Below are 113,473 nucleotides of genomic sequence, written 5' to 3'. Positions count from 1 at the left end.
GTCCCCCGCCCACGCCGGCCGCCGAGGCCGGTCCGAACGAAGCGGCGGGTTGAGAAGGTTCAGGCGACGCGGACGCCGTCCTCGCACAGGGCGGTCACGTCCTGGTGGGCGGCCTCGACCGCCGCGGCGAGGCGGTTGGCCAGTAGCGGCTTCACCTTTGCCCTGGCCTGTCCGATCGTGTGGAAGCCGGCCGAAAGGATCTCTCCGTCGGCGAAGACCAAGTTTGGCAAGTCGGCCTCTTCCAAGTGGCCGCCGTCGAAGATGAACACGACGCCCTCGGGTCTGCCGTCCTGTGGCCGGACGTAGTCGACCACCAGCAACCGGCCCGCCGGCCGGTCCAAGCCCAACTCCTCAGCCAGTTCCCGTGACGCAGCCACCCACGGCGACTCGTCGGCGTCCACCGCGCCGCCTGGGATCTCCCAAGTCGGCTTGTACGATGGCTCGACGAGTAGCACTCGGTCCTCGTGGTCGCGAAACAGCACCCCCGCGGCCATCCGCTTGCGCGCCAGGGTGGCGACATACTGCTCAATCGGCAGAACTTCGACTTTCCGGGGCGATTCGGTCACCGATGCACCGTAGCCATCGGCCTGCTTGAGTAGTTCTGCGCTGCCGCCCTGGGTCGCGCAATCGCCAGACTGTCGGGCATGGACGACCTTGAGCGATCGCCCCGCAGGCCCGGTGTCGCGTTCGCCGCGTTCCTGGTTCCCTTTTCGCTGATGTTCGCCGTGGTGTACTTCGAGTTCAACAACACCTTCGCGGGCACCGGATGGCAAAGCGGGGAGTCCGCAGGCGCCTTCGTCCTGGTGTGGGTCGCCGCGTTCATCGTGGGTGTCGTGCTGCGTTTCGTTCCGGGGCGGCAACCGTGGGACTCGGTCGCGTCCGGCCTCCTCGCCGCGGCGACGCTGGGCGTGGTCATCTCCACCATCGCCTTGATCCTTGTCTGGGTTCTGTTCGCGCAGTGGGCAGGCAGTGGCGTCTGATTCCCGGGGTGAAACAGCTAGCGCGATGGGGTGGATTGGCCCGCGAAGTGGCGCGCGGGCACGGGTGGTTTCCCTAGCGTGTGCCCAATGGGAGCGAGGAACCGGGCGGGCGCGCGCGAGCTGGGCGATCTTCTGCGGAGCTATCGGGAGGCCACGGGCCTGACCTTGCGCGAACTCGGTCCGAAGCTCGGATTCTCCGCAGCCTGTCTGCACCGGCTGGAGACCGGGTATCGAGGAACGACAACCGAGACGGAAGTCGTGCACTACATGGCGGCCTGCGGCGCCCACTACGAAGATGTGCAGCGGCTGATCAAAGCCTGCAAAGACACCAACGATGACCGGGGCTACTGGCTATGTCCCCACGGCGAGTGGATGCTCGATTCCTTGCGATCACTGATATTCCACGAGAGCCAGGCAAGTCACTCGGTGAGCTATGAACCCGAATCGATCCCAGGGCTGTTGCAGACAGAGCCATACGCTCGCGCGTTGTTCCTGGGCACGGACATGCCTGCTGACCGGCTCGAAGCGCAAGTGCAGGCGCGGATGGAGCGGCAGCGGATCCTGTTCCGCAACAACCCCGCCAAGTTCACGTTCTTCATCCATGAGCGGGCGCTGCGGATGGAGGTGGGCGACTACCGGATCATGGCCGAACAGTTGCTCGCGATGGTGTTCTTCGCCGATCAAAGCAACATCTCGATCCGCGTGGTGCCGGCGGCCGCGCGCGACCGAGCGCTGTTCGGAGGTGCCTTCCGACTGCTCGGGTTCGCCAAGTACCCAGCGATCGCCTACATGGACGGGCCGGTTGGTGGCCTGTTTCTGGAGGACACCGAGTACGTCGCCGGGTACCGCTCCCTCAACCGGCGGCTAGCCGCTCTCGCACTCGATGCGGGAGAATCCCGGGCGCTACTCGCCACGTTGGCGGACGAGTACGACCGGTCGGAAGGCAGCTGGGATGACACGTGGCAGGTGGCGAAAGAGCACCTTTAGCGGCGGCGGGGACAGCACGGACTGCGTGGAAGTCTCGCTCACCCTTGATCGCGCAGGCATCCGGGATTCCAAGAACGCCACCGGTCCCACCGTCACTGTGACCGCTCAGACCTGGTCCGTCTTCGTCACTCACATCTCCCAGACGTGAGTGTGGGCGAGCCGAGCAGGGTTGGCGGCTCGCCCACGGGCGCCCTCACGTCCTCGCCAGTGGCGATAACGTGACGGTATTGCGCGCTCACTCCTGGTAATAGGTCCGTTTGGCGGCACCCTTGACCCAGTAATTCACATTCACGGACCAGGCACACTGGAGCCGTGAACCTCGTGACCATCGACGACATCCGCGCCGCCGCGACCCGGATCTCCGGCGCTGCCACGCGCACACCCCTGCTGACCTGCCTCTGGTCCGACCCGGACCGCCCGCTGTGGCTCAAGCCGGAGAACCTCCAGCCCATCGGCGCCTTCAAGATCCGGGGCGCCTACAACGCCATCGCGAACCTCACCGACGAGCAGCGGGCCAAGGGCGTCGTTGCCTACTCCAGCGGAAATCACGCCCAGGCCGTGGCGTACGCGGCCAAGATGTTCGGGATCCAGGCGTGGATCGTCGTGCCCAAGGACACGCCCCAGGTCAAGGTCGACGCGACCCGGGCGCACGGCGCTGAGGTCGTCCTGTCCGAGGTGGGGCAGCGGGAGGTGGTGGCGGACGAGATCGTCGCCGAGCGGGGGGCCGCGCTGATCCCGCCGTTCGACCACCCGGATGTCATCGCCGGCCAGGGCACGATCGGCCTGGAGATCGTCGCCGACCTACCGCACGTCGACCTCGTTCTCGTCCCGGTGAGCGGCGGCGGACTGATCTCCGGTGTCGCGACCGCGATCAAGGCGTTGCGGCCCAAGACGCAGGTCTGGGCTGTCGAGCCGGAACTGGCGGCGGACACAGCCGCCAGTCTCAAGGCCGGTGAGCTGGTGTCCTGGTCGGTGGACGACCGCAACCGCACCATCGCCGACGGACTGCGCTCGCAGCCTTCCCCGCTGACCTTCGCCCACCAGCAGGCTTTCGTGGACGGTATCGTCACCGTCTCCGAAGACGAGATCCGCGAGACCGTCGCCCTTCTCGCGCACAAGGCGAATCTGGTCGCCGAGCCCAGCGGCGCCGTCGCCACGGCCGGCTACCTGTATCGCGCGAGCGAGTTGCCCAAGGGCCGCACGGTCGCCGTGGTCTCCGGTGGCAACATCGACACCGACGTGCTCGCCCACCTGCTCAGGCACCCATGATCTTCGACCGGCGCGTCGTGCGGTTTCCGTTGTGCCGCAGGGCGATTGATGTCCGACAGTTCGGGCAGCGCACGGTGAGGCCCTCCGACGCGTCGGTCAGGATCAGGTGTTCGGCCCGGCGAAGGTGCGGGCCCGGTTCGAGGCCGAGTTCCCGCGCGAGCAGCGTCCGGCCCTCCCGGTACACCGCCAGCGCCTCCGCCCGCCGCCCGCAGCGGTGCAGCGCGATCATCAGCTGAGCGCGCAACCGCTCACGCAGCGGGTTGGCCGCCACCGTGGCCATGAGTTCCGCGACAAGGTCGCCATGGTGGCCCAGCGCCAGTTCGGCCTCCACGCGGTCCTCGCTCACCTGCTGCCGCAGCGCCTCCAGCCGCGCGGCTTCCTCGCGAACCATCGGCAGGCTCTCCTGACCGTCGAACGCAGGCCCGCGCCACAGGTACAGCGCGCGTCGGAACAGGTGGACGGCTCGGTCGTGGTCGTGTTCGGCCATGGCCGTGTAGCCCTGCGCGGAGAAGTCCTCGAACCGCGCGGCGTCCACCTCCTTGTGCTCGGCCAACACGTATCCGCCGCCGCGGTGCTCGATCTGTAGTCGCCCGCCGAGCGCCCGGCGTAAGTGGTGCACGTAGATCTGCGTGGTCTTCGGCGCCGATCTGGGCGGCTCCGATCCCCACAGCGCCTCGGCGATACGGCTTACCGACACCGGCTCCCCCGCCCGGCTCAGCAACACCGCCAGCAAGTCACGCAACCGCGGCGACAGCTCCACGACGCCAGTCCCGTCGTGTGCCTCCAGCGCGCCAAGGACTCGGTACTCCATTCGGCCTCCCCCTGCTCCAACCGTTCCGCAACCGCCCCCGGGAAACCTTCGACGGACAAACCACCGATGCGGTTTCCGCAATAAGCCCCGCACCGGTATTCGTAATAAGGAGGTCAGATGGGACGGGTACTCAAGCGGCTCACCCGGCTCTTGGCGGCGGCGGTGATCGTCGCGCCGGTCATCGCGGTGGCATCAGCAGGCAACGCCTCGGCCGACACGTGGCCGTTCAACAGCAATTTCCGGCCGGACACCGGCTACCACAACTACTGCTACTCGGTGATCGAACCATCGGCCGCGGTGAAGACCCAGATGTACAACGCGATGGTCTACATGACCGACGCGACCGCCGCCAACCGCCAGTACCACGCCGACTGCGACCTCAGCGGCGCCGGACAGACCGACGTCGTGTGGCGCGAGGAGGGCACCACGAGCGACTCGTGGATCGGCTCCGCGCAGTGCGTCGTGTTCTGGTCGGGCAGCTCCCCCGCCCGCTGCGACCGGTACTTGGTGAAGATCAACGGCGCCCTCGTGCGCTCGCACTACTCGAGCTCGACCTACGAGGCGAACCAGTGGCGCAAGACCGCCTGCCACGAGCTCGGCCACACCCTCGGCCTGAACCACTACCCGTCGCCGTATGACGACAGCTGCCAGCGCTCGGGCTGGACGGGCACGTCGTCGGCCGCGTGGACCCGGACGTGGACCGCGCACCACCGCGACCACATCAACGCCTGGTTCTGATCGCCGATGCCTACCACGACCACCAAGGGAGCCGAAGTGAAGAAGAGGTTGATCGGGCCGGTGATCCTGCTGGCCGCCGCGCTCGGAAGCGCGGCATGCGGCGCGTCCACCACCAACAGCGCGCCTGAGGCGAAACCGGCCGCCGCCGTGCAGCAGGCCGGTCTCGACGTGAGCGTCCTGCGCGGCGCGGACATGGACGTCGAGCCAGCCGCCACCCCCGAGGCGCTGGTGAAGTCCAACAGACACGACGCGATCGTCGCGGGCACGGTCGACGGGATCGAGCAGGGTCGCGAGACCTTCGACACCGAGGCCGACCCGTACGCGCTGCAGCACGTCGTGCTGCGCGTGAAGGTCACCGACAAGCTCAAGGCGAAGCACGCCAACCAGGTCAAGGACGGCTTCGTCTACGTCGAGCTGTGGCAGGGAGGCCGCTACAACGACGCCACGGGCACGCCGGTCAACTCGCTGGACAAGTGGCGCAAGTCGATCCCGGCGGGCACGCCGGTGATGCTCTTCCTGCGTGAGGACGACGGGAAGGCGAAGTCGAGGAACGCGGGCAAGGGCCTGCCGCAGGGCGCGAAGCTGATGATCCCGGACGTCGTGGGCATCATCTTCGAGGACGGCGGCAGGCTGCTGGGCGGCATCGAGGAACTCGAAGGCCAGTGGACCCAGATCAAGTCGATGACGGAGCTCCGCTCGCGGGTCAAGGCCGCGGTGGGCTGAGCACGCTGACACGGCCGCCGCCGGGGCCCCCGGCGGCGGCCGTCGCTGAGATCGTTCGTTTCACCTTCGTGCGGATGTCGCGCTCCCTATAGTGCTGATCAAGAGGGCTTCGCACTGGCGATTCGGGGACGGCATGAGCGACAGGGTTCTTGATCCGGAAGGCGCTCGGGAGCGCCTGGCCGCGTGGAAGAGTCGGATCGACAAGTTGGCCGCCGACACCCAGGCCATGGGCGAGCAGCTCAAAGCGGTGCGAGTCACCGCCAGTGATCCCGGTGGGATGGCCACGGTCACCGTCGACTCGACCGGCGCGGTCGTGGACCTGCGGTTGACCGACCGGATCCAGCGGGCGGCGCCCTCGGTGGTGGCGCAGACCATCATGGAAACGCTGGGACGGGCCCGGAGCCAGTTGGCCGATCGCTCCCAGGAGATCGTCGCCGACACGGTGGGAACGGAGTCGCCCGCGGCACGGGCGATCGCCGAGAGCGTCGGCAGGCTGCGTGAGATGCCCGCCGCGGACCCGGCCCCGCCGTCGCGCAAAGCCCGGCCCGATGACGAGGACTATTTCGCTGACGAGTCGCCGCTGGGGAGGGACTGACCGTGGCCGGGGGATTCAAAACCGACGCTGAGCAGATCCGCAAGCACGCGGCGAACGTGGCGGCGATCCAGGCGCGCTTCGGCGCGGTCAAGTCCGCCAGCGGGCACATCGCGCAAGACGACCAAGCCTATGGACTGCTGTGCGGGTGGATCTCCGGGGTGCTGGAAGGCAAGCACGCCAAGCAGGACGAGCTGATCGCCTACGTGGAGGAGAACCTCGCTCTGGTGGTCAAAGCCCTCGGTGACACCGCGACGGCGTACGAGGCCATCGAGGACAGCAACGCGAGCATGATCACCGCCGCCGGAGGCATGCGGTGACCGAGCCTTCCTTGGTCGCCCCGGTCGAGTCCAGTCGCGAGGTGTGGACGGGATCCGGGCTGGCCGACAGCATCGAGGGCCTGGTCGACGCCATCAAGAGCGAGGGCTGGGTCGACGACGCGCTGGCCGCGGCGACGCTCACGGTCGAGGGCGCCGCCACCGTGCTGGACCCGATCAGCGCGCTGCTGGCCAACGGCCTCGGCTGGGCCATGGAGTACTTCGAGCCGCTGCGCGAGATGCTCGACGAGCTGACCGGCAAACCCGACCTGGTCCGCTCCCATGCCGCGACCTGGAACAACATGGCCACCGAACTCCACGCCATGTCCCAAGAACTGGGCACCTTCCTGACCGACGACATGCCCGACTGGCACGGCGACGCTGCCGACGCATACCGCGCCATGATGGTCAACAACGTCGACGCGGTCGGCGGCCTCGCCGCCATCTCGGCGGCCATGGCGGCCGCCACCGAAGGCGCGGGCGGCCTGGTCGAGATGACCCGCGAGCTCGTCCGCGACCTGATCGCCGACTTGGTCGCGCGCGTCATCGTCTGGGCGGTCGAGGCGATTTTCGTCGTCACGATCCCGCTGATCGCAGGCCAGATCGTCGCGGCCGTGGTCAAGTGGGTCGGGCGCATCCTCGTCTACACCACGGGCCTGGTCACCAGCCTCACCAACCTCACCAATCTCCTCAACGGGTAGGCGGACGTGATCAGATTCCTGGCGATCCTCGCGCTCGTCATCCGACTCGCGCTCCACCGCCGCCCGCCCGGCGGGGGTGACGGCCCCAACCCGCCGCCCACCGGCAAGCCAGGGGACGGCGGGGACGGGAAACCGTCGCAGAGCACAGGCAAAGTCGATGCCAGCAGCGATGTCGGCAAAGCCCAGGACACCACCGCCGAGATCGCCAAGCGCGGACGGCCAGGCGGTGAGGGCACCACCGGGCGCCCCGGCGAGGGATCGGGCCCCAAGAAGGACCCGCTCGACGGAAAGACGAGCTACGGCAAGAACGCCGTCCCACATTTCCGCAAGCACGCGCAGCACATCCGGACCGCGGCGCGCGCGGACGGCGTCGAGATCCCCGGCGGGGCGGGCAAGCCAGAGACCCAGCAGGCCATGAAGGACTACATCCAGCGGGTGGTCGACAACCCGGAGCAGGTCGGCGTGGGTCGGTACATGTCGGTGGAGGGCGCGATATGGTCTCGGCGCGGCGACCTGATCATCGTGCGCAAACCCGACGGTGAGTGGATTACCGCGCTCAGCGTGAAGAGCGGTGGAGCAGCAGGAGGTGCACCGTGGAACAACCCCAGCACTCCGGCGAACTGACGCCCTATGTGCGTGCTTTGCTCGGCATCACCGTGACCGGGCTGTGGCAACTGGCCACCGTGTCCGCGGACGGCACGATCCCGCTGCCCGGGACCCTGGTCCTGGAGTCCCCCGCCGGGTTCGTCACGCTCTCCTACGCCCAGGAAGGGCTTTCCTGCCGTGGGCTGGTCCCGCGGGAGGAGATCCGCTGGAACACCGAGCCCGACCTCGCCATGGACAGCAACGACGACGAGGAATGGCTGAGCTTGGTCCCCCTGGAGGACCGCGCGGCCGTCCCGGAGTTGCCGCTGTTCATCGAGGTCGTGACTGGCTGGTTCGGCATCGGTGACTACCTCGACGTGTTCGCCTTGATCCTCACTGGGCGCGGCCGGTCTCTGGTGATCATGACCACCGACGATTTCGACCTGCGGTGCGCCACACGCGAGGAAGCCCGCACCCGCGCCGACAAGGTGGCCGCCAACATGAACCTGGTGCTGACCGAACAGCAGCAGCGGCTCTGACGCACGTTTCCCGGATCCGTAGGGTGAGCATCCTGGAGCGTGGTGCTGGTGGTCAGATTCTCGCGCTGACCACGTACTTCATCGGCATGAAATACAGCCCGTACGCGCAGTGGCACCCGACCGGCGATCGCAAGGCCCCGATCGAAACCTACGTCGCGGACGGCGCATGACTCCGGACGAGGCGATCGCCGAACAGCTCAGGTTGGCGCCGTCGGTGGTGGCGGAGACGCCTGCCGACTTCGCTCCTCGCATCGCCGCAGGGCTTGATGTCGCCTACCTGGGGGACACGGGGCGACTCGTGGCGGCGGTGGCGTGTGTGGACATCGAGTCCGGGCAGGTCATCGACTCGGCCTTGGTCACAGGCACCACCGACTTTCCTTATGTCCCAGGCCTTTTCGCCTACCGCGAACTGCCCTCGCTGATTCAGGCGCTGGCCGCGGTCACGACCACGCCGGACGTGCTGGTCTGCGACGGCCACGGCTTGGCCCACCCCCGCCGGTTCGGCCTGGCCTGTCACCTGGGCGTCACGACCGGCATCCCCACCATCGGCGTCGGGAAGAACTCCATGGGCGACCACGAACCGCCCGCCCGGCAACGGGGATCGTGGACCGCCCTGATCGACGGCACCGACGAAGTAGGCCGCGCGCTGCGTACCCAGGACGGCGTGAAACCCATCTTCGTGTCCGTCGGCCACCGGATCGACCTCGACACCGCGACCGCCCTCGTCCTCCGGCTCAGCCGCAAGTACCGCCAACCGGAGACCACCCGCGCCGCCGACCAGCTCTGTCGGCAAGCCCTGAAGGTCGCCGAGTCCCACCCGACCGAACGGGAACAGCGGCTCTGACGCGTCAGGGCTTGATGTGGGTGGGCGGGGCGTCGACGGAGCAGGACATGCAGTCGCCCGGGTGCGGGCATTCGGGGGCGTGTTCCTCCACGGCCAGCACGTTCCCCCGCACGCCGAGAGCGAGCAGGCCGCCGACGACTGTGAGCCCCGCGCAGATCAGCAACGCCGTGCGCCAACCCGAGGTCAGGGCGACCGGGTCGGCGTAGGCGGCTCCCGTGAGCCCGGCAGCAGCAGGCAGCACGGCGACAGCCAGCAAACCGCCGGTTCGCGCGATGGCGTTGTTGACGCCCGAAGCGACACCGGCGTATCGGTCCGGCGCGGCGGCCAGCACGGTCGCGGTCACCGGCGCGACGACAATCGCGAGGCCGAAACCGAACAGCGTCACCGCGGGCAGCACGGCGCCGAGATAGCTCGATCCCGGCGCGACGCGCATCAGCAGCAGGGTCGCGGCGGCGATCACCATCGGTCCGCTGACCAGGAACCACCTTGGGCCGTACTTCGACGCCAGCGCGCCGAACCGGGCGGACAACAGCAGCATCATGATGGTGATCGGCACCCCCGCGACCCCAGCGGCCAGCGGCGAGTAGCCGAGCGAGATCTGCAGTTGCAGCCCCATGAGCATGAAGACGCCGCCGAGCGCGGCGTAGACCGCGAGCGTGAGGCCGTTGGCGATCACGAAGGTCCGGTCGGCGAACAGCGCGGGCGGCACGAGCGGATCGTGGCCGCGGCGCTGTCGCTGGACGAAGGCCGCGAACGCGGCGAAGCCGCCGATCCCGGCGCTGAGCACCAGCCAGTCCAGACCGCGCACCGGCGCCTCGACCAGCGCGGCGGTGATCCCCGCCAGTCCCAGCGCACCGAGGGCCGAGCCGAAGAGGTCGATCGGGCCCGCGGACTCCTCGTCCCGGGTCTCGGGGACGAACCTCAGCGCCATCCACACGCAGAAGGCGGCGACCGGGACGTTGATCAGGAACGCGAGCCGCCACGACCAGACCTGCACCAGCAGCCCGCCGATCAGGGGTCCCGCGGCGGCGGCGATCCCGCCCAGGCCGGACCACGCGCCGATCGCGCGGGCACGATCCTCGCGGTGGAACACCGACTGCAGGATGGCCAGCGAGCCCGGCGTCAGCAGCGCGCCGCCGACACCCTGGAGCACCCGGGCCGCGACCAGCATCTCCGTGGACTGCGCGAGTCCACACAGGACGGATGCGGCGCCGAACCAGACGACGCCGACCAGGAACACCCGACGCCTGCCGAAGCGGTCGCCCAAAGCGCCCGAGACCAGGATCAGCGAGGCCAAGGCGAGCAGGTAACCGTCGAGAATCCACTGCAGACCGGCGACCGAGGCGTCGAGCTCATCTCCGATGCGCGGCAGCGCGATGTTGACGACCGTGCCGTCCAGCATCGCCATGCCGGAGCCGAGGATCGTCGTGGCGAGCACCCCGCGGGCGGCGGGGGTGCCCCAGCGAACGTCGGTGATCACGGACGATTAAGCGTCGCCACGAACTTGTATCGGTCGCCACGATAGATCGACCGCACCCACTCCACCGGCTGCTCATCGGTGTCGAACGAGTGCCGCGACAGCAGCAGCATGGGCATCCCGACGTCGGCGCCGAGCAGGTCGGCCTCGTGCGGGCCCGCCAGCGCCGTCTCGATGGTCTCCTCCGCGTGGCCCATCTCGACCCCGAACCGCTCGCGCAGCACCTGGTAGAGCGAGCCGCCGTCGGCGACGTAGCGGCGCAGTCCCCGGAACCGGCCCAGCGGCAGGTGGGTGGACTCGATGGCCATCGGCTCACCGTCGGCCAGCCGCAGCCGGTACAGGCGGAGCACCTTCGCGCCCGCGCGGATGTCGAGCAGCCGGGCCAGGTCGGCCTCCGCGGCGATCTCGGAGACCTCCAGCAGCTTGGATGACGGCTCGCGACCCTGGGCGCGCATGTCCTCGGTGTAGGAGGACAGCTGCAGCCGCTGCGCGACCTTGGGCTCCGCGGCGAACGTGCCCTTGCCCTGGACCCGCAGCAGCCTGCCTTCGACGGTCAGCTCGGCGAGCGCCTGGCGGACCGTCGTGCGGGAGACGTCGAACTCGGTGGCCAGCGAGCGCTCGGTCGGGATGGGCGATCCGGGCGGCAGCGAGTTGAGCAGGTCAAGCAGGTGCCGCTTGAGCCCCCAGTACTTCGGCTCCCGCTGCACGCGCGCGACAGTGTCCCGCCCCTCGGCCTCGGACATCTCCAACATGTGTCCTCCCACTACCCCGCTGTACAGCCCGCCTACAGAATGCCCTGTCGCACGTCGTTCCCGCTCTCGCACCCGCGGGATTGCCCTCGGGAGTCCACTTCTCTACGATTGGTCTAGACCTTAGCGAAGGGATGGCGGATGACGGAACACCGACCGGGCGAGTCGATGCGGGCGGAGATAGATCAGCAGCCCGCGGTCTTCGCGGGCGTCATGTCCCGCCGCGGCGACGTCGCGAAAGTGGGCTCGCTGATCGCCGCGCGGCGGCCCAGGTTCGCGTTGTTCGCCGCGCGCGGGTCCAGCGACCACGCCGCGCTCTACGCGAAATATCTGACAGAAGTGCTGCTCAAGCTGCCCGCGGGCCTGGTGTCGCCCTCGACGACCACGCTGTATCGCGCGGAGCCGGATCTCACGGACGTGCTCTACGTGACGGTGAGCCAGAGCGGCGGCTCACCCGATCTGGTGGAAGCCACACTCGCGGCTCGCGCCCGGGGAGCGCTCACGGTCGCGGTGACGAACACGGCCGATTCGCCGCTCAACGAGGCCGCGGAGTTCTCCGTCGACATCGGCGCGGGCCCGGAACTCGCGGTCGCGGCGACCAAGACCTACTCGGCGACGCTGCTGACGCTCTACCTGCTCGTCGACGCGATCCGCGGCCAGGACGGCGTGGCGGCGCACGGCATCGACGAGATCGCCGCACGGGCCCTCGCCGCCGAAGGGGTCGACGCGGCGGTCGCGCGGATGCGGTTCGCCGACTGGGTCGTGTGCACCGGCCGCGGGTTCTCCTCGGCGACGGCCGCGGAGGCCGCGCTCAAACTCGCCGAGACCAGCTACCTGTCGGCCCGCGCCTACAGCGGCGCCGACCTGCTGCACGGCCCGATCGCCGCGCTCGACAGCGAGACGTCGGTCCTGGCGATCACCAGCGTGGGAGCGGGCGGCGACGCGATGGCCGAGGTGATCGACCTCGTCCGGCGCAGCGGCGCGGACATCACCACGGTCGGGTCGGCGTTCGGAGCGGACATCGCGCTGCCGCGCACGGCCGAGGAGGTCGCGCCGATCATTGAGATCCTGCCCCTGCAGCGACTGGCCCTGGAACTCTCGCTCGCGCGCGGCCGCGACCCGGACCACCCCCGCGGCCTCTCCAAGATCACCAAAACACGATAGGGGTCCGTCTTATTGCGCAACTCTTTACACTTTTGAGATGCGGAGAACCTCGTTCGCTCGCTGGCACTGCTCGGTCGCCCGGACAATGGATCTGCTGGGCGACCAGTGGACGCTGCTGGTGCTGCGGGAGGCCTTCCTGGGCACCCGCCGGTTCGACCGCTTCCAGGCTGAGTTGGGCATCGCCCGCAACACCCTGACCGAGCGGCTCGACCGGCTGACCGGCGCGGGCGTGCTCGACCGGGTCCGCTACCAGGACCGGCCGGTGCGCTACGAGTACGTACTGACCGAGATGGGCCATGACTTCTTCCCGGTGCTCGCCTCGATAATCGGGTGGGGCGACCGGTGGCTGGGTGAGACGGGCAGAGCGCCGATGATCGTGCGCCACCGCGACTGCGGCAGGCCGACGCACGCCGTGGTCGGCTGCGCGCACTGCGGTGGCGAGCTGAGCGAACGGCGAGTGAGTTTGGAACCGGCTCAGGACAAGTGAAAGCCCGCTCCGTCGAGGGGGTTGAACGGAGCGGGCGATCACCATGTTACGCCGAACGGCGTAATCATGACGGAGGAGGATGCGGTGGGCGAGGTCGCGGTAGGTGTCGACGCCGGTGGCACGGCGACTCGGGCGGTGGCCGTGACCGCGTCGGGCGAGGTGGTCGGCCGAGGCGAATCCGGTGGTGGAAACCCCAATTCGCACCCGCCCGCGGTGGCGGCGGCCAATATCGGCGCGGCGATCAGGGCCGCGGTCGGCTCGCACACGGCCGTCTCGTGCGTGCTGGGGATGGCGGGCGCGTCGGGACTGAGCGACCCGGTGGTCGCCGAGGAGTTCCGCTCGGCGCTGGCCGCGGCGGGGGTGCGCGCACCCGCGCAGGTGCGGTCCGACGCGGAGGTCGCGTTCGCGGCGGGGACGGCCGATCCGGACGGGACCGTCCTGATCGCGGGCACGGGGTCCATCGCGATGCGGATCACCGACCGCAGGCACGCCTCGACGGTCGGCGGCTGGGGGTGGCTGCTCGGCGACGAGGGCTCGGCGTTCTGGATCGGCCGCGAAGCGGTTCGGACGACGATTCAGGCGGTGCAGCGGGACGAGCGGTTCGGGCAGTTGGCCTCGGCCGTTCTCGACCTCGCGATCGGCGGGCCGGAAAACGCTTTCGCGCGGCTGATCAGGGCCGTGAACGCGGACGCGCCGGTGCGGCTGGCCCGGTTCGCGCCGCTGGTCAGCCTGCACGCGGACGACCCGGTGGCCGCCGACATCATCGAGCGGGCGGCTCGGGCGCTGGCCGCGCAGGCGGTGGAGGCGTGGTCCGGCGGGCCGATCGTGCTGGTCGGAACCGTGGCGGGACCGGACACGCCTATCGGGGCGCGGCTTCGCGCGATCCTGGACGGCCATGACGTGCGGACCGCGAAGGACGGGGTCGCGGGGGCCGGCTGGCTGGCCGCGCGCGACGCGTTCGGCGCGGGGGTGCCGCATCCGTGCGGCGGCGTGACGGTCGCTTAGTTCGGGGTTCGCGGGTGGCGCAGGCCGGGGTGGTCGTCGGGCAGTGAGCGCCGCAGGACGACCGCGCTGGCCGCGACGACGACACCGACCAGCGGCCAGGACAACGCGACCTGCGCGATGCCGAGCGCGAGGGCGTTGCCGGAGAGCCAGAGCGCGCCGAAGACGAGGGTGCGGACGCCGTACTGGCCGAAGACCCACACCCAACTCGCCCGGCCGTACGCGCGCAGCAGGTCCGGGTCGCGGCGCCAGCGCGCCTTCTGTCCGAGGATCGCGCCGACGACCACGCCGAGCAGTGGCCAGCGGATCAGGATGGACAGCGTCCACGCGAGGCCGCTGGCGATGTTGACGAGCAGCCGCAGTAGGAAGAAGTCCTCGGCGCGGCCGGTGTAGAGCGCGACGAGCGCGGCGGCGATGATCGCGGCGAGACCGCCGAGGGCGGCTGTGATTTTCGCCCCAGTGACGAGCCGGTAGGCACACAACGCGCTGGCAGCGGCCACCGCCGCGCCCGCGCCCCAGCCGATGTGGTGATCCGTCAGCAACCAGCCGAGAAGGAAGGCCAAAGGCGGTACGGTGGCGTCGACCGCGCCCCGACGCCCGCCGAGCAGGTCGGCGAGGGTGTCGGAAGAGGCGGCCACGTGTACAGCCTGCCGTACACCGAATCGGTTAGGTAGCCCTAACTCGCGTTATCGGACAGGAAATGAGTGGTCACCAGCGGTAACTGAATCTACGCTTCGGTAACCGACGGTGGCGTAGGTCGGGAATGCCACGGCATTCTGGGCGTTTGTTCGGGGTGGGAGAAAGATCGGCTCTCGGCGGGAGGGGACGGCTGTGCACGGGTGGTCGAGCTGGGTAGCGATCGGGGACAGCTTCACCGAGGGGATGAGCGACGAGGGTCCGGACGGTCATTTCGTGGGCTGGGCGGACCGCCTGGCGGCCATGATGGCGGAGCAGAGTCCCGGCTTCCACTACGCGAATCTGGCGCTGCGCGGGAAGATGCTGCAGGAGATCATCGACGAACAGGTTCCCATCGCGGTGCGCACGCGCCCCGACCTGGTGAGTCTTTGCGGCGGAGGCAACGACCTGATCACCCCGGGCCGCGACGCCGACACGGTGGCCGCCCTCTTCGAGGAAGCCGTCGTCGAACTGAAGGCGGCCGGGTGCACGGTCGTGATGTTCACCGGCCCCGACCCGCAGGTGCAGCCGTTGCTGCGCCGGGTGCGCGGCAAGGTCGCGATCTACAACGGACACCTGCACGCCATCGCCGAGCGCCACGGCGCGATCCTGGTGGACCTGTGGTCCATGAAGGTCCTCCACGACCGCCGCTCCTGGTGCGACGACAGGCTGCACTTCTCCAGCGACGGCCACCGGCGAATCGCCCTTCGGGTCGCGGAGGCCCTGTCGGTCCGCACCGACGACGACTGGCGTGAGCCGCTGCCGCCGGAGGAGCCGAAGCCGTGGCTGCACTCGCGCCAGGCCGACCTCGCGTGGACCACGACGCACCTGCTCCCGTGGATCCGCAGGCAGATCATGGGCGAGTCGATGGGCGATGGCCTGGCGCCGAAACACCGAGAACTGCGTCCCTATCGCGAGTCCCGCCCGTACTGTGGCGACGACCACGCCGCCACGTCTAGCTGCTGACAGACGACCGGCCGGCTCTCTCCCCCCAGGAGCGCCGGCCGGTACGTCGGGCCGCGCACCCCCAAGCCGCGCAGCCCGTCGGCACCTGACTGGGCGCCGCGGGCAACCTTGCCGGCGTCTCGATCACCGTCACTAAACCCTCACTAAACCCACCCGCGAGTCCCACGTTCACAACAGTGAGTTCCACGTTCAGAACGGTGAGTTCGCATTTCAGGCACGCGAGATCGCCGGTTCGCTGGAACGGGATCCTTGGCCGTGCGGCCTGAAATGCGAACTCACCGTTCTGAACGTGGAACTCACTGTTGTGAACGTGGGACTCGCGGGTGGGTTGGGGGTAGGGAGGCGAGGGCGGCCCGGGCGGCGTCGGCGGCTGGGGATTGGGCCTGGCGGTAGCGCTCGATGGCGATCGCGAGTTCGGTGCGGGCGCCCGCGATGTCGCCGCTGTCGCGAAGGGATCTGGCCAGGACTTCCCGGGCGAAGGCCTCCGTCAGCTCCAAGCCGTTGACCTCCGCCAACGCCACCGCTTCCCGGGCGTTGCGCTCCGAGTCGGCCAGGAGCCCCAGTTCGTGCTCCAACTCCGCCAGGTTCGCCAGCGCCAGCCCGACGAAACCCAGGTCCCCGACCTCCCGGTACAACTCGACCGCCGTGCGCTGCGGCTCCAGCGCCGAGGCTGGTTCGCCCAGGTTCAAGTGGACCTGCGCGATGTTGTTGTGCAGGTTCGCCTCCCCCAGCCGGTATCCCGCGACCCGCGCCAACGACAGGGCGTCCCGATAGCCACCCAGGGCCTCGGCGAATCGCTTCTGGCCGTACCAGGCGCTTGCCCGCGTGTTGTGGGCCATCGCGCTCAGCTTGGGGTCGGCGATCTCCGCGGCGAGCACCACGGCGGCGTCCGCGTCGGGGGTCGTCTCGTGTTCGCCCGCGAAGCGGGTCAGCATGACGCAGCGGCTCAGGCGCAGCAGCACTTCGCCCCGCCGGTCCCCACACGCGCGCGCCGAGGTCAGGCCGAGGTCCAGGAGCCACTCCCAGTCGTCGCGGCGGGAGCGGACTCGGCGGTAGTCGCCCGCGACCCGGGCCAGCTGCCACACCTCCCGGTGCAGGCCCGCGTCGGCGCAGGCCGCGGCGACGGCGAGCAGGTTGGGCCACTCGCGGTCGAACCACTCCAGCGCGGCGTCGCGGTCGAGTATGTCCGGGCGGGGGGACGCGGCCGGGGCGATGTCGTCGTCGACCGCGCGCAGGTGTCGGCGACAGGTATCGGCGACATGGAGATAGTGCCCGGCGACCGCGCGCAGCGGCCGCACACCGGACCCGGCGAGTTCGCGCGCGAAGAGGCGGACCAGGTCGTGCATGCCGTAGACGTCTCGGTCCAGTTCCGAGACCAGGAACGACCCGGCGAGCACGCGCAGCCTGGCCCGGGCCCGCCCGACATCGATCCCGCAGAGCGCGGCGACCGCGTACGGGCTCACCCACTGCCCCGGAAACGCGCCAAGCGCCCGCAGCGTCGCGGCGTGCGACTCGTCGAGCTTGCGGACCGTGACGTCCAGTGCGGCCCGCACGCTCGTGTTCGCGTCCTCCACGTCGAGCGCGCCCAGCCTGGTCCGCTCGTCGGACAGCTCCGCCACCAACTCGCCAACCGTCCACTGAGGACTGACCGCCAGTCGTGCGCCGGTGATCCGCAGTGCCAGCGGCAGGAACCCGCACAGCCGGGCCAGCCGCGCCCGCTGCGCGCGTTCGGCGGCGTCAAGCGGCGGCCCCGCCGCGTGCTCGATCAGCCGGACGGCGGCGTCGGCAGCCAGGGTGTCCACGACCCGCAGCCGGGCGCCGTCGGCGACCAGGCCGTCGAGCCTGCGCCTGCTCGTGACCAGCACAAGCGACCGGCCCGCGCCCGGCAGCAGTGGCCGGACCTGCTCCGAGTCGGAAGCGTCGTCGAGCAGCACGAGGACCTTGCGGTCGGCCAGCAGCGACCGATACAGCGCCGACCGCTCGGCCACGTCGGACGGGATGTCCACCGCGGCGACACCAAGCGCGAGAAGGAACCGGGTGAGCACGTCGGCGGCGTCGAGCGGCGGGTGCCGGGGGTCGAACCCACGCAGCGAGACATAGAGCTGCCCGTGGACGAACTCGCGCGCGACCTGGCTGCCCCACAGCAGCGCCAGGGCGCTCTTCCCGATCCCGGCCGGACCGGCGAGCACCGCGACCCCCGCGCCGCGCATGCCGTCGAGCCACGCCAGCTCCGACTCGCGCCCGGCGAAGCCCGAGGGCGGCGCGGGCAGCTGCGCCGGGTTCAACACCCCGACCCGCGGGCTGACCACCGGCTCCGTCCGCGGGGTCAGCAGCCGCTCGTCGTCGCGCAGCACCCGGCTGTGCAGTTCACGCAGGCCGGGACCCGGATCCAGGCCGAGTTCACCGGCCGCCCGCTGGGCGAAGCGCTGGTAGATCTCCAGCGCCCCCGCACGCCTGCCCGACCGGTAGAGGGCCAGGACCAGCTGTCCGACGAGGTGCTCGCGGAACGGGTGGGTGTCCACAAGCGCGGCGAGTTCGCCGATCACGTCGTCGTGCCTGCCGAGTTCGAGGTCGGCGTCGATACGCGCCTCGATCACCGCGAGCCGCAGCTCGGCGAGTTCTGGAGCGCGGACCCGGGCGCCGATGTCGGAGAGCTCCGGCCCGCGCCACAGTGCCTGCGCCCGGGCCAGCATCGCCGAGCGGACCTCGGGTTCGCGCCCGCGCGACCCGGCGAGCAGCATGCGGGCCATCGACACATCAATCCGGTTCTCGTCGATCACCAGCTGGTAGCCCGGCCCGGTCGTCTCGATCGCCGTCGTCGGGTCCAGTGTGGACAGCCATTTGCGGGTGCGGGACACGTAGCCCTGCACGATCGTGCGGGCCGTCACGGGTGGTTCGTGGTCCCACAGCAGGTCGACGATCCGCTCGATCGGAACCACCTGATTGGGTTCCAAGAGCAGGATCGCGAGCAGCCCGCGCAGACCCGGTCCGCCGATGGACCGCAACTGCTCCCCCACCGCCACACCGACCGGGCCGAGCACGCAGAAGCGCGGCCCGTCGTCGTCCGTCGAATCCACCCCGCCACCCCCAGGTTGACGCGCCCGTCCCCACGGGCGCGTTCACACACCGCAGGACAACCTAGGGGCAAACGGGGGATGACGTCGGGGGTACTCGAAGAGTCAGCCGATTGGCGTACGCCCCGGGGTCGTCCGTTCCCGATTCGGACGGCCCCGGGCGCACTCTCCATCGAAGTTGACCGACAGCGCACCGGACTGCACCCCGAGTGCGGTCACAGCGGGCTCTTGGTCAACATCCGACGAAGCATCACCGCATCGCGGTTCGCGACAACCTAGCAAACCGCGAGTGATCGGTCACCTTCTGGCCGCGATGAAGGACGGCCGCGGCTTGGCGGCGGCGAACGGCTCCACCAGTTCGTTCTCCACGCTGTTGAACACGATGAAGATGTTCGACCGGGGGAAAGGCGTGATGTTGCTGCCCGAGCCGTGCATGACGTTGGAGTCGAACATCAGCGCCGACCCGGCGGGACCGGTGAACTGCTCGATGCCGCACGCGTTCGCCAGCGTGGCGATGTCGGCTTCGCTCGGCACACCGATCTCCTGCATCGACAGCGACGCCTTGTAGTGCTCGTCGGGCGTCTCGCCGACGCACGGGACGAACGTGCGCTGCGAACCCGGCATGACCATCAGCCCACCGTTGAACGGGAAGTTGTCGGTCAGCGCGATCGACATGCTCACCGCGCGCGGGCACGGCATGCCGTCCTCGGCGTGCCAGGTCTCGAAGTCCGAGTGCCAGTAGAAGCCCTTGCCGCGGAAGCCCGGCATGTAGTTGATCCGGCTCTGGTGGACGTAGACGTCGGAACCGAGGATCTGCCGGGCGCGCTCGATGACCCGCGGGTCGCGCACGAGTTCGGCGATCAGGTCGCTGATCCTGTGCACCTCGAAGATCGAGCGGACCTCCTGCGACTTCGGCTCGACGATCGTGCGCTCGTCGGCTTTGAGCTTGTCGTCAGTGGAGAGCCGCAGCAGCTCGTCCTGGAACGCCCGCACCTCCGAGGGGCCGAGCAGATCCCGGAACACCGAGAAGCCGCGCGTGTCGTGGGCGACCAGCGTCTCCGCGTCGATCGGTCCGTCCACACCGGACCAGACGGTCGGCTCGACGCGGGCCATCGGCTCGAGCCGGTCGCGGGTGCGGGTTCGGTAGCGGTCCTGGGTCGAAAGCGTCACCGCGCTTCTCCTTCGGTCGTCAGCAGCGGGTACACACCGTTCTCGTCGTGCACCTCGCGGCCGGTCACAGGCGGGTTGAACACGCAGACCGTGCGCATGCGGGTCTTCGGCCGCAGCTGGTGACGCTCGTTGCCGTCGAGCAGGTAGAGCGAGCCGGGAGCCAGGACGTGCGTCTCGCCGGTCTCCTTGTCGAGCAGCTCGCCGTCGCCCTCGATGACGAACACCGCCTCGACGTGGTTGGCGTACCAGAAGTCGTTGACCGTCCCCGGCTCCAGCGTCGTCTCGTGCACCGAGAAGCCGACACCCTCCTGCGCGAGGATGATCCGCTTGCTGCGCCAGTTCGGGGTCTTGACGTCGCGTTCGGTGTCGGTCAGGTCGTGCACCGAGCGGACGATCACCGCAGGCCTCCCAGGGTCGCGGCGACGGCGTCGTCGACGATCGCCAGGCCTTCCTCCAACTCGGCGTCGGTGACGGTGAGCGGCGGCATGATCTTGGCGACCTCGCCGTCGGGACCGGCGGTCTCCATCAGCAGACCCCGGTCGAACGCGGCGCGGCACACTTTGCCCGCGGTGTCGCCGTCGGCGAACAGCAGGCCGCGGGCCAGACCGCGGCCCCTGGCCTTGAGTCCCGCCTCGGGGTAGGCCAGCGCGAGGTCGGTCAGCGCGCGGCCGACCTGCTCACCCTTGGCCAGGGTGGACTTCTCCAGCGTGTCGTCAGTCCAGTAGGTCTTCAGGGCCTCGGTGGAGGCGACGAACGCCGGGTTGATCCCGCGGAAGGTGCCGTTGTGCTCGCCCGGCTCCCAGACGTCGAGTTCGGGGCGCAGCAGGGTCAGCCCCAGCGGCAGACCGAAGCCGCCGATGGACTTCGACAGGCAGACGATGTCGGGTTTGATGCCCGCGGCCTCGAAGCTGAAGAACGGGCCGGTCCGGCCGCAGCCCATCTGCACGTCGTCGACGATCAGCAGGATGCCCTGGCGCTGGCACAGTTCCGAGAGGCTGCGCAGCCACTCGACGCTGGCGACGTTGATGCCGCCCTCACCCTGCACGGTCTCCACGATGACCGCGGCGGGCTCGTTGAGGCCGCTGCCGCTGTCCTTGAGCAGGCGCTCGAACAGCATGAAGTCCGGGGTGAGGCCGTCGAGGTAGTTGTCGAACGGCATGGGGGTGGCGTGCACCAGGGGGATACCCGCGCCGCCGCGCTTGAGGGAGTTGCCGGTGACCGACAGCGCGCCCAGCGTCATGCCGTGGAAGGCGTTGGTGAAGTTGATGACCGACTCGCGGCCGGTGACCTTGCGGGCCAGTTTCAGCGCCGCCTCGACGGCGTTGGCGCCCGCCGGACCGGGGAACATGATCTTGTAGTCGAGCTCGCGCGGCGCCAACACGGTCTCGCTGAAGGTCTCCAGGAAGTCCCGCTTGGCGACGGTCTGCATGTCCAGCGAGTGCGTCACGCCGTCGCGCTGGATGTAGTCGATCACGGCCTGTTTCAGAATCGGGTTGTTATGCCCGTAATTGAGCGCGCCGGCCCCGGCGAAGAAGTCGAGGTAGCCCTGGCCATTCTCATCGAAGATCCGACTGCCGGTGGCGCGGTCGAATGTCACCGGCCAGCTCCGGCAATAGCTCCTAACCTCGGACTCGATCATGTCGAAAACGCTCACTGCTCTCCATCCCGTTCGGAAAGTCGATTCGGTAAAGGTCTTCAGCCTCGTGCTCGTCCGGGAAGTGATCGGGCCAGAACAACTCGCCGCACCCCAGCCGCGCGCCGTTGCGCCGCGCCAACGAGGCGAACAGGCCGACCGAGGGGGCGTTGTCCGCGGTGATCGTCGTCTCCAGACGACACACACCCTGAGCTGCGACGCGAGCCATCAGGTGATCGAGCAGCCGACCGCCGAGACCCGACCCGCGTTGCGACTCGTCGACGGCGATCTGCCACACCACGACGGTGTCTGGGCACTGCGGCCGCAGGAATCCGATGACGAAACCCACCACCTGGCCGTCGATGCGAGCGACAGCGGAGGTCTGGGCGAAATCCCGACACCACAGCAGATAGGCATAGGACGAATTGAGGTCGAGCGCGCGTGAATCACGCGCGATTCTCCAGATCGCCGCGCCATCCGCTATGGACGGTGCGCCGATCTCCTCGCGTACCCGTTTTCCCGACATGCCAAGGCAACGTAACAGGGTCGTTTCACGCATACCGGATGGCCGATCGCCGCGCGACCGGTTAACCAGCGGTTTCGTGAATACCCCAGTGAGGATGACAACATCACGGTTGTGTGGCTCGCTGACACCGTGTTAACGGACTAGTGGCTCGTCCAGGAACGTTGGCCGGGTATCGGCGTGGTCACGGCGTCGCTGCCAAGGCGCGGGGACAGCGCTCGTACCGGGTTGTACTTGGCTGTTCCCGCAACGCGGGCAGCGGCGTCGTGGGCATGTCGAGACCCGGTCAACGTTCCTGGACGGGCCACTAGCCCGATGATCGGGAGCTTTCCCACAGGTCGATGCCGGAATCCACCGCGTACCGGTCGATCTCGGCGAGTTCGTCGTCGGTGAAGGGCGGCCCGTCGACCGCCCGCAGGGTGCTTTCGAGCTGCTCGACCGAGCTGGCGCCGACCAGCGCCGAGGTGACCCGCTCGTCGCGGGTGACCCAGGACACCGCCAGCTGGGCGAGCGTCTGCCCACGGGACTTGGCGATCTCGTTGAGACCGCGCACCCGGCGCAGGTTGTCGTCGGACAGCATCTCGGGCAGCAGCGAGGAGTTCCGGCTGCCGCGCGAGCCTTCCGGGACGCCGTCGAGGTACCTGTCGGTCAGCAGGCCTTGGCCCAGCGGGGAAAACGCGATGCAGCCCACACCCAGCTCGCCGAGGGTGTCGAGCAGTTCGCCCTCGATCCAGCGGTTGAGCATCGAGTACGACGGCTGATGGATCAGCAGCGGCACCCCGGCGGCGCGCAGCAGCTCGGCGGCCTGCCTGGTCGCGGTCGGCGAGTAGGACGAGACGCCGACGTAGAGCGCCTTTCCCTGCTGCACTGCGGTCGCGAGCGCGCCGACGGTCTCCTCCAGCGGCGTCTCCGGGTCGAACCGGTGGGAGTAGAAGATGTCGACGTAGTCCAGGCCCATCCGCCCGAGCGACTGGTCCAGCGAGGACAGTAGGTACTTGCGCGAACCCCACTCGCCGTAGGGCCCGGGCCACATGTCGTAACCCGCCTTCGTCGAGATCACCAGTTCGTCGCGGTAGGCGCCCAGGTCGCGTTCCAGCGCCCGACCGAAGTTGCGCTCGGCCGAGCCGTACGGCGGGCCGTAGTTGTTGGCCAGGTCGAAGTGGGTGACGCCGAGGTCGAACGCGCGGCGCAGGATGGTCCGCCCGATCTCGTGCGGCTGGTCGTCGCCGAAGTTGTGCCAGAGCCCGAGGGAGACGGCGGGCAGCTTGAGCCCGCTGCGACCGCATCGGCGGTAGGGAATCCGCTCGTAGCGGTCGTCGGACGCGACATAGGCCATGCGCCCGACCGTAGTTGCGCGCGCCGCGTGGCGCACGCCGCGTCAGACCGACAGGTACTTGACCAGGATGACCTGGAGTTCGCCGACCCCGAATCCGAGGACCGCGCCGACGGTGATCAGGATCCACTCGTCCTGCTCGAACGCGGGCCGGATGAGCTCCTCGAACTCGTCCTCCGACATCTCCTGCATCTTGGTGACGAGGGTGTTGCGGATGTCCATCGCGTCCTCGGCGTAGGACTCGATGTGCGTCATCGTCTCGGGCAGCCGGGCGATGACCTTCTCCGCGATGCTGTTCTTGATCGCCTGGTAGCGGCCGCTGCCCACGGCCAGCATCACCAACGGCCGAGCGGGCCCGGACTGCTTGTCGATCACCGTCCGGACCTGGGTCGCGACCAGCGCGAACAGCCGGTCCGACAGCGGCCCGCGAAGGACGGCCTCCATGACGTTCTTCGGCGTGATGATCTCGCGCGCGATCAGGTCGCCGTAGTCCGCGGCGACCTCCCTGCGGCGCTTGAGGAACAGGCCCTGCCACTCGAAGATGCCGAGATAGCGCGTCGGCTTCTTCGGATTGAAGATCATCTTCAGGGCGAGCCAGTCGGTGAACCAGCCGGTCAGGCCGCCGAAGATCGGCATCACCCAGGGGTTCTTGAGCGCGGCCCATGCGAACATCTGCACCAGGCCGATGGCGAAGCCGAAGACGATGCCGGACCGGGCGATGAACTGGAACTCCTTGCGGCCCGCGTGCTGGAAGATGCGGTTGAGCAGGGCCTTGTCCCGGACCAGGTTCGTGACGACCATGTCCTTGAGGTCGAACACGGCGTCCACGTCGTTCTTGACCGTCTCCAGCAGCGAGGCCACCACACCGGGGGCCTCGGCCTGGATGTGCCGCACGATCCGGCGGCGCACCTGGTCGGGCAGGTTCTCCCACAGTCCCGGCTGGAACTCCTGGGCGATCTCCCGGGCGATCTCCTCGACCCCGGCGAGCAGCGGCTGCTCTATCTCCTTGACCACCCGCTCCGGGTCGAGCCTGCCCATCACCTCGCTCGCCGAGATGAGCCGGTCGGTCATCGTGTCGACAGCGATGCTCGCCATCCGCGCGGCCCGCCGCGGCACGATGCCCTGCCAGCCGAGATACGGCTTCTTGCCGACGAACTCCAGCGGCTGGAACATCATTCGGATGGCAACGAGCTTGGTGACGTAGCCGATCAGCGCAGCCATCAGCGGCATCGACGCGTAGACCATCCAGTTGACCTGGAAGTCCGCGATGATGCCGTTCACCTGCGCTCCCCGAGCGTGAGCCCGCGGGCGCTCGGGTCGCACACCGCCCAGAACTGGGCGCCCAACTCGGAGATCCGCAGGGTCAGCCGGATCGCCTTGGCCCCGAACCGGCTCTGCGCCTTCGCCCTGTCCTCGGCGGCGCGGACCCGGTCGTCGGTCAGCAGCATCTCGTAGGCCACCCCGAGCGTCGGGTCTTCCTCACCGACCTCGGCGAGCCCGAACCGCAGCAGCCTGCCGACGTAGAGCGGCACCAGACCCGGCTGGACCACCCCGGCGACCCGACCCACCGTCGACGCGTTCTCGAGCACGAACCGCGGCACCCCGCCGCGCGCGGTGCGGGCGGCGAGGTGCATCAGCGGGAAGACGGTGCCGTCCGAGAGCGCGGAGACGATCCGCGCCTCGTCGGGCAACAGTTGGCGGAGGACGGCCTCGAAATAGTGGTCGCGGGCGGCGTCCTTGCTGTCGGTGACCGAGCGCTCCAGCAACTCGGACATCGCCAGCCGCATCGGCTCCCGCACCCGGGCCGCCTCGATCAGCTTCGGCTCCGGGTCCGGCAGCGGCTCAAGGTGCTTGCGCACCTCGGCCACGATGGCTTCTTCCACCTTCTGCACCTGTCGCTCGGCCACTTCGCCGCCCGGCAATCTCCGCGCGACCTGCCAACCGCTGCGATAGAGCCACCCGAGGGCCCGACCCGCCCGGTCGACCATCTCGGCGGTCGGGTCGGACCCGTTGGCGGAGGCGAGCGCGCGCCGATCGTCGTCCATGGCGGCCTCCAGGCTCATCGGGATCTCTGGTGTACCACAACGAGCGAAGAAAGCGCAGGTCACTCAGGTTGTCGCCGAAGTCACCCGGTCAGGTCAGCGAACAGGTCCTTCTCGGTGATTCCCGGCCCCTGGCCCTCCCGGATGAACCACTCGACGCCGAACGCGCCGAGGAAGGCCTCATCGGGCAGGGCGAGGAAGAACGACTCCTCGCTGATCTGGCTGGCGTGCGCCCGCATCGCCGCCCGTTTGGCCGCCATGTACGCCGAGACGTCGACTGCGGCGGTGATCTCCGACTCGGGCTTGCCGATCTTCATGTCCGCGGGCGGGCCGAACGAGGTCTCACCGCGCGCCTCCGCCTCCTCGCGGCCGCGGCGGATCAGGTCGGCGTTGATCGTCGCCTGGTAGACACGGGGCGTGCCCGCCAACTCGGCGGCGCGCTTACCGACGCGGTGCACCTGGATGTGGTCGGGGTGGCCGTAGCCGCCGAAGTCGTCGTAGATGGTGAGAATGTCGGCGGACTCCTCGCGAAGGATCTCGGCCAGCCGCTCGGCGGCCTCATCGACCGACGCGGTCCAGAACGAGCCCTCGGCGTCGTTGCTGGGCTCGCCCATCATCCCGGAGTCGTGGTAGCCGAGGAACTCGACGCGGGACACCCCGAGGATCTCGGCGGCGGCGTGGGTCTCCTCGACCCGGCGCTGCCAGAGCTGTTCGCCTTCGCCGAGGAAACCGTCGGGGACCTCGCCTAACTCGCCCCTGGTCGCGACTACGAGCACGACCCGGTGGCCTTCGTCGGCAGCCTTGCGCATGACCCCACCGCAGGAGATGCACTCATCGTCCGGGTGGGCGTGAAACGACACCAATGTAGCCATGACATCGAAGGTAATCGATCTGTCCGACACCGCGCCGAGATCGTTCCCCGCCGCAGGTCACATACTGTCCGATGTGGACGTCAAAAGATTTCTTGGGTCCACCTGAAACGATCTCCGCCGAGCGGCGATGCAGTGGGAGAACGGCCCCGGCGGACCCCCAGCTCCGGGGCCGTTCCCTATGTCACCGCTCGATCAAGCTCACGCTGGTCCGGTAGTTCGAGTCGCCGACGAACGGCACCGGGCGGTTGATGCCGATGGTCAGGGCCACCTGCTGATCCTTGATCTCGCCCAAGTCGAAGAACCGGGTCTCGACCAGCGCGCCCGGGCACCAACTGCGGGGGTTGGTGGTGAGGTTGTTGCGGAAGATGCCGGGGTTGCCGTCGGGGCTGTACTGCTCGTACTGGGCACAGTCGACGCCGGTGGAGAACTGGCCGACCTGCCTGCCCAGCGCGGTGAGGGTGACAGTGGTCTTGGAGTACTCCTCGCCGCCAGACGCGGCGCCGTAGCCCGCGATACTCACCGCGAGCGTGCCCTTGCCGGTCGCGGCCGTGTTCGACATGGACTGGGTGGTGTGGGTGTTGGTCTTGATCTCGAAACGCGACAGGGCGCTGGTCACGTCCCGGTCGCCCGCCACCGTCGACGGCGTCGACACCAGCGCGAGCGAGTAGGTGAACCCGACGGCCTTGAACGCGGCGTCGACCGGGCGGGTCGAGCAGGCGTCCTGCGCGTACGGGTTCGAGCCACCGCTGATGCCGAGGTAGATGTCGCGGTTCGGGTCGGACAGGGCGCCCGCGTAGGCGGCCATGGGCGCGTCCGGGTAGACACGAGTGGCCTTGGTGCCCTGCCAGTAGTCGCTGAACGGCGTGATGAAGTCCTGCAGCGTCACCCGCGGCGTGGTCGCGGTCGGCACCTGCCCCTTGAGCATGCTGATGTAGAAGATCGACCCGAAGCGGTCGTAGTTGTCGCACTGGGCGTGGTAGGTCAGCCGGAGAGCGACGTCGGTGCCGAGCTTGCCCTGCTCCTCGGCGGTGAGCTTCTTCGCGTACTCGGTGCCGCGGTTCCACATGAGGACGCCTGCGGGCGGGGTGTAGTTCGGCTCGGTGCTCACGTAGATGCCGAACTGCGGAATACGGTCAAAAACCGGGACCACGGTTGGAGCGGGCGGTGCGACCCCCGTGTAGACCTCGAACTCGTAGATCCGGGCGGCGGTGTCGGTGTTCTGCGTCGGCGTGGTGATCACGAGCTTCACGTAGCGGGCGCCCGTGGCCGTGATGGGGTGGGTGGTGGTGTCGGCGGTGTTGTTGGTGATCGACACCGGGGTGGACCACGTGCTGCCCTCTGCGGAGAGCTGGATCGAGAACGCCTTGGTGTTGAAGCCTGCGGATTCCCCACCGGCACCCGCGTGCTTCACAACGAAGTTCGAGACCGATCGCGTGACACCTAGATCGACCTGCAGCCACTTACTGCTCGCGTTGGTGCAGAACTTGTCCGCGTTACCACCGGAGACGGTGCCGTTGACGGCTTTCGCCGGGTCCTCCGTGGTCGCGCACGCAGCAGACCCGGTCGCCGCCTTGTTCAGCGCGATGTTGCCGCTTGTGGGAGTCGACCCGAGCACCTCGAATTCGTAGATCCGGGCGGCGGTGTCGGTGTTCTGCGTGGGCGTGGTGATCACGAGCTTCGCGTAACGGGCGCTAATGGCGGCGATGGGGTGAGTCGTCGCGGCCGCGGTGTTGTTGGTGACGGTCACCGGCGTGGACCATGTGCTGCCGTCAGCGGAAAGCTGGATGGAGAACGCCTTTGTGTTGTAGGTGGCCGATTCGCCACCGCTGCCGGCGTGCTTGACGGCAAAGCCCGACACGGAGTGGGACGACCCGAGGTCGACCTGCAGCCACTTACTGCTCACATTGGTGCAGAACTTGTCGGCGTTGCCACCGGAAACGCTTCCGTTGACCGCTTTGGCCGGGCCCTCGGTGCTCGCGCACGCGGCTGAGCCAGTGGCGACTTTGTTGAGGGCAAGATTGCTGTCGGCGGCGTGCGCGGCCGTGCCGCTGACGGCCGCGGCGAGCATGGCGGTCAGCAGGGCGGGAATGATCGTGCGGCGTACTCGTCGCATGGGCGTACTCCATGAAATTCGCAGGGACGCCCGTTGTAACCCAAGATCGTCCCCGAAACATCGGCCATTCGCCCGATCAAGTTCCTCACCCGCGACGAACGCAAGATTCAACGTTTCCAGGCCGTAGCACCAACCCCCGGCGAACTCGCCTGCCGACCGTTGATCTGCCGGCGAGCCCGATCCCGGGCCGGACAGCAGCCCCGGGCTTCATCCGCCAGGTCCACACAGTCTGTGGACGGCCGGACTCAGCGGTTTAATCCCACCAGAACGACCAAGATCGCTCCCCGACGAGCCGTTCGGCATATGCGGTCAATGTGCAGGGCTCTCGACCCTGCCAGACGTTGTCCGGACAGAAGGCGAAATGCTCTGCCGCCACGGCAAGTGCTTGCTCATGGGTAGTCGGCGGTGCGGCGACACTGAGATCGAGAGTCGCGAAACCAACCCCGACTACACGAACACCGAAGCGACGCTCCCAATCCGCCACGACGGCTGAGATCTCGGCGGTGTCGTTCGTGTGATTCAGCGGACCGACCCACCCGGCAACGGTCAACGCGTCGCTGCCACGGTCTGCGGCCACCAATCCCAAACGAAGCTTCGAGAAAACCGCAAGCAGTTCGTCGGCAAGATCGTCGGCGACGCGATCTGGGTCATTGCCCCTATCCGCGCTCGGTGCCAGGCCGGGCCAGTCGCGACCGTACGGGGCGGTGACCGCCAGTCTCTCGGCCGGAGGGAGCATGTCGACGTCTTCGGCGACCGTCGTATGATCCGCCCACCACCCCGCGAGAAGCGCGGCCGGATCATGCCCTTGTGGTTTGGACATCCCTGCCGGAAACAACTCACCGGCCCCCCAAGGCCGAAACTCGTCATCATCAACGTCGTGAGCCTGCAGCAACAGTGGCCACAACCCCGAACGACCGTGCTCGGCGCGCAGTCGGGCCCACAATCCCGACTCGGGCGATCTCGCACTGAGCCAGAGCACAGGTCCGTCACCGTTGCCCTCGTCAGAGACGACGGCCTGGCCAGGCGGCAGGGGCACCGACAACGTCCGCCCAACCGCATCCCCATCTACGAACAGAACCTGAACCTCGGCTGGCAATGGCGGATGTGCGATCACCTGGAAAGGCTAGCCCCGCCACTTCGGTGGCCGAGGGCCACCGGAGTCCCGCCACGAACGCCGCAAAGAGGTCGATGCAGGACTGCTGATCTTCGTTTGAGCCGGTGAGGGGAATCGAACCCCTAACCTTTCGCTTACAAGGCGAGTGCTCTGCCAATTGAGCTACACCGGCACGACACCTCGCGGTGTCCGCCCAATCCTAAGCCGACACGCCACCCGGTTGCGGAGTGGGCCTTGATCGGCAACCGTCGAGTGCAGACACGTGGAGGTGGTCGAAGCGTGAGATTCACGCGGGCTCGGCGGCAGGTGGTCGCGGAGCCGACGGTTGAACCGATAGTCGTTCAGGGGCCCGCGCTCCCCGAGGAGCGGACGGTCCACTTCGTTTTAGATCTTGCCTTGCGGATTGGCGAGGTGCAGATGTCGTCGGGGGCTGGGGCCGCCGACGTGACCGCGACGATCATCGCGGTGGCCAACGCCTACGGGCTTCCGCACTGCGAGGTCGACGTGATCTTCACGTCGATCACGGTGGCCTGTCATCGCGGGACCGAGCTTTCCCCGGTGACCACCCTGCGCGTGGTGCAGACCCGCAGCCTGGACTACACGCGGCTGGCGGCGGTCGAGAAGCTGGTGCGCGACATCACCGCGCGGCGGATCGAGGTGGAGGACGCGCACGCCGAGTTGAACCGGCTCAACTCCGCGGAGCATCCCTATCCGCGCTGGGTGGCGACCGCGTCGTACGCCGGGTTGGCCGCCGCGGTCACGATCTTCATCGGCGGGGCGCCACTGATGGCGTTGTTCGCCGCGATGATCACCGGGCTCATCGACCGGGTGGGCCGGATGCTCAACCGGCGGGCCCTTCCGTTCTTCTTCCAGCAGGTCCTGGGCGGCGCCCTGGCCACGGGTTGCGCTCTCGCGCTGCTCGCGAGCGGGCTTTTTCCCGCGGTCCGACCCACCGTGCTCGTGGCGGCGGCGATCACCGTTCTGCTGTCCGGCCTGTCCGTGGTCTCGACAGTGCAGGACGCCATCACCGGGTTCAACGTGACCGCCGCGGGCCGCACCATGGAGAACTCGCTCATGACCGCAGGCCTGATCGCGGGCGTCGTGATCGCGCTGAACATCGCCGTCGCGTTCGGGCTGCCGGACACGCCGCTCGCCGACCCACTGCCACCTTCGGCCCTGCGCCTGCCGGTGCAGACCCTGGCCGGGGCCGCCGCCGCCGGGTGCTTCGCCCTGGCGAGCTACGCCCCGCCGCGCGCGGTGCTGGTCGCGGCCGTCGCGGGCGGCGTCGGGACCGCGGGGTACGGCGGGCTGGTCCTGGCCGGGGCCGGGTCGATCGTCGCCTCCGCCGGGGCGGCCGTGGTGATCGGGTTCGCAGGCGGTGTCATCTCGCGCCGGTTCCGGATGCCGCCGCTTATCGTCGCGGTTTCCGGCATGGTGCCGCTGCTACCCGGCCTTCCGACCTACCGTGCGCTGTACGAACTGGCGATCGAGCGGTCCCCCGCGGGCCTTTCCACGCTGATGATCGCCGCCGCCATCGCGTTGGCGCTGGCAGCGGGGGTGGTGCTCGGCGAATACTTGGCACAACCCGTGCGCACCAAGCTCGGGCGGTTGGAGCGGCGGCTCGCCGGGCCCCGGCTATCCGGCCCATTGCAACCCAACAAACGTCACACCGAGTCATAGACATTCGCACCACGCGGTGACGGCGCGGAGTGACTAGCCTTGGAATTCGGGCATTCCCGCACCGGCTTCCAAGGAGGCACGCCAGGCGTGAGCAGCGACAACGCCCCCAGCAACAACGGCGCCGACTTCATCGTCGCCGCCAACCGGCTCCCGGTCGACCTAGAGCGGCTGCCGGACGGCTCACAACGCTGGAAGCACAGCCCCGGCGGCCTGGTCAGCGCGCTCGCCCCGTTCCTGCGCAAGAACACCGGCGCGTGGGTCGGGTGGCCCGGCGTAGCCGACGTGGAGGTCGACGAGTTCACCGAGGACGGGCTGCGCCTGCACCCGGTGACGCTCACCGCCGACGAGGTCCGCGACTACTACGAGGGCTTCTCCAACGCCACCCTGTGGCCGCTCTACCACGACGTTGTCGCTCCCCCGGTCTTCGACCGAGGCTGGTGGGACAGCTACGTCAAGGTCAACCACCGCTTCGCCGACGCCTGCGCGAAGGTCGCCGCGCCGAACGCCACGGTGTGGATCCAGGACTACCAGCTCCAACTGGCCCCCGCGCTGCTCCGCGAGCAGCGGCCCGACCTGCGTATCGGGTTCTTCCTGCACATCCCGTTCCCGCCCACCGAGCTGTTCATGCAGCTGCCCTGGCGCGCGGAGATCGTGCGCGGCCTGCTCGGCGCCGACCTGGTCGGGTTCCACCGCCCCGGCGGCGCGCAGAACTTCCTCTGGCTGGCCAGACGGCTGCTGGGCCTGGAACCGACCCGCGGCGCCGTCGGCGTGCGGACCCGGCCCGGTGTCATCCAGGTCGGCGACCGCGCGGTCCGCGTCGGCGCGTTCCCGATCTCCATCGACTCCAACGGCCTCGACGCGCTGGCCCGCAAGCGCGAGACCGTGACCCGCGCGGCCCAGATCCGGGCCGACCTGGGCAATCCGAAGAAGATCATCCTCGGGGTCGACCGCCTCGACTACACCAAGGGCATCGACCTGCGGCTCTACGCGCTGCAGGAGCTGCTGACCGAGGGCCGGATCGACCCGCAGGACGTCGCCATGGTGCAGCTCGCGACGCCCAGCCGCGAGCGGGTCGAGCACTACCAGCGCATGCGCGGTGACATCGAGCAAGTGGTGAGCCGGATCAACGGCGAGTTCGCCCGGGTCGGCCGCCCGGTCGTGCACTACCTGCACCAGTCGGTCGACCGGGCGGAGCTGGCCGCGTTCTTCTCCGCCGCGGACGTGATGCTCGTGACGCCGGTGCGCGACGGCATGAATCTCGTCGCCAAGGAGTACGTGGCCTGCCGCCACGACCTCGGCGGCGCGCTGGTGCTCTCGGAGTTCGCAGGTGCGGCCGCCGAGCTCACGAGCGCCTTCCTGGTGAATCCGCACGACCTTGACGGAGTCAAGAACGCCATGCATGCGGCCCTCACGATCGATCCAGCTGAAGGTCGTCGTAGGATGCGCGCGCTGAGGCGTCAAGTGCTGACCCACGACGTCGACCGGTGGGCTCGATCATTCCTCGACGCCCTGAGTCCTGAACAGAGCCCCTAGCCCCAGGAGAAGGCGTTGACCGCCGAGTCCCTGCCCGCCGACCTGCGCCGCGCGATCGTGCAGATCGCGAGGACACCGCGACTGCTGGTCGCCTGCGACTACGACGGAACCCTCGCGCCGATCGTCGAGGATCCGGAAAAAGCACGGCCGCACACCGAGTCGGTGGGCGCGCTGCGCTCGCTCGCCGGGCTGCACGAGACGACCACGGCGGTGATCTCCGGGCGCGCGTTGCGCGACCTGGCGACGCTGTCGCGGCTGCCGTCCGAGGTGCACCTGGTCGGCAGCCACGGCTCGGAGTTCGACGTGGGCTTCGTGCACGCGCTCGACGCCGAGGCACGCGCGCTGCACACCCGCGTCGAAGCGGAGCTGGAACGGCTGGTCGAGGGCGCGCCCGGCGTGCAGCTGGAGGTCAAGCCCGCCAGCATCGCCGTGCACGTTCGCCGGGCCGAGCCCGAGGTGGCCGAGCGCATTCTCGCCGTGGTCCGCTCCGGCCCGTGCACCTGGGACGGCGTGCAGGTCACCGAGGGCAAGGCCGTGGTCGAGCTGGCGGTGATCCACACCGACAAGGGCCACGCCCTCGACGTGCTGCGCCACCAGGTCGGCGCCACGGCGGCGATCTTCGTCGGCGACGACGTGACCGACGAGAAGGCGTTCGCCCGGCTCTCCGGCCCGGACGTCGGTGTCAAGGTCGGTGACGGCGAAAGCCTTGCCATGTACCGGATCGCCGACCCGATCGACGTCGCCACCGTGCTCGCCATGGTCCTGGAGGAACGCCGAAACTGGCTCTACGGCGAGCAGGCGGTGCCGATCGAGCGGCTGTCGATGCTCTCCAACGAGCGGTCGGTCGCCCTGGTCACCCCGGACGCCCGCCTCACCTGGATGTGCCACCCCGAGCCGGACTCGGCGGCCGTCTTCGCCGACCTGCTCGGCGGCGCGGCCGCGGGCCACTTCTCGGTCACCCCGGAGCGCGGCGGCCTGCCACTGGGCCAGCGCTACCTGCCCGGGACGATGACGGTCGAGACCCGTTGGTCGGGCCTGCTCGTCACCGACTACCTCGACCACTTCACCGACGCCCACCGCACCGACCTGGTCCGTGTGGTGTCGGGCACGGCCCCGGCGGTTGTGGAGTTCGCGCCGCGGCCCGAGTTCGGCCAGGTCCAGGTGCGCCTGGACGCCTCCGCGGACGGCGTGCGCGTGCTCGGCACGTCCGACCCGATCGCCCTGCGCGCCCCCGGTGTCAGCTGGGAGATCACCTCCGACGGCATGCACGACACCGCCCGCGCGGTGATCCAGCCGAGCGTGGACGCGCCAGTGGTGCTGGAGCTGCGCTGCGGCACCGACAGCCTCGACCCGCACGAGATCCCTGAGGCCGACCGCAAGGCACGCTCCGGGGCGTACTGGTCGCAGTGGCTCGACACGCTGGTGCTGCCGCCGGTCGAGAAGGAGTTGGTGGCGCGTTCGGCGCTCACGCTGCGCGGCCTGTGCCACAGCGAGACCGGCGCGATCATGGCCGCGGCGACGACGTCGCTGCCGGAGGAGATCGGCGGCATCCGCAACTGGGACTACCGCTACTGCTGGCTGCGCGACGCGTCGATGACGGCGAAAGCGTTGGTGTCACTGGGTTCCACCGCCGAGGCGGAAGCGTTCCTCGGCTGGGTGCACGGCGTGCTGGCCACACTGCCCGGGCCGGAGCGGCTGCACCCGCTGTACACGATCGCGGGCACCACGCTCGGCCCGGAAGCGGTTATCGACACCCTCCCCGGCTACGCGGGCTCCCGGCCCGTGCGCGTCGGCAACCTCGCCAACCAGCAGGTCCAGCTCGACGTCTTCGGTCCCGTCGTCGACCTTGTCGTGGCCCTGTCGGAGGCGCGCGGCAAGCTCACCGACGACGACTGGCGCATGGTGTGCGCCATGGCCGAAGCGGTCACCCGGCGCTGGCACGAGCCCGACCACGGCATCTGGGAGGAGCGGCACCGCCCGCGCCACCACGTGTACTCGAAGGTCATGTGCTGGCTGACGATCGACCGCGCCCTGGCCCTTGCCGCCACCTACGGCCGCGAGCCGGAGCCCTCCTGGGAGTTCCTGCGCGCCGAGATCGCCCACGACGTGCTGACCAACGGCTGGAATGACGAGGTCAAGTCGTTCACCACGGCCTACGACGGCACCGACCTCGACGCCGCGACGCTGCTCATCGGCATGGTCGGCCTGGTCGACCCGGCCGACGAGCGCTTCCAGTCCACGGTCACCGCGATCGAGGCGGAGCTGCGTTCGGGGTCCACTGTGTACCGCTACCACCGCGACGACGGCCTGCCCGGCGACGAGGGCGGCTTCCACCTGTGCGCGGCGTGGATGATCGAGGCGTACCTACTCACCGGCCGCCGCCCGGAGGCCGAGGACCTGTTCGCCCAGATCGTCGACGCGGCCGGGCCCACGGGGCTGCTGCCCGAGGAGTACGACCCGATCGCGGAGCGTTCCCTCGGCAACCACCCGCAGGCGTACTCGCATCTCGGTCTGATCAGGTGCGCGCAGCTTCTCTCCGCGTAGTCGGCATTTCGCCTGCGGTCACGCTGCCGGGTATGGCAGCCTGTTCCGGATACCTGGGGGGACTGTGAAATCGCCAGAAGAGTGGATGCGCGACTTCGAGGGGAAGATCGCCGCCGCACAGGCCAAGGCCGCCATGGTCCAGGACGGCCTGGCCGGTGCGGCGTCCTCGGCTTCGTCTGACGACGGCGCCATCACGGTGGCGGTCGCGGCCAACGGCGCGCTGACCGATGTCCGTCTGACTCCCGCGGCGATGGGCAAGTCCCACACGGCGTTGGCGGCGGAGCTCATGGTGGTGGCCCGCAAGGCCCAGCGTTCGGCCGCGTCGAAGGTGGCCGAGGTGTTCGAGGCGGCGCACGGGCCGGGCTCGGAGACGCTGCGGGCGATCACCGAGTATGTGCCGCCGGAGGAAGAGGCGCCCGTGGCGCCGGAACGTCACCGGCCCGGGTTCATCGAGGAGATGCAACCGCCGCCGCAGCCGCCCAGGGCCAGGCCGCGTCGCCCCGATCCGAGCGTGAACTCGCTCGACGACGGCGATTTCAGCGACGAGTCGGCGATCTTCAAGAAGTAGCGCGGGTCTGGGGGGTAGTGCGTGTCCGAGGAAGCGAGTTCGACCACGTGGTCCAGTGGTGCGGGCATTGTCGAGAGCGTTGACGGGTTCGTCCAGTCGCTGACGGCGGACGCCGAAGGCGAGGGGCCGGACTTTCTCGACGTCGCCATCGGCGGCGCGGGTCTGGTGGTGGAGACGGTGGGGTTCGCCGCCAACCCACTGGCCGGGATCGCGTCGGCGGGAGTTGGTTGGCTGCTCGAGCACGTCAGCTTCCTGCGCGAGCCGCTCGACGCGCTGCTGGGCAACCCGGACGAGATCAACGCCAACGTCGACCAACTCAAGTCCGCGGCGCTGGAGATGAAGATGATCGCCCAGGAGCACCGTGAGGACATGGGCTCGGTCGACGACTGGTCGGGCGAGGCAAGCGACGCGTTCCGCGCCAACATGGACCAGATGGCGGCGGAGTACGACGCGCTTGGGTCCACAATGGACGGTACGGCGGCGATCTACGCGTTGTCCGGCGCGATCGTCTGCGAACTGCGCGCCATGGTGTTCGACATGATCTCCGACCTGATCGGCGAATTGATCGCGGCCGCGCTGATCGCCGCGGCGTCGGCGGCCGTCACCTTCGGTTCGTCCATCGCCGCCTTCGCGGGCTACGCGGGGACCCGGGCGGCGATGCTGGCCACGAAGATCGCGGGCAAGCTGTCCAAGCTCACCGCGGCCATGGCCCGCATGGGCGGCAGACTCAAGGCGCTGGGCGAGAAAATGCAGGGCCTGATCAAGGGCCTGGAGCGCTTCGCCGACTACGGCGACTACGCGAAGACGGCCTACGACGCGGTCCAGCCCTACGAAATGCCGCCGGCCAACGCCTGATGGCCCGGCGCAGGGGGAACGACAGCTCACCTTCGACGACGAACCACGGCGGCGACAGCGGCAGGCCGTCGTCATCGTCGTCGAGCGGGTCTTCTTCGCCGGGCGTCAGCGGGGGCCGCGGCGTCGGGATGAACGCCGACTCCGTCGAGTCGCTGGGCGGGCGGATCGCCGCCCGCAGCAGCCAACTCCGCGACGGGGTGGCGGCGAAGCTGAACATCGGCGCGAGCTCAGGCAGCGCCGGTGTGTTCGGCCAGGTCGCCATGGGACGGGCCGATGAGGCGATCGCCACCGCGCGCAGCGGCGCGGACAAGGCAGCCACGGCGGCGGAGAACGCCGGCGCCAAAACCAAGGCGACGGCACAGGCCACCCGGGGAACGGACCAGGCCGCGGCGTCGAAGCTGGGCGGGATCGAAAGCAAAGGTTCGTCACCGACGGTCTCGCGTGGGTCGGGCGGCACCGGGCAATCCGGCAGCAGCGGCAACGCGGCCCGCCCGTCGAGTTCGCCGACCGTGCGAGGGGGGCAGTCGAACGCCGCCACGGCCAACTCCACTGGGCCCACCTCGAACATCAACAAGGCGACGACGCCTTCAGGCGGTTCCCGCCCCGGCGGCGGTCCACCCGCGGGTGATCCGCGAAATGGTCCCCGCCCAGCGGCCACCCCGACTTCCGGTCCGACCCAGAGCACCGGGAACCGTGCGCCCGCCCAGGCCGGTCCCACCTCCGGACCCGCGGGACAGTCGACTCCGCAGAACGCGGCAGGCCAAGCGGGCAGGCAGGGAACGCCCCCGGCAGGCGCGCCACCGCGGCAGGCGGGCGGCGGATTTCAACCGGGATCCACTGGCGCGACCGGTCAACAAGGGCGCGGTGGGTCGCCGCAGGGGCCGGCCCGTTCAGCCGCGCAGAATGCCGCCGGGCAGCAGGGCAGGCCAGGAACCCCCGCAGGCCCAGCCGCGCCACGCCAAGGAGCCCCCGGATTCCCGAGCGGCCCCGCCAACCCGGGCACAGGTCGTGGAGGCGCTGGTAGCCCGCCCCCCGCACACACCACAGGCAGACCAACTCACCCGGTGGCACCTGCCGCGAACACCGGCCCACCCGGCCAAAGCGCACCAGCGGCGCCCGGGCCCCGACCGCAGAGCGCGCCGGGCCTGACCGGCCATCCCCACGGTGGGAATCCCCCACACCGCACCGGTTCTGGTTCGCCGGGCTCCCCGCCGCCAAGTGGCAGGCCGGGCCTCGACAGGCCACCCATGCGCAACCACTCCGGACCCGGCGTTCCCGCGGGCGGGCAGCCGCACCACGGACCCGCGGGCCCGAACCAGCCGGGCCGGGGCACCGCCCCAGCAGGCGCACCCCATCCGCGGCATGGTCCTGGCCGCGGCATGCCGCCCACCGCCGGACCGCACCCGCTGCAGGGGCTTCCGCAGCAGGGTCGGGGCACACCACTGGCGGGCGGACCGCACCCACAGCAGGGATCCGGCCAACCGAGCCGCGGCATGCCACCGGCAGGCAGGCCGTACCCAGGACCTTCGCAACCTGGTCGCGGCACGCCACCGGGCGGACCGCACCCACAGCGGGGCTATGCCCCGCCCGGGCCAGGCACACCGCCCGCCCGTGCCCCCCATCCGTCTAACCCCAGCCTGGGATACGCCCAACCGGCTCCTGGGCGACCGGTCAACCCGGGTGTTCCGAACCCCGGATACAACAACCCGCCCTATGGTGGCCCGCCGGGGCAACCAATGCCGCCAAGGCCTGGCGGGTATCACCCGCCGCCGCGTCCTCAAGGCCCACCGTTCGGTCAGGGCCGACCCGAGTCGCGCCCGCATCCTGGGGCACCCGGCAACTATGGCCCGCCCGCCAACGTTTCCGGGCCCGCCCGTCACGACGGCGCTCCGGCGAACGTCCAGCCCCCTGCGCAGGCTCCCGCACCCAGAGCCGATGGTCTGCCACCAGTGCCACTGGAACACACCGACCCGGCCAAATACGGCGTGCCCAAGATCTTCGTGCGACCCGAAGACGGCTGGCAGGACAAGGAGAACGTCCTCTACCGCGGGGATCGGCGCTCACCGGAACAGATCAAGGCAGATGGTGGATTCCGCCCCTGGGACTCCGCCAACCCGGACTTGAGGAAACACGTCGGCGGGGACCAGAACGGATTCGTCAGCACGTCGACCGAGGCAGAGGTCGGCCGCGGGGAAACAGGTTCCGGCAGGCTCTACGTCATCCAGGCCCCGGGCGGCATCCTCACGGATCCGACCATGGCGGCGGCCGGTGACCGGGGCCGCGGGGAAAGTGAAGTCCTGTTTCCCGGCGGCATCGACTGGCGATACGTCGCGGGCTGGCACAAGGTCTCCTATGACAGCGGTCCCCCGGGCAGGTATGTGGACGGGCCGTTCGAGCCCAACCCGGACTTCATCGGCAACCAGAAGCCCGCCGATCCGACGCCGACCGCGCAACCCGACCAGCGCACCGCGGGCCAGGGAACAGATCGTGACCAACAGTCTTCGGCTTCACCGCGGCTCGGCGACGAGTCACCCAGGGAACCGGACCGGGCCCACCGCGACGCGGAAGGCTTCCGGACCCCGCCCACTCAGCCACCGGCCGCACAGTCGCCCGGGCGCACGACACCACACCAGCCGAACGCCACCGGGTCGCCCGCGAATGCCATAGCGAACCAGGCATCCGCCCCGGCACGGACGTCCCCCAACGGCTTCGGCCATCCACCCGGCGCGAACCAGCCCCGCCCGACAACGCTCTACGACCAGGGACGCCCCTCCTCGTTTGGCGTACCGCCCCAAGTCGCCGCTTCCGGAGCGCCCATGCGGCCCTCCGACGCGTCCGACGGCCAGTCATTCGGGCCTGAGGGCAGCGCGGCTCTGGAACGGCGGGAGCAGGAAAGGCAAGAGCACGAGGCGAAAGTGGCAGCGGATGCGGCCACGCGGCGCGCCGAGCAACTGCGAGCACGGGAACGCGCCGACCAGGCGGCGAAGCCCGAACGCCCACTCGGTCAGCGAATCGGCGAACTGTCCGACGAGCGGCTCGACAAGGTGCGCGAGCACATCCAGAAGACCGACGCGGGCATGTCGATCTTCGACCGCTCTGAGGGCAACGAACGGCACACAGCCAACCAGGTGGCGCCGATCCCCGGCGCCTACGTCATCGACATGCACGGAGCCGAACGACACGTCAAGGCAGGAAGGTCCACCCTCACCGCGGACGATGTCGCCGACATCATGCGGGCCAACCCGGACTGGGACGGGGAGACACCGATCCTGTTGATCGGCTGCGGCACCGGGAAGCTGCCCGACGGCTTCGCCGCGGAACTGGCGAAGAAGACCGGGGTCGAGGTCATCGCACCCACCACGGACGCCTGGGTCGACTACGCCGGCAATGTGTTCGCCAGTCAATCCCGCAACAGCTACGAAGGGCCCGGCGTTCGACCGGGGTGGCCGCCGAACGGGGAATGGCACACGTTCGGTCCGGATGGCAGCAGGAAGATCGACGAAAGCCCCTTCCCGCCCGGCCACACGCCGCGCTGGGGGACGGACGGCAAGGGCGATCTTCCCCAGCAAGCGCCCAAGGGAGCGGCGCGTCGAGGCGACGACGACGGCGCCGACGAACGACCTGGCGAGAAACCGCCCCACCAGTCCCAGGCACAGCAACGCGGCGGGGAGAGCCCCGGCCAGTCGACCGACGGGTCAGAGCAGTCCACGGACCCGTTGCGCCACACCGACGGCCGTGCCCAGGACACGGTCGACGCGGCCCGCCAGGCGGCGGCGCTGACACGCACCGACACCGGCGATGTCGACCCTGACGCGGTGGCGGACTTGCTCAACGGGCTGCCGAGCCTGCGAGACGACTCACCGGACTCGATCGGCGAGCTGGTCGCGACGGTGTTCGACGGCGACGTGACGCTGGAGCCGGTCGGCGGCCACGAGGGTCGCGCCCGGACCACCCGCCCGGTGTACCAGGTGTTGGTGGACGGCGAGCCGGTCGGCTACGTCAAGGTCGTGCCGGACGGGGCTGAGTTCGCCAGCGAGTTGTCGGCAGCGGATCGGCTCCACCAAGCCAACCTGACCAGTTTCGGTGTGCCCGACGTCCTCGCGGTCGCCTCGGTGCCCGGCCCGGACGGCACGCGCCGCGGTGCGCTGTTCTCCGCACTCGCTCCGGGCGACCCGGTCGACGGCCTGCTCCGCCGGGTCCCGCTGGCCTGGGACCGCGACAGGGCGATGGACGATCTGCGCCGGGCCGTCACCGGTGTCGCCGAGGGCATGGCCGAACTGCACCGTGGAGGCGACCGCCCGGCATCACCGGCCTATCTGAACCCGCACGCCGACGCGATCCGCGACCACCTGTCCGAGCTGGATGCCCGACGGCCGATCCTGGATCGGCTCGGCATCGACCTCGACCAGATCGACGCCGCGATGGACGCCACCATCGCCGACGCCATGGCCGACCCGGGTCCAGCAGGCCTGGCCCATGGCGACGCCCACCTGGGCAACTTCCTCTGGGACGCGGACGCGGGCGTGACGCTCATCGACGCCCCCACTTTGCACCAGTCGATGGACGCCGCAGGCAGCCCCATCGGCACACCGGCTCGCGACGTGGCGCTGTTCACCCAGCGCATCGGCCACTTCGGTTCCGAGTTCGGGCTGTCTCCGGCGGCGATCACCCAGCTCCGCGACGACTTCGCCAACGCCTACGCCCGCAACGGCGGCCCGACCGTGCCCGCGCCCGTGCGGGCGATGTTCGAAGCCCGCGCGGCGACGCACCGCCTGACCCGCGCCGTGACCCGGCTGGAGGACCGCCCCGATCCCCGCAGGGCGGCCGACGTCGGCGCCGCCACCGCCGCCCTCCAGGACGCCCTTAACCTCGACAGCACCGCGGCCACCGAACTCGCCGACAGCTTCGCGGGTGAGCTGCCCGGCACCCCCGAGTTCCGCCGCGCCTGGATCGGCATCGACAACTTCCGCAGCTACATGCTCCACACCGCCGACCCCACGACCCGAGAACGCTTCGGAACGGAACACGCTGACCGCGTCCGCGACCTCCAGTCCCGCCAGACCAAGCAATTCAAGACACTGTGGGACGACCTCTTCCCGAAGAAGAAGGACGAGTACGCGCTCTCGCCAGAAGGAAGACTCCGGGCTGAGGGGTTGATCCGAGGGTTTGCAGCGGATGCCGAGAACCTCATGAACGAGTTGGCGGGATTCGCGGCCACGACCGGCGACCCAGCCCTGGCCGAGGGCAACGCGGGGGCCACCATGGATCGGGAGGGCACGGCGGCCTGGGAGGCTTCGTTCCGAGAGATGCAAGCCACGATCAACAACGTGATCGCCGACTTCCGCTACCGCGGCCACGAGATCGGATACATCGGCAGCATGCAGACCGGCTGGCGTGGCCCACACAAAGGGAAGACCCGCTTCGACCCCTACGACTTCGATGTCGACCTCTACGTAGTAGTCGACCAGGAAACCTTCAACGAAATTGACAGTACTTATCCGGGTTTGGACAGCGACAATATAAAAATCATGCCCGATGACAAGGATCCGGAAGACCTCGTCCGTCTCGGTAAGCAGATCGGCCAAGCACTCAAGCGGGCTTTCCCGCATGTCAAGGGAATCGAAGAGTCTGTGATCGCCCTTCGCTCGGAGCAGCCTTGGTAAAATTCCATGATGCCCACGCGCACCCGCTTTCCAGCACGCATGCTTCAACCACGGAAAGAGTTCAGATGAAGCGACAAAAGATACACTTCAATGCTCGGGTGGACACCGACGAGGAGTTGGAGCACGTCGCCGCACGCGTAGGGCAAGCATTGGACTGCACCTTTACCCGAGGCGAGTTCCAACGGGGGTACGCACAAGTCTCGTATGTGTTCGGTCTCAAAATCTCGGTGGTGGGGGTGTATGGCATCGGCGGCAAGGATGTAGTCAAACTCGTGGGCAGTGTTACCGAGGAGGGCTTCCTCTACGCACCGGATGGCAGCGACCAGGTCGAGTATGACCGCGTGGATATCAGCGCCTACCTAGTCGACCTGCTCACCATCCGCACCGGGCTCCAGTGGTACCAACCCACCCCAGAAGACCGCGCCGCCGAACGCAAAGCAGCCGGCCGATACGACGACATACTCGGCGGAATCGGCACCCAAGGATGGACCAACGCCGACGAAGAAAAGTTCGGCGACTGGTAACAAAATGATGAAGCGACAGGAGATATATTTCAGCGCTCGGGTGGATATCGAGAAGACGCCGGTGCCAGTCGAGGCACTGGAGCAGGTCGCCGCGCGCGTCGGACAAGCATTGAACTGCACCTTCGCCCGAGGTGAGTACCAACGCTGGTACGCACAAGTAGCGGACGTCTTCGGCCTCCGCATCTCATTGGCGGGCGTGTCTGGGATCGGCGGCAAAGCCGTAGCCAAACTCGTAGGCAACGTCGGCGAGGACGGCTTCCTCTATGACTCGGATGGCGGCGACCAAGTCGAGTATGACCGAGTCGATATCAGCGCCTACCTAGTCGACCTACTCACCATCCGCACCGGATTGCAGTGGTACATACCCACCCCAGAAGACCGCACCGCCGAAGGCAAAGCAGCCAGCCGATTCGACGACTTTCTCGGCGGAGTCGGCTCACAAGGATGGACCAGCGCCGACGAAGAAAAATTCGGCGACTGGTAATGAAGAGACAGAAGATATATTTCAGCGCCCGGTTGGATACCGACGAGGAGTTGGAGCACGTCGCCGCACGCGTCGGACAAGCATTGAACTGCACCTTCGCCCGAGGTGAGTTCCAACGGGGGCGCGCAGAAGTCGCGTACGTCTTTGGCCTCAAAATATCCATTGTTGGTGTGTCTGGCATCGGCGGTAAGGACGTAGCCAAACTCGTCGGCGAAGTTGCCGAGAAGGGGTTCCTCTACGCCCCGGACGGCAGCGACCAGGTCGAATATGACCGAGTGGATATCAGCGACTATCTGGTCGATCTAATAACCATCCGCACCGGGCTCCGGTGGTACCGACCCACCCCTGAAGACCGCGCCGCCGAACGCAAAGCAGCCCGCGGATACGACGACGGACTCGGCGGAGTCGGCTCCCAGGGATGGACCAGCGCCGATGAGGAAAAATTCGGTGACTGGTGATGACAGGCGTTGAGCGAACAGCTGACAAGGAACAGAGCACGTGAGCGAGCAAGTGCCTTTCGACATCGCGGTTGACCGGGACGAGGCGTTCCGGTTCGAGTACGGGCCGGGAACAACCGCCTACCTCGCGCATGACCCCACGCGTGAGTCCGGTGACCCGGTTGTCCGACTGGACGACGGCCGCACGGTCGAACAGGCCCAGGTGTCGCTGTTCGAGTCGGTGTTCAGCATCGCGACGTTCCGGCTCGCCGACGGCGGCAACCAGTTGGTCGCAGACGCTGACCCAGTCACGGGTTATGTGGCACCGGAAGCCGACACGTCGCTCGTCCAGCTTCGCCGCATGCCGCCGATGCCGGGGCCGCTGTGGCCCCGATTCCCCGCGGTCGTGGTCAGCAACTCGACACGTCCCGACTTCACAGCGGTGCTCGACGCGACGATGGCGGCGATCGCGGAGCGCGCTCCCCGTGGCTGGGTGAAATTGTCCCTCCGCTGCACAGCGACCGTGGCGCGGATGGAACTGGCCGCCACGGTGGTATTCGCCGACGGTGAGGTCCGGGCGTGGTCGCCCCCTGCCATGGTCAGCCAGTGGCTGCACCGCCTGCGCATGCGCTGCTACCGCCCTGCCGACGGTGTCTGGTCCACGGCTCAGTTCGAGTTCACGCAGGGCACCCCTGGGACGCACGCGTTCGGCGACCCCCAGGCTGGGCCGTCCTGGCAGGTCGGCAAGACCGACCTCGCCCACCTCCGACATGTCACCGAGGACCTGCGGGCACTGCCCCGGGGGCCTTACGCGATCGCGCCGTGGCAGCTGGAGGCCGCGCTGGGGATACAGCAAAGGCTTCGCGCGCAAGGCATCCAGCGGGTGGTGTCAGGTGAACGACCGGCGGACAACGGCGGCCGCACTGAGCTGGTCCGGCTGTTCGACGGAACCGACGCCGCGGGCAGGCCCGCCTGGTACCGCCCGCAGGTCAGCGCGATGGAACTCGACGCGGTCCTGCACTACCTCGAGAACGCGCCGCTCGTGTTGTCCTCGCGTGGGCTGACTGACGACCTGCTCGGCGACGGCGATGAGCCGACGGTCCCGATGGGCTTTCATACCGACGGTCGCTGGGTATGGCCCAGCGCGGTCGCCTATTACCTGCGGGAACACAACGTCCCGCCGGTCCTGCACCTTGTCGACCACATCCGGGAGAACGGGTACGAGCTGCCGGTCGAGGTGCCCAGGATCGCGATGAGCCGGGCCGCCGCGCTGGCGATGGGCAGGCCATGGGACGAGTCCAGCGTCGCTGAGGCCATGAAGGAAGCCCACGCCCCGTTGTTCCACGTCGTCTCGCGGTTCGCGATCAGTCCCAGGCACTACTCGTGGGGTTACCACAGGGACCAGACGTGGTGTCTGGTCCCGGATGGCGATTGGTTCGTCGTCTACTGGGCTGACGGGGACTCGACTCGGTCCAGCACGCGGTTCGGCGACGTCCGGAACGCGGCGGCCCACCTCGCGGGCCAACTCGTCGCCGGTCACCGGGACCTTCAGTACCAGTTCGACGAAGAGATCCACTGGTGGCAGACCCCGTACGACACGGTGTCCGAACTCGACCCGTCACTCGAGCACTTCACCCAGGTCATGTCGACCCAGGCACCCGCCGACGTCGAGGTCGACCGCTACGGCACGCCCGACGGCAACCTGGTCTTCCTCGCCGACACCCCGTTCGAACAACGCGGGCTGCCCGCCGACCACGCCGAACGCGAATACCATCGTTACCGGCTGGTCGGCGACACGTGGGTGGTCCTCACCGCCGTCGCTGAGGCGGGTGGTCGCCTGTACCTGGTGCCCAAACCGATCAGCGAGTACCTGGCCAGCGGCCACATGGTGGAGATCTCGGCTCCGCCGCAGGCGCCGAGCCCTCCCACCCTGCCGCCGATCACCGACGGCATGCGCGAGGAGGGGCGCCGGAATCCGGGCGGCTGGGTGTGGTGCGCCGACCCGGAGGTCGACCCCCGCTACATCGAGGGCGTCCCGAACTTCGCACTGCTCGGCGCGTACAAGGTCGACCAAACGGGCGAGCTGACCGGTGAGACCTACATCAACGACGAATACCGCCCCGGCCCGAGCAAACGCGGCTTCCCGGAACCACGCACCGAGTTCGAGCTGGTGCTCAACTTCATCGCCGCGGGATGGCTGCCCCACGAACGCATCCTCGGCGCCGCGCTGGGCAGCCCCTTCATCCTCGACATCGACAGCCCGGACAAACTCCGCGTCGGCGTCGACGGACAGGGAAGGCGCTTCCTGGTCGTCTACTCATCTCCCCGCTACGCCCCACGCGGCGGCGCCGCAACGATGCAGGCCGACGGCCGCGCCCTCCTGCCATTGCTGGCCGACGCCACGCTGGTGGTCAACCCAGGCGGGGAGATGAGCATCGAACTGCCCGGCAACGACCTCATCGCGGCGGGACGAATGCCTGGATGACGACAGGCCACTTCCGGTGGGTCCGAACGATGAACTGGATCAAGGCTTGAGCGACGCTGAACTGAATCGGGAACGGCAGGACTTGGTGGATCTCGCGGAGCGCTTTGGGCTGCCGCGAACCGTGCCCGGGGGGCCGTTCCCGCCTTCGCAGGCGGGTGCGCCGTTGATCGTGGACACCGACGCGGGCGGCGACCCGGACGACGCAATCGCGATCGTTCTCGCGGCACAGGAGCCGACACTGGCACTGGTGACCACCGTGGACGAACTGGGTGGACGACGAGCCCGATTCGTTCGACTGCTGTTGGACCTGTTGGGCCGCACCGATGTCCCGGTCGTGGCCGGGGCCGATCTGGGCAACACCCGCCTGGACTGTGTCGACGGTCTGGTGCCCGAATCCGTTGGCACGCAGCCGGATGGTGTGGTGGACGCGGTCGCAAGTCTCTGCGCCGGGTCGGATGGGCTGGTGCGCTGGGTTGGCATCGGTCCGGCGACGAACCTGGCCAAGGTGCTGGCAGCACGGCCGGATCTCGCCGAGCGGCTTGTGGTGACGCAGAAGGGCGGCGCCGTGAACTACCGCGACCCCGAGCGCGCGGAGCACAACTTCCGGATGGACCCGGTCGCCGCCGCCACTCTGGTGAGCACCGCGCGCCTGCCGAAACTTGTCCTGTCGGACACCACGTTCACCCCGGAGATCGAGATTCGCCGCGACAGCACACCGCACCGTCGTCTCTCCCGGTCGGACGCGCCCCCGTGGGCGAAACTGGTAGCCGCCCACCTGGATCAATGGTTCGACCGCTTCCACCCGGCCACGATCCAACACGACTCCATGACCCTCGCCGCAGGCCTGCAGCTGCCGTTTGTGGGCCTGGCACGCGAACGCGTGCTCGTGGACGCGGCAGGCCGGTTGACCATCAACACCGCAGGCCACCTGGTCAGGCTGAGCATCAAAGCGGACTATCCGGTGTTCATGGGCTGGCTCCACCGCGCGCTGGAAGCCGCGGGCGCGCGGGGAGGCGGGCGGTGAACCGAGACGAGGCTATCGCCGTCGCACTGGAGTGGATCAGAGCGACCCATGGTCAAGCTGCTGATCAACTGCGTGTCCTCACCGAGAATGTCGTGCTGGTACGCGGCCAGTGGTACGTGCCATACAACGCCGTTGACGACGACATCGTGCCGTTGCCCGCGGTGGAGGTTCCAGACGACGGCAGCGCGCCGCGGCGGTTCGTTCCCTCGGGTCCGCCGTCGCCGTGGACACGGGGTGTGCCGGAGTTCTGGCCCGAGCCCGGGCCGGACCTCGCGGTGGTCGACCCGGAATGGGATCAGACAGCGTTCGCGCACTTGAGCGTTCCGGAGTCGGCCGTGCTGGGCTGGGTGCGGGCGCCTGGGTCGGCCAGGTTCCGACGCAACGCCGCGTACCGGCCGGGTTCGGTGTGGCTGGGCTGGCCCGCACCGCAAACTGCCGCTAGGTCGGCCAGACTGGCGAGCTGACCGGCGAGACCTACCTCGACAACGCCTACCGCCCGGCCCGCGCGAACGCGGCTTCCCCGAACCGCACACCGAATTCGAACTCGTGCTCAACTTCATCGCCGCGGACCGGCTGCCACACCAGCGCATCCTCAGCGCCGCCCTGAGCAGCCTGTTCATCCTGGACGCCGACAGCCCGGAAAAGCTCCGGATGGGCGTCGACGCCATGGGAAGGCGGTTCCTCGTCGTCCACTCGTTACGCCCAGAGGGCGGGCGCGGGACGATGCGGGCCGAGGGACGAACGCTCCTGCCGCTGGTGACCGGCGCCATCCTGGCGTGAACCCAGGTGCGCAGATGAGCATCGAACTCTCCGGCGACGACCTCATCGCCACGGCACGGACACCACGACAGGAATCGGGCGATCGCTCACAGTCGCGGCGAACTCCAGTTTGCGGGATCAGGTCCGACCACGCTGCGCTATGTCCTACCGTGTGTCCCGCTGAGTCGGATCTGGGTAGGGGGTCTTGAGTGGACGGACTTGTCGTCCTGCTGCTCGTCGTCGTCGCGGCGGCCATAGGTGCGGTGATCATGGGGCTGTGGCTGCGCAAGCGGAAGCCCTCGGTCGCCAAGAGCCCGGTCGACCCGTACGCGGACAACGATCATCACGCGATCCACGGCGATCCCCGCAAGCTCAAGGCCGGTGACCTGGTCGAGCTGCGCGGTGAGTCCTACATGGTGCGGGGCACGCTACGGCTCGACGAGGGTGGCTGGTCGTGGTCCGAGCACCTGCTGGAGCAGACCAACGGCGAGCGGGTCTGGCTCTCCGTCGAGGAGGACCCCGAGTTGGAGCTCGTCGCCTGGACCGAGGTCGACCTCGACCTGGCACCGGGAGCGAAAACCCTTTCGCACGAGGGCAGGCAGTACCGCTCCGACGAGTCCGGCAAGGCGAAGTTCCGTAGCGAGGCGACGACCGGGCTCAATCCCGAGGGCGTCGTCAAGTACCACGACTACGCCGCCGGTGACTCGCTGTTGTCCTTCGAGGCCTACGGCGAAGCCGACTGGGAGGCGTCGACCGGCGTGAAGCTGTCCACCTACGACGTGCGCATCTACCCGGCGAGCGCCGAATGAGCGGCAAACCCGACGAGGCCACCGAACCCGAAGAGCCGTTGACACCGGCGTCGAAGAAGCCGGGCTGCTGGTTCTGGATGGCGGGCATTTTCGGCGCCATCGCCGCGGTGATCGCGATCGCGATGCTCGCGCGGGGGACGACGGTGCGTGACTACGTCGACAACACCTACGCCCGCGCGGCGAACCTGGACCGGGGCGAGGAGATCGCCTTCACCAGCCCGCAGACGCCGACCCTGGTGGCGGCGAACATCGCCGGGCAGTGGAAGCCGGTGTCGCAGTACGCCGACGCGAGCGGGGTGTACCTGCGCTACAACGACGACATGGTGCTGGTGCGACCCCAGGGCAAGGGCAGCGTCATCCGGATCGACGACGTGGAGCGCGCCTACCGCACGTACCACTCGTCGGTCGGCGGGCACTGGGGCTGGACGTCCGGGCACGGGGAGTCGTTCCGTGGACGGGGTCCGGGGGCGGGCAAGTGAAGAAAGCCATCGTCTGGACCACCGTCATCGCGCTGGTCGCTTTCCTGGTCGGCCTCGACGCCGGATGGTGGTCGTCGACCGACAACGACACCACGATCCCGACGCTGTCGGAGACCGACGGGAACGACCTGGTCGCCCGACTCGCGAAAGCCGAGGCGGCGCACGGTGTCTGCTACGGCTGGGTCGTGAAGAACGGCTCCGGCAAGCCGGTCACGTCGGGTTCGAGCCGCGGCATCGGCGTGTCCGCCGACACGTGCGAGCAGTACGCCATGCTGATCAGCACCATCACCTACACGTCGGCGTCGAGCGAGTCGGACGACTCCGCCTCGGTGACCGTGAAGACCTCGCCCGGCCTGCCGTACCTGTCCTCGTCGGAGCTGTCCCTGGTCGGCGTGGACACGAAGGCGCTGCTGGAGGAGCCGACCACGGCGACCGCCTACGGCGCCCTCGCGCTTCCGTTGCTGCTGGCGGAAAAGGGGAAAGTCCAGCCCCTGGAGCCCGAACAGGCGACGGCCGCGCCCACCACTTCGATCGGACGCCCGGGCTCGGACTTCGCCGCCACCCACCGCGGCGCGATCATCTCACTGTCGATCTTCGGCGGCCTCGCCCTGATCGGACTGGTCATCGGATTCATCCTGCGCCGCAAGCGCGGTCAAGAAGGGTAGTCACCGTGTCCGACCTGCTCAACGGACTGCTCGGCACGCTGGCCTACGGGGCTGTCGGTCTGATCCTGATGACGCTGGGCTTCGTGCTCGTCGACGTCGCCACCCCCGGCAAGCTGCGCGACCTGATCTGGGTGGAGCGCAACCGAAACGCCTCGGTGCTGCTGTGCTCGGGCCTGCTCGGCATCGGCGTCATCCTCACCACGGCCATCGTGATCAGCGACGACAACGTGGCGGTCGGCCTGCTGAACACCGCGGTGTACGGCCTGATCGGCCTGGCCCTGATGAGCCTGGCGTTCGTCGTGATCGACGCCGTGACCCCCGGCAGCCTCGGTGAGGTCATCTGCACGGAGGAAGGGCACCCAGGCGTCTGGGTGTCGGCCACCGCGCACCTCGTCGTCAGCGTGATCATCGCCGCCGCCATCTCATGACCCGGACCCGGTCGGCCAGGATCGCGCTGCTGGCGACCGTGTTCGTGTGCGCGGCGTGCGGGCTCGTCTACGAACTCGCCCTCGTCGCGCTCGGCAGCTACCTGATCGGCGACACCGTCGGGCAGGCGTCGATCGTCGTCTCGCTCATGGTGTTCGCCATGGGCATGGGCGCCCTGCTGGCGAAACCGCTGCAGCGCCGGGCGGCTGCCGCGTTCGCCGCGGTGGAGCTGGTGCTCGCGCTGCTCGGCGGGCTCAGTGTGCTACTGCTGTACGCGGCGTTCGCGTGGCTCAGCCTCTACACCCCGGCGCTCATCGCGATGGCGCTCGTCCTGGGCACGCTCATCGGCGCGGAGATCCCGCTGCTGATGGAGATGCTGCAGCGGATCCGCCGCCAGGAGGCGGGTTCCGCGGTCGCCGACCTGTTCGCCGCGGACTACGTGGGCGCGCTGCTCGGCGGGCTGGCGTTCCCGTTCGTGCTGCTGCCGCTGTTCGGCCAGATCGAGGGCGCGCTGGCGGTCGGCATGGTCAACGCCGTCGCCGGGCTCGGGTTGGTGCTGACCGTGTTCGGCACGGAACTGGGCCGCAGGGCCAAAGCCGTGCTCATCGGTTCGGCCGTCGTGGTCGGCGGTGTGCTGGCGGGCGCGTACGTCATGGCGGAGGACTTCGAGGTCACCGCCCGCCAGGCCCTCTACGCCGACCCGGTCGTGCACGCGGAACGCACGCCGTACCAGGAGATCGTGCTGACCGAGTCGGTCACGCTCGCGGGCACCAGCGACGTGCGCCTGTTCCTCAACGGCGACCTGCAGTTCAGCTCCGTCGACGAGTACCGCTACCACGAGGCGATGGTGCACCCGGCGATGTCCGGACCGCACAGTCGGGTGCTCGTCCTCGGCGGCGGCGACGGTCTCGGGCTCCGCGAGGTCCTGCGCCACCCCGATGTCGAGCGGGTCACGCTGGTCGAGCTGGACCCGGCGATGGTCGACCTGGCGCGCACCGAGCCGCGACTGACCTCGTTGAACCGCAACGCTTTCGCCGACCCGCGGGTGGCCGTGCGGACCGAAGACGCCTTCACCTGGCTGCGCGGTGCGGCCGACCGGTACGACGTGATCATCGTGGACATGCCGGACGCCGACTCCACCGCGACAGCCAAGCTCTACTCGCTGGAGTTCTACGGCCTAGTCGAGCGCGCACTGGCCCCCGGCGGCCGGATGGTCGTCCAGTCCGGCTCCCCTTACTTCGCTCCCAACGCCTTCTGGTGCGTCGAGAACACCCTGCGGGCGGCGGGCCTCAAAACCGTGCCGTACGAGGTGTCGGTCCCCGCGTTCGGCGAGTGGGGATTCCACCTCGCCGCCCGCGGGTCCGCCCCCGCTCTCGCCCTGCCGCCCGGGATGCCGTTGCGATCCCTGGACCCGGCCACCTTGGCGGCCGCGACGGTCTTCCCGCCCGACCGCCGAAACCCCGGCGACCTGGCCGTCTCGACGCTGATGGACCCGATCATCCTGCGCTACGCGCGGGAGGAGTGGACCAACTACTGAGGCTGCCCGCTCGCCAGGCCGAACGGGTTGTCGATCACGTACCGCCAGCGCCCGTCGACACCGCGCCGGGCCACATCGGTGGCCGTGCCCGCGACGCGGGGTCCCTCGCCGCCCAACTCCCAGTCGACGATCATCAGGGCGAGGTCACCGGCGACGTGCACCTGGCGCGGCGTCACCTCGATCGGCCGCCCCATCGCCAGGAACACACCGTTCGCGGCGACGCGGTCCTCGCCGGTGACCGCGCTGCCGTCCGGCTGGACGAACACCGCGTCGGGCTCGTAGACCCGCTCGACGGCGTCGCCGCTGCCGCTGTTGAAGGACTCGGCGAAGACGAACGGGTGGCGCGCCGGGTCGGTGGTCAGGGGGACACTGGAATCGTGCTCAACGTTCATGTCACCAGCCAAGACCGCCGGATCGTGGGTCACCAAACGGAAACCCACGCCGAGTTGGTGCCCGACGACCGCGGCCGGACCAGCAGGCCGGAACCCGAGTGCCCGGTCGAGGTCGCCCTCGCCGCGATCTCCGGCCGCTGGAAGACGCTGGTGCTGCGCGAACTCATGGGCGGCCCGCACTCGTTCTCCGACCTGCGGGAAGCCCTGCCCGAGTTGTCGGCGAAGGTCCTGACGGAGCGGCTCACGGAGCTGGTCGACCAAGAGCTCGTCGTGCGGGACACGCTCGCCGGATTCCCCGCCCGCACGAGCTATCGGCTCACCGCGGCGGGCCTGGCGCTGCGGCCGCTGCTGGTCGAGCTCTACCGCACGGGTTCGGCCCTGATCGCGGCGCGCGCCGAACGCCTGCGGACGCGGCTGCCCACCGCATAGGGTCATGGCATGGGGAGACGCGACGAAGGACACGGCCACTGGGGTACACCGCCGAACCAGGGCGGGTGGCAGCAGACACCGGTTCGGCAGCCAAGGTCGGCGCGCTCGATGCTGCTCTGGCTGGTGATGGTCGCGGTGTTCGTTCTCTTCGTCCTCGGTCTCGCCGCCCTGCTGCCGTTGGCCATCTGAGCCGGAACGCTCGCGCCGCCTGCGGGCAAGTACCGCTGTGACGATGGCGAGCATGACTTCGGGGGATCGTCCAGACCTCTCCGGTCCGGGCGGAGCGGTCGCGCTCACCGAGCTCTACGACGCACCCGAACAGGCCCGGGACGAACTCCTGGCGCCCTAGCCGGCTGATGCCTTCATCACCGAGCCGGAGCGCGACCTGCGCCTCACCACGCTCGGCTATGTGCCCAGGGTCGACCTGCGGACCGATCAACGGCTGGCAGACGGCACGCCCCGCGACCATCATCAGAGGAGTGACGTACGGGCGCGAGGTCGACTGCTACTTCGACGCGGAAACCGGCAACCTGCGGGAGGCGCGGTGGCAGATCACTCTCACCAAGCAGTCTTCCGAGCGATCCCACGACATGACGATCACGCCGATCAGGCCGGTCGTCCCAATATGGGCGCGTTGCCCTAGCTAGCGCAGCACTGACAGGTTGTTCATCGCGGAGCCGAGGTCGGGCACGATGCGGATCTGCATCCCGTCGGGCACCTCACCGCAGTCCGGGGGGATGAGCGCCTTGGTGAACCCCAGGCGCATCGCCTCGGCCAGCCGGGCGCGCACGCCGCTGACCCGCCGTACCTCGCCCGCCAGCCCGACTTCGCCCAGCACCACCAGATCGGCGGGCAGCGCGACATCACGGGCCGCGGTGGCGACGGACAGGGCGATGGCCAGGTCGGCCGCGGGCTCGGTGATCTTCATGCCGCCGACCGTCGCCGTGTAGACGTCGGAGTCGCCGAGTTTGATGCCGCCGCGGCGCTCAAGCACGGCCAGCACCATCGCCACCCGGGCCGAGTCCAACCCGCTGACCGCCCGGCGCGGGGTGCCCAGCGGAGACTTCGCCACCAAGGCCTGCAACTCGCCCGGGAGGGCGCGCTTGCCGTCCACGGCGACGGTGACCGCGGTGCCCGCGACGCCGACGTCGCGCTTGTTGAGGAACAGGCCGGACGGGTCGGTCACGCCGACGATGCCGCTGTCGACCAGTTCGAAGCAGCCCACCTCGTCGGCCGGGCCGAAGCGGTTCTTGATCCCGCGCAGCATGCGCAGGGTGGAGTGGCGGTCGCCCTCGAAATGCAGGACCACATCCACGAGGTGTTCGAGCACGCGGGGGCCCGCGATGGACCCGTCCTTGGTGACGTGGCCGACCAGCAGGACCGGGAGGCCGCGTTCCTTGGCCAGCGAGACCAGGGCCGCCGTGACCGCGCGGACCTGGGTGACACCGCCGGGCGTGCCGTCGACCTCCGGGGAGGCCATGGTCTGCACCGAGTCGACGACCAGCATCCCCGGCTTGACCGCGTCGACGTGCCCGAGCAGGGCCGAGATGTCGTTCTCGGCGGCCAGGAACATCGAGGCGTGGACGTTGCCGGTGCGCTCGGCGCGCAACCGCACCTGGCCCGCCGACTCCTCACCCGTGACGTACAGGGTCGGGCCGTACTCGCCGTCGCGGGCGGCCCAGCGGTAGGCGACCTCCAACAACAGAGTCGACTTGCCCACGCCCGGCTCGCCCGCCAGCAGCACCACGGCACCGGGCACGAGGCCGCCGCCGAGGACGCGGTCGAGTTCGGACACACCGGTCTTGCGCGCCTTCGCGGACTCGACATCGACCTCGGCGATCGGCCTGGCCGGGACGCTGGGGAGCCCCGCGCTGATCTTCGTCAGCGCGGCGCGGGGGACGCCGACTTCCGACAGCGTTCCCCACGCCTGGCACTCCGGGCAGCGCCCGAGCCACTTGGCGACGCCGTGCCCGCACTCGGCACAGCGGTAACTCGGCTTAGCGGGTTTGGCCACGCGGTCACGCTAGCGCCGCGCGCCGACAAAACCGGGTCAGTGGTCCCCGGACTCACCGCGCGGGCCCGTCGGCTGGCCGATCGGCAGCTCGACGGTGATCGTCCCCGCCTTCGCGAAGACGAACGTCACCGGGATGAGCCTGCCGGGGTGCAGCTTCTCCTTGAGGCCCACGAGGACGATCTGGAGCTTGCCCACGGCCTTGGCGGCGCTCGTCGCCGCCGCACTCGTCGGGGCGGCGCTCGTCGTCGGGGCGGCGCTCGTGGTCGACGGGCGCGCCGGGTCGGAGCTGTGGTCGGCCGGGGTCGTGGTCGCGTGGGCGGTGCCGGAGGGCTCGCCCTTCGCCTTGGCCTCCTCGCCGGGCTTGCCGACGTGCAGCGCGGCGGTGCCGGGAACAGCCTGGTCGCCTTCGAGCTTGATCTCGCCGGCGAACGGGCTGCTCACCTCCAGCAGCTCGTCGTCGGCCGCGGCGGTGTTGATGATGCTGAGGATCAGCGGGGCGTCGTCGCCCGCGGCGTAGAAGCCCTCATGCGGGAACGCCAGCCTGGCGTCGCGCAGCGCGATCGGGCCTGCCTGGCCCGTGGCGCCGCTGACAGCCGGCAATTGGGAATCGGTCTGCGTGATCTGGCCTGCCGAGCACCCGGCGGCACCCAGAACTGCGGTCAGCGCGAGTCCCGACGCGGCCGTGGCCAAGCGCAGCCGTCCGGTCGAGTTCTGCTGTGCACGACTCACGAGAGCTCCTGCGTCTGCTGCGGACATTCCACCTATCGAGCGGAAGCGTAGCCCGCGCAAGGAATCGGGCACGCGTGTGGTCGGCCACTACGGATCAAGCGCGATCACAATCACGTCCACAGTGGATCAATTCACGACAGTACGAGCGTCTTCGGAAATAGGGGCTGAGTACAGCAAGAGAGCACTTGTCAACCCCCGCCCGCACCATCATCTGGCCGCTGACCTGCGGAGACGGTTACGCCTCCCCTCTCGTCGACAAGGCAGCACGTGTTAAGATGACTACAGCGAAAGGGGCAGAGGACACATGGTTTTCAAGGTCGGAGAGACCGTCGTCTACCCGCACCACGGTGCCGCACTCATCGAAGCGATCGAGACCCGCGTGATCAAGGGCGAGGAAAAGCAGTACCTCGTCCTCAAAGTCGCGCAGGGTGACCTCACGGTTCGCGTCCCCGCAGACAACGCCGAGATCGTCGGCGTGCGGGATGTCGTGGGCCAGGAGGGCCTCAATCGCGTCTTCGACGTACTGCGCGCGCCTCACACCGAAGAGCCGACCAACTGGTCGCGTCGGTACAAGGCCAACCTTGAGAAGCTCGCCTCCGGCGATGTGAACAAGGTTGCCGAAGTGGTGCGAGACCTCTGGCGGCGTGAGAAGGATCGAGGCCTTTCCGCAGGTGAGAAGCGGATGTTGGCCAAGGCTCGTCAGATACTGGTCAGCGAGTTGGCGCTGGCCGAAGGCACCGACGAAGACAAGGCTGAGGTCCTTCTCGACGAGGTCCTGTCAACCGCAACAGTCTGATTTGCACGTCCCGACCGGGCAGCTCGGCGGAGACCTGGCCCGATTGAGATGTGCATGACATCCCCTGGGATCGCCGTCCGGAGCCGGGCATGAGCACTGTGGCGCTCGTGCCCGCCGCCGGACGTGGCGAGCGGCTCGGCTTCGGTATGCCGAAGGCGTTCGTCCCGGTCCGAGGGACAGCTCTCCTCGCACATGCCGTGCGCGGCCTGCTTGACGCGGGTTGCGTGCGGCATGTCGTCGTCGCGGCCCCTCCCGCCGACCTCGCCGCGACCACCGCCCTGCTCAAGGCCGCGGGGCTGCCCGCGATGGTCGTGGCCGGTGGCGCCGACCGCACGGCGTCGGTCGGGCTGGCGCTGAGACACGCGCTACAGGTGATCCCCGACACACGCGTCGTGCTGGTCCACGACGCGGCGCGAGCCTTCACCCCCACGTCAGTCATTCAGGCCGTGGTCGCCGCCGTCGAGGCGGGCGCCCGGGCGGTGATCCCGGTGCTGCCGATGGCCGACACGGTCAAACAGGTCGACGCCGAGGGCACCGTCCTCACCACCCCCGACCGCGCCTGCCTGCGGGTCGTGCAGACCCCACAGGGTTTCGACGCGGCGACGTTGGCCGAGGCCTACGCGCTGGCCGACTCCGCCACCGACGACGCCGGGCTGGTCGAGAAGCTCGGGATCGCGGTCACCACGGTGCCCGGACACCCTTATGCGATGAAAGTCACAACCCCGTTCGACCTCGCGATCGCCGAGGCCGTATTGGCCGCCCAGGAGGGCAAGTGAGAGTCGGTATCGGCACCGACGTCCACCCGATCGAAGCCGGCCGCCCCTGCTGGGTCGCGGGGCTGCTGTGGGATGGCGTCGACGGCTGCGAGGGCCACTCGGACGGCGACGTCGCCGCCCACGCCCTCTGCGACGCCCTGCTGTCGGCCGCGGGCATGGGCGACCTGGGCGCCGTCTTCGGCACCGGCGACCCGCGTTGGGCGGGCGCCTCGGGAATCACCTTGCTCGCCGAGGTCCGGCGGCTGCTGGACGAGTCCGGCTGGCGGGTGGAGAACGCGGCGGTGCAGGTGATCGGGAACGCCCCCAAGATCGGCACCCGGCGCGCGGAGGCGCAGGAGACGTTGTCGGTCGCGGTGGGCGGCCCGGTCTCGGTGTCGGGCACGACGACGGACGGCTTGGGCCTCACCGGCCGCGGCGAGGGCATCGCCGCCGTCGCCACGGCGCTGATCACACAAGCCTGATGTCCGACGAACGGACCCGCGGCGCTCGACGAGCGCAGCGCGCCCTCCGCGACATCCGACTGGAATCCGACCGAACGTGGCGCACCTGGCCCAGACGATTCGGAGCCGCGGTTCTGCGGCATCTCGCAGTGGCGGGGATGGCGGTGCTCGCCATTCCGAGGGCGATCGTCCGGTTCATCGCGGAGTTGCTCGCGGAGGCGATCCCGACAGTCATCGCACTGGGCCTGTTCGCGATCGTGAGTTTCGCGGCGGCATGGGGTTGGGGCAAGAGCCCACCGGCGACGGTCGTGTTCGTGGCAGGCTTCGCGGCGTTCGTGGCGTTCGGCGCACACGAGCTGTGGTTCCGCCGCCAGGGACGGCGGCGGCGCCGGATCGCCGCGCTCGCGGCTGGGACATGTGTCTTCGTGGTGGTGTGGGTGGCGTACCTCGTGCCGTACATCCCAGCCTGAACCCCCGCCGGCGGGAGGACACTGACCGAACGGCGAGGAGAGGACCTCCCATGGCCCTACGGATGAAGCACCATCTGGGTTCGGCGGTGTCGGACCTGCGCTACGAGCCCGTGCCGTTCCGGACCCGCGCCCGCGTCGCCGACTCGGTCGTGGTCGACACCTCGGCCGCGATCCTGGTGTGGGAACCGCGGCGGCTCGTCCCGGTGTACGCGGTGCCGGTTGGCGACATCCGCGGCCAGGTCGTGCCCACGGAGCCGCAGCCACAGCCGCCGGACCTCGCGACTCTGCCGCCGATGGTCGGCCCGAGCGACTTCGGTGTCCACACCTGTCCTGGAATGGTCGTCGATCTCGTGGTCGACGGGGTGACACTGCCCCAGGTCGGTTTCGTCGCGGTGGATCACGACCTCGCGGGCATGGTGATCCTCGACTTCGGCGCCTTCGACTCTTGGTGGGCCGAGGAGCAGGAGACGGTCGGCCACGCGCACGACCCGTTCAAGCGGATCGAGGTCCTCACCAGTTCACGCCTGGTGGAGGTGTCGCACGCAGGCGTCCTGCTGGCCGCGAGCGACCGCCCGAAGCTGCTGCTGGAGACCCACCTGCCGCCGCGCTGGTACATCCCGCCCGAGCACGTGGAGCCGGCGCTCCTGACACCGAGCACCACCAAGTCGACCTGCGCCTACAAGGGTCACGCGTCCTACCTGTCGCTGGCGGGCGACAGCCCCGCGGGCGCGGACCTCGCCTGGCACTACCCAAACCCCCTGCACGACGCCGAGCCGGTCCGCGACCACATCTGCTTCTGGGCCGAACGCACAGATCTCGTCGTCGACGGCAGGCCACACCCCCGCCCCGTGACGCCTTGGTCACGTCCGGAGGAACAGGCGGCGGCCGACCCGGACACCCTCGAATTCGGCTGACCACCCAGCCCGCCGATCACCCCGCCAGGGAATCGAAGCCGCTGAGGCATCCCGGCCCGCCGACTCGCCTCACAGCCACAGCCCACCCGAGCTCGTCCAACAACTCATTCGCGAAACAACGTCCCACCAGCACAAACCCCCACCCGCCCTGGGGGGGCTGCCCTTGGCCAGTCTATCGGGGAAGGGCGTCGAAAAGAGGGGTGGCGGCGGGGCTGTGGATAACCGGCGGGCGCTGTGGATGCGATGGGCTAAGTTGGTCGCCGTGGCCATCCGTGGCGTGCTGCTCGATTACTCCGGCACCTTGTTCCGTCTGCAACCGGGTGCCGCGTGGGTGGACGGGCTGGTGGGGAATGACGGGGCCACCCTCGATCAGGTCGCGCAGGATTCGTTGCTCATGAGTCTGACCGCGCCGGTCGGGCCATCCGCGCATCTTCCCGCCGCACTACGGGCGGACTGGGAGCGCCGCGACCTTGATCCCGACGTGCATCGGGCGGTTTTTGTCGCCGCACTGCGCGGGGCTGAGCTCGATTTGACACCCGCGATGGCCGAGACCCTCTACGAGCGCATTCGCGCGCCGCGCTCCTGGGCGCCCTACCCGGACACGGCCGACGCGCTGCGCTTGCTCAACGACGCGGGCATCCCGGTGGCCGTCGTCAGCAATATCGCGTGGGATGTGCGTGGGGCGTTCGAGGCGCACGGTATCGCCGATCTCGTCGACGAATACGTCCTCTCCTACGCCGAGGGCGTGGTCAAGCCCGACCCGAAGATCTTCCTGCTGGCCTGCGACCGCCTTGGTGTCGAACCGGCCCGGGCGCTGATGATCGGCGACAGCGTCGAGACCGACGGGGCCGCCGCCGCGCTTGGCTGTCGGTTCGAGCGGGTGGAGCCGCGGCCGACTCAGGCGCGCCCCGACGCGCTGATCAGCGCGTTGCGAACATGCGGGATCGCGGGCTGACCGTCAGGTCGCCCCCGCAATAGCCGTACCATTTCCCGGTAAGAATTGATTTCCCTCAGGAGAATGCCGTGTCCCTGCACATCTTCGACAGCGCCACCCGCGGTCAGCGTGAGTTCACGCCGCTGAAGGACGGGGCCGCTTCGATCTACGTGTGTGGGGCGACCGTCCAGGGAATCCCGCATATCGGCCACGTCCGCAGCGGCCTGAATTTCGACGTGCTGCGCCGCTGGCTGACCCACACCGGCCACGACGTCACGCTGGTCCGCAACGTCACCGACATCGAAGACAAGATCATCACCAAGGCCGCCGAGGCGGGCAGGCCCTGGTGGGAGTGGGCGGCGACGCACGAGCGGGCGTTCGACGAGGCCTATGACGTGCTCGGCTGCCTGCCGCCGACAATCCAGCCGCGCGCGACCGGGCACATCACCCAGATGGTCGAACTCATGCAGCGGCTGATCGACGAGGGCCACGCGTACGCAGCCGAGGGCGACGTCTACTTCTCGGTGCCCTCATACCCCGCCTACGGCGAGTTGTCCGGTCGCCCGCTCGACGACTGGACGCAGGGCGAGTCCACCCTGCGCGGCAAGCGCGACCACCACGACTTCACGCTGTGGAAGAGCGCGAAGCCCGGTGAGCCGTCGTGGCCGTCGCCGTGGGGACGCGGTCGCCCGGGCTGGCACCTGGAGTGCTCGGCGATGGCGTCGATGTACCTCGGCCCGGAGTTCGACATCCACGGCGGCGGCATCGACCTGGTGTTCCCGCACCACGAGAACGAGCAGGCCCAGTCGCGCGCCGCCGGCGACGGGTTCTCGCGCTACTGGATGCACAACGCGTGGGTCACCATGAGCGGCGAGAAGATGTCGAAGTCGCTGGGCAACGTGGTGTCGATCCCGGAGATGATCAACCGGGTCCGGCCGCAGGAACTGCGCTACTACCTGGTCGGCCCGCACTACCGGTCCATGATCGAGTACTCCGAGGCGGCGCTCGAGGAGTCGGTGCGCGCGTACCAGCGCGTAGAATCATTCCTGCGCAAGATCACCCAGCGCACCGGGGTCGTGGGAATCGCCGAGCCGAACACCGAGTTCGTCGCCGCGATGAACGCCGACCTGGCCACTCCGGCCGCCCTCGCGGCGGTGCACAACGCCGTTCGCGTCGGCAACACCGCGCTCGATGACGGCGACGAGAGCGCCGCCCGTGAGGCAGCCGCCGCGGTGCGCGGGATGACCGAGGTCCTCGGCCTGGACCCGCTGTCCGAGCGGTGGAGCGACAGCTCCACTGTGGACACCGGGTTGCGTTCAGCGGTGGCCGCGCTGGTAGAGGACTTGCTCGAAGAGCGTCAGCGAGCACGGGCGAACAAGGACTTCGCCCTCGCCGACGCGATCCGAGACCGCCTGCTCAACGCGGGCGTCGCCGTCGAGGACACCCCCGGCGGTCCGTTGTGGACAGTTAAGGACTGACGTGGCAGGCAATTCCAAACGCCAAGGCGCGATGCGCAAGCCGGGCTCCAAGAAGGGCCCGGTCGTCGGCTCCGGCGGTCAGCGACGCAAGGGGTTGGAGGGCAAGGGCCCGACGCCCAAGGCCGAGGAGCGCCCCGGCCATCACGCGTACCGCAAGTCGAACGCCGCGGCCAAGCGCGAGCAGCGGTCGAAGGACAAGCCCACCAGCGAGTTGGTGGCGGGCCGCAACCCGGTCGTGGAGTGCCTGCGCGCCCAGATCCCGGCGACGGCGCTGTACGTGGCGATCGGCATCGACACCGATGACCGGGTCGCCGACGCGGTGCGCATGGCCGCCGATCGGGGCATCTCCGTGCTGGAGGTCTCGCGCCCGGAACTCGACCGGCTGACCGGCATGGCGATGCACCAGGGCTTGGGCCTGCAGGTCCCGCCGTTCGAGTACGCCCACCCGGACGACCTGCTCGAGGCGGCCCGGTCCACCGACGAGCCGCCGCTGATCGTGGCGCTCGACGGCGTCACCGACCCCCGCAACCTCGGCGCGGTCATCCGTTCCGCGGCGGCGTTCGGCGCGAACGGGGTGCTGCTCCCGCAGCGCCGCAGCGCCGGGATCACCGCCGTCGCGTGGCGCACGAGCGCGGGCACGGCGGCGAAGATCCCGGTCGCCATCGCCACCAACCTCACCCGTGAGCTGCGGGCGCTGGCGAGCCAGGGCCTGATGATCATCGGGTTGGACGCCGACGGCTCGATGGAACTCGACGACCTGCACCTGGCCACGTCGCCGCTGGTCGTGGTCGTCGGCTCCGAGGGCCGGGGCCTGTCGCGGCTGGTCAAGGAGGCCTGCGACGCGACGATCTCGATCCCGATGTCGGCGGGCGTGGAGTCGCTCAACGCCTCCGTCGCCGCCGGTGTCGTGCTCGCCGAGGTGGCGCGCCGCCGCCGGGCCGCGGGCCGCGTCTGACCGTCGTCGCAGCCGGGATCCAACTCAGGTCCTGTCCGGTAAGTCAGTAGGACGGGACCTACGTGAGAGGCCTCACTGGATCCTGGCTTCCGACTGCCGGTTCCCGCCGGTCGGCTAGGGTCGCTGGCGTCGTGGGGTCGAGGGGGCCAAGGGATGTCGTTCGCCAGTCCGTTGTTCCTGTGGTTCTTCACGCCGGTGGTGCTGGCGGCCGTCCTGCTCTCCCCCAGGCACTGGCGCAACGGGGTCGTCGCCGCGGCCAGCCTGCTGTTCTACGCGGCGGGCGCGGGTCCGACGACGCTGCTGCTGCTCGCCTGCATGGTGGTCAACTTCGTCGCCGGGCACTACCTCGAACCCGATGAGCAGGACACCCACCACAAGCGTCGGCGCAGGCTGCTCTTCGGTGTCGTCGGGTTCGACGTCGCGGTGCTGGTGGTGTGGAAGTACGCGGGGTTCGCGACCGAGCAGCTGGCCGGGTTCGCCCGGTTGCTGGGCGGCGACTTCCCCGTTGTCCACCTGCTGCTGCCGATCGGCATCTCGTTCTACACGTTCCACCACATCTCTTACGTGGTCGACATCTACCGCGGCGAACGCCCGGCGCTGCGCAAGCCGGTCGCGTTCGTCACCTACATCGCGATGTTCCCGCAGCTGGTGGCCGGGCCGATCGTGCGGTACCGGGAGATCGCCGACCAACTCCCCCAGCCGCGCACCCACCGGCTCGACGACGTGGCGTCGGGGTTCCCGCGGTTCGCGCTGGGGCTGTGCAAGAAAGTCATCATCGCCGACTCGCTGAGCCCGCTCGTCGAGCAGTGCTTCGCCACGCCCGCCGACCAGATGACCTTCGCGGTGGCCTGGCTGGGCGCGATCACGTACACGCTGCAGCTGTACTTCGACTTCTCCGGGTACTCGGACATGGCCATCGGGCTGGGTCGGATGCTCGGTTTCCGACTGCCGGAGAACTTCGCCCGGCCGTATTCGTCGGTCACGATCACGCAGTTCTGGCGGCGCTGGCACATGTCGCTGTCGCGCTGGTTCCGCGACTACGTCTATATCCCCTTGGGCGGCAACCGTTCCGGCGCGGCGAAGACGTACCGGAACCTGTGCGTCGTCTTCGTGCTCACCGGCCTGTGGCACGGCGCGAACTGGACGTTCCTGGTGTGGGGCATGTTCCACGGCGCCCTGCTGATCATCGAACGCGGCTACGGCCTCGACCGCGCCCCCACCGACCCAGTGCGCCGCGTCGGCAGGCGGGCGCTGACGGTCACGCTGGTGGTGTTCGGCTGGGTGTTCTTCCGCGCCGCCGACCTCGGGCAGGCGCTGGTGATGATCGGCCACATGCTGCTTCCCGACTTCACCGGCCTCACCGACCAGGTCGACGCGGCACTGGGCAACCAGGTTCTCGTGGTGCTGCTGGTGGCCCTGGCCATCCTGTTCATGCCCGCGTCGCCGGTCACCGGCCCCATGCTGGAGTCCTCCCGCGGCCGCACGGCGATGGTGCTGCGGGCGGCGGTCATGGGACCGGGCCTGCTGTGGGCCACGATCCTGGTCGCCACGGGCACGTTCAGCCCGTTTTTGTATTACCAGTTTTAGGGCCGCGACAGCTGACACCGCTGCCGTTCTGCTCACCCCGCTGAGCATTCCGGGTCACAGAATGGGCCGGTCACCCGTTCGGACACTCCGGGTACGTGCGATCCTCACTTCGCGCGATGGACGGAGGGGTTGTGGACTGGCGGGCAATTCTCGACGACTTCGGCGCGAACTGGCACATCTATGTGTCGATGCCGTTCATCGCGGCGATCATCGGGTACATCACCAAGCGCGCGGCCATCGAGATGATGTTCAAGCCGCTGGAGTTCGTCGGGGTCGGGTATCTCGGCTGGCAGGGGGTCATCCCGCGCAACTCGCATCGGATGGCTTCCACCGCGATGGAGTTGATGACCACCAACCTGATCGACCCGAAGGAGATCTTCGCCCGGCTCGACCCGAAGAAGGTCACCGAGGAACTTCGGGAGCCGATCTCCCGCGCGGTCGACGAGATCACCCGTGAGCTGCTCGCCCAGTACCAGCCGAACCTGTGGGAGCTGATGCCCCAGCAGGCGCAGCGGCTGGTGCTGTCCCGGGTGCAGGCGGAGGCACCGCGGATCGTCGAGAAGCTGATGCGGGAGCTGTCGGCGAACATCGAGGACGTGCTCGACGTCAAGGACATGGCCGTGCGCAACCTGGTGCGCGACAAGGCCATGCTCAACCGGCTGATCCGCGACACCGCGCAGCCGGAGATGCGGTTCATCGCGATGTCGGGCGTCTACTTCGGATTCATCATCGGGCTGATCCAGCTCGTCGCGTGGGCGTTGACCAAGAACCCGTGGATCATGCCGATCTTCGGCGGGCTCACCGGCTGGCTGACGGACTGGCTCGCGCTCAAAATGATCTTCTTCCCGCGGCAGCCGAAGAAGTTCTTCGGCGTCGGCTGGCAGGGCATGTTCCAGAAGCGCCGGATGGAAGTCGCCCATGACTACGGCGACCTGATCGCCAAGGAGATCCTGACCGTCCGCAACGTCATGGAGGCCGTGCTGACCGGCCCCAAGTCCGACCGGCTCTACGCGATGATCCAACGCGAGGTCCAGCGCTCGATCGACACCCAGACGAGCATCGCGAAGCCGTTCGTGGTGGCCGCGGTGGGCTCACGCAAGTACCAGGAGATGAAGCACGAGGCCGCCCGCAAGGCGATCGAGCGCATCCCGGACACGCTGCGCCACGTCGAGACCTACGCGACCGACGCCCTCGACATCCGCAACACGATCATCAAGCAGATCCAGCAGCTGACCCCGCTGCAGTACGAGGGCCTGCTGCGGCCCGCGTTCAAACAGGACGAGTGGAAACTGATCGCGGTCGGCGCGATCATCGGGTTCCTGGTGGGTGAACTACAGGTCCTGCTGGTGCTGCATTAACCTACCGACAGGTAGACAAGGGAGGGCGTGCTGATCCTCGACGATTTCGCCGCCCACTGGCCGGTGTACGTGTCGATGCCGTTCATCGCGGCGATCATCGGCTACATCACCAAGCGCGCGGCCATCGAGATGATGTTCCGCCCGCTGCGCTTCGTGGGGATCTGGGACCCGTTCCTTGGCTGGCAGGGTGTGGTCCCGCGCAACTCGGCCCGGATGATCCGGACGTCGGCGCAGCTGATCACCGGCAAGCTCATCGACCCGCAGGAGATCGCCGACCGGCTCGACCCGGACGAGGTGGCCCGGCAGATCCAGGGCCCGCTGCTGATGACGATCGACGAGATCGCCCGCGACATCATGGAGCGCTACCACCCGCAGCTGTGGGAGATGCTGCCCGTGCTGGCCCAGGACCTGATCATCAAGCAGGTCCAGGCGGGAGCGCCGGTGATGGTCCGCAAGATCATGCACGAGGTCCGCACCAACATCGGCGAGGTCCTCGACGTCGAACAGGTAGCGGTGAACGCCCTCGAACGCGACAAGGAACTACTGGTCCGGCTCACCCGCGACATCTCACGCCCGGAAATGGCGTTCATCGCCCGCTGCGGCATCTACTTCGGCTTCGCGCTCGGCCTGGTGCAGACCTTCGTGTGGGCCCTGACGCACGAGCCGCTGATCCTGCCGATCTTCGGCGCGACCATCGGCTGGATCACCGACTGGCTGGCCATCAAACTGGTCTTCTTCCCGCGCGAACGCCGCCGCGTCCTGGGCATCTTCCCGTTCCAGGGCGTCTTCCAGCGCCGCAGACTGCAGGTCGCCCGCCAGTACGGCGACTTGGTGGCCCGCGAGGTCATGACCGTCCCGAACATCATCGACGGCATCCTGCGCGGCCCGAAGTCCGACCGGCTCCTCACCATGATCCAGCGAATAGTGCAGAAGACCGTCGACGAACAGGCGAGCATCGCCAAGCCATTCGTCGCCGTGGCGGTGGGCACGCGCCGCTTCCAGGAAATGAAGCACGCCGCCGCCGACAAGGCGATGACCTATCTCGACCACACCGCCATGCAGGCCGAGCCCTATGCCAGCAAAGCCCTGGATATCGGCAACACCATCGCGGAGAAGATGAACCGCCTCACCCGCGAGGAATACGAGGGCCTGTTGCGTCCCGCGTTCCGCCAGGACGAGTGGAAACTGATCGCGGTCGGCGCCGCCATCGGAGCCTTGGTCGGTGAGCTGCAGGTGCTGTTGCTACTGGGTTAGCTGGCGCCTCGATCGGCTGATTCCCCAGCAGACCAGGTAGATCAAGAATGAGATCGCGGTAACGAACGCGCTCACCGGAGCACCCGGTGCGAGCGAAAGCACGATCCCACCAACAGCCGAGACAACAGCGAACAACACCGAAAGCAATGTCGCCCGCAACGGACTGGCCGTCACCCGACAAGCCGCGGCCGCAGGCGTGACCATCAGAGCCAGAACCAGCAGCGACCCCACAGTCCGGACACCCAAAGCGGTAGCCACACCCACCAGCACCGCGAACACCAACGCCAGCATCGTCGTCGGCACCCCGCGAGCCTGAGCGACAGCCGGGTCCACGCTCGCGAACAGCAGCGGCCGATAGATCACCGCGAGCACCGCGAACACCCCGACCGCACAGCCGATCAGCAGCGCGAGGCTGGCGAAGTCCTGGCCGACGATCTGCCCGGTGAGCAGCCCGAACTTGTTCGACGACCGCCCTTTGTAGAGCCACAGCATCAGCACGCCGAGGCCGAGCCCGAACGCGAGCACGACCCCGATCACCGAGTCGTAGTCGGAGCTGCGGCGCGACAGCAGGCCGAGGACCAGCGCCGCGACGATGGCTCCGGCGAGCGCGCCGCCGCCGGTGTCCCAGCCCAGCAGCAGGGCCGCCGCGCCGCCGGTGAGGGCGAGTTCGCTGGTGCCGTGCACGGAGAACGCCATGTTCCGGCTGACGATCAGCGGTCCGAGCACGCCCGCGAGCAGGCCGAGCACGAGCGCGGCGAACAGTGCGGCGACGACGAAGTCGAGGCGGAGCAGCTGGGCGGTCAGCTCGAAGTCGAAGAACTTGTCCATCAGAGCTCCGCGTGATGGTGCGGGGTGTCCTCGCACAGGTCGCTGTGGGCGCCGATGACGTGGATCTGGCCGCCGACGCGCACGACCTCGACCTTGGTGCCGTAGAGCTCGGTGAGCGTCCGGGACGTCATGACCTCCTCGGGCGAGCCGACCCGGAAACGGCCGTCGACGAGGTAGAGCACCCGGTCGACCAGCGGCAGGATCGGGTTGATCTCGTGGGTCACGAACAGCACCGCGGTGCCCGCGGACCTTCTGCGTGCGTCGATCAGGTTGCTGACCGCGGCCTGGTGAGCCAGGTCGAGCGAGAGCAGCGGCTCGTCACAGAGCAGCACCCGCGGGTCGTTGACCAGTGCCTGGGCGACGCGCAGCCGCTGCTGTTCGCCGCCGGAGAGGAGCCCGACCGGCCGGTCGCCGAACGCCGTGGCCCCGACCTCGGCGAGCGCCTGGTCGACCTTGCGGGCCCGCTCGCCGCGGCCGGCGAAGCCGATACCCCAGCGGTGGCCGTCGAGACCGAGGCCGATGAGGTCGCGTCCGCGCAGGGCGAGCGTCGGGTCGAGCGCGCGCTGCTGCGGGATGTAGCCGATGCGCCGGTTGCCTTTGCCGGGCGCGGCGCCCGCGACTCGGACGGTTCCGCTGGAGAGCTTCTGCAGGCCGAGCAGGACCCGCATGAGGCTGGTCTTGCCGGACCCGTTAGGACCCAGGACGGCGATGAACTCGCCGGGCCACACCTCCAGGTCGAGGCCGTCCCACAGCACACGGTCGCCATAGGACAGCCGCGCCCCGGACATGGAGACGACACTGGCCGCGCCGTCCGGTGTGGACGGCGCGGCCGTGCGCGCGCTGCGGTCTACGGTCATGCCTTCGCCAGGGCTCCCGCGAGTGAGTCGACCTGCTTCGTCATCCAGTCAAGGTAGTCGGTGACGCCCTCGGGGAGGCTCTCGGTCATGGTCACGATCGGGATGCCCGCGGCCGCGGCCTTGTCCTTGATGGACTTCGTCACGGGGGTCTCGGTCTGCTCGTTGTAGATCAGCACGGCGACCTGCTTTCCGGTGACCAGCGCCTCGGTCTCGGCGATGGCGGCGGCCGGCGGGTCGGTCTCCTCCTCGACGGCCTCGACGAACGCCTCCGGCGTGGCGTCGGTCAGGCCCGCGTGCGCCAACAGCAGCCCGGCGACAGGCTCGGTGGCGACGACCTTCATGCCCGGCTTGGTCGCGCCGATGGCCTCGGCCTTCTTCTCGAGTTCCTCAAGCTTGCCACCGAACGCCGTGGCGTTCGCGGCGAACTTGTCCTTGCTCTCCGGCGCGATGGCGGACAGTTCCTCGGACACCTTCTCGGCGACCTCGTGGACGGTCTCGAAGTCGTACCAGACGTGCTCGTTGGCGTGATCGTGCTCGCCCTCGGCGGGGGCTGGCTCGGCGGGCTTGGTCTCCGACGGCGCGTGCGCGTCCTTCTGCTCGAGTTCGACCGCGACGATCTTGCGCAGGTCGCCGCCCGCGTTGTCGGCCAGCTTGGCGAAGAAGTCGTCGTAGCCGCCGCCGTTGGACAGGGCGAGCTTGGCGCCGGAGAAGGCCGCCGCGTCGGCGGGCTTGGCCTCGTAGCCGTGCGGGTCGCCCGCGCTGCCGCTGATGATCGACTTCACCGACACCAGGTCGCCGCCCACGGCCCGAACGACGCTCGCCCACACCTCGGTCGAGGTGACCACCGAGACCTTGCCCTGCTCAGCGGCGGGCGGGGTGGTGGTCGTCGAGCAGGCCGACAAGCCCACGAGGGCGAGTGCCGCCAGCCCGACCACGACCGTGACGGACCGTGAGGGAGAGAAGGTCATCGGAAGCACTCCTGTGGGCTATCGGTGGGTACGACGACAATGGAAACCGTTGTCGATTCGCAGCATACGTCACCACATTCCCACTTGAACACCCGAGCGGGTGACGCTGTGGACAAGTGGGCTCGGAGGCCGGACTTCTGCAATTGGTTCTGAACCGTTACGGTCAGCCCATGGCGCGGTCTATGCATGTGCGACGACCAGCGACGCTGGCGTCGCTGGCAGCGGAACTCGGGGTGTCCCGCACCACGGTGTCCAATGCCTACAACCGGCCCGATCAGCTCTCCCCAGAGCTGCGGCGCCGAGTCCTGGAGACCGCTCGGCGGCTCGGCTACCCCGGGCCCGACCCGGTGGCCCGGTCCCTGCGGACCCGCAAGGCGGGCGCGGTCGGACTGCTGCTCACCGAGAACCTCTCCTACGCCTTCCGCGACCCAGCGGCGCTGGGCTTCCTGGAAGGCTTGGCCCTGGCCTGTGAGGGCGCGGGCCAAGGGCTGCACCTCGTGCCGGTCAACCCGGAACGCGAGGACGTCGCCGCCGTGCACCGCGCGGGCGTCGACGGCTTCGTCGTCTATTCGGTGCCCGATGACGACCCGCACCTCGCGGCGGTCCTGTCGCGACCGGTGCCCACCGTCGTGGCCGACCAGCCCACTGTGGACGGCGTCGACCGCGTCGGCATCGACGACCGCGGCGCGATCATGGAACTGGCCCAGCAGCTGATCACCCTGGGGCACCGCAAGGTCGGCGTGATCTGCATGCGCCTGGCCCGCGACCGCAACGACGGCTTCGCCCCGGTCGAGCGGCAGAAGACCGCGCACTTCCACGTCCAGCGCACCCGCCTGGCGGGCCTGTCCGAGGCCTTCGCCAAGGTCGGCGTCGACTGGAGCCGCGTCCCCGTCGTCGAGCGGTTCGACCACAGCACCGCCAGCGGCGCCTCGGCCGCGGCGCAGCTGCTCGACGCGGACCGCGATGTCACGGCGCTGATCTGCACCTCGGACATCCTGGCCCTCGGCGCCCTGACCGAGGCCAAGCGGCGCGGGCTGCGGGTGCCGCAAGACCTCACGGTCACCGGCTTCGACGGCATCGCCGAAGGCGAGCGGCTGGGCCTGACGACGGTCCGGCAGCCGGTGCTGGAGAAGGGCAAGGCGGCCGGGAAGCTGCTGCTGGCCTCCCCCGACCCGACCCGACCGCGGGAGATCACCCTGCCGACCGAACTGATCCTGGGCACCACATCGGCCGCCCCGCGCACCGCCGAGGAGCGCTGGTTCGGCCCGTGACCGGACGTCCATGAGAACGGGACAGGTGCGCGCACCTGTCCCGTTCTCATTCGGTTCAGCGGGGCGTGAGGACCAACGGGACCACGGGTCCGGTGAGCGCACCCAGTTTCGGTGTCACCGCGTAGGTGCCCGCCGCGACCGAGGACCGCTTCGACGGGCAGCCCGGGGCCGAGGTGCGGCCCGCCCAGCTCACGTCGTACTGCTTGCGCTCACCCGGCTGCAGAATCGTCGGCTCGGCGCCCTTAGGCGAGTAGCAGTCGTTGCTCGACCAGATCCGGTTGGCGCCGTCCGGCGTGGTGATCAGCAGTTCCCGCAGTTCGTGGCCGAGGTCCCGGGTGCAGGGCGCCGGACCGGAGTTGACCACGACCAGGCTCAGCTTCGGCCGCTGCCCGACCTGGTAGGACGGCGCACCCAGTTCGGCGGTGACGATGGTCGTCGCGTCCGGGCAGGGCTGGTTCGGGTCCGGCGGCGGCGGGGGCGGCTCGGTGGGCGCGGGCGGGGCCGCCGCGACCGAGGTCGTCGGCGCGGCGCTCGTGGAGGACTCCGGGGCGCTCGGCGCGGTGGACGGCGGAGCGCTGGCGGGGATCTCCGCGGCGGCGCCCTGGACCTGCTGCTGGTCCTCGTCGGAGCCGATCAGGGCACCGATGAGCCACACGAGCAGGATCACGCCCAGCACCGCCCCGGCGACGGCCAGCGCTCGTCTGCGCAGGTAGACGGCCCGGGGGTCGGCTTCGGATGGGTCGATCATCACCGAAACGGTAACGCCGCGACTACCTCCGGCAAGGTATTGCCCTCAACCCGATCGGGGGTGTGTCGTATCGGACAAATGCCACTATCAGTGAGATTCGTCTATTCACTCTTGTCCGGGACGTGGGAGGGACGTTCCAATCACTGGGCACACGATCCACCTGACCTGGAGGTTCCCATGGCCGCCATCGACGACCTGCTCCAGCGCCATCTGGATGGGCCCGACCACGGTGCCCCGAACATCCTCACGCCCGTCCCCAGCCTCAACCTGGCGGTCGTGACCTGCATGGACGCTCGCATCAAGGTATTCGACGTGTTCGGACTCAAGCACGGCGAGGTGCACATCCTGCGCAACGCGGGCGGGGTCGTCACCGACGACGTGATCCGGTCGCTGTCGATCAGCCAGCGCAGGCTGAAGACCAAGGAGGTGATCGTCATGCAGCACACCCTCTGTGGCCTGATGACAATCACCGAGGACGAGTTCAAGGACGAGCTCGAACAGGACACCGGCCTGCGCCCGCCCTGGGCGGTCGAGTCGTTCCGTGAGGTCAAGGACAGCGTCCGCCAGTCCGTCGAACGAGTGCGCCGCAGCCCGTTCCTGCTGCACCACGACGTCCGCGGCTTCGTCTACGACGTGAACACCGCCCTGCTCACCGAGGTCGACTAAATTCTCGAGGCGATGGACGTCATCGCCGTAGTCGACTGGTTCGACACCAACGCCCGCGACCTCGCCTGGCGCGCCCCCGGCACCACCGGATGGGGCGTGCTGGTCTCCGAGATCATGCTGCAGCAGACCCCAGTGGCCAGGGTCGAGCCGATCTGGCTGACCTGGATGGCCCGCTGGCCTGTGCCCTCCGCGCTCGCCGCGGAGAGCCAGGGCGAGGTGGTCCGGGCCTGGGGCAAGCTCGGCTACCCGCGCCGGGCGCTGCGGCTGCACGCCGCGGCGGAGGTGATCGCGACGGAGCACGGCGACGTGGTGCCCGCCGACGTGGACACCCTGCTCGCGCTGCCCGGCATCGGCGCCTACACCGCCCGCGCGGTGGCCGCGTTCGCCTACGGCCTGCGCGCGCCGGTGGTCGACACCAACGTCCGCCGGGTCGTCGCCCGCTCGGTCCACGGTGCGGGTGCGGCCGGGCCGCCGTCGACCACCCGGGACCTGGCCGACGTCGACGCGCTGCTGCCCGCCGACCACGCCACCGCGGCGCGCGCGTCGGCCGCGCTGATGGAGCTGGGCGCGGTCGTGTGCACGGCCCGTTCACCCCGCTGTGTGGATTGTCCGGTGCTGTCCACCTGCGCCTGGCAGCGCGCGGGCCGCCCGGCCTACACGGGCCCTTCCAAGGCTCCGCAACGGTTCGCGGGCACCGACCGGCAGGTGCGCGGGCTGCTTCTCGACGTGCTGCGCGGGTCGGCCGAGCCTGCCGCCAAGTCGCGCCTGGACCTGGTTTGGGCTGACAGTGGTCAACGAGACCGGTGCCTCGACTCGCTGTTGGTCGACGGTCTGGTCGAGCAGACCGCTGATGGACTGTTCGCGCTACCCGGCGAACATTGACCTTGGGAGGTCCAGTTGGCCCTCACCCGCCGCGACCTGATCCGAACCGGTGCGACCCTGGGGCTGACCGGTTCCGCCCTGTCCGTGACCACGTTCACCGCTGGCGCCACCGGCGAGCCCAAACCGAAGGTCTGGACGACCGCGCAGTGGGCGGCGCGCCCGCCGAAAGAGCCGATCGAGGTGCTCGCCCGGACGCCCACGTACATCGTCGTGCACCACACCGCGACCAAGAACAGCGAGGACCTGAGTAAGGAGCAGGCCTTCAAGCTGTCCCGGGCCATCCAGACCTACCACATGGACAGCCGCGGGTGGATCGACAGCGGACAGCAGTTCACCAACAGCCGGGGTGGGCACCTGACCGAGGGGCGCCACCGCAGCCTCGAGATCGTCGGCGACGGCGCGCACCATGTCCGGGGCGCCCATGTGGCCAACCGCAACAGCGAGGTCATCGGCATCGAGAACGAGGGCACCTACACGACCGTCGACATGCCCAAGGCGCAGTGGGACTCGCTGGTCGACCTGGTCACGTTCATCGCCCGCCAGTACAAGATCAAGCCATCCGAGATCTGCGGCCACCGCGATTTCGCCAACACCCAGTGCCCCGGCGACGTGCTTTATAAGCGGCTGCCGGAGCTGCGCGAGGTCGTAGGCGAGCGGCTCGCCGTGCCGGTCGCCCAGCCCAAGTTCTGGCCGCTGCTGCGACCCGGTGACACCGGCCCGAAGGTCTTGGCCGCCCAACACCTGCTGCGCGATCGCGGTGAGCGCGACGTCCCGACAGACGGCGTCTTCGGACCGTCGACGTTCGCCGCGATGAGCCGGTTCGCGCGAAGCGCCGGGTTGCCCGACGAACCGTGCTACGCCACCGCGGTCGCTGACGAGAGCGGCCTGATCGGCGGCGCAGCGTGGCCGCTGTTGATCCGCCAGGTCGACCCGCGCGGCGACAGCGACGCGGCGAAGGCGGCACGCGCCCTGTCGGCGGAGGGGCCGGTCGTCGAGACCCAGGACTGGCGGGCGCTGCTCCACGGGTAGCCGGCACGATCTCGACCATGGCGCAAGGTGTCGTGTTGATGTTCGATCCAAAGGCCGACCGCCAGGTCCGGGACCTGTGGGCGAAGCTGGACGCGGCCGGGCTGCCGACCGAGCGCAAGTTCCCGCCGCACCTGACGCTGGCGATGGCCACGGACATCCCGGCCAAGACCCGCGCCGCGCTGAAGAGCGACCTGCGGATGTTGGCCGTGCCCAACATCGGGCTCGAAGCGCTCTCGACGTTCTCGTCGACGGAGAACGTCCTGATGCTGGCCGCGGTGACCGACGGTGAACTGCTGGCGGTGCACTCGGCAGTACACGACGTGCTCGCGGGCCGGGTCCGAAACCCGAGCGCCTACTACCTGCCGGGCGCGTGGATGGCGCACTGCACCCTGGTCCACGGGGTCACGCGGGAGCAGATGGTCACGGGCTTCGACGCCCTGTTCCCGGTCACGCCGATCCGCGTGCGCGCCCGCCAGATCGCCGTGCTGGACACCGCGAGCGACGAGATCGACGTTCTAGTTGATCTCTAGCGGTCTAAAATCTCGGAAAGGAATGCCTCGACGGCTCCCCGGTATGTGTCCGGCGCGTCGTTGTGGACCACGTGGCCCGCGCCTTCGACGATCAGGTGCCTGCCGTCCGCGCGTTTGGCGATCTCCGCCTGCTGCCCCGGCGGCATCATCGAGTGCTCCGCCTCGATGGCCAGCAGCGGGCACCGCACCCGGTCGACGAAGTCCCAGTAGTCGTGCTCGCCCCACTCGCCCGCGATCTCGAACAGGTCGTCGATCGAGGCGATGAGCCGGTAGCCGCCGTCGCGTTCCTCCACGCACTCCGCGAAGTAGGGGCCCAGAGCGCCGAAGAACTCGTGGACGTGGCCGAGCGACGGGAACGGCGTCGGCCAGGCGTCGAACATCGTCCGCCACCCGTCGGCGGTGCGGCCGCGCAGGTCGACGGCCATGTCCTCGACGACGACCGCGCGGACCAGATCCGGATGCTCGGCGGCGGCTCCGAGGGCGTGCAGGCCGCCCATCGAGTGTCCGATCACGACGGACGGCCCGAGTTCGGAAAGGACATCGGCGACATCGGCGACGAAATCGGGCGTGCGCCAGTGGCCGCCGCGGTGTGGGCTGCGCCCGTGGCTGCGGGCGTCGATCCCGACGACCCGGCCGTACGCGGTCAGCCACCGCGCCACCGGCCACCACGTGCTCGCCCGGCCCATCAGACCGTGCAGCAGCAGGATCGGCTGACCCGCACCACCGAACTCGACCAGCATGGGACCGAGTCTGCCGGAAGCAACCTCGGCTACACAGCCCGCGCGCCATGATGGACTCATCCCCTACGGCTGGAGTGTCCTGGATGTACTCGGTTGTCCGCGTGTGCTGCGTTCTGCTCTCGGCGGTGGCCTTCACCGCCTGCACGAACGCGCCCGAGCCGAGTTCGCCCGCACCGTCGTCGCCCCTCGGCTCGGCTCAGGTGGCGCCGCCGTCGGCCGACGGCATCGGCGACCCGTACTACCCGAACGACGGCAACGGCGGCTACGACGTCGAGGGATACGCGGTCTCGCTGAGCTATGACCCGGCGACGAAGGTGCTCGACGGCGACACGGTGGTCACCTCGACCGCGTCGGACGCGCTGTCGACGTTCAACCTGGACCTGATCGGGTTCGAGGTGTCGGCGGTCGAGGTCGACGGCAAGCCCGCCAAGTTCGAGCGCGAGGGCGAGCACGAGTTGGTGATCACCCCGGCGGCCGAGGTCGCCAAGGGCGCGAAGTTCGCCACCCGGGTCCGCTACAAGGGCGAGCCGCAGCCGAGCGAGGACAAAGGCCTGGGCGCGGGCGGCTGGCAGATCTCCCGGTCCGGCGGCGCGTTCGCGGCCGGTGAGCCGCACGCGGCGAGCCACTGGTTCCCGGTCAATGACCACCCCATCGACAAGGCGACGTTCCGGCTCTCCGCGCGGGTCCCCGACGGGTGGAGCGTGATCTCCAACGGCATCGAGGAGCCCCCAGTCGCCGAGGGCGGCTGGACGACGTACACGTGGGTCGAGCCGAACCGGCTGGCCACGTACCTGACCACGATCGGCATCGACAAGTGGACCTTCGAGCGGTCCACGCTGGCGAGCGGGACGCCGGTGGTCAACGCGTACGCGCCCGGGACGGAGGACAAGAAGGCCGTCCAGGCGCGGATGCCCGAGGTCCTGGACTTCCTGAGCGAGAAGTTCGGCCCCTATCCGCAGAGCGCGGCGGGCGGGATCTACCTCAACGAGAACATCGGCTTCTCGCTGGAGACCCAGGGCAGGCCCATCTACGCGAAGTGGGCCGAGCTGGAGGTCGTGGTCCATGAGCAGGCCCACCAGTGGTTCGGCGACTCGGTGTCGGTCAAGGCGTGGGCCGACATCTGCCTCAACGAGTGCTTCGCCTCCTACGCGCAGTGGATGTGGGCCGAGGCCAAGGAGCAGGCGAACCTCGACGACCGGTACCGCACCCAGGTCGCGCGCAACCACGAACGTGAGCGCTACTGGAACCGCAAGCTCTACGACATGGGCGCGGGCAACGAGTTCACCGCCGTCTACGACAAGGGCCAGTTGGCGCTGCACGCGCTGCGCAGGCAGATCGGCGACCCGGCGTTCGACCGGCTGCTCGAGGGCTGGATCGCCAAGCACCAGGACAGCAACGCCAGCTGGCCCGAGTTCGAGAAGCTGGCGGGCGAGGTCTCCGGCCAGGACCTGACGGCCTTCTTCGACGCCTGGTTCCGCTCGGCGAGCGAACCCGCCGACGAGTTCCTCTACCCGGGCAGCCTGCGCAAGTAGATTCGGTCGGCATGGACTATGTGGTGGTCAACGGTGTCGCGGTCGAGGTGGCGGGCGCGGGCCCGCCGCTCGTGCTGCTCCACGGGATCCTGCAGGACAGCCGGTCGTGGCGGCCCCAACTCGAAGAGCTTCGGGACGACTTCACGATCGTCGCCTGGGACGCTCCGGGCTGCGGCCAGTCGGCTGACCCGCCGGAGACCTGGCGGTTCGCCGAGTACGCGGACTGCCTGTCGGCGGTGATCGCCGCGCTGGAACTCGACCATCCGATCGTCGCCGGACTGTCCTGGGGCGGCGCCCTGGCGATCGAATTCCACCGACGCAACCCCGGGGTCGCCTCCGGGCTGGTCCTGGCGAGCGCGTACGCGGGCTGGGCGGGTTCGCTGCCGCCGGAGGTGTGCGCCGAGCGGTTGGAGTCGTGTCTGGCCCAGTCGGAGATGGCCCCGACGGACGTCGTATCCGCTTGGTTGCCCGGCCTGCTGACCACCGACACCTCGGCCGACGAGGTCACGGCGATGATGTCCGACTTCCACCCCAGCGGCTTCCGGACCATGGCCCACGCGATGGCCGAGGCCGACCTGCGCCCGGTGCTGCCGACTATCGACGTGCCGGTGCTGCTGCTCTATGGCGCCGCCGACAAACGCGCGCCGGCGGAGACGGTCGGCGCCGCCCTCGGCGCCCCGATCCGCGACTCGCGCCTGGTGGTCATTCCGGGGACGGGCCACCTGTGCAACCTCGAACAGCCCGAGCGCTTCAACGACGCGATCAGGAATTTCAAGTCCGAAGAGCTCGCAAAGCGCGTGGCTGTCGACTAGCCGGTACCGACACCTGAAGGCAGATCGGGCGTCGTAGATGTGACGACTGGAGTCGTGACCGTACTTGACGGGGACTGGCCATCGGAGTTCCAGGGGAATCGGATTCCCGTATCAAAGAACACCGCCACGACGAAGACCAGAATCGCGATGACAAACGCCCCGACCGTGGCGATTTCCGCAGCGATGGTCAGCTTCGGTCGAGTCACGATGGTCATCATGCCGAAGGAGTCCCAGCGCGTCGATCACGACCGTCGCTCGGTGCCGGGCGCGTGGCTGCCGCTGTGCATGGACGGATGTGGGCCTCGGCCGAGTCGAGCTAGGCTCAGGTCATGGCTGTAGTGAAGATCAACGCGATTGAGGTTCCCGAGGGCGCGGGCCCCGAACTGGAGAAGCGCTTCGCCGCGCGGCTCGGTGCCGTTGAGGGTGAGCCGGGGTTCCTCGGCTTCGAGCTGTTGCGCCCGACTTCGGGTGAGACTCGCTACTTTGTCTACACCCGGTGGGAGACCGAGGAGCACTTCCAGGCCTGGGCGAACGGCTCGGCTCGGCAGGCGCACGCCGGTGAGCGGGCGAAGCCGGTGTCGACGGGCGCCAGCCTGCTGGAGTTCGAGGTGGTGCAGAGCGCGGGTCCGCGCGCGGGCGAGTGAGAGCGGCGTTAGACCAGGCCGCTGAGCTCGTCGCGGCGGCGGAAGCCGTCATGGTGTGCGCGGGCGCCGGGATGGGGGTCGACTCCGGCCTGCCCGACTTCCGTGGCGACGAGGGGTTCTGGCGGGCGTACCCGCCGTACCAGCGGCTCGGGCTGAGCTTCGTCGAGCTGGCCGACCCGGTCCACTTCGGCAGCGACCCGGAGCTGGCGTGGGGCTTCTATGGCCACCGCCTGGCCCTTTACCGCGCCACCGTCCCGCACAGCGGTTTCGACATCCTGCTGGATTGGGGCGCGCGCGCCTTCACCTCCAACGTGGACGGCCAGTTCCAGAAGGCCGGGTTCACCGAGGTCGCCGAGGTCCACGGGTCGATTCACCACCTGCAGTGCTCGCTGCCGTGTCGGTCGACCATCTGGCCCGCCGACCCCGTCGACATCGATGTCGACCCCGAGACGATGCGGGCGACCGGCCCCCTGCCTGAGTGTCCGAACTGCGGCGCCCTCGCCCGCCCGAACATCCTGATGTTCGGCGACTACACCTGGGTTCCCGACCGCAGTCAGCGAGACCTGGACACACTCGCGACCTGGCGACGCGGAATGCATGGGAAGCGGCTGGTGGTGGTGGAGATCGGCGCGGGCAACGCGATTCCCACGGTGCGCAGGCAGGCGGAACTCTCCAGCGCGGCCACGGGGGCGTTGATCCGGATCAACCCTCGGGAGCCGGAGGTTCGGCACGGGCGGGGGATCTCGCTGCCCATGCCAGCGGCGGCGGCCCTGGCCGAGATCCAGTCCCGGCTGGGCTGACGGTCACCGTGGGAGCGCGACCTCGGCCACCACAGCGTTGTGGTCGCTCCCGGGCAGGTCGTAGACCTTCACCTCCGCCACCCCCAGCCGCCGGTCGACCAGCACGTGATCGATCGTCACCGGCGGCCCGTACGGGAAGTGCGACCATGTCGGCCGCATCCCCTCCCCCACCACCTCGGCGCTGTCCCAGTAGCCCCGGTCCATCACCCCGTGCAGCGCCTCGTGGTCCAGGGTCGCGTTGAAGTCGCCCGCCAGGATGCGGGGGCGTCCCTTCGAGTCCGAGGACGGCAGCGCCTCAAGATCGGCCTGCCAGCGGCGTCTGCCTTCCTCGTTGAGGACCGGCGGGTACGCGTGGACCGACACGATCTCGACGTCGGTGTTGCCCGAGAGGTCCACCACCGCCGCGGGCTGGTCGTGGAAGCTTCCCTGGACGAGCACGATCTGCCGTAGCGGCACCTTCGCCAGGATCGCCGACCCCGAAGTGCCACCCGCGGGCTGGGCGACGCGGTGGGGCAGCAGCCCGGGCAGACCTGCCGCGTCGAGGGCGTTGAGCGCCTGAGGGGTCAGCTCCTGCAGGACGAGCACGTCCGCTTTGGCGTCGCGGGCGAGCCTGATGACGGTGGGCGCGTCGGCCTTGCCCATCAGGAGGTTCGCCGTCATCACCCGCACCCGCTGGCCGGTGGGCAGCGGCTCACCGTCGGCGAGGTAGCGGGGGATCAGCAGGAATCCGAAGGCGATCGACAGCACCAGGGCGGTGAAGGTGAGCAGCCGTCGCCGCAGGACCAGGGAGAGGAATGCGAGCAGCAACCCGGCCGCGGCCAGGTAAGGAGTGAGCGCGATCGCCGCCGTCGTGTACCGGTTGAGGTCGAATCCGCCCAACCGGAGCACGCACAGTCCCAGCAGTGCCAGAACGAACAGCGCGAGAACCGCCGTGACCCACCGTCTGCGCCGGACGGGGGCCTCCCTCGGTTCCTCCAAGGCGTCGTCGAGTCCCCAGGTCACGGCCGTCCACTCTCGAATCCCATGCCTCCATGATCCCGCACCGGACCGACACCGACCGGGATGTCGTCGGCCGTGTCCGGTCCTGTCACTCGTCCGACCTGGCTGACAGCGCGCTGTGCGCGGTCCGACAGCGCCCGGCGACACGCTGGCCTGGACTGAAGGAGGGGACGCCGATGTCCAACGCGATCGAAGCCGAGGGCTTGGTCAAGAGGTTCGGTGACACCGTCGCGCTCGACGGGGTCGATCTGGCGGTACCCAAGGGAAAGGTGCTGGGGGTGCTCGGCCCCAACGGGGCGGGGAAGACGACGGCGGTGCGGGTGTTGGCGACGCTGCTGCGCGCCGATGCGGGGTCGGCTCGGGTCTGCGGGTTCGACGTGCGCACCCACGCGACCACCGTGCGTGGCCTGATCGGTCTGACCGGCCAGTACGCCTCGCTGGACGAAGACCTGTCGGGGACCGAGAACCTGGTGCTGATCGGCAAGCTGCTCGGCCTGTCCAGGGCCCAGGCCCGGGTCCGCGCCGCCGACCTGCTCGCCCAGTTCGAGCTGACCGAGGCCGCCGGGCGGGCGGTGAAGACCTACTCCGGCGGCATGCGCAGGCGGGCCGACCTCGCGGCAGGTCTGGTCGGTCGACCAGAGGTGCTCTACCTCGACGAGCCGACCACCGGCCTTGACCCGCACAGCCGCAACGAGGTGTGGTCCACGATCCGGGGCCTGGTCGAGCTGGGCGTGACGGTGCTGCTGACCACCCAGTACCTGGAGGAGGCCGACCAGTTGGCCGACCTGATCACGGTGATCGACCACGGCAGGGTCATCGCCACCGGCACCCCCGACGACCTCAAGCGGCGCACTGGCGGCCAGACGCTGCAAGTGCGGCCGACGCTGGCGCGTGACGTCTCGACGGTCGCGGCGATCCTGCGCGACCTCACCGGCGAGCCGCACGTGGACCTCGAGACCGGCCTGCTCACCGCCCCCGTCGACGACCCGATGCTGCTCTCGACCCTGGTGCGCAGGCTGGACGACGCGGGCGTCACCGTCGACGAACTCGCTCTGCGGCTGCCCAGCCTCGACGAGGTCTTCCTCGCGATGACCGGCCGCACCCGCACCTCCGAAGGGAGCGCGGCATGACCACCGCGACACTCCACATTGGACCGAATCAGGCCATCCGACACGGATTGGCGCTGGCGGGCCGCAGTGTCATCAAGATCCGCAAGAACCCCGAGTCGCTGCTGGACGTGACCCTGCAGCCGATCATGTTCCTGTTGCTGTTCGTCTACATGTTCGGCGGTGCGCTCAAGGGCAGCACCAGCGAGTACCTGCAGTTCCTGGTGCCCGGCCTGATGGTGCAGAACATCGCCTTCGCCAGCCTCGGCACCGGGATGGCGCTCAACGCCGACATCGGGAAGGGCGTCTTCGACCGGTTCCGCAGCATGCCGATCGCCCGGTCGGCGCCGCTGGTCGGCGCGGTGCTCGGCGACATCGTCCGGTTCGTGATCACCCTGGTGGTGCTCGTCGGCTTCGCGATGATCCTCGGTTTTCGGGTGCAGACCGAACCGGTCCGGTTCCTGATCGCCGCCGGCCTGATGATCCTGTTCGGGCTGTGCCTGTGCTGGGTGTCGGTCTGGGTCGGCATGCTGGTCAAGACCCCGCAGGCGGTGCCCGGCACGCTGTTGGTCTTCATCTTTCCGCTTACCTTCGGCAGCAACGTGTTCGTCGACTCGTCGACCATGCCGGGCTGGCTGCGCGCGTGGGTCGACATCAACCCGGTCACCCACCTCACCGAGGCGGGCCGCGGCCTGCTGCTCGGCGGCGACTGGACGGCGCACGCAGGCTGGGCGTTCGTCTGGGCGCTTGGGATCGCCGCGGTGTTCTTCCCGTTGGCGCTGCGGGCCTATCGCGGGCGCGTGGGCTGACCTGCGCCCAGCACCGCGCGCAGTTCGGCCACCGCCGCGACGCGGTCGAGGGCCCGGCCGCCGCAGACCGCGCCGGTCCGGGCCCCGACGCCGATCTTGGCGTCGATCGCCGCCTCCAAAGTGGACAGATCCGGGTTTCCGAGGTCCGGCGTCCCGCGGATCGCGACGCTGATCCCCAGCAGGCGAGCGGCGGCGGTCGCGTCGCCAGCGCACATCAGTGCCCCCGCGGTCGCCTCCGCGACGGCCGCGGTGACCGGGAGGTCGGGCAGGGCCTGGATCGCGTCGAAACCCTCCCGGAGATCGGCGAACGCCGAATCGGCATGGCCTGCTTCGACGGAGATCTGCGCCCTGGCCACGAGATGGGCCACCCACCAGTGCGGCGCCCAGACGGGGACGTCGACCATCGCCGCCTCCGCCTCGGCGAGCACCTCACGGGCCCGGACCAGCTGCCCGCGTTGTCTGAGCACAGTGGACAGCCAGGCGTAAAGGGCGGCCACGTTCTCGGCCGGACCCCGCCCCCGGGCCAGGGTGATCGCGTCGAGCAGGGCCCGCTCCCCGGCCTCCGGCTCCCCCGCCCTGGTCAACTGGATGCCGAGTTTGCCCATCAGCGTGGGGATCTCGTCCAGGGCGCCGAGTTCCTCGACCAGCCGCAGTGACTCGCGGTGCGCGGCGATCGCAGCGGCGTGCTCGCCGCGAAGGGACTGGTGTTCGGCGAGGGTCCAGATGGCGATGCCCTGGCCCCAGCGGTCACCGGTCTCGCGGAACGCGGCCAGCGCCCGCCGGGCGAGGTCGTCGATGCCTTCGGGCTCGCTGAAGTTCTCCCGCACGAATGCCAGCGCCAGCAACGAGATCCCGCGCGTCCACAGGTCCGGGTGGTCGAGCCGGGACTCCAGCTCGGCGATGGCGCCTTCGACGTCGCCGGAGAGACTGGTGAGCATCGGCCCGACCATCCCCAGCATCGGGTAGTGCTCGATGGCGTCGGTCGCGGCGAGTTCGGCCAGCAGCTCCCCCAGCACGTCGGACTGCGGAATCCCGCCCTGCGGGTCGAACGCGCCGATCGTCCGCAGCGCGGCGCGGGCGTGGGCGGGCGCGGGGCCAGGCAGCGCGCTCGCCTGTGTGGCGAACGCCGGCGCCTCCTGCTGCCCGCCCACCAGCAACCAGAACCACATCGCGCGCACCGCCAGCCTGCACGCGAGATCCGCGTCGACCACCGTGATGGCGTAGCGCAGGGCGGCGATCAGGTTCTCCTGGTCGGCTTTGAGCCGGGCCAGCCAGTGGATCTGCTCGCCGGTGCGCAGCTTGGGCTCGGTTTCCTCGACCAGGGCAAGGAAATGCCTGCCGAACAGGTCGCGGATCCGTGGCGTGGCGCCGGACTCGTCGAGCCGCTCGGCGGCGTAGGCCCGAACGGTCTCCAGCATCCGGTAGCGCACCTGCCCGTCGCGCCCGTCGCCGACGAGCACGAGCGACTTCTCCACCAGCGACGCCAGCACGTAGACGACGTCCTCGGCGGGCTGCTCGGCCACGGCGGCCACCGCCTCGAGCGTGCCGGGGGCGTGGAACACCGACAGCCGCGCCGCGAGGTCGCGTTCGGCATCGTCGAGCAGACCCCAGCTCCACTCGACCACGGCACGCAGCGTCCGGTGTCGCGGCAGCGAAGTGCGGCTGCCGCCGGTCAGCAGCCGGAAGCGGTCGTCGAGCCGGTCGGCGACCTGGCGGACCGTCATGGACCGCAGCCGGGCGGCGGCCAGTTCCAGCGCCAGGGGCAGGCCGTCGAGGCGGCGGCAGATCTCCACGGCGTCGGCGTCCACCGCGAACCCGGGTGCGGCCGCCGACGCGCGGTCGGCGAACAACCGGACCGCGTCGGAGCCCGCGACCTCCTCGGCCGAGGTGTCCGCGGGCAGCGCGAGCGGCCCGACCTGGAACACCGCCTCGCCGGTGATCGCGAGCGCCTCCCGGCTGGTGGCCAGCACCGTGAGCCGGGGGCACCGGGCGAGCAGGGCGTCGGCGAACGCGGCGGCGGTGACGATGAGGTGCTCGCAGTTGTCGAACACGACAAGACAGCGCTGGCCGGACAGCACCTCCGCGACCCGGTCGAACGCCGCGTGCGCCCGCATCCCAGGCCCTTCCATCAGCGGCGACTCCCGCACGCCGAGCGCGGCTAGGACAGCGGCGGACACATCCTCTGGCGCACGGACCGCGGCGAGTTCGACGAACCACACCGGACCGTCCACAGTCGCCGCCAGCTCCACGGACAGCCGGGTCTTGCCCGCGCCGCCCGGACCGACCAGGGTGACCAGCCGCGACGACTTCAGCAGGTCGCCGACCGCGGCCAGCTCGCTCCGCCGGCCGACGAAACTCGTCCGGGCAGCAGGCAGCCCGCGGTTCGGCTTCGCCGGGGCCAGGTCACCGCGCAGCACAGCGAGGTGGAGGTCGCGCAATTCGGCGGCCGGATCGACCCCAAGCTCGTCGGCCAAGGCGGCGCGGACCCGCTCGTACGCGGCGAGCGCGTCCGCCTGCCTCCCGGCGAGGGCCAGGGCGCGCATCAGCTGACCGGCGGGACGCTCGCGCAGCGGGTGGGCGGCGGTCATGGCGGTCAGCTCGGCGATCACCTCGGTGCCCAGCCGCAGGTCGGCCTCGACCTTGTCCTCCCGCGCGGCGATCCGCAGCTCGTCGAGCCGGGTGATCACCGGACCGGCGAACGGCGCGTCCTGGATGCCCGCCAGCGCCGGTCCCCGCCACAGCGCCAACGCCGCCCGCAGGGTGTCGGCCGCCGCCGCGACACGGCCGTCCCGCAGTGCCGCCCGCCCCTCGGTGACCAGCCGCTCGAACTCGTGGACGTCGACATCGGCGGGCCCGATCGCGAGCCGGTAGCCGTTCGGGTCGGACTCGACGACCTCGGCGCCCACGGCTCGGCGCAGGCGGGAGACCAGCGTGTGCAGGGCATTGGTGGGCGGCTGCTCGGCCCACAGGGCGGCGATGAGGGTCGGGGTCGTGACGACCTTGCCCGGCTCCAGCGCCAGCCTGCCGAGCAGCATGCGCAGCCGGGTGCCGCCAAGTTCCGACCCGGACACCCGAAGCGGGCCAAGCAAGTCCACCTGCACCCGCCCAGCCTGCCACGGGGTTACCGCTCTCATCCCCGCATTTCCCCCTCGAAAGCCAAGAGGGCGGCCCCTCCGAAGAGGAACCGCCCTCAGGCAATGCGACAACTCAGCCCGCGGCCTCGTCACCCTCGGCAGGATCCGAAGGCGCGGGAGCCGACAGCTCCACCGGCGGTGAGTCCGGAACCTTGCTCGGCTTCGGCTCGCCCCGGAAGGTGAACGTCGCCTTGTCGTGGCTCTGCTCGTCGGTGCCGTCCCAGCCTTCGACGTCGGTGATGATGATCTGGCCGGGCTGGATCTCCCCGAACAGGATCTTCTCCGAGAGCTGGTCCTCGATCTCGCGCTGGATCGCGCGGCGCAGCGGGCGCGCGCCCAGCACGGGGTCGAACCCGCGCTTGGCCAGCAGCGACTTGGCCTTGTCCGTCAGCTCGATGGCCATGTCCTTGTTCTTCAACTGCTTCTCGACGCGGGCGACCATCAGGTCCACCATCGTGATGATCTGCTCACGGGTGAGCTGGTGGAAGACGATGATGTCGTCGATGCGGTTGAGGAACTCCGGCCGGAAGTGCTTCTTGAGCTCGTCGTTGACCTTGTTCTTCATCCGCTCGTAGTTCGAGCCCTGGTCGATGCCGCCGGTGAAGCCCAAGCTGACGGCCTTCGAGATGTCCTGGGTGCCCAGGTTCGAGGTGAAGATGATCACGGTGTTCTTGAAGTCCACCGTGCGGCCCTGACCGTCGGTCAGGCGACCGTCTTCCAGCACCTGCAGGAGGGTGTTGTAGACCTCCTGGTGCGCCTTCTCGATCTCGTCGAACAGCACCACCGAGAACGGCTTGCGCCGGACCTTCTCGGTCAGCTGGCCGCCCTCCTCGTAGCCCACGTACCCGGGAGGGGCGCCGAAGAGCCGCGAGGCGGTGTAGCGGTCGTGGAACTCGCCCATGTCGATCTGGATGAGCGCGTCGTCATCGCCGAAGAGGAAGTTCGCCAGCGTCTTGGCCAGCTCGGTCTTGCCGACGCCGGACGGGCCGGCGAAGATGAACGAGCCGGACGGCCGCTTCGGGTCCTTGAGGCCCGCGCGGGTGCGGCGGATCGCCTGGGAGACAGCCTTGACGGCGTCCTCCTGGCCGATGATCCGCTTGTGGATCTCGTCCTCCATGCGCAGCAGGCGGGAGGTCTCCTCCTCGGTCAGCTTGAACACCGGGATGCCGGTCCAGTTGGCCAGCACCTCCGCGATCTGCTCGTCGTCGACCTCGGCGACGACGTCGAGGTCGCCGTCCTTCCACTGCTTCTCCCGCTCGGACTTCTGGCCCAGCAGCTGCTTCTCGTTGTCGCGCAGCTTGGCGGCCCGCTCGAAGTCCTGCGCGTCGATCGCGGACTCCTTGTCCCGGCGGACGTCGGCGATCTTCTCGTCGAACTCGCGCAGGTCCGGCGGCGCGGTCATCCGGCGGATGCGCATCCGCGCGCCCGCCTCGTCGATGAGGTCGATCGCCTTGTCCGGCAGGAACCGGTCGTTGATGTAGCGGTCGGCCAATGTCGCGGCCGCCACCAGCGCCTTGTCGGTGATCGTGACGCGGTGGTGCGCCTCGTACCGGTCGCGCAGGCCCTTGAGGATCTCGATGGTGTGCTCAAGGGACGGCTCGCCGACCTGGATCGGCTGGAAGCGGCGCTCCAGGGCCGGGTCCTTCTCGACGTACTTGCGGTACTCGTCGAGGGTGGTCGCGCCGATGGTCTGCAGCTCACCGCGGGCCAGCATCGGCTTCAGGATCGAGGCCGCGTCGATGGCGCCCTCGGCCGCGCCCGCACCGACGAGGGTGTGGATCTCGTCGATGAACAGGATGATGTCGCCGCGGGTCTTGATCTCCTTGAGGACCTTCTTGAGGCGCTCTTCGAAGTCACCGCGGTAACGCGAACCGGCGACCAGGGAACCCAGGTCGAGGGTGTAGAGCTGCTTGTCCTTGAGCGTCTCGGGCACCTCGCCCTTGACGACCATCTGAGCCAGGCCCTCGACGACCGCGGTCTTGCCGACGCCGGGCTCGCCGATGAGGACCGGGTTGTTCTTGGTGCGCCGCGACAGCACCTGCATGACCCGCTCGATCTCCTTGGTGCGACCGATGACCGGGTCGAGCTTGCCCTCGCGCGCCGAGGCGGTGAGGTTGCGGCCGAACTGGTCGAGCACCAGCGAGGAGGACGGGGCACCCTCGCCGCGGCCACCGGACTCGGCTGCCTTCTCGCCGCCCTGGTAGCCCGAGAGCAGCTGCAGCACCTGCTGGCGAACGCGGTTGAGGTCGGCGCCCAGCTTCACCAGGACCTGGGCGGCGACGCCCTCGCCCTCGCGGATGAGCCCGAGCAGGATGTGCTCGGTGCCGATGTAGTTGTGTCCGAGCTGCAGCGCCTCACGCAGCGACAGCTCGAGGACCTTCTTCGCCCTCGGGGTGAAGGGGATGTGCCCGCTCGGCGCGTGCTGGCCCTGGCCGATGATCTCCTCGACCTGCTGGCGCACGCCCTCGAGGGCGATCCCCAACGACTCGAGCGCCTTGGCGGCGACACCCTCACCCTCGTGGATCAAGCCCAGGAGGATGTGCTCGGTGCCGATGTAGTTGTGGTTGAGCATCCGGGCCTCTTCTTGGGCCAGGACGACCACCCGCCTCGCGCGGTCGGTGAACCTTTCGAACATTCTCACTCCCTGACTGCTGCGCCGGCGGCCCTTCTCCACTCTCTTTTAGTGGATTCAGCACCGTGGGACCACTGTAGTAGGCCGGGCGTCAGCTCTCAGTGCCACTGCATGCCCAACACCTTGCTCAGCTACGCCCAGCGGTCCCTTCACCCTCCACAACGTGCGGTGACCGGCGCGGATTCCGCGAAACCGGGGTTGTCCGCTGAGCGCGAACACGCCCGGGTACCAGCCTGCGAGATCACCCGACCGCGCGGTAAGGTTAGGTAAGGCTCACCAAAGAGCCTTCCGAACAGACAGGGCGCCGATGCGACTGATGCCGCGTCCCCCGCACCGCGTGGGCAAGCTCCGGTGACGGCCGGCTACAGCACCAGGCACCTCGACCTGGCCTCGTCCGTCGCCTTCGTCAATGCTCGCCAAGACCGGTTGCGTGTGCATCTCGGGATCCCCGACGAGCCCGGCTGGACGACGTCCGAGGACTTCCTCAGCGATCCCGACGCGGTCCCGGCATGGAGGGCCGACCTGGCCCGATGGATGCGCGACACGTACGGCGAGGCACCGGAGCGCACGGTCGCCGCGTACCTCATGTCCTGGTACCTGCTCACCCCAGGCTTCGCCGCGGGACTGCTGTTCCACCACGCGCGCCGGGTGCCGTCGCTGCGGCCGGAGAACGTCGCGTTCCACCGGGCCATGCCGATGTCGGACCCGGACGCCGTGGCCCTGCTCTCGCCGAGCTTCACCTGCCTGCCCGACGACCCCGCCGCGGACAGCCCGCACGCCGTCGTCGTCGCCGACGAACTCGCGTTGGCAGCTGTCCTGCGCGGCCGGTTCCGGTCGCACGCGGCCCGCTTCATCGCCGTGTTCGGCCCGCGGGTGCGGTTGGGCAACCACACGCTTTGGGGAGCGGCCACGGACGCGCTGGACAATGCGTTTTGGCTGGCCGGTCGCTATAACGGCGACGAAGCCGCGGGCGCATTGGACGCCGCCCTCGTCCTCGGCGCGGGCCATTCACCGTTCACGTCGGCTTCCACGCTGCGACCGACGGCGATTTCCGGCGGTTCCACAGAATGGACCCGCCGCCGCGAAAGCTGCTGCTTCCACTATCTGCTCGAACAGGGCAGCGGAGAGTGCTCGACCTGCCCGCGGCTGTGCCGCAAGCGCTGACATTGCGCTGCCCCACAAAAGCCGGGCAAAAAGCAAGGGGCCACCCGCGGAAGCGGGCAGCCCCTTCCGGGCGGGGTCAGGCCTGCTCGTTGTACGCGTCGAGAACCTCGGACGGGATGCGACCTCGGTCCGACACCTTCATGCCCTGCTTGCGTGCCCACTCGCGAATCGCCTGGTTCTGCTCGCGATCCGCGGTCGCGGCGCGCGGCGCACGACCAGCGGCGGCCTTCGACGCACGCTTGCGACCGCCGGAACGGCGGGCGCTCTCGATGAAGTCGGCAAGCGCCTCACGCAGCTTGTCGGCATTCTTCGAGGACAGGTCAATCTGGTAGGACGCACCATCCAGCCCGAACTCGACCGTCTCTTCGGCCGTCGAGCCGTCAAGGTCGTCAACCAGTGAAACCGTAACCTTCTGCGCCATTGCGCCTCCTCCGGGCGAGAATGTGCCGGCCCATTGAAGTGCCCGGCCGTCACAGGTAGAAATACACCTCGACGGAGGTTAGCGCAAATCGCATGGATTGCGTTAGTGTCCGATACCGAGTCGAGTCATTCCGGGCGAACCAAGGGGAACAGGATCGTCTCGCGGATGCCCAGGCCGGTCAGCGCCATCAACAGCCGATCGATACCCATTCCGACGCCGCCACTCGGTGGCATTCCGTACTCTAGCGCACGCAGAAAGTCCTCATCCAGAAGCATCGCCTCGTCATCTCCGGCCGCGCCGAGCCGCGCCTGATCCTCCAGGCGTTCCCGTTCCACGACCGGGTCGACGAGTTCCGAGTAACCGGTGGCGAGCTCGAATCCGCGCACGTAGAGATCCCACTTTTCGGCGACTCCGGCCACACTGCGGTGCTGCCGGGTCAGCGGCGAGGTCTCGACCGGGAAATCCCGCACGAATGTCGGCGCGAAAAGATGATCACCGACGAGGTGTTCCCAGAGTTCCTCGATCAGCTTGCCGTGGCCCAGCTTCGGATCCACCGAAAGCTCCAGCCGGTCAGCGTGCTTCCTAAGCGCCTCAACGGAAGTCTCCGGAGTGACCTCTTCGCCGACGGCCTCGGAGAGCGACCCGTACATGGTCAGCGTCGTCCACTCGCCGGAAAGGTCGTACTCGGTTCCGTCGTTGAGCGTGACGACCTGCGAGCCGTTGACCGCGTCGGCCGCCTCCTGCACGAGCGAGCGGGTCAGCGCCGCCATCGTGTCGTAGGTGCCATACGCCTCATAGAACTCGAGCATCGCGAACTCCGGCGAATGCGAGGAATCACTGCCCTCATTGCGAAAGTTCCGGTTGATCTCGAAGACCCGCTCCAAGCCGCCCACGACACACCGCTTGAGGTACAACTCCGGGGCGATACGCAGGAACAGGTCCATATCCATCGCGTTGGAGTGCGTGACGAACGGCCGGGCGGCGGCGCCGCCGTGCATCGTCTGCAACATGGGAGTCTCGACTTCGAGATATTCCCGCGAGTGAAAACTCTCACGCAGCGAACGAACCACACCTGAACGCTTGCGGACGGTCTCGCGCGCCTGCGGCCGCAGGATCAGGTCGACATAGCGCTGCCGAATGCGTGTTTCCTCGCTGAGCGCCTTGTGCGCGACCGGCAGCGGCCGCAGCGACTTCGACGCCATCCGCCACTCATTGGCGAGCACCGACAACTCGCCGCGACGAGAAGTGATGACCTCGCCCTCGACGAATACATAGTCACCAAGATCGACATCCGACTTCCACGCCGAAAGGGCCTCTTCGCCGACGTTGTTCAGGCTCAACATGGCCTGGAGTTCGGTTCCGTCGCCTTCGCGCAGGGTGGCGAAACAGAGCTTGCCGGTGTTGCGCAGGAACATGACCCGGCCCGCGACACCGACGATGTCGCCGGTGGCGGTGTCGGTCGGCAGTTCGGAATACGCGGCGCGGACCTTGGCAAGGGTGTGCGTGCGCGGGAGTTCGACCGGGTAGGGATCGACACCGGAAGCGAGCAGCCGTTCCCGCTTTTCCCGACGGATCCGCATCTGCTCGGGGAGGTCGTCGGTGGCAGCGGTGTCTGGAAGCTCTTCGTTCACAGGTCGAAGGGTACGGAAGGGGCTCAGGGCGGCGCACGCGGTATACGGGCTACGGTCGATTCATGGATCACCCGGAACTGTTCGCGGAGCGCGCGAGTTCTTTCGGCGCCAATGCCGCTGTCTACGCCGGGCATCGGCCTGATTACCCGCTCGCGGCGATCGCGTGGGCGCTAGGGGACCGGAAATCCGTGTTGGATCTCGCCGCCGGAACGGGCCTGCTGAGCGAAGGGCTGATACGTCTGGGGTGTTCGGTGACAGCGGTGGAGCCGGACGACGCCATGCGGGCGGAGCTTGACCGCCTGCAGTCGGCAGTGACCGTCCTCGACGGCACCGCGGAGTCCATCCCGGCTGAGGACGAGTCGTTCGACGCGGTCGTCGTGGGGCAGGCGTTTCACTGGTTCAACAACCCCGAAGCGCTGACCGAGATCACCCGCGTGCTGCGGCCGGGCGGAGTGCTCGGGCTGTTCTGGAATCGCGACGACGTGACGGTGCCGTGGATGGCGGGCCTGGCCGAGGCGACCGAGACCAGCATCGGCGCGGCCCTTCTCGTGGGCTGGATGCTCCCCGAGCACGAGCGGCTCACCCGGCGGAGCACACGTTCGTGCCGCACGGGCAACCCCGCACGATCGAGTCGTTCATCGCCACTCTCGGCACACACTCGCAGATCGCGCTGGCACCTCCCGCCGAACGCGCCGCGCTGCTCGACAACGTGCGCGAGTACTTGCGGAGCAGGCCGGAGACGGCGTCGGGTGAATTCATCCGGCCGCTGTCGACCGTGGCCGTGCGGGCGGTGCGGCGCTGATCGCCTGTGAGTGCCTGTTCGGGTGGGGCTTAGGCACGGCTCGGGGCCCTTGGTCCGCTTCCTGGCGGAGCTAGTGGCCCGTCCACTAGCGGTTGCGGTCGAAGACCAGGCGCAGGCCCAGCAGGGTCAGGTCGGGGCGGTGGTGGGCGATGGCGACCGACTCGTCCACCACCAGAGGCGCCAGGCCGCCTGTCGCGATGACCGTCACCGGGCCGCCGTGGCCGGTGCGTTCCAGTTCCTTCGTGATCCGGGCGACGAGGCCGTCCACCTGGCCCGCGAAGCCGTACATGATCCCGGACTGCAGACATTCGACCGTGTTCTTCCCGATCACCGATCGCGGGCGAACCATCTCCACCTTGCGGAGCGCCGCCGCGCGGGCGGCGAGGGCGTCGACGGAGATCTCGATGCCGGGCATGAAGACGCCGCCGAGGAATTCGCCTTTGGCCGAGATCACGTCGATGTTGGTCGAGGTACCGAAGTCCACGACGATGCACGCGGTGCTGAACAGGTGGTGGGCGGCCAGGGTATTGATCACCCGGTCCGCGCCCACCTCCTTCGGGTTGTCCACCAGCAGCGGCACACCGGTGCGCACGCCGGGCTCCACGATCACCCGGTGGACCTTCGGGTAGTACTGAGCCAGCATCACCCGCAGTTCGCGCAGCACCGCGGGCACGGTGGACAGCGCGGAGATGCCGGTGATGGTGTCCGCGTGCTCGCCCAGCAGGCCGCGCATGGTCAGGGCGAGTTCGTCGGCGGTGATCCGGGTGTCGGTGCGCATTCGCCAGTCGCGCAGCAGTTCGCCGTCGTCGGCGTGCACGCCAAGGGCGGTGTGGGTGTTTCCGACGTCGATCGTGAGGAGCATCAGTTCTCGATGGCGAGCAGCGCGTCCAGCTTGGCGGCGTCGACGGTCTCGGCGGGGGCCTCGGCCGTGACGGCCCCGCTGAGCAGGCCGGAGTCGGCGGGCACGTGGGCGGCGTCGGCGCCCTCGTGCACGATCTTGTTGTCCGCGTCGACGAAGACGACCTTCGGCTCGTACGCGGCGGCCTCGGCGGTCTCCATCAGCCCGTAGGCGATCAGGATGACGATGTCGCCGGGGTGCACCAGGTGCGCGGCGGCGCCGTTGATCCCGATGACGCCGCTGCCCCGCTCGCCTTCGATCGTGTAAGTCTCGATGCGGGCACCGTTGGTGACGTCGACGATCGCGACCTGCTCGCCGGGCAGCAGGTCGGCCGCCTCCAGCAGGATCGGGTCGACGGTCACCGAGCCGACGTAGTGCAGGTCGGCCTGGGTGACGGTGGCGCGGTGGATCTTGGACTTGAGCATCGTGCGAAGCATCGTGTCGATCCCTCCTGTCGATTGGGGGGTGTTGAGCTGTGTCAATTCATGTCCGGTGTGCCCAACAGCACGGGGACGTTGTCGATGAGCCGGGTGGAGCCGATCTTGGCGGCGACGAGCAGCCGCGCGTCGCCCTTCTCCGGTGCCGGTCCCAGGTCGAGACCGCGCAGCTCCAGGTAGTCGACCTTGAGCTCCGGCGTCTGGTCGAGCACGGCACGCGCCGCGGCGAGCATGGCCTCGCCGCCGCTCTCGCTGACGTGCGCGCCCGCGGCAAGCGCGGCGGACAGGGTGACCGCGGCGGCGCGCTGCCCGGGGTCGAGGTAGGCGTTGCGGGAGGACATGGCCAGGCCGTCGTCCTCGCGGACGGTCGGCACGCCGATGACCGAGACGTCCATGTCCAGGTCGCGCACCATCTTCTTGATCAGGGCGAGCTGCTGGTAGTCCTTGTCGCCGAACAGGGCGTAATCCGGCCGGACGATGTTGAACAGCTTCGCCACGACAGTGAGCACACCGGCGAAGTGGCCGGGCCGAACGGCGCCTTCCAGCTCGTCGCCCAGCGGTCCCGGGTGGACGGTGACCTGGGCGCCCGGCGGGTAGAGCGCCTCCTTCTCCGGGGTGAACACCAGCTCGACCCGCTCCTGGGCGCAGACCTCGAGGTCGGCCTCCAGCGGGCGCGGGTAGCGGTCGAAGTCCTCGCCCGCGCCGAACTGCAGCGGGTTGACGAAGATCGACGTCACCAGCACGGTGTTCGGGATCCGGCGGGCCGTGCGAAGCAGCTCGCGGTGTCCGTCGTGGAGCGCGCCCATGGTCGGCACGAAAGCGATCTTGCGCCCGGTCGCCCGCAGCGCGCGCGTGGTCTTCGCGACGTCCTGCGGTCCACTGAGGACGTTCAGCTCGCCCGTGGCGAAGCGTGGGGTGGTCATGACGGCTCCTCGGTGATGGCGGCTTCGACGTCGGCGACGAGGTCGGCGCGCAGCAGGCCGGACTCGCTCGCGCGGTGGGCGGTTCGGGCCGCGAGCGCCCGGTAGGCGGGCAGCATCTCAGGGGCGCTGTCCGCGAGCACGCGGACGTGCTTGCGGACGGTGCCCGCGTCGCCGCGGGCCACCGGGCCGGTGAGGGCGCGGTCGCCGTGGCGCAGGGCGTTGTCCAGGGCCGCGGACAGCAGCGGTCCGAGTAGCCGCTCGGGGGTGCCGACATCGGCGGCGCGCAGCAGGTCCGCGCACTCGCCGACCAGCGTGACCAGGTGATTCGCGCCGTGCGCGAGGGCGGTGTGGTAGAGCGGGCGGGCCTTCTCCGGCACCCGCACCGGCTCCGCGCCCATCTCCACGACCAGCGCCTCCGCGACGTTCCACGCGGCGATGTCGTCGTCGGCGGCGGTCACCCCGAAGCAGCACGCCGCGACGCGCTCAAGGTCCTCGGCGCGGCCGGTGAAGGTCATCACAGGGTGCAGCGCGAGGGTCAGCGCGCCCTGCTCGGCGGCGGGGGCCAGCACGTCGACGCCGTGGGCGCCGCTGGTGTGCACGACGATCTGCCCGGGGCGCAGCGCACCCGCGGCGGCGAGGCCCCGGACCATGCCGGGGAGGACGTCGTCCGGGATGGCCAGCAGGACCAGGTCGGCTTCCCGCGCGACCTCGTCCGGCGGGCGGACGGACACGTCGGGCAAGAGGCTCTCGGCTCGGCCGAGGGATGCTTTGGAGACCGCGGACACCGCGGTGACGGCGTGACCGGCACGGCTCAACGCGGCGCCCAGTACGGCGCCTACGCGGCCTGCCGACACGACTCCGACCGCCAACCTGGCTGGCCGGGTCATCGGTTCAACCCGTTCGAGCACATAGTGAATGGCTCCCTATCTCGTTCCAGTCCCGCGACAGTGCTGGGTACCAGACGACGGCGCGAGAGTAGCCGTCCGGCGAGCGCCGCGTGCCGCTCTCGTGACCAGCTTCACCGGTCGGTGCGGTGTCGCCTCCACCACAGTGGTCAGGCGGGCTGCTCGGCCGCCCGCACCGCGTCGGCGCGGCGGACCCGCACCAGCTCGATCAACTCGACCTCACGGTCGCCCGCGTCCGGCCCACAGGTGCCGCGGCGCATCGCCTCACGGAGAAACGCCAGCTCACTGACAGCGGCCTGGTAGTTCCCCACCGCGCGCGCGGCGGGTTTGCCCGCCCGGGCCCGGACCTGCTTGCGCCACTTGCGCCTGCCTTGGAGGCTGGCCAGCAGGTCGACCTCCGAGGCGACGACCCACTTGCTCTCGACCATCAGGGGCAGTGCGGCGGCGACGATCCGCTGCTCGCGCTTGCGGTGCCAGTTGATGAAGATCAGCACGGCGGCGAACAGCGGGACCATCACCAGGAAGTAGACGCTGAGGAACGTCGTGGCCGTCCCAAGCGTGGCGGCGCCGTTCCACAGGGCGTGCAGCAGCGCGGCCACCAGGTATCCGCAGAACGGCGCCAACGCGGCCACCTTCCGCGACTTGGTCGTCGCCGCGATGCCGATCCCGATGCCGATCATGGCGGTGAACAGCGGGTGCGTGAACGGCGAAAGGACGCCGCGCAGGATGAAGGCGGCCACCACACCCGGGGAGGAGCTGTCACCGATGCCGTACTCGGCGAACGCCCGACCGAAGTAGTAGATGTTCTCAGTGAAGGCGAACCCGGCGGCGACGAATCCGGAGTAGACGATCCCGTCCACGACGCCGTTGAATTCCTCGCGCAGGAAAAGGAAGATCCCGAGGACGAACGCGCCCTTCAACGCCTCCTCGAAGAGCGGGGCGGACACGACCGCGCTGATCTTGTCGCCGTTTCCCATGCCCAGCAACAGATCGCCCACCGCCTCCGCGGTGTTGTTGATCAGCAGCGCGGCAATCGTCGCCACACACGCGCCCCACGCGAACGCCAGCCACAGCAACCGGGCGGGCTCCGGCTCCCACCGGTCGATCCACAGGAACGCCGCCACCACCGGCCCCACCGGCAACAGCGCGGCGCCCACCCCGACCAGCTCGGCGACGATCCCGACCCGCGCGGTACTGAGCGCCAGCAGGGTCAGCCCACAGGCCGCCAACACGACCAGGCCCGCGATGGGCAACAGGACGGTGAGCCCGCGGGTGGGCCGAGTGGAAGTGGGAAGTCGATACACGAACAGTGATCTTAGGGCCGACAACGGGTTGCGGGCGCGCGAACGCTCCCAACGGGTGGAAGCGCGACCGGGTCGGGAAGATCCACAAGCTTGGCGATCGTCTTTGTGATGGCCGGCCGCACTCAACGGGTCCTCGATGACCGACCAGTCCACTCGAACGCGGGAATCAGTGCTCGGGCCGGGGGGCGTATGCGTTCCATTCCAGAGAAGACGTTGGAGCACTGGACAAGCATCTACCTGTCGAACCGGTTTCCGAGCGGCGCGATGTGGTGACCCACGTCCGGTGAGGACGTCCTGGCCGAACACCTTGGCTCGCCGCGTCCGGGCCGGGAAAGACGTTGGCTCTGAACTGAAGACGACCGAGGTGGCCGGCGCAAATCACGTGCTGTGGATCGACACACGCCAGTTGGATCGCTATCCCAACCCACCGTTCGGACCGCCCCTGCCGGTCTACTACGTGTTTGCGCCACCGCCGTGGACCGGACCGCTGACCTCCTGGTCAGGGACTACACCCATGGCTCCGACCGCGACGAGCACGACGCCACCGCAGGGGTGGCGACCGATCGTCCACGGACCGTCGTCGGCAGTTCGCCTGCCGGGTCCCTGCGCGCACGACAGCTCAGAATGTCCAGACCGCACCGGCTTGGACAGCGAACATGGCGAAGTCCCGCTCGCCGACGATAGCTCGACGCATGACGGCGGCTCGCGATAGCCGCTGAGACGAGAGGCTCCGACTTTGTCCGAAAGCAGCTCCCGGCGGTGGTGCTAGTCGTCGCGGCGGCGGCGGCGGCCGGGGGTTGTCGTGCCGCCGTGGGCGGCCAAGAGGTCCTTTACCGAGGTGCCCTCGGCGTGGGAGCCCGCGGGTTCGGTGGTGGTGTCCTGCCACGGTGGGGTGCCCTCGGACCGGCGCCTGCGTCCGCCCTCGTCGTCGTCCGGTTTCGCGCGGCGGCCGGTGGGGGCCGGGGCAGGTGTTGCGTCCGCCGATCGGCGGGCGGTCGGCGTAGGCGCGGGTTCGGCTGATCGGCGGCCTGTCGAGGGGGTGGCTTCCGCCGACCTACGGCCTGCAGACCGCGACCGGGATTCGTTCTCCTCGGTCGCCTCGGCCGCGCGGCGGTTGGTGGGCTGGTAGCCGCTGGTGTCGGCGGGGTTGGCCTCGGCCGACCGACGGCCTGGGGTCACCGGGGGGAACGTCCCAGTCGGCGCGCGCCTGCGGCCGCCGTCGGAGTCGCCGCGCACGGGTGGAGCCACGCGGGCGTCGACGGGTTCGACCGCCGTCTTGTCAGTGAGCCGCTGCGGGGCCGGGGGTTCGTGGCGGCCTCGCTGGTCGGCGGCGTCGGGGCGTCGGGGGCCGTCCTGCGCCCAGGTGCCGGACCTCCCCGCCGATTCCGCCGGGTGCCGGGTGCCACGGCCGCCGTCGTCCTCCGGTGCCGCGTGCCGCATGCCGAGACTGGTCTCGGACGGTCGCTCGGGCATATCCCGCCGCATGCCCAAGCTGGTCTCGACCTGCCGCTCACCACCGCGCCCCATACCCAGGCTCGTCTCAACCTGCCGCTCAACACCGCGCCCCATGCCCGTGCCGGTTTCGGCACGACGCTCAGGTGCTGCCTGTCCCGGCTGCGACCGCACGTCGGGACGCACGCCGAGGCTGGTCTCCGCCGGGCTCTCCAGCCCGGCCGCCACCCGCTGCGCGCGGCGCATGCCCGCGCTTGTCTCGGCGGCCGGGTGGACCGGCCGGATGCCCTTGCCGGTCTCGGCGGCCGGACGTTCGACGGCGGGTATCCGGCGGATCGGCTGGATGCCCTGGCTCGTCTCCGGGTGACCGGCCCCGTTCTGCACCGCCGGACGCATGCCCTGACTCGTCTCGGAGCGACCCGGCGAGCGCATCCCCTGACTCGTCTCTGGATGTCCCGGCGAGCGCATGGCCTGGCTGCTCTCCGGGTGGCCGGACCTGTTCGACGCGACCGGGCGGATGGTCTTGCTCGTGTCCGGCGCGGATCGGGCGAGGGTCCGCGGGTCCGCCTGGCGGTGTGCCTCGTTCGGGTCTGCGGGCCGCATGCCCTTGCTGGTCTCGGTGGCCGGGTGTGCGGTCGAGCCGTTCGGCAGCCGCGCCGGGCGGGGCTCGCCTGCGGGCCGCATGCCTTTGCTGGTCTCCGCGGCCGGGTGCTCAGCCGACCCGTTCAGCCGTTGCGGCACGCGGACGTCCGAGGAGTCCGACCCGGTGGGCCGCGCGGCCGCGGAGCCGTTCAGCCGCTGCGCCGTCGAGCCGACCGGCAGCTGCGCCGGGCGCATTCCCTTGCTCGTCTCAGGTTCGGCCGACCCGTTCTGCGCCAGTTGCCGCCGCAGCGGTTCGACGGGGTGGGGACGCACCGGCTCTGGGCGCCTGCCGTTCTGGTCGGTCCGGATCCGGGGCTGCTCCCCCGTCTCCCACGACGGCGTCCAGTTGGGGTCGATCGGCTCGCTGTCCGGACCGTCGATGAACCACCGGTCGGACACCTCGGCCGGATGCGGGGTGAAGTCGGGGCGGCGTTTGCGTGGCTGGGCCTTCGCGTCCGCGCGGATCCGCTCGATCATCTCCGTCTCGGCGTCGCCCGGGACGGACTTCCCGGCGGTGAGACGGCGGAGCTGGGCGGCCTGTCCGGCGCCGACGACGCGCTGGTCGCCGTCGACCGACCGCATGCGGGTGGCCTCGGCCCGCAACGCGATGCGCTCGACAAGGACTTCTCCGCCGCCGAGCAGCTTCTCGAGGTTCTCCCGCATGGCCCGAAGCTCCTCGCGGAGTTCGGCCAGGTCGTCGCGGGCCTCGGCTTCGAGCTTGGCCCGCGCCTCGGCTTCGGCTTCCAGTTCGAACTCGCGGCGGGCGGCGACCTCGCGTTCGAGTTCCAGTTCATAGACCTTGCGCAGCGCTTGGGCGTCCTCGGCACGGTCGGCTATCTGTCTGCGGTACTTCGCGGCGAGGAAGGCACCCGCGAGGGCTGCCCACAACGCGGCTAATACGCCCAGGCGCATCCAGCGAACAGAGTCGCTGACGACCAGGACGGCGGTCGCGGCGAGTGCGAGACCGACCGCGGCGGCGAGCATGATCCGCGCGCTCGAAGAGCGCGCTTCCCGCTCCGCGGTGGCGTCCGTCCGGCCCGTCATGGGCCCTACCGTACCGGGCCGTTACCTTGGCGAGACCAAACGGAGGTCATTCAGTGTTCCGAAACCGGTCCTGGCGCAGGTCATCGCGGTCGTCCGGGGTCCGGCAACAATGTTCGAGCCACAGCGCCGCGGCGATTAGCAAGATCGAACAAACAACGCCGATGACCGCGCTCGGGATGTCCGATTTCGCGGCGGCCACCCGCGCGCTCTCCGGCACCACATATGCCAGCACGGCCACCCAGGCGCCGAGCATGATCGCGCCGAGCAGTGACGAGGCCTTCGCGAGCGCCACCGCGCGGGCCGCGGTCAACGCCTGCACGGGTTTGCCCGAGGTCGCCCGGATCCGGCCGCGCAGCCCGAACCCGAAGACCGTCTCGACGATCGCGAGGACGAACAGCGTGAGGCCCGCGAACGTCGGCAGCGGCGGCAGCTCGCCGTAGAGCAGTCGGATGCCGAGGTAGACGCCGATAGCGGTGACAGCGCCCGCCGGGACCAGATCACGAGCCTTGGTGAACCTCACCGCGCTACTCCTAGGTCAAGGTCATCGCGCCTGCGCACGCCCCCGGTGTCCAAGGTAGCGAGAAGATCGCGAGCGGAGCCGCGTCCGGGGACCTCGGCGTCCGGCTCGATGTCCAGCCAGGGGATCAGCACGGTGGCCCGTTCGTGCGTGCCGGGATGCGGCAGCAGGAGGTCGGGATGCTCGCCGCGGACGCCGTCGACCGTCACCACGTCCACATCGAGCGTGCGCGGCCCCCAGCGCAGCGTTCGGACGCGGCCCGCCCGGTTCTCGAGCTCCTGCGCGCGCCGCAGCCAGCCCCACTCGTCGGTGGCGTCGTCTTCGACGATCAGCACGGCGTTGAGGAAGTCCGGCTGGTCGGTGACTCCCCAGGCGGCCGTCTCGTAGACCGGCGAAACCGCGATCAGGACGTCCGCCAGCCCGTCGACGGCGATGCGGAGGTTGGCGGCGCGGTCGCCGAGGTTGGACCCGATCGACAGGACCGCCCTGGTCACCGGCTGCCCTTCGACCGCCGCGACCGCCGGACGGTCACGGCGACGTCGGCGAAGCTCAGCGGGATCGGCGCGCTCGGCTTGTGCACCGTCACCTCGACGGCGTGGATCCGGCTGTCCTTCATCTCGCCGTCGGCGATCTCGCCCGCCACCGTCTCGATGAGATCGCGGGCCGGGCCCGCGACGATCGCGGCGGCGCGCTCGGCGAGTTCGCCGTAGTGGACCGTGTGGCGCAGGTCGTCGGTCGCCGCGGCCTGGTCAAGGTCGATCCACAGCGTGATGTCGATGACGAAGTCCTGGCCGTCACGCTTCTCGTGGTCGAAGACGCCGTGGTTGCCGCGGACCTTGAGCCCGGTCAGCGTGATCCGGTCCGTCACCGGGAGGCTCCTTTGATCGCCGCGGCCACCGCGACCGCGTCCAGCGAGCGGTCGACGTCGTGCACCCGCACACCCCACGCGCCCGCCGCGGCGGCGAGCGTCGAGATGGCGGCGGTCGCGTCCTCGCGGCCGTCGGGCGGGCGCGGTGTGCCGTCCTTGTCCGCGAGCAGCGTCCCGAGGAAACGCTTGCGTGAGGCGCCGACCAGGACCGGGAATCCGAGGTCGATGAGGACGTCGAGCCTGGCGAGCAGCGCCCAGTTGTGTTCGGCGTTCTTCGCGAACCCGAGTCCCGGGTCGAGCGCGATCGCCTCCTGGGCGACGCCCGCGGCGACGGCGGCGTCCACTTGGGCCAGCAGTTCGTCGCGCACTTCGGCGACGACGTCGGTGTAGTCGGCCAGCGAGTCCATCGTCCGGCTGTGCCCGCGCCAGTGCATGAGGATCCAGGGCGCCCCGGTGGCGGCGGCGACACCGGCCATCGCCGGGTCGGCCAACCCGCCGGACACATCGTTGATCACCGACGCCCCAGCGGCGACGGCCGCCTCCGCGACCTCCGCGCGGGTGGTGTCGACACTGACCGCGACACCTTCTGCGGACAGCTGCTTTACCACCGGGATCACGCGCCGGATCTCTGTCGCCGCGTCGATCCGCGAAGCACCGGGCCGGGTGGACTCACCGCCGACGTCGATCAGGTCCGCACCACGGCGCCACATCGCGACCCCGTGCGCCACGGCGTCGTCGACGCCGACGTAGCGACCACCGTCCGAAAAGGAGTCCGGGGTCACGTTCAGCACCCCCATGACCGCGCAGCGGCCGGGATCGGGCAGTGCGGTCACCTAGTCCGCCCATTGATCAGCTCGATCGCCTCGGCGCGCGACGACGGCGACGATTTGAGAATCCCCCGCAACGCCGAGGTCGTGGTTCGCGCACCGGGTTTGCGAATTCCGCGCATCGCCATGCAGAGGTGCTCCGCCTCGATGACCACAATGACCCCGCGGGGTTCGAGCTTCTTCATCATGGCGTCCGCGACCTGCGACGTCAGCCGCTCCTGCACCTGGGGGCGCTTGGCGTAGAGATCGACGAGACGGGCCAGTTTGGACAGTCCGGTGATTCGCCCTTGCTCATTCGGGATATAGCCGACGTGCGCTACTCCATGGAATGGCACCAAATGATGTTCGCAGGTGGAAAACATCGGAATGTCAGTGACCAATACTAATTCATCGTGACTTTCATCGAAAGTTTTGTTCAGGACCGACTCTGGGTCGGTGTAGAGCCCGGCGAACAGTTCGGCGTAGGCGCGGGCGACGCGGGCCGGGGTGTCGACCAGGCCGTCGCGGTCCGGGTCCTCACCGCAGGCGAGCAGAAGTTCGCGGACGGCTTTCTCGGCGCGGTCCTGGTCGAAGACCGGGGCCGAGACGTCGTACGTCCCGGCCCCGTTCCTGCGGCTGTCGTTCATCGGAACCTCCGAGATGGGCTGGCTATCGCCACCATCCCATTAGGAACCCTGCGGGCGCCCATCGGAGTCCTGATCCCGCCCTGTGGAACCCGTCTCGCCACGCTGTTGCTGCTGCTGTTCGTTGTGCCGCTCGCCCCACGACGGCTGCCACGACTGGTGCGGGCCGCCCTGGTGCTGCGGGTGGCCGGACGGCGTCGTCGCCGGGGTCCAGCCGGGCGGGGCGCCGTAGTGCGGCGGTCCCGCGTGCCTGCCGGTGCCTTGGGGCTCGGGCGGGCGGCCGTACGGCGGCGGCTGCTGGCCTTGGCCGTACTGCGGCGGGTTGCCGTAGGGCGGCGGTGCGCCGTACGGCGGCGGGGCGCCGTTGGGACCCGCGCCGTTGCCGCTGGGCGGCGGCTCCGGGTTGGTCCGCGGCGGTCCGCCGGGCAGGTCCTGGCCGCCTGGCGCGACGGCCACCGGGGTGGGCTCGGGCTCCGGCCAAGGCTCGCCGCGCTCCTTCGCGAGTTCGCGCGGGGTCTTGATCGGCGGCTTGTCCGACGGGGTGCGCTCGCCGAAGTCGTTGAACGCGGTGATCCGGGGGCGCTTCTCGACGTTCGAGAAGATCCGCTCCAGGTCCTTGCGCGTCAGCGTCTCCTTCTCGAGCAGCTCGACCACCAGTTCGTCGAGCACGTCGCGGTAGGTGTTGAGCACGTCCCACGCCTCGGTGTGCGCGGCCTCGATGAGCTTGCGCACCTCCTCGTCGATCTCGTGCGCGACCTCGAGCGAGTAGTCCGGCGCGTGGCCCATGGAGCGGCCGAGGAATGGGTCGCCCTGGTCCTGGCCGTACTTGACCGCGCCGAGCCGGGCGCTCATGCCGTACTCGGTCACCATCGCCTTGGCGATCTTGGTGGCCTGCTCGATGTCGCTGGACGCGCCGGTGGTCGGCTCGTGGAAGACCAGTTCCTCGGCGGAACGGCCACCCAGGGCGAACACCAGGCGGGCGATCATCTCCGAGCGGGTCATGAGCTGCTTGTCGTCCTCGGGGACGACCAGCGCGTGCCCACCGGTGCGACCGCGCGGAAGGATCGTGAGCTTGTAGACCGGCTCCAGGTCGGGCATCGCCCACGCGGCTAGCGCGTGGCCGCCCTCGTGGTAGGCCGTGATCTTCTTCTCCTTGTCGGAGATGATCCGGCTCTTGCGCGCGGGACCGCCGATGACCCGATCGACCGACTCCTCCAGCGCGGCGCCGTTGATCAGCGACCCGTTCTGGCGGGCGGTGAGCAGGGCGGCCTCGTTGAGGACGTTGGCCAGGTCGGCGCCGGACATGCCGACGGTGCGCTTGGCCAGGCTGTGCAGGTCCGCGTCGGGCGCCATTGGCTTGCCCTTGGAATGCACCTCCAGGATCCGCTTTCGGCCCATCAGGTCCGGTGCGGACACCGGGATCTGCCGGTCGAAGCGGCCCGGGCGCAGCAGCGCCGGGTCGAGGATGTCGGGCCGGTTGGTCGCCGCGATCAGGATGATCCCGCCGCGCGCGTCGAAGCCGTCCATCTCGACGAGCAGCTGGTTGAGGGTCTGCTCGCGCTCATCGTGACCGCCGCCGAGGCCCGCGCCGCGCTGGCGGCCGACCGCGTCGATCTCGTCGACGAAGATGATGCACGGGGAGTTCTGCTTGGCCTGCTCGAACAGGTCGCGCACCCGCGAGGCGCCGACACCGACGAACATCTCGACGAAGTCCGAGCCGGAGATCGAGTAAAACGGCACGCCCGCCTCACCCGCGACAGCGCGGGCCAGCAGGGTCTTGCCCGTTCCGGGGGGACCGTAGAGCAGGACGCCCTTGGGGATCTTGGCGCCGAGCGCCTGATACCGCGCGGGGTTCTGCAGGAAGTCCTTGATCTCGTAGAGCTCCTCGACCGCCTCGTCGGCGCCCGCCACGTCGGCGAACGTCGTCTTCGGCATGTCCTTGGGCAACTGCTTGGCCTTGGACTTGCCGAAGTTGAGGACCCGGTTCCCGCCGCCCTGGACGTTGTTCATCATCCACATGAGCAGGAGCAACAGCAGGGCCAGCGGGATCAAGAAGATCAGGATCTGGGTCAGGAACGAGTCCTGGGTGACGACTGTCTTGAACTCGGTCCCGGTCTTGCCGATGATCGAGTCGAAGATCTGCGAGGTGGCACCGGCCGGGTACTGGGAGATGATCTTGGTGACCTGCTGCCCATCCTGGTCGATGGGCGCGTTCAGGGTCAGCTTGAGCTGCTGTTCCTTGTCGCCTAGCTCGGCAAGCTTGACGTTGCCGGATTGGATCTGCGCGACGGCCTTCGACGTGGGCACGGACGTGTACCCACGGGTGTCGTCGAACAGCATGCTGAAGGCGAAGTAGAGCAGCAACACCGCCAGGATCCAGAGCAGCGGGTTGCGAAGCAGGCGCTTGCGGTCCATGCACTTACGGCCGGCGAGCGGCCTCCACCCTCCCTGACTTGCACGCGAGGGCAATGACGACCATTACCCGACCGGACGGGGCACTCCGGTCTCACCAGAGTACCGCCCGCTTTGTCCCCCTCACCGAATGAAGCCCGGTGAGGGGTCCATCGTTGTCAACGCCGACTGGGCGCTGTCAGTTCCCAGGTCAGGGTTACGAGGTGTAGACCTTGGGGTCAAGCGTGCCGATGTAGGGCAGGTCGCGGTAGCGCTCGGCGAAGTCCAGGCCGTACCCGACGACGAACTCGTTCGGGATCTCGAAGCCGACGTACTTCACCGGGACGTCCACCTTGACCGCGTCCGGCTTGCGCAGCAGCGTGACGACCTCAAGGGACTTCGGGTTGCGCGAGGCGAGGTTCTTGAGCAGCCAGGACAGGGTGAGCCCGGAGTCGATGATGTCCTCGACGATCACCACGTCGCGGCCCGCGATGTCGCGGTCGAGGTCCTTGAGGATGCGGACCACGCCGGAGGACGAGGTGGCCGAGCCGTAGGAGCTGACGGCCATGAACTCCAACTGGACCGGGACGGGCAGCGCGCGGGCGAAGTCGGTCATGAACATGACCGCGCCCTTGAGCACTCCCACCAGCACCAGGTCGGTGCCGTTCTCCGGGTAGTCGTCGGCGACCTGCTTGGCCAGTTCCGCGACCTTCTCGCCGATCTGCTGTTCGGTGATCAACACGGAGGCGATGTCGCCGTCGTACACGGGGCCCCTCTCAACGTTCATGCTTGTCGCAAATCAGCCTGCCATGCGCGCGCCTCGCCACCAAGCCGCCCGGCAACGCGGTCCCGCCCTGTCCTCGCCAGTTTCCGACCAGGTCGTCGGTGGCTCGCAAGTGCGCGTCGGTCAGTTCAGGTGTCCCCGCGCGGATCAGCCAGGTGCGCAGGACCCGCCTACGCAGGGCCGGGGGCGCGGACGTGAGGTCCGCCACTCGCAGGTCGTCGCCGTCCGTGGCCGCTTCGAGCAGGTCCGCGGCAAGGTCGTCCAGGGCTGCGAGGTCCTCACGCAATTGCGCGGCGGTACGCGCGAGGGCGGCGCTGACACCGCCGTTGAGGACGTCTTCGAGCAGCGGCAGGACTTCGCGGCGGAGGCGGACACGGGTGAAGCGGGAGTCGAGATTGTGCGGGTCCTGCCAGGGGGTCAGCCCGAGCGCCGCGCACGCGGCCTCGGTGGTCTGGCGGGTCACGTCGAGCAGCGGCCTGCCCCACGGGGGATCGATCGCGCGCATCCCGGCGATGGAGCGGGGGCCGGAGCCGCGGCCGAGTCCGAGCAGGACGGTCTCGGCTTGGTCGTCGCGGGTGTGTCCGAGGAGGACCAGGCCACCGTCGGACCCCGCGCGTAGAGCGGCGTAGCGGGCTCGGCGGGCGGCGGCCTCCATGCCCCCGGCGCCGGAGACGACGACCGGGAGCACGCGCGCGTCGTCGAGGCCGAGGCTGGTCAGTTGGTCCGCGGTTCGCTTAGCCGTGTCGGCCGAGGCCTCTTGCAGTCCGTGGTCGACGGTCAGGCCGACGACTCGCAACCCCATACGCGACCCGACGTGTTGGGTGGCCGCGGCGAGTGCGAGCGAGTCCGCGCCACCGGAGACCGCCACGCAGACGTGCGACTCGGGACTCGCCTCGGTGAGCAGCTTGCGGACGGCCAGCCGCACCTCGGCGACCGCGGGATGGGGCTTGCCGGTCACGGGTGCGCGACGCGACGCAGCCAGGCGTCCGGGTCGGCGATCTCCGAGCGCAGCGGCAGCGTCTCCGGGGAGTTCCACACCTTGTTGAAGCCATCCATGCCGACCGCGTCCACGACGTGCTTGGTGAACCGGGCGCCCTCGGCGTACTGCTTCATCTTCGCGTCGACGCCGAGGAGGGTGCGCAACACGCGGTCAAGGACCCCGCCACCGCGCCTGCGCACGGTGAAGCGCTGGCGGATGGTGGCGACGCTGGGCACGACGAGCGGTCCTACGGCGTCCATCACGTGGTCGGCGTGGCCTTCGAGCAGGGTCGACAGGGCGATGAGCCGGTCGAAGATCTCGCGCTGCCCGGGCGACTGGAGCAGCTCCATGATCCCCACCGGGTCCGGGCGTGACCGGGCGGCCTTGAGGACCTCGGGCAGCCTGGTGAAGGCGTTGTTCGCGCTGTCGTCGAGCCCGCTGATGAAGCTCGCGACCTGGTCGCGGAAGTAGTCGCGCAGCCAGGGGACCGCGGTGAACTGCAGCCGGTGGGTGCATTCGTGCAGGCAGACCCACATCTGGAAGTCGTCGGACGGCACGTCCAGCGCCCGCTGCGCGGCGACGATGTTGGGCGCGACGAGCAGGAGCCTGCCGCTGCCGCCGCCGAAGGGGTCGTACTGGCCGAGCACCCGGCTGCCGAGGTAGGCCAGCACCATGCCCGCCTGCAGCCCCGAGCCGGCCGCCAGGACGCTGCCCGCGACCTTGCCGGGCCGCTGCGGCAGGGCGCCCGCGGTGAGGGCGGCGATGCTGTCCACGGCCGCCTCGACCCAGCCGTCGCGGTCGACCACATCGCCCTCGAGCAGCGGCAGGTCGAGGCCGAGACCGGTGAGCTCGCGGACGTGCCCCTCGGCCACCGTGGTGATCGCGCGCAGGTGGGCGACCGTCTGGTCGGCCTCCTCGCGGCTCACCGCCGGGCCGGAGCGCACCAGGCGCTGGGCGGTCGAGACCGCCAGATCCCAGTCGACCGGCGAGACCTCGCCCGTCGACCCGGCCATGTCCGCACTGGTCGCCGCGTTCACACCCGCGACGCTACCCGCTACCGGCACCCGCATTGGCGAAGCGTGGCGGCGAGCACGTCGAGCGCGGGCTGCGCCTGCAGGGTGTTCGAGGCGTTGGTCATCAGGGCGAACACCAGGAGCCTGCCGTCCTTGTCGAGCACCACGCCCGCGAGCGAGTTCACCTGCAGCGCGGGCAGGGTGCCGGTCTTGGCCCGGACCCAGCCCTTGCCCGAGGCCGCACCTTCGGTGTAGCGGTTCGCGAGTGTGCCGCTACCGCCTGCCACCGGAAGCCCGCCGAGCAGAGGCCGCAGTTTGTCGATTCGCGGGTCTGAGCCCTCGGGGGCGGCGGCGACCTTGAGCACCTCGGCGAGCAGCGCCGCGGTGACCTTGTTCTGTCCGGACATCCCGCTCGCGTCGCTCAGGGACACGCCCGTAACGTTGAAACCGTTGCTGCGCAAGGTTTCTACGATGGCCTTGGTGCCGCCGGCGAACGACGTCTCCTGGTTCGTGGCACGCGCGACCTCACGAGCGAGGGTCTCGGCGAGCACGTTGTCGGAACTCTGCAACGCGTTGTCGACCAACTCGACGACGGGAGCCGACCGCACCTCGCCGAGCACCTTGGCCCCTTGCGTGGCGGTCGCCTGCGCCTTCGCGGGGACGCTGGCGCCGATCCGCTTGGCGAACGCCTCGGCCAGCGCGCGGGCAGGGTTGTCCGATCGCGGTGAGACGGCCTTGGTCGGGTCGGCCCGAGCGCCGTCGACCATGGCGGGGACGATCGGCGAGATGTAGCCCGCCGGGACGTCGACGGGGTCCCAGCTGGGTTCCACGAGGGGGCCGGTGTAGCGGCCGAGGTCGACGTAGACGGTGTCGACGGGTCCGGTCGCCTTGACCTGGGCGACCAGGTCGTCGAGGTGCGCGGCGCCGGGGTAGACGGAGTTCTTGCCTTGGGGCAGCGAGGAAAGCGTCGGGTCGCCGCCGCCGATGATGATCACCGAGCCGGGCTTCTCCCCCGCCACCACCCGGGTCGTGAGCTGCTCGGCGTGCGGCAGCGCGAGCAGCGCGGCGGCGGAGGTGAGCAGCTTCGTGGTCGACGCGGGAACCATGGCGGTGGTCGGGTTCCGCGCGAAGAGCACCTCACCGGAAGTCGAGTCGATCACCGTGCCGGTGAGTGTGCCCAGTGCCGGATTGGCCGCGGCGCCGGCGAGCGCGGCCTCCACGCCCGCGGCGGTGGGCGCCGGGACGTCGGAGCCGGGGCCGCGCAGGGTCGGGCTGAACTCGACGGCGGGCGCGGGTGGGGCGATCTCGACTTCGTCCGCGCCCGCCAGGCCGATCTTGGCGGCGAGACCGGGAACGGCGACCACGGCTCCCGCGGCGAGCGCGAGTACCGCGGCGACGACACCGCCGACCAGGAGGCCCTTGCGCTTGCGCGGCTCTGGCCGGTCTTCGGTCCGCGGCCGATCACCGGCGAGGGTGAAGCCGGGAGCGTCGCGGAGCGAGTCGACGTCGGCCGGGTTGACCGGCTCCCGCCGCAGGGAGTCGGGGCCGGTGCGGTGCCGGGCCTGCGCGGGCTCCATGCCGGGGTAGGACCGCGGCCCGACCCGGCGCGTGGGGTCGTAGCCCTGCGGACCCCGGTTGGGCGCGTGGGGATCGGGGCGTCCGGGCGCCGGGTAGCCGTGCGGCTGAGTGAAGCCTGAGTCGTTGGGGTGGCGCTGGTCGGGTTGACCGTTTGGCCTGCCGTCGGGACGGCTGTCCAGCCGGCCATCGGGTCGGGCGTCCGGTCGGCGCGGGTCGGCACGGAACTGGTTCGGGCGCGCCACGCCGGGGGTGAACCCGGCGTCGCCGCGGTGGGCCTGATCCCACCGGGGCGCCTCATCGGGGTGGCGCTGGTCCGGCCGGGCGAGACCTGAGTCGCCGGGGTGGCGGTCGGCGTCTTGAGGGTGCGACGGATAGGGCCTGCCGAACGAGTCAGTCCGCGGCGAGTCGAGTCCGGCCCCGGGCCGCTCGGCGGCCGGCAGGCGGGACAGGTCGAGGTAGGTGGTGCCGGCCTCGAAAGCGGCGTTCTCGGTGGACTGCCAGGTCCGGTCCTCGATCAGGTCGGGACCAGGCCCACGCCGGCCCGGATCCTGCGCCGCGGGATCTGGCGTGGCGGCCTCAGGCCGATCGTCCGCACGCCAAGCCGGCTCGCGCTCCCGGTCCGTTCTGCGGTCCTCGGTGCGCCACGCCGAAGGCGACTGGCCGTGATCCACCGGCTCCGCGATCGACCCCTGCGAATCCTGGGCAGCGGCTTGCTCAGCCTCTTCGGCCCGAAGCTCGTCGGCCTCCGGATGCGAGGTCTCGGCAGGCGGGCGGTCCGCGTCGATCGACCAAGCCGACGGCTGCTCACTGTCCTCATAGGAGCGATCCGTGGAGCCGGACTCCGCCGCGTGGGCTTCCTCAGCGTCTTCGCGGTGCCAGTCAGTCCGGGGTGGCGCTTCGCCTTCCGGCCGCGTCACCGGAGAGAAATAGGTGGTGCTCTCCGCGGCGGCGACGTGCTCGCCCCCGGGCTGCCCATCACCGGAATCTGAGCGCTGCCAACCGGGTTCGAGCGGCGGAGCCTCTTGAGACCGCCGGGCCGGCGCGAAATAGGTGGTGCTCTCGGCAGGAGAGTCGGAGGCGCCGTCCGGACGGTCCTCGCCGGCCTCCGCACGACGCCAGTCCGCTTCGGGTTCGTCCGACCGAACCGGTTCGGCCGAATGACCGGCGTCGTCCGCACGCCGCTCGGCTGCCGAGCGGTCCTCGTCGAAATCCGAACGACGCCAGTCGTCCTCTGACGACCGATGAACGGGCGCAACAAGGGTCGCGCCCTCCTGCTCGACCACCGAGTCGGAGACGCCGTGATCGCCGCCGGAGTCATCCACCTCAGGCGCCTCGACCTCGTCCGGCTGACGGACCGGAGCGACAAAGGTCGCGTCTTCTGAAGCAGGCTCGCCAACTGGAGAGTCGGCGCCGGCATCCCGATGACCCTCACGAGCCCGCGCCTCATCCACCTCGCGGGACTCGACCTCGACCGAGCGGCCCACCGGCGCGACAAACGTCGTGCCATCCGGCTCGGGAATCGACTCGCCGAATGCGGAGTCGGCGACAGCATCCGAACCACCCTCGGCTGCCCGGCGCGCTTCGTCAGCCTCGGGCGAGTCATCCTCGGGCGAGTCAGGGTCGTGCGAATCGGCCTCGTGCGAATCGGCCTCGTGCGAATCGGCCTCGTGCGAATCGGCCTCGACCGGACGGTCCATCGGCGCGACGGACGTCGTGCCATCCGGCCCGGGAACGGGCTCGCCGAATGCGGCGAGATCATCCGCAAGGCGCTCCGATGCCGGGTGATCCTCGTCGGAGTCGGGCGGCTGGGTCTCGTCGCGGTCAACCGGCGTGAAGTACGTCCCCTCGGCCGTGGGCGCGGGGTACTCGGGGGCCGGGTGGTCCGCATCGGGCGACTGCGCCTCTTCGACCTCCGACCGGGGTTCCGCGGCGGCAATCGGCTCGGCGGGCGCGGGTTCGGTCGCCTCTTCGGCAGCGGAGACCTGGTCGTCGCCACTTGCGGCTTCGGGGCGTTGGACCGGCCTGAAGTAGGTCGTGCTTTCCGCGGCGCCGGGATCCGGCCCACCATCAGCCGCCTCGCTCGCTGCCGCCGTCCCGGCGACATCCTCCGACCGCGACGCCGTGATGTCCGGGCCGGTGGGTCGTGCGGGCTGGCGAGGCGGCAGGACGGGCCGGGCGGGAGGCTGGGGAAGCGACGGCCGGGCGATGAACTGGGTGGTCTCGGCCGTGCTCGCCGAGGCCTGCGGAGCGGCGGGCTGGCGTGGCGGACGCTTGGGCGTCGTCGGCCGGGGCAGCGGTGCGCGGACGACGGTCGGCGGTGGGACCGGCAGCGGGGGCACGGTCGGCTTGCGGGTGGGAACGGTCTTGCCCTCGGGCACCTGAAGCCGAGAGGTCTCGGCCGCACCAGGGTCGCCGGCAGGCGCCTCCCGGACCACCGAACCGTCGTCACCCTCTACCTCTGGGGTGGAACCGACATCGGGCTCGACGATCTCAGACGCAGCACCGCCGGAATCCCGGCCTGCCGCTTCAGTCCCGACGCTGTCAGCAGGCGGCTCGACATCCGACCGCTCAGCCGGGTCTTCGACGACCGCCGTCTCACCGACAGCAGGCGGCTCCTCGACAAACCCAGATTCGTTGACGGCCGGGGCTTCGCCACCAACGGCCTCGCCAACCACGGGCGCTTGGTCGACAGCCGGCGGTTCGTCAACAACCGCCGCCTGGTCAACAACCGGAGGCTCCTCAACAACCGCCGCCTCGCCCACCACAGGCGCCTCACCAACAGCCGGCGCCTCGCCAACCATGGGCGCTTGCTCAGTAACCGGGGGCTCGCCAACCACAGACGCCTGATCAACAACCAGCGAGTCCGCAACGACCGCCGCCTCGCCGACCACAGCCGCTTCGTCGATAGCTGGCGCTTCGTCGACGACTGGCGCTTCGTCGACAACCGGGGCGGGGGCAACAACGGATGACTCATCGACAACGTCCGACTCGTGGACCGCCGAAACACCGGCCTCGTCACTAACAGCACCTTGGCCACCAGCAGCCGCGTCGTCGCCAACTGCGGCGTGGCCATCCAGGTCCTCGTCACCCACCGATGCCTGGTCAACAACCGGCGAGTCAACAACCGGCGACTCATCGACAACCGGTGACTCGCCGGCATCCGGCGTCTCGTCAACAACCGGCTCGTGGTCCGCAACCGAGGGCTCGTCGACATCCGACGACTCGTCGACAACCGCTGAATCGTCTACAGCCGATGGCTTGTCAGCAGGGACAGGCTCAACCGAGTCCTGGTGGCCAACAACCTGCGCCTCATCGGCCGCCTGGGCCTGCTCGCCATCGCCCGATCCGTCAGCAGCTGCCGCCTCGGCGCCAAGCGCGGGCTCGTGGGCCTCGACCAGTTCGTCCTCAGCGGACACCCGCTCGTCGGCGGTCGTTTCCTCGGCGACGGGCTCGTCGACAGCCGGGGACTCGTGGCCGACCACCGCTTCGTCGGCTACCAGCGCTGGGGGTTCCTCGACGACGGACTCGTCCACCGGCTCGGAGACCGGCGTCTCCGGGTCCACCACCGGGAACCCAAGGGCCGGAATCGGGTCCACCACCGGGAACCCAAGGGCCGGAATCGGGTCCGGGTCGACTGAGGGGAAGCCGTCCTCCGTGGGCCACGCGGCCGCCGAGGGCGGCTGCGGCTCACCGACAGCGACCGAATCGGCGGTCGGCCAGGCGAAGTTTTCCGCGGATTCACTCGGCCGGGTGGTTGTCGCTGGGGGAGTCTGGGGGGCTTCTTCGACGTGGGTCTCGTCACGTAACGGCGCGTGGTCGGCGGGCTTCGGCGCGGCGGGAACTTCGTCATCGTCGAGCGACGGCCACAGTTCGTCCTCGCCCGCGGGCCAGGTAGGGACGGGAGAATCGGCGAGATCCGAGCGTTCCTGCTGGTCAGAGCCCTGCGTTTGAGATGTGCGTCGGTTCGGTCGATCCGACTGGCCGTGCTCGGGCACCCGCGTTCCTCCCCTACCCCCCGCTGAATCTCACACCCCCATCGACCCAGTTCGGTTCGGGCCATCGGGATGCCGTGGTCCACACTAGTGGCGTAACGAGGACAGCCGAGACGATTGAGGGACGGCGTGGAGTTCGACGTCACCATCGAGATCCCCAAGGGAAATCGAAACAAGTACGAGATGGACCATGAGTCGGGGCGCATCAAGCTCGACCGCACCCTGTTCACCGCCACGCAGTACCCGGCCGACTACGGCTTCGTGGACAACACCCTTGGCGAGGACGGTGACCCCCTGGACGCGTTGGTCCTGGTGCAGGAGCCGACCTTCCCCGGTTGCCTCATTCGCGCCCGCGCGATCGGCATGTTCCGCATGACCGACGAGAAGGGTGGCGACGACAAGGTCCTGTGCGTCCCGGCGCACGACCCGCGGACCGAGCACCTGCGCGACATCCACCACCTTGCGGAGTACCACCGCCTGGAGATCCAGCACTTCTTCGAGGTCTACAAGGACCTCGAGCCCGGCAAGAGCGTCGAGGGCGCCAGCTGGGTCGGCCGCACCGAGGCCGAGGCTGAGATCCACCGGTCGTACAAGCGACTCAAGGACGAAGGCGGCCTGCCGCACTAGCTCCACCCCGAGAAAGCCCCGCACGGCAGCGCCGCGCGGGGCTTCTCGTCGTCACAGGCTCCACACAGCGGACACCCAGGTGCCGGGCAGACCATGGGTGCATGGACGACCACGACCGCGGACTCGCCTTCGACCTGGCCACGCTCGGCCGACGGCGGATGCTCACCCTGCTGGGCGGCGCCGGGC

At 69.5% G+C, this 113,473-nt stretch carries 114 protein-coding genes, 1 tRNA gene and 1 pseudogene (1 of these 116 running past the window's edge); 67 read left to right on the top strand and 49 right to left on the bottom strand.

The genetic code is table 11. The annotated features are described in order from the left end of the window. Window positions 1-59 precede the first annotated feature (59 nt). Entirely contained in the window at window positions 60-566 is a 507-nt protein-coding gene (locus GPZ80_RS08155; protein WP_312880187.1) for an NUDIX domain-containing protein, read from the bottom strand. Between the two features lie 78 nt (window positions 567-644). Between GPZ80_RS08155 and GPZ80_RS08150 the strand changes: the two genes are divergently transcribed. From GPZ80_RS08150 to GPZ80_RS08135, 4 genes are all read left to right on the top strand, one after another. After that, window positions 645-980 (top strand): hypothetical protein, encoded by a 336-nt coding sequence (locus GPZ80_RS08150; RefSeq protein WP_187219613.1) that lies wholly within the window; start codon window positions 645-647, stop codon window positions 978-980. An 87-nt stretch (window positions 981-1,067) separates the two neighbouring features. After that, window positions 1,068-1,967, top strand: coding sequence for a helix-turn-helix domain-containing protein (locus GPZ80_RS08145; protein WP_187219611.1), 900 nt, complete (start codon window positions 1,068-1,070; stop codon window positions 1,965-1,967). Next, on the top strand, window positions 1,864-2,115 hold the full coding sequence (locus GPZ80_RS08140; RefSeq protein ID WP_312880185.1) for a DUF397 domain-containing protein: 252 nt from the start codon (window positions 1,864-1,866) through the stop codon (window positions 2,113-2,115). The genes GPZ80_RS08145 and GPZ80_RS08140 overlap by 104 nt, the downstream gene beginning before the upstream one ends. A 164-nt stretch (window positions 2,116-2,279) precedes the next feature. Continuing rightward, a complete protein-coding gene (locus GPZ80_RS08135) occupies window positions 2,280-3,236 on the top strand; it encodes a threonine ammonia-lyase (RefSeq protein WP_187219607.1) in 957 nt (318 codons plus the stop codon). Here the strand turns inward: GPZ80_RS08135 and GPZ80_RS08130 are convergent. Continuing rightward, window positions 3,223-4,047, bottom strand: a complete 825-nt coding sequence (locus GPZ80_RS08130) for an AfsR/SARP family transcriptional regulator (protein ID WP_187219604.1) — start codon at window positions 4,045-4,047, stop codon at window positions 3,223-3,225. The two genes, GPZ80_RS08135 and GPZ80_RS08130, sit on opposite strands and share 14 nt — an antisense overlap. Before the next feature lie 117 nt (window positions 4,048-4,164). Between GPZ80_RS08130 and GPZ80_RS08125 the strand changes: the two genes are divergently transcribed. From GPZ80_RS08125 to GPZ80_RS08085, 9 genes are all read left to right on the top strand, one after another. Next, entirely contained in the window at window positions 4,165-4,785 is a 621-nt protein-coding gene (locus GPZ80_RS08125) for a metallopeptidase domain-containing protein (protein WP_187219602.1), read from the top strand. 36 nt (window positions 4,786-4,821) lie between these two features. After that, window positions 4,822-5,508 (top strand): hypothetical protein, encoded by a 687-nt coding sequence (locus GPZ80_RS08120; RefSeq protein ID WP_187219600.1) that lies wholly within the window; start codon window positions 4,822-4,824, stop codon window positions 5,506-5,508. Window positions 5,509-5,641: 133 nt separating this feature from the next. Continuing rightward, window positions 5,642-6,103 carry a YbaB/EbfC family nucleoid-associated protein gene (locus GPZ80_RS08115; RefSeq protein WP_187219598.1) on the top strand — a complete coding sequence of 154 codons (462 nt, stop codon included), beginning with the start codon at window positions 5,642-5,644 and terminating at the stop codon, window positions 6,101-6,103. A 2-nt stretch (window positions 6,104-6,105) separates the two neighbouring features. Beyond that, on the top strand, window positions 6,106-6,420 hold the full coding sequence (locus GPZ80_RS08110; RefSeq protein WP_187219596.1) for a hypothetical protein: 315 nt from the start codon (window positions 6,106-6,108) through the stop codon (window positions 6,418-6,420). After that, window positions 6,417-7,118, top strand: a complete 702-nt coding sequence (locus GPZ80_RS08105) for a WXG100 family type VII secretion target (protein ID WP_187219595.1) — start codon at window positions 6,417-6,419, stop codon at window positions 7,116-7,118. Before GPZ80_RS08110 ends, GPZ80_RS08105 begins: the two co-directional genes overlap by 4 nt. A gap of 6 nt (window positions 7,119-7,124) precedes the next feature. Then, window positions 7,125-7,742, top strand: a complete 618-nt coding sequence (locus tag GPZ80_RS08100) for a hypothetical protein (protein ID WP_187219593.1) — start codon at window positions 7,125-7,127, stop codon at window positions 7,740-7,742. Beyond that, window positions 7,712-8,242, top strand: coding sequence for a hypothetical protein (locus GPZ80_RS08095; RefSeq protein ID WP_187219591.1), 531 nt, complete (start codon window positions 7,712-7,714; stop codon window positions 8,240-8,242). Before GPZ80_RS08100 ends, GPZ80_RS08095 begins: the two co-directional genes overlap by 31 nt. Before the next feature lie 23 nt (window positions 8,243-8,265). Continuing rightward, on the top strand, window positions 8,266-8,412 hold the full coding sequence (locus GPZ80_RS08090; RefSeq protein WP_187219589.1) for a hypothetical protein: 147 nt from the start codon (window positions 8,266-8,268) through the stop codon (window positions 8,410-8,412). Continuing rightward, window positions 8,409-9,086, top strand: coding sequence for an endonuclease V (locus GPZ80_RS08085; protein ID WP_187219587.1), 678 nt, complete (start codon window positions 8,409-8,411; stop codon window positions 9,084-9,086). The genes GPZ80_RS08090 and GPZ80_RS08085 overlap by 4 nt, the downstream gene beginning before the upstream one ends. Before the next feature lie 4 nt (window positions 9,087-9,090). Here GPZ80_RS08085 and GPZ80_RS08080 read toward each other — a convergent pair whose 3' ends face one another. Continuing rightward, window positions 9,091-10,563, bottom strand: a complete 1,473-nt coding sequence (locus GPZ80_RS08080; protein ID WP_446678424.1) for an MFS transporter — start codon at window positions 10,561-10,563, stop codon at window positions 9,091-9,093. Beyond that, entirely contained in the window at window positions 10,563-11,315 is a 753-nt protein-coding gene (locus GPZ80_RS08075) for a GntR family transcriptional regulator (RefSeq protein ID WP_187219583.1), read from the bottom strand. Before GPZ80_RS08075 ends, GPZ80_RS08080 begins: the two co-directional genes overlap by 1 nt. A 138-nt stretch (window positions 11,316-11,453) precedes the next feature. Here GPZ80_RS08075 and GPZ80_RS08070 point away from each other — a divergent pair, with 138 nt between their 5' ends. From GPZ80_RS08070 to GPZ80_RS08060, 3 genes are all read left to right on the top strand, one after another. After that, window positions 11,454-12,476 (top strand): SIS domain-containing protein, encoded by a 1,023-nt coding sequence (locus GPZ80_RS08070; protein ID WP_187219582.1) that lies wholly within the window; start codon window positions 11,454-11,456, stop codon window positions 12,474-12,476. A gap of 37 nt (window positions 12,477-12,513) precedes the next feature. Then, the gene (locus GPZ80_RS08065; protein WP_187219580.1) at window positions 12,514-12,963 is read left to right on the top strand and encodes a winged helix-turn-helix transcriptional regulator; all 450 of its coding nucleotides are present in this window, start codon (window positions 12,514-12,516) and stop codon (window positions 12,961-12,963) included. Between the two features lie 66 nt (window positions 12,964-13,029). Further along, window positions 13,030-13,968 (top strand): N-acetylglucosamine kinase, encoded by a 939-nt coding sequence (locus GPZ80_RS08060; protein WP_187219578.1) that lies wholly within the window; start codon window positions 13,030-13,032, stop codon window positions 13,966-13,968. On the opposite strand, the gene GPZ80_RS08055 is transcribed toward GPZ80_RS08060, so the two are convergent. Then, window positions 13,965-14,603, bottom strand: coding sequence for a DUF3159 domain-containing protein (locus GPZ80_RS08055; RefSeq protein WP_187219576.1), 639 nt, complete (start codon window positions 14,601-14,603; stop codon window positions 13,965-13,967). The genes GPZ80_RS08060 and GPZ80_RS08055 overlap by 4 nt on opposite strands. A 193-nt stretch (window positions 14,604-14,796) precedes the next feature. On the opposite strand from GPZ80_RS08055, the gene GPZ80_RS08050 reads away from it, so the two are divergent. Continuing rightward, window positions 14,797-15,606, top strand: a complete 810-nt coding sequence (locus GPZ80_RS08050; RefSeq protein WP_187219575.1) for an SGNH/GDSL hydrolase family protein — start codon at window positions 14,797-14,799, stop codon at window positions 15,604-15,606. Between the two features lie 296 nt (window positions 15,607-15,902). On the opposite strand, the gene GPZ80_RS08045 is transcribed toward GPZ80_RS08050, so the two are convergent. The 12 genes from GPZ80_RS08045 to GPZ80_RS07990 all read right to left on the bottom strand — a co-directional run bounded on the left by GPZ80_RS08045 (window position 15,903) and on the right by GPZ80_RS07990 (window position 29,652). Then, the gene (locus GPZ80_RS08045; RefSeq protein WP_187219573.1) at window positions 15,903-18,683 is read right to left on the bottom strand and encodes an AfsR/SARP family transcriptional regulator; all 2,781 of its coding nucleotides are present in this window, start codon (window positions 18,681-18,683) and stop codon (window positions 15,903-15,905) included. Between the two features lie 294 nt (window positions 18,684-18,977). Then, entirely contained in the window at window positions 18,978-19,850 is an 873-nt protein-coding gene (thpD, locus tag GPZ80_RS08040) for an ectoine hydroxylase (RefSeq protein WP_187219571.1), read from the bottom strand. Then, entirely contained in the window at window positions 19,847-20,248 is a 402-nt protein-coding gene (locus GPZ80_RS08035; RefSeq protein ID WP_187219569.1) for an ectoine synthase, read from the bottom strand. Before GPZ80_RS08035 ends, thpD begins: the two co-directional genes overlap by 4 nt. Continuing rightward, window positions 20,245-21,489, bottom strand: coding sequence for a diaminobutyrate--2-oxoglutarate transaminase (ectB, locus tag GPZ80_RS08030; protein WP_222719066.1), 1,245 nt, complete (start codon window positions 21,487-21,489; stop codon window positions 20,245-20,247). The genes GPZ80_RS08035 and ectB overlap by 4 nt, the downstream gene beginning before the upstream one ends. Further along, window positions 21,470-22,042, bottom strand: a complete 573-nt coding sequence (gene ectA / locus GPZ80_RS08025) for a diaminobutyrate acetyltransferase (RefSeq protein WP_376771656.1) — start codon at window positions 22,040-22,042, stop codon at window positions 21,470-21,472. The genes ectB and ectA overlap by 20 nt, the downstream gene beginning before the upstream one ends. Window positions 22,043-22,313: 271 nt before the next feature. Next, the gene (gene mgrA / locus GPZ80_RS08020) at window positions 22,314-23,342 is read right to left on the bottom strand and encodes an L-glyceraldehyde 3-phosphate reductase (protein ID WP_187219565.1); all 1,029 of its coding nucleotides are present in this window, start codon (window positions 23,340-23,342) and stop codon (window positions 22,314-22,316) included. A gap of 42 nt (window positions 23,343-23,384) precedes the next feature. Beyond that, entirely contained in the window at window positions 23,385-24,584 is a 1,200-nt protein-coding gene (locus tag GPZ80_RS08015) for a DUF445 domain-containing protein (RefSeq protein WP_187219791.1), read from the bottom strand. Between the two features lie 32 nt (window positions 24,585-24,616). Next, the gene (locus GPZ80_RS08010) at window positions 24,617-25,384 is read right to left on the bottom strand and encodes an Abi-alpha family protein (protein ID WP_187219564.1); all 768 of its coding nucleotides are present in this window, start codon (window positions 25,382-25,384) and stop codon (window positions 24,617-24,619) included. Between the two features lie 80 nt (window positions 25,385-25,464). Further along, window positions 25,465-26,253: a PIG-L family deacetylase gene (locus GPZ80_RS08005; protein WP_187219562.1), complete on the bottom strand. Its 789-nt coding sequence runs from the start codon at window positions 26,251-26,253 to the stop codon at window positions 25,465-25,467. A 181-nt stretch (window positions 26,254-26,434) separates the two neighbouring features. Further along, window positions 26,435-28,366, bottom strand: a complete 1,932-nt coding sequence (locus tag GPZ80_RS32535; protein WP_187219560.1) for a discoidin domain-containing protein — start codon at window positions 28,364-28,366, stop codon at window positions 26,435-26,437. 253 nt (window positions 28,367-28,619) lie between these two features. Beyond that, window positions 28,620-29,480 carry a DUF4253 domain-containing protein gene (locus GPZ80_RS07995; RefSeq protein WP_187219559.1) on the bottom strand — a complete coding sequence of 287 codons (861 nt, stop codon included), beginning with the start codon at window positions 29,478-29,480 and terminating at the stop codon, window positions 28,620-28,622. Window positions 29,481-29,579: 99 nt separating this feature from the next. Continuing rightward, window positions 29,580-29,652: transfer RNA gene (locus GPZ80_RS07990), tRNA-Thr, on the bottom strand. Window positions 29,653-29,759: 107 nt separating this feature from the next. On the opposite strand from GPZ80_RS07990, the gene GPZ80_RS07985 reads away from it, so the two are divergent. The 5 genes from GPZ80_RS07985 (at window position 29,760) to GPZ80_RS07965 (ending at window position 36,660) form a co-directional block, all read left to right on the top strand. Next, window positions 29,760-31,160: a threonine/serine exporter family protein gene (locus GPZ80_RS07985; RefSeq protein WP_376771655.1), complete on the top strand. Its 1,401-nt coding sequence runs from the start codon at window positions 29,760-29,762 to the stop codon at window positions 31,158-31,160. An 87-nt stretch (window positions 31,161-31,247) separates the two neighbouring features. Next, window positions 31,248-32,693: an alpha,alpha-trehalose-phosphate synthase (UDP-forming) gene (locus GPZ80_RS07980; protein WP_187219557.1), complete on the top strand. Its 1,446-nt coding sequence runs from the start codon at window positions 31,248-31,250 to the stop codon at window positions 32,691-32,693. 15 nt (window positions 32,694-32,708) lie between these two features. Beyond that, window positions 32,709-35,237, top strand: a complete 2,529-nt coding sequence (otsB, locus tag GPZ80_RS07975; protein ID WP_187219555.1) for a trehalose-phosphatase — start codon at window positions 32,709-32,711, stop codon at window positions 35,235-35,237. Window positions 35,238-35,322: 85 nt separating this feature from the next. Then, complete coding sequence (locus GPZ80_RS07970; RefSeq protein ID WP_187219553.1) at window positions 35,323-35,805, top strand: YbaB/EbfC family nucleoid-associated protein; 483 nt, start codon at window positions 35,323-35,325, stop codon at window positions 35,803-35,805. 21 nt (window positions 35,806-35,826) lie between these two features. Continuing rightward, window positions 35,827-36,660 (top strand): WXG100 family type VII secretion target, encoded by an 834-nt coding sequence (locus tag GPZ80_RS07965; protein WP_187219551.1) that lies wholly within the window; start codon window positions 35,827-35,829, stop codon window positions 36,658-36,660. On the opposite strand, the gene GPZ80_RS07960 is transcribed toward GPZ80_RS07965, so the two are convergent. Beyond that, window positions 36,566-37,210, bottom strand: a complete 645-nt coding sequence (locus GPZ80_RS07960) for a hypothetical protein (protein ID WP_187219549.1) — start codon at window positions 37,208-37,210, stop codon at window positions 36,566-36,568. The genes GPZ80_RS07965 and GPZ80_RS07960 overlap by 95 nt on opposite strands. Window positions 37,211-38,609: 1,399 nt before the next feature. On the opposite strand from GPZ80_RS07960, the gene GPZ80_RS07955 reads away from it, so the two are divergent. The 13 genes from GPZ80_RS07955 (at window position 38,610) to GPZ80_RS07895 (ending at window position 51,952) form a co-directional block, all read left to right on the top strand. After that, on the top strand, window positions 38,610-42,323 hold the full coding sequence (locus tag GPZ80_RS07955) for a DUF8616 domain-containing protein (RefSeq protein WP_187219547.1): 3,714 nt from the start codon (window positions 38,610-38,612) through the stop codon (window positions 42,321-42,323). Between the two features lie 98 nt (window positions 42,324-42,421). Further along, entirely contained in the window at window positions 42,422-42,847 is a 426-nt protein-coding gene (locus GPZ80_RS07950) for a hypothetical protein (RefSeq protein ID WP_187219545.1), read from the top strand. Window positions 42,848-42,887: 40 nt separating this feature from the next. Then, complete coding sequence (locus GPZ80_RS07945) at window positions 42,888-43,331, top strand: hypothetical protein (RefSeq protein ID WP_187219543.1); 444 nt, start codon at window positions 42,888-42,890, stop codon at window positions 43,329-43,331. Then, a complete protein-coding gene (locus GPZ80_RS07940; protein WP_187219542.1) occupies window positions 43,331-43,789 on the top strand; it encodes a hypothetical protein in 459 nt (152 codons plus the stop codon). Before GPZ80_RS07945 ends, GPZ80_RS07940 begins: the two co-directional genes overlap by 1 nt. 40 nt (window positions 43,790-43,829) lie before the next feature. Further along, on the top strand, window positions 43,830-46,253 hold the full coding sequence (locus tag GPZ80_RS33640; RefSeq protein WP_187219541.1) for a glycohydrolase toxin TNT-related protein: 2,424 nt from the start codon (window positions 43,830-43,832) through the stop codon (window positions 46,251-46,253). A gap of 46 nt (window positions 46,254-46,299) precedes the next feature. Then, window positions 46,300-47,277, top strand: coding sequence for a nucleoside hydrolase (locus GPZ80_RS07930; protein ID WP_222718989.1), 978 nt, complete (start codon window positions 46,300-46,302; stop codon window positions 47,275-47,277). Then, window positions 47,274-47,741 (top strand): hypothetical protein, encoded by a 468-nt coding sequence (locus GPZ80_RS07925; RefSeq protein ID WP_187219539.1) that lies wholly within the window; start codon window positions 47,274-47,276, stop codon window positions 47,739-47,741. Before GPZ80_RS07930 ends, GPZ80_RS07925 begins: the two co-directional genes overlap by 4 nt. 82 nt (window positions 47,742-47,823) lie before the next feature. Then, window positions 47,824-48,057: a hypothetical protein gene (locus GPZ80_RS07920; protein ID WP_187219538.1), complete on the top strand. Its 234-nt coding sequence runs from the start codon at window positions 47,824-47,826 to the stop codon at window positions 48,055-48,057. 188 nt (window positions 48,058-48,245) lie between these two features. Further along, on the top strand, window positions 48,246-48,845 hold the full coding sequence (locus GPZ80_RS07915; protein ID WP_312880184.1) for a DUF4178 domain-containing protein: 600 nt from the start codon (window positions 48,246-48,248) through the stop codon (window positions 48,843-48,845). Beyond that, window positions 48,842-49,324, top strand: coding sequence for a DUF4247 domain-containing protein (locus GPZ80_RS07910; protein ID WP_222718988.1), 483 nt, complete (start codon window positions 48,842-48,844; stop codon window positions 49,322-49,324). Before GPZ80_RS07915 ends, GPZ80_RS07910 begins: the two co-directional genes overlap by 4 nt. Beyond that, window positions 49,321-49,989, top strand: coding sequence for a hypothetical protein (locus GPZ80_RS32525; RefSeq protein ID WP_187219537.1), 669 nt, complete (start codon window positions 49,321-49,323; stop codon window positions 49,987-49,989). The genes GPZ80_RS07910 and GPZ80_RS32525 overlap by 4 nt, the downstream gene beginning before the upstream one ends. A 5-nt stretch (window positions 49,990-49,994) precedes the next feature. After that, entirely contained in the window at window positions 49,995-50,417 is a 423-nt protein-coding gene (locus tag GPZ80_RS32520) for a DUF350 domain-containing protein (RefSeq protein ID WP_187219536.1), read from the top strand. Further along, window positions 50,414-51,952 carry a polyamine aminopropyltransferase gene (locus tag GPZ80_RS07895; protein ID WP_187219535.1) on the top strand — a complete coding sequence of 513 codons (1,539 nt, stop codon included), beginning with the start codon at window positions 50,414-50,416 and terminating at the stop codon, window positions 51,950-51,952. Before GPZ80_RS32520 ends, GPZ80_RS07895 begins: the two co-directional genes overlap by 4 nt. Here GPZ80_RS07895 and GPZ80_RS07890 read toward each other — a convergent pair. Continuing rightward, window positions 51,946-52,344, bottom strand: coding sequence for a YybH family protein (locus tag GPZ80_RS07890; protein WP_187219533.1), 399 nt, complete (start codon window positions 52,342-52,344; stop codon window positions 51,946-51,948). The two genes, GPZ80_RS07895 and GPZ80_RS07890, sit on opposite strands and share 7 nt — an antisense overlap. Here GPZ80_RS07890 and GPZ80_RS07885 point away from each other — a divergent pair. Both GPZ80_RS07885 and GPZ80_RS07880 read left to right on the top strand, forming a co-directional pair. Beyond that, on the top strand, window positions 52,330-52,773 hold the full coding sequence (locus tag GPZ80_RS07885; RefSeq protein WP_312880183.1) for a winged helix-turn-helix transcriptional regulator: 444 nt from the start codon (window positions 52,330-52,332) through the stop codon (window positions 52,771-52,773). The two genes, GPZ80_RS07890 and GPZ80_RS07885, sit on opposite strands and share 15 nt — an antisense overlap. Before the next feature lie 9 nt (window positions 52,774-52,782). Beyond that, window positions 52,783-52,962: a hypothetical protein gene (locus GPZ80_RS07880; protein ID WP_187219531.1), complete on the top strand. Its 180-nt coding sequence runs from the start codon at window positions 52,783-52,785 to the stop codon at window positions 52,960-52,962. A 454-nt stretch (window positions 52,963-53,416) separates the two neighbouring features. On the opposite strand, the gene radA is transcribed toward GPZ80_RS07880, so the two are convergent. Both radA and GPZ80_RS07870 read right to left on the bottom strand, forming a co-directional pair. Then, window positions 53,417-54,787: a DNA repair protein RadA gene (gene radA / locus GPZ80_RS07875; protein ID WP_091379775.1), complete on the bottom strand. Its 1,371-nt coding sequence runs from the start codon at window positions 54,785-54,787 to the stop codon at window positions 53,417-53,419. 36 nt (window positions 54,788-54,823) lie between these two features. Then, window positions 54,824-55,516 carry a copper chaperone PCu(A)C domain-containing protein gene (locus GPZ80_RS07870; RefSeq protein WP_187219530.1) on the bottom strand — a complete coding sequence of 231 codons (693 nt, stop codon included), beginning with the start codon at window positions 55,514-55,516 and terminating at the stop codon, window positions 54,824-54,826. Between the two features lie 304 nt (window positions 55,517-55,820). Here GPZ80_RS07870 and GPZ80_RS07865 point away from each other — a divergent pair, with 304 nt between their 5' ends. The 11 genes from GPZ80_RS07865 (at window position 55,821) to GPZ80_RS07815 (ending at window position 66,478) form a co-directional block, all read left to right on the top strand. Continuing rightward, the gene (locus GPZ80_RS07865) at window positions 55,821-56,312 is read left to right on the top strand and encodes a CarD family transcriptional regulator (protein WP_091379778.1); all 492 of its coding nucleotides are present in this window, start codon (window positions 55,821-55,823) and stop codon (window positions 56,310-56,312) included. Between the two features lie 89 nt (window positions 56,313-56,401). Then, window positions 56,402-57,088, top strand: a complete 687-nt coding sequence (ispD, locus tag GPZ80_RS07860) for a 2-C-methyl-D-erythritol 4-phosphate cytidylyltransferase (RefSeq protein WP_187219528.1) — start codon at window positions 56,402-56,404, stop codon at window positions 57,086-57,088. Next, entirely contained in the window at window positions 57,085-57,549 is a 465-nt protein-coding gene (gene ispF / locus GPZ80_RS07855; RefSeq protein ID WP_187219526.1) for a 2-C-methyl-D-erythritol 2,4-cyclodiphosphate synthase, read from the top strand. The genes ispD and ispF overlap by 4 nt, the downstream gene beginning before the upstream one ends. Then, window positions 57,549-57,998 (top strand): hypothetical protein, encoded by a 450-nt coding sequence (locus GPZ80_RS07850; protein WP_187219524.1) that lies wholly within the window; start codon window positions 57,549-57,551, stop codon window positions 57,996-57,998. Before ispF ends, GPZ80_RS07850 begins: the two co-directional genes overlap by 1 nt. A gap of 50 nt (window positions 57,999-58,048) precedes the next feature. Next, window positions 58,049-58,912 (top strand): DUF427 domain-containing protein, encoded by an 864-nt coding sequence (locus tag GPZ80_RS07845; protein WP_187219522.1) that lies wholly within the window; start codon window positions 58,049-58,051, stop codon window positions 58,910-58,912. Window positions 58,913-59,174: 262 nt separating this feature from the next. Then, window positions 59,175-59,867: an HAD family hydrolase gene (locus tag GPZ80_RS07840; RefSeq protein ID WP_187219521.1), complete on the top strand. Its 693-nt coding sequence runs from the start codon at window positions 59,175-59,177 to the stop codon at window positions 59,865-59,867. Window positions 59,868-59,935: 68 nt separating this feature from the next. Further along, window positions 59,936-61,324 (top strand): cysteine--tRNA ligase, encoded by a 1,389-nt coding sequence (cysS, locus tag GPZ80_RS07835; protein WP_187219519.1) that lies wholly within the window; start codon window positions 59,936-59,938, stop codon window positions 61,322-61,324. Between the two features lies 1 nt (window position 61,325). Next, the gene (gene rlmB / locus GPZ80_RS07830) at window positions 61,326-62,279 is read left to right on the top strand and encodes a 23S rRNA (guanosine(2251)-2'-O)-methyltransferase RlmB (RefSeq protein ID WP_187219516.1); all 954 of its coding nucleotides are present in this window, start codon (window positions 61,326-61,328) and stop codon (window positions 62,277-62,279) included. 153 nt (window positions 62,280-62,432) lie between these two features. Continuing rightward, entirely contained in the window at window positions 62,433-63,866 is a 1,434-nt protein-coding gene (locus GPZ80_RS07825) for an MBOAT family O-acyltransferase (protein WP_187219514.1), read from the top strand. Window positions 63,867-63,982: 116 nt separating this feature from the next. Then, window positions 63,983-65,224, top strand: coding sequence for a DUF445 domain-containing protein (locus GPZ80_RS07820; protein WP_222718986.1), 1,242 nt, complete (start codon window positions 63,983-63,985; stop codon window positions 65,222-65,224). 75 nt (window positions 65,225-65,299) lie between these two features. Next, the gene (locus tag GPZ80_RS07815) at window positions 65,300-66,478 is read left to right on the top strand and encodes a DUF445 domain-containing protein (RefSeq protein WP_187219785.1); all 1,179 of its coding nucleotides are present in this window, start codon (window positions 65,300-65,302) and stop codon (window positions 66,476-66,478) included. Here the strand turns inward: GPZ80_RS07815 and GPZ80_RS07810 are convergent. The 3 genes from GPZ80_RS07810 to GPZ80_RS07800 form a co-directional block, all read right to left on the bottom strand. Then, window positions 66,467-67,306, bottom strand: a complete 840-nt coding sequence (locus tag GPZ80_RS07810) for a metal ABC transporter permease (protein WP_187219512.1) — start codon at window positions 67,304-67,306, stop codon at window positions 66,467-66,469. The two genes, GPZ80_RS07815 and GPZ80_RS07810, sit on opposite strands and share 12 nt — an antisense overlap. Then, window positions 67,306-68,094: a metal ABC transporter ATP-binding protein gene (locus GPZ80_RS07805; RefSeq protein ID WP_246476894.1), complete on the bottom strand. Its 789-nt coding sequence runs from the start codon at window positions 68,092-68,094 to the stop codon at window positions 67,306-67,308. Before GPZ80_RS07805 ends, GPZ80_RS07810 begins: the two co-directional genes overlap by 1 nt. Window positions 68,095-68,159: 65 nt before the next feature. Continuing rightward, a complete protein-coding gene (locus GPZ80_RS07800) occupies window positions 68,160-69,131 on the bottom strand; it encodes a metal ABC transporter solute-binding protein, Zn/Mn family (RefSeq protein ID WP_187219508.1) in 972 nt (323 codons plus the stop codon). A gap of 170 nt (window positions 69,132-69,301) precedes the next feature. Between GPZ80_RS07800 and GPZ80_RS07795 the strand changes: the two genes are divergently transcribed. Further along, window positions 69,302-70,402, top strand: coding sequence for a LacI family DNA-binding transcriptional regulator (locus tag GPZ80_RS07795; RefSeq protein ID WP_187219506.1), 1,101 nt, complete (start codon window positions 69,302-69,304; stop codon window positions 70,400-70,402). A 55-nt stretch (window positions 70,403-70,457) separates the two neighbouring features. Here the strand turns inward: GPZ80_RS07795 and GPZ80_RS07790 are convergent, their stop codons facing one another. After that, window positions 70,458-71,150: a hypothetical protein gene (locus GPZ80_RS07790; RefSeq protein WP_187219504.1), complete on the bottom strand. Its 693-nt coding sequence runs from the start codon at window positions 71,148-71,150 to the stop codon at window positions 70,458-70,460. Window positions 71,151-71,327: 177 nt separating this feature from the next. Between GPZ80_RS07790 and GPZ80_RS07785 the strand changes: the two genes are divergently transcribed. From GPZ80_RS07785 to GPZ80_RS07770, 4 genes are read left to right on the top strand one after another with little or no spacing between them, the layout of a single operon-like run. After that, a complete protein-coding gene (locus GPZ80_RS07785) occupies window positions 71,328-71,816 on the top strand; it encodes a beta-class carbonic anhydrase (RefSeq protein ID WP_187219502.1) in 489 nt (162 codons plus the stop codon). Between the two features lie 12 nt (window positions 71,817-71,828). Beyond that, entirely contained in the window at window positions 71,829-72,698 is an 870-nt protein-coding gene (locus GPZ80_RS07780) for an HhH-GPD family protein (protein ID WP_187219500.1), read from the top strand. Between the two features lie 15 nt (window positions 72,699-72,713). Further along, window positions 72,714-73,727, top strand: a complete 1,014-nt coding sequence (locus GPZ80_RS07775; protein ID WP_187219498.1) for a peptidoglycan recognition protein family protein — start codon at window positions 72,714-72,716, stop codon at window positions 73,725-73,727. Between the two features lie 38 nt (window positions 73,728-73,765). Beyond that, window positions 73,766-74,257, top strand: coding sequence for a 2'-5' RNA ligase family protein (locus GPZ80_RS07770; RefSeq protein WP_246476853.1), 492 nt, complete (start codon window positions 73,766-73,768; stop codon window positions 74,255-74,257). On the opposite strand, the gene GPZ80_RS07765 is transcribed toward GPZ80_RS07770, so the two are convergent. Beyond that, a complete protein-coding gene (locus GPZ80_RS07765) occupies window positions 74,254-74,997 on the bottom strand; it encodes an alpha/beta fold hydrolase (RefSeq protein WP_187219494.1) in 744 nt (247 codons plus the stop codon). The genes GPZ80_RS07770 and GPZ80_RS07765 overlap by 4 nt on opposite strands. A gap of 83 nt (window positions 74,998-75,080) precedes the next feature. On the opposite strand from GPZ80_RS07765, the gene GPZ80_RS07760 reads away from it, so the two are divergent. Further along, window positions 75,081-76,529 carry a M1 family metallopeptidase gene (locus tag GPZ80_RS07760; protein ID WP_187219492.1) on the top strand — a complete coding sequence of 483 codons (1,449 nt, stop codon included), beginning with the start codon at window positions 75,081-75,083 and terminating at the stop codon, window positions 76,527-76,529. 11 nt (window positions 76,530-76,540) lie between these two features. Further along, on the top strand, window positions 76,541-77,341 hold the full coding sequence (locus GPZ80_RS07755) for an alpha/beta fold hydrolase (RefSeq protein WP_187219490.1): 801 nt from the start codon (window positions 76,541-76,543) through the stop codon (window positions 77,339-77,341). Here the strand turns inward: GPZ80_RS07755 and GPZ80_RS07750 are convergent. Further along, window positions 77,338-77,547: a hypothetical protein gene (locus tag GPZ80_RS07750; protein ID WP_187219488.1), complete on the bottom strand. Its 210-nt coding sequence runs from the start codon at window positions 77,545-77,547 to the stop codon at window positions 77,338-77,340. The genes GPZ80_RS07755 and GPZ80_RS07750 overlap by 4 nt on opposite strands. Before the next feature lie 123 nt (window positions 77,548-77,670). Between GPZ80_RS07750 and GPZ80_RS07745 the strand changes: the two genes are divergently transcribed. Together GPZ80_RS07745 and GPZ80_RS07740 are read left to right on the top strand one after the other, a co-directional pair. Further along, on the top strand, window positions 77,671-77,985 hold the full coding sequence (locus tag GPZ80_RS07745) for an antibiotic biosynthesis monooxygenase family protein (RefSeq protein ID WP_187219487.1): 315 nt from the start codon (window positions 77,671-77,673) through the stop codon (window positions 77,983-77,985). Between the two features lie 50 nt (window positions 77,986-78,035). Beyond that, a complete protein-coding gene (locus tag GPZ80_RS07740; RefSeq protein ID WP_187219784.1) occupies window positions 78,036-78,785 on the top strand; it encodes an SIR2 family NAD-dependent protein deacylase in 750 nt (249 codons plus the stop codon). 3 nt (window positions 78,786-78,788) lie between these two features. On the opposite strand, the gene GPZ80_RS32515 is transcribed toward GPZ80_RS07740, so the two are convergent. Beyond that, entirely contained in the window at window positions 78,789-79,787 is a 999-nt protein-coding gene (locus tag GPZ80_RS32515; RefSeq protein ID WP_187219485.1) for an endonuclease/exonuclease/phosphatase family protein, read from the bottom strand. Window positions 79,788-79,960: 173 nt separating this feature from the next. Between GPZ80_RS32515 and GPZ80_RS07730 the strand changes: the two genes are divergently transcribed. After that, on the top strand, window positions 79,961-80,914 hold the full coding sequence (locus GPZ80_RS07730) for an ATP-binding cassette domain-containing protein (protein ID WP_187219483.1): 954 nt from the start codon (window positions 79,961-79,963) through the stop codon (window positions 80,912-80,914). Beyond that, window positions 80,911-81,699 carry an ABC transporter permease gene (locus GPZ80_RS07725; protein WP_187219482.1) on the top strand — a complete coding sequence of 263 codons (789 nt, stop codon included), beginning with the start codon at window positions 80,911-80,913 and terminating at the stop codon, window positions 81,697-81,699. Before GPZ80_RS07730 ends, GPZ80_RS07725 begins: the two co-directional genes overlap by 4 nt. Here GPZ80_RS07725 and GPZ80_RS07720 read toward each other — a convergent pair. Next, complete coding sequence (locus GPZ80_RS07720) at window positions 81,678-84,833, bottom strand: AfsR/SARP family transcriptional regulator (protein ID WP_187219480.1); 3,156 nt, start codon at window positions 84,831-84,833, stop codon at window positions 81,678-81,680. The two genes, GPZ80_RS07725 and GPZ80_RS07720, sit on opposite strands and share 22 nt — an antisense overlap. Window positions 84,834-84,906: 73 nt before the next feature. Continuing rightward, window positions 84,907-87,468, bottom strand: a complete 2,562-nt coding sequence (locus GPZ80_RS07715; RefSeq protein WP_187219478.1) for an ATP-dependent Clp protease ATP-binding subunit — start codon at window positions 87,466-87,468, stop codon at window positions 84,907-84,909. Between the two features lie 348 nt (window positions 87,469-87,816). Between GPZ80_RS07715 and GPZ80_RS07710 the strand changes: the two genes are divergently transcribed. Further along, window positions 87,817-88,629, top strand: coding sequence for a (2Fe-2S)-binding protein (locus tag GPZ80_RS07710; RefSeq protein WP_187219476.1), 813 nt, complete (start codon window positions 87,817-87,819; stop codon window positions 88,627-88,629). A gap of 76 nt (window positions 88,630-88,705) precedes the next feature. On the opposite strand, the gene GPZ80_RS07705 is transcribed toward GPZ80_RS07710, so the two are convergent. Beyond that, the gene (locus GPZ80_RS07705) at window positions 88,706-89,050 is read right to left on the bottom strand and encodes a histone-like nucleoid-structuring protein Lsr2 (RefSeq protein ID WP_187219474.1); all 345 of its coding nucleotides are present in this window, start codon (window positions 89,048-89,050) and stop codon (window positions 88,706-88,708) included. A gap of 125 nt (window positions 89,051-89,175) precedes the next feature. Further along, on the bottom strand, window positions 89,176-90,630 hold the full coding sequence (lysS, locus tag GPZ80_RS07700) for a lysine--tRNA ligase (protein WP_187219783.1): 1,455 nt from the start codon (window positions 90,628-90,630) through the stop codon (window positions 89,176-89,178). A gap of 113 nt (window positions 90,631-90,743) precedes the next feature. Here lysS and GPZ80_RS33635 point away from each other — a divergent pair. Continuing rightward, window positions 90,744-91,079: pseudogene (locus tag GPZ80_RS33635) on the top strand (class I SAM-dependent methyltransferase); the annotation flags it as partial. Here the strand turns inward: GPZ80_RS33635 and GPZ80_RS33630 are convergent. Then, window positions 91,073-91,291 carry a hypothetical protein gene (locus tag GPZ80_RS33630; RefSeq protein ID WP_312880213.1) on the bottom strand — a complete coding sequence of 73 codons (219 nt, stop codon included), beginning with the start codon at window positions 91,289-91,291 and terminating at the stop codon, window positions 91,073-91,075. The pseudogene GPZ80_RS33635 and the gene GPZ80_RS33630 overlap by 7 nt on opposite strands. Here GPZ80_RS33630 and GPZ80_RS33625 point away from each other — a divergent pair. Further along, on the top strand, window positions 91,283-91,483 hold the full coding sequence (locus GPZ80_RS33625; protein WP_312880212.1) for a hypothetical protein: 201 nt from the start codon (window positions 91,283-91,285) through the stop codon (window positions 91,481-91,483). The genes GPZ80_RS33630 and GPZ80_RS33625 overlap by 9 nt on opposite strands. Before the next feature lie 85 nt (window positions 91,484-91,568). Here GPZ80_RS33625 and GPZ80_RS07690 read toward each other — a convergent pair whose 3' ends face one another. The 16 genes from GPZ80_RS07690 to dacB form a co-directional block, all read right to left on the bottom strand. Continuing rightward, complete coding sequence (locus GPZ80_RS07690) at window positions 91,569-92,345, bottom strand: type III pantothenate kinase (protein ID WP_187219472.1); 777 nt, start codon at window positions 92,343-92,345, stop codon at window positions 91,569-91,571. Continuing rightward, on the bottom strand, window positions 92,345-92,818 hold the full coding sequence (gene panD / locus GPZ80_RS07685) for an aspartate 1-decarboxylase (protein WP_187219470.1): 474 nt from the start codon (window positions 92,816-92,818) through the stop codon (window positions 92,345-92,347). The genes GPZ80_RS07690 and panD overlap by 1 nt, the downstream gene beginning before the upstream one ends. Before the next feature lie 41 nt (window positions 92,819-92,859). Next, window positions 92,860-93,741, bottom strand: a complete 882-nt coding sequence (gene panC / locus GPZ80_RS07680; protein ID WP_187219468.1) for a pantoate--beta-alanine ligase — start codon at window positions 93,739-93,741, stop codon at window positions 92,860-92,862. Then, window positions 93,738-94,628 (bottom strand): Rossmann-like and DUF2520 domain-containing protein, encoded by an 891-nt coding sequence (locus tag GPZ80_RS07675; protein WP_187219467.1) that lies wholly within the window; start codon window positions 94,626-94,628, stop codon window positions 93,738-93,740. The genes panC and GPZ80_RS07675 overlap by 4 nt, the downstream gene beginning before the upstream one ends. A 167-nt stretch (window positions 94,629-94,795) precedes the next feature. Further along, window positions 94,796-95,950: a PrsW family intramembrane metalloprotease gene (locus tag GPZ80_RS07670; RefSeq protein WP_312880180.1), complete on the bottom strand. Its 1,155-nt coding sequence runs from the start codon at window positions 95,948-95,950 to the stop codon at window positions 94,796-94,798. Window positions 95,951-96,715: 765 nt separating this feature from the next. Further along, window positions 96,716-99,088, bottom strand: coding sequence for a DUF6779 domain-containing protein (locus GPZ80_RS07665; RefSeq protein WP_187219465.1), 2,373 nt, complete (start codon window positions 99,086-99,088; stop codon window positions 96,716-96,718). Between the two features lie 46 nt (window positions 99,089-99,134). Then, window positions 99,135-99,608 carry a DUF3180 domain-containing protein gene (locus GPZ80_RS07660; protein WP_187219463.1) on the bottom strand — a complete coding sequence of 158 codons (474 nt, stop codon included), beginning with the start codon at window positions 99,606-99,608 and terminating at the stop codon, window positions 99,135-99,137. Further along, window positions 99,605-100,099 carry a 2-amino-4-hydroxy-6-hydroxymethyldihydropteridine diphosphokinase gene (folK, locus tag GPZ80_RS07655; RefSeq protein WP_187219461.1) on the bottom strand — a complete coding sequence of 165 codons (495 nt, stop codon included), beginning with the start codon at window positions 100,097-100,099 and terminating at the stop codon, window positions 99,605-99,607. The genes GPZ80_RS07660 and folK overlap by 4 nt, the downstream gene beginning before the upstream one ends. Next, window positions 100,096-100,473, bottom strand: coding sequence for a dihydroneopterin aldolase (gene folB / locus GPZ80_RS07650; protein WP_187219459.1), 378 nt, complete (start codon window positions 100,471-100,473; stop codon window positions 100,096-100,098). The genes folK and folB overlap by 4 nt, the downstream gene beginning before the upstream one ends. Beyond that, window positions 100,470-101,306, bottom strand: a complete 837-nt coding sequence (folP, locus tag GPZ80_RS07645) for a dihydropteroate synthase (protein WP_187219457.1) — start codon at window positions 101,304-101,306, stop codon at window positions 100,470-100,472. Before folP ends, folB begins: the two co-directional genes overlap by 4 nt. Next, window positions 101,303-101,926 (bottom strand): GTP cyclohydrolase I FolE, encoded by a 624-nt coding sequence (gene folE / locus GPZ80_RS07640; RefSeq protein WP_187219455.1) that lies wholly within the window; start codon window positions 101,924-101,926, stop codon window positions 101,303-101,305. The genes folP and folE overlap by 4 nt, the downstream gene beginning before the upstream one ends. Before the next feature lie 39 nt (window positions 101,927-101,965). Continuing rightward, window positions 101,966-104,338, bottom strand: coding sequence for an ATP-dependent zinc metalloprotease FtsH (gene ftsH, locus GPZ80_RS07635; protein ID WP_187219453.1), 2,373 nt, complete (start codon window positions 104,336-104,338; stop codon window positions 101,966-101,968). Window positions 104,339-104,531: 193 nt separating this feature from the next. Beyond that, a complete protein-coding gene (hpt, locus tag GPZ80_RS07630) occupies window positions 104,532-105,080 on the bottom strand; it encodes a hypoxanthine phosphoribosyltransferase (protein ID WP_187219781.1) in 549 nt (182 codons plus the stop codon). 10 nt (window positions 105,081-105,090) lie between these two features. Further along, window positions 105,091-106,056, bottom strand: a complete 966-nt coding sequence (tilS, locus tag GPZ80_RS07625) for a tRNA lysidine(34) synthetase TilS (protein WP_187219451.1) — start codon at window positions 106,054-106,056, stop codon at window positions 105,091-105,093. Further along, complete coding sequence (locus GPZ80_RS07620; RefSeq protein WP_187219780.1) at window positions 106,053-107,090, bottom strand: Rv3626c family coenzyme F420 biosynthesis-associated protein; 1,038 nt, start codon at window positions 107,088-107,090, stop codon at window positions 106,053-106,055. The genes tilS and GPZ80_RS07620 overlap by 4 nt, the downstream gene beginning before the upstream one ends. A 41-nt stretch (window positions 107,091-107,131) precedes the next feature. Continuing rightward, entirely contained in the window at window positions 107,132-111,343 is a 4,212-nt protein-coding gene (gene dacB / locus GPZ80_RS33620; protein WP_187219449.1) for a D-alanyl-D-alanine carboxypeptidase/D-alanyl-D-alanine endopeptidase, read from the bottom strand. A gap of 6 nt (window positions 111,344-111,349) precedes the next feature. Here dacB and GPZ80_RS07610 point away from each other — a divergent pair, with 6 nt between their 5' ends. The 5 genes from GPZ80_RS07610 to GPZ80_RS07590 all read left to right on the top strand — a co-directional run. Further along, window positions 111,350-111,637, top strand: a complete 288-nt coding sequence (locus GPZ80_RS07610) for a hypothetical protein (protein WP_187219447.1) — start codon at window positions 111,350-111,352, stop codon at window positions 111,635-111,637. Window positions 111,638-111,658: 21 nt separating this feature from the next. Further along, on the top strand, window positions 111,659-111,817 hold the full coding sequence (locus GPZ80_RS07605; RefSeq protein WP_187219446.1) for a hypothetical protein: 159 nt from the start codon (window positions 111,659-111,661) through the stop codon (window positions 111,815-111,817). A gap of 141 nt (window positions 111,818-111,958) precedes the next feature. Continuing rightward, window positions 111,959-112,306, top strand: coding sequence for a hypothetical protein (locus tag GPZ80_RS07600; RefSeq protein WP_187219444.1), 348 nt, complete (start codon window positions 111,959-111,961; stop codon window positions 112,304-112,306). A 483-nt stretch (window positions 112,307-112,789) separates the two neighbouring features. Next, window positions 112,790-113,287, top strand: a complete 498-nt coding sequence (locus GPZ80_RS07595; protein ID WP_091379924.1) for an inorganic diphosphatase — start codon at window positions 112,790-112,792, stop codon at window positions 113,285-113,287. A 101-nt stretch (window positions 113,288-113,388) separates the two neighbouring features. Further along, window positions 113,389-113,473, top strand: partial view of a dioxygenase family protein gene (locus tag GPZ80_RS07590; RefSeq protein ID WP_187219442.1) — the beginning only. 680 nt of this gene lie beyond the right edge of the window; the window shows 85 of its 765 coding nt (coding positions 1-85); the start codon lies at window positions 113,389-113,391; its stop codon lies off the right edge, out of view.

The organism is Actinokineospora xionganensis, from assembly GCF_014323725.1.
Taxonomy (GTDB): domain Bacteria; phylum Actinomycetota; class Actinomycetes; order Mycobacteriales; family Pseudonocardiaceae; genus Actinokineospora; species Actinokineospora xionganensis.
The sequence above is the reverse complement of the archived record's forward strand: the minus strand, read 5'-3'. Positions and strand labels throughout refer to the sequence as shown.

Coding starts and splice junctions, on each gene's coding strand:
- GPZ80_RS07760 (WP_187219492.1), top strand. CDS start 75,081: ATGTACTCGGTTGTCCGCGTGTGCTGCGTTCTGCTCTCGGCGGTGGCC.
- GPZ80_RS07620 (WP_187219780.1), bottom strand. CDS start 107,090: ATGGCCGGGTCGACGGGCGAGGTCTCGCCGGTCGACTGGGATCTGGCG.
- GPZ80_RS07845 (WP_187219522.1), top strand. CDS start 58,049: ATGGCCCTACGGATGAAGCACCATCTGGGTTCGGCGGTGTCGGACCTG.
- GPZ80_RS08060 (WP_187219578.1), top strand. CDS start 13,030: ATGACGGAGGAGGATGCGGTGGGCGAGGTCGCGGTAGGTGTCGACGCC.
- GPZ80_RS08065 (WP_187219580.1), top strand. CDS start 12,514: ATGCGGAGAACCTCGTTCGCTCGCTGGCACTGCTCGGTCGCCCGGACA.
- GPZ80_RS08075 (WP_187219583.1), bottom strand. CDS start 11,315: ATGTTGGAGATGTCCGAGGCCGAGGGGCGGGACACTGTCGCGCGCGTG.
- GPZ80_RS07800 (WP_187219508.1), bottom strand. CDS start 69,131: ATGACCTTCTCTCCCTCACGGTCCGTCACGGTCGTGGTCGGGCTGGCG.
- GPZ80_RS07770 (WP_246476853.1), top strand. CDS start 73,766: ATGTTCGATCCAAAGGCCGACCGCCAGGTCCGGGACCTGTGGGCGAAG.
- mgrA (WP_187219565.1), bottom strand. CDS start 23,342: ATGGCCTATGTCGCGTCCGACGACCGCTACGAGCGGATTCCCTACCGC.
- GPZ80_RS07795 (WP_187219506.1), top strand. CDS start 69,302: ATGGCGCGGTCTATGCATGTGCGACGACCAGCGACGCTGGCGTCGCTG.
- GPZ80_RS07745 (WP_187219487.1), top strand. CDS start 77,671: ATGGCTGTAGTGAAGATCAACGCGATTGAGGTTCCCGAGGGCGCGGGC.
- GPZ80_RS07815 (WP_187219785.1), top strand. CDS start 65,300: ATGCCGTTCATCGCGGCGATCATCGGCTACATCACCAAGCGCGCGGCC.
- GPZ80_RS07810 (WP_187219512.1), bottom strand. CDS start 67,306: ATGGACAAGTTCTTCGACTTCGAGCTGACCGCCCAGCTGCTCCGCCTC.
- GPZ80_RS07705 (WP_187219474.1), bottom strand. CDS start 89,050: ATGGCGCAGAAGGTTACGGTTTCACTGGTTGACGACCTTGACGGCTCG.
- GPZ80_RS32535 (WP_187219560.1), bottom strand. CDS start 28,366: ATGCGACGAGTACGCCGCACGATCATTCCCGCCCTGCTGACCGCCATG.
- GPZ80_RS08015 (WP_187219791.1), bottom strand. CDS start 24,584: ATGGTCTACGCGTCGATGCCGCTGATGGCTGCGCTGATCGGCTACGTC.
- GPZ80_RS08140 (WP_312880185.1), top strand. CDS start 1,864: ATGCGGGAGAATCCCGGGCGCTACTCGCCACGTTGGCGGACGAGTACG.
- GPZ80_RS08115 (WP_187219598.1), top strand. CDS start 5,642: ATGAGCGACAGGGTTCTTGATCCGGAAGGCGCTCGGGAGCGCCTGGCC.
- GPZ80_RS07690 (WP_187219472.1), bottom strand. CDS start 92,345: ATGCTCCTCACGATCGACGTCGGAAACACCCACACCGCCCTTGGCGTG.
- GPZ80_RS07785 (WP_187219502.1), top strand. CDS start 71,328: ATGGCCGCCATCGACGACCTGCTCCAGCGCCATCTGGATGGGCCCGAC.
- GPZ80_RS07970 (WP_187219553.1), top strand. CDS start 35,323: ATGCGCGACTTCGAGGGGAAGATCGCCGCCGCACAGGCCAAGGCCGCC.
- GPZ80_RS07895 (WP_187219535.1), top strand. CDS start 50,414: ATGACCCGGACCCGGTCGGCCAGGATCGCGCTGCTGGCGACCGTGTTC.
- GPZ80_RS07730 (WP_187219483.1), top strand. CDS start 79,961: ATGTCCAACGCGATCGAAGCCGAGGGCTTGGTCAAGAGGTTCGGTGAC.
- GPZ80_RS07820 (WP_222718986.1), top strand. CDS start 63,983: ATGGACGGAGGGGTTGTGGACTGGCGGGCAATTCTCGACGACTTCGGC.
- GPZ80_RS07725 (WP_187219482.1), top strand. CDS start 80,911: ATGACCACCGCGACACTCCACATTGGACCGAATCAGGCCATCCGACAC.
- folE (WP_187219455.1), bottom strand. CDS start 101,926: ATGAACGACAGCCGCAGGAACGGGGCCGGGACGTACGACGTCTCGGCC.
- ispD (WP_187219528.1), top strand. CDS start 56,402: ATGAGCACTGTGGCGCTCGTGCCCGCCGCCGGACGTGGCGAGCGGCTC.
- GPZ80_RS08150 (WP_187219613.1), top strand. CDS start 645: ATGGACGACCTTGAGCGATCGCCCCGCAGGCCCGGTGTCGCGTTCGCC.
- lysS (WP_187219783.1), bottom strand. CDS start 90,630: ATGCGGATCCGTCGGGAAAAGCGGGAACGGCTGCTCGCTTCCGGTGTC.
- GPZ80_RS07865 (WP_091379778.1), top strand. CDS start 55,821: ATGGTTTTCAAGGTCGGAGAGACCGTCGTCTACCCGCACCACGGTGCC.
- GPZ80_RS07665 (WP_187219465.1), bottom strand. CDS start 99,088: ATGACGGGCCGGACGGACGCCACCGCGGAGCGGGAAGCGCGCTCTTCG.
- GPZ80_RS08010 (WP_187219564.1), bottom strand. CDS start 25,384: ATGGACGACGATCGGCGCGCGCTCGCCTCCGCCAACGGGTCCGACCCG.
- GPZ80_RS08070 (WP_187219582.1), top strand. CDS start 11,454: ATGACGGAACACCGACCGGGCGAGTCGATGCGGGCGGAGATAGATCAG.
- GPZ80_RS08125 (WP_187219602.1), top strand. CDS start 4,165: ATGGGACGGGTACTCAAGCGGCTCACCCGGCTCTTGGCGGCGGCGGTG.
- GPZ80_RS07720 (WP_187219480.1), bottom strand. CDS start 84,833: ATGAGAGCGGTAACCCCGTGGCAGGCTGGGCGGGTGCAGGTGGACTTG.
- GPZ80_RS08130 (WP_187219604.1), bottom strand. CDS start 4,047: ATGGAGTACCGAGTCCTTGGCGCGCTGGAGGCACACGACGGGACTGGC.
- GPZ80_RS07790 (WP_187219504.1), bottom strand. CDS start 71,150: ATGATCGACCCATCCGAAGCCGACCCCCGGGCCGTCTACCTGCGCAGA.
- GPZ80_RS07890 (WP_187219533.1), bottom strand. CDS start 52,344: ATGAACGTTGAGCACGATTCCAGTGTCCCCCTGACCACCGACCCGGCG.
- GPZ80_RS08145 (WP_187219611.1), top strand. CDS start 1,068: ATGGGAGCGAGGAACCGGGCGGGCGCGCGCGAGCTGGGCGATCTTCTG.
- GPZ80_RS07880 (WP_187219531.1), top strand. CDS start 52,783: ATGGGGAGACGCGACGAAGGACACGGCCACTGGGGTACACCGCCGAAC.
- GPZ80_RS08005 (WP_187219562.1), bottom strand. CDS start 26,253: ATGGCTACATTGGTGTCGTTTCACGCCCACCCGGACGATGAGTGCATC.
- GPZ80_RS07740 (WP_187219784.1), top strand. CDS start 78,036: ATGGTGTGCGCGGGCGCCGGGATGGGGGTCGACTCCGGCCTGCCCGAC.
- GPZ80_RS07910 (WP_222718988.1), top strand. CDS start 48,842: ATGAGCGGCAAACCCGACGAGGCCACCGAACCCGAAGAGCCGTTGACA.
- GPZ80_RS07940 (WP_187219542.1), top strand. CDS start 43,331: ATGAAGAGACAGAAGATATATTTCAGCGCCCGGTTGGATACCGACGAG.
- panD (WP_187219470.1), bottom strand. CDS start 92,818: ATGCTTCGCACGATGCTCAAGTCCAAGATCCACCGCGCCACCGTCACC.
- GPZ80_RS07825 (WP_187219514.1), top strand. CDS start 62,433: ATGTCGTTCGCCAGTCCGTTGTTCCTGTGGTTCTTCACGCCGGTGGTG.
- GPZ80_RS07765 (WP_187219494.1), bottom strand. CDS start 74,997: ATGCTGGTCGAGTTCGGTGGTGCGGGTCAGCCGATCCTGCTGCTGCAC.
- GPZ80_RS07780 (WP_187219500.1), top strand. CDS start 71,829: ATGGACGTCATCGCCGTAGTCGACTGGTTCGACACCAACGCCCGCGAC.
- GPZ80_RS07715 (WP_187219478.1), bottom strand. CDS start 87,468: ATGTTCGAAAGGTTCACCGACCGCGCGAGGCGGGTGGTCGTCCTGGCC.
- GPZ80_RS07850 (WP_187219524.1), top strand. CDS start 57,549: ATGTCCGACGAACGGACCCGCGGCGCTCGACGAGCGCAGCGCGCCCTC.
- ectA (WP_376771656.1), bottom strand. CDS start 22,042: ATGCGTGAAACGACCCTGTTACGTTGCCTTGGCATGTCGGGAAAACGG.
- GPZ80_RS07675 (WP_187219467.1), bottom strand. CDS start 94,628: ATGACCCGGCCAGCCAGGTTGGCGGTCGGAGTCGTGTCGGCAGGCCGC.
- panC (WP_187219468.1), bottom strand. CDS start 93,741: ATGACCACCCCACGCTTCGCCACGGGCGAGCTGAACGTCCTCAGTGGA.
- GPZ80_RS07805 (WP_246476894.1), bottom strand. CDS start 68,094: ATGTCCGGGGCGCGGCTGTCCTATGGCGACCGTGTGCTGTGGGACGGC.
- GPZ80_RS07755 (WP_187219490.1), top strand. CDS start 76,541: ATGGACTATGTGGTGGTCAACGGTGTCGCGGTCGAGGTGGCGGGCGCG.
- ftsH (WP_187219453.1), bottom strand. CDS start 104,338: ATGGACCGCAAGCGCCTGCTTCGCAACCCGCTGCTCTGGATCCTGGCG.
- ectB (WP_222719066.1), bottom strand. CDS start 21,489: ATGATCGAGTCCGAGGTTAGGAGCTATTGCCGGAGCTGGCCGGTGACA.
- GPZ80_RS08085 (WP_187219587.1), top strand. CDS start 8,409: ATGACTCCGGACGAGGCGATCGCCGAACAGCTCAGGTTGGCGCCGTCG.